Origin of the sequence: Pseudomonas sp. NFACC05-1 (assembly GCF_900100135.1) — a bacterium.
In the GTDB taxonomy this organism is placed as follows: domain Bacteria; phylum Pseudomonadota; class Gammaproteobacteria; order Pseudomonadales; family Pseudomonadaceae; genus Aquipseudomonas; species Aquipseudomonas fluorescens_Q.
This window is the reverse complement of record NZ_FMTR01000019.1, coordinates 1-115343: the sequence shown is the minus strand read 5'-3', so window position 1 is coordinate 115343 and position 115343 is coordinate 1. Positions and strand designations below refer to the sequence as shown.

101 protein-coding genes, 1 pseudogene and 1 riboswitch (1 of these 103 running past the window's edge) are annotated in these 115343 nt (G+C 61.4%); of the genes and pseudogenes, 43 read left to right on the top strand and 59 right to left on the bottom strand.

Annotated features, from left to right (window positions below; translation table 11 throughout):
* Positions 1–3345, bottom strand: part of the annotated coding region (locus tag BLO97_RS23215) for a two-partner secretion domain-containing protein (RefSeq protein WP_092348374.1) (this coding region is incomplete at its 3' end). Its footprint begins 1237 nt before the window's first position; 3345 of its 4582 annotated nt are in view.
* Between the two features lie 495 nt (positions 3346–3840).
* On the opposite strand from BLO97_RS23215, the gene BLO97_RS23210 reads away from it, so the two are divergent.
* Positions 3841–5349: a hypothetical protein gene (locus tag BLO97_RS23210; protein WP_092348367.1), complete on the top strand. Its 1509-nt coding sequence runs from the start codon at positions 3841–3843 to the stop codon at positions 5347–5349.
* Positions 5350–5573: 224 nt separating this feature from the next.
* On the opposite strand, the gene BLO97_RS23205 is transcribed toward BLO97_RS23210, so the two are convergent.
* The 3 genes from BLO97_RS23205 to BLO97_RS23195 form a co-directional block, all read right to left on the bottom strand.
* Positions 5574–6119 (bottom strand): DUF4256 domain-containing protein, encoded by a 546-nt coding sequence (locus tag BLO97_RS23205; RefSeq protein ID WP_092348366.1) that lies wholly within the window; start codon positions 6117–6119, stop codon positions 5574–5576.
* Between the two features lie 108 nt (positions 6120–6227).
* Positions 6228–6977, bottom strand: a complete 750-nt coding sequence (locus BLO97_RS23200; protein ID WP_092348364.1) for a hydroxypyruvate isomerase family protein — start codon at positions 6975–6977, stop codon at positions 6228–6230.
* A gap of 41 nt (positions 6978–7018) precedes the next feature.
* Positions 7019–7672 carry an arylsulfatase gene (locus BLO97_RS23195; RefSeq protein WP_092148979.1) on the bottom strand — a complete coding sequence of 218 codons (654 nt, stop codon included), beginning with the start codon at positions 7670–7672 and terminating at the stop codon, positions 7019–7021.
* A gap of 108 nt (positions 7673–7780) precedes the next feature.
* On the opposite strand from BLO97_RS23195, the gene BLO97_RS23190 reads away from it, so the two are divergent.
* On the top strand, positions 7781–8197 hold the full coding sequence (locus tag BLO97_RS23190) for a VOC family protein (RefSeq protein ID WP_072410941.1): 417 nt from the start codon (positions 7781–7783) through the stop codon (positions 8195–8197).
* 181 nt (positions 8198–8378) lie between these two features.
* The gene (locus BLO97_RS23185; RefSeq protein WP_092348361.1) at positions 8379–9428 is read left to right on the top strand and encodes a hypothetical protein; all 1050 of its coding nucleotides are present in this window, start codon (positions 8379–8381) and stop codon (positions 9426–9428) included.
* A gap of 193 nt (positions 9429–9621) precedes the next feature.
* Here the strand turns inward: BLO97_RS23185 and BLO97_RS23180 are convergent, their stop codons facing one another.
* On the bottom strand, positions 9622–10074 hold the full coding sequence (locus BLO97_RS23180) for a MarR family winged helix-turn-helix transcriptional regulator (RefSeq protein ID WP_072346932.1): 453 nt from the start codon (positions 10072–10074) through the stop codon (positions 9622–9624).
* Positions 10075–10247: 173 nt separating this feature from the next.
* Between BLO97_RS23180 and aceE the strand changes: the two genes are divergently transcribed.
* Positions 10248–12917: a pyruvate dehydrogenase (acetyl-transferring), homodimeric type gene (gene aceE / locus BLO97_RS23175; RefSeq protein WP_072346934.1), complete on the top strand. Its 2670-nt coding sequence runs from the start codon at positions 10248–10250 to the stop codon at positions 12915–12917.
* 57 nt (positions 12918–12974) lie between these two features.
* On the opposite strand, the gene BLO97_RS23170 is transcribed toward aceE, so the two are convergent.
* On the bottom strand, positions 12975–13685 hold the full coding sequence (locus BLO97_RS23170) for a FadR/GntR family transcriptional regulator (protein ID WP_092348358.1): 711 nt from the start codon (positions 13683–13685) through the stop codon (positions 12975–12977).
* A gap of 96 nt (positions 13686–13781) precedes the next feature.
* On the opposite strand from BLO97_RS23170, the gene BLO97_RS23165 reads away from it, so the two are divergent.
* The gene (locus BLO97_RS23165) at positions 13782–14525 is read left to right on the top strand and encodes a FadR/GntR family transcriptional regulator (protein WP_092148988.1); all 744 of its coding nucleotides are present in this window, start codon (positions 13782–13784) and stop codon (positions 14523–14525) included.
* Positions 14526–14708: 183 nt separating this feature from the next.
* Here BLO97_RS23165 and BLO97_RS23160 read toward each other — a convergent pair whose 3' ends face one another.
* The 9 genes from BLO97_RS23160 to BLO97_RS32050 form a co-directional block, all read right to left on the bottom strand.
* Positions 14709–15431, bottom strand: coding sequence for an oligogalacturonate-specific porin KdgM family protein (locus tag BLO97_RS23160; RefSeq protein ID WP_072346940.1), 723 nt, complete (start codon positions 15429–15431; stop codon positions 14709–14711).
* 132 nt (positions 15432–15563) lie between these two features.
* Complete coding sequence (locus BLO97_RS23155) at positions 15564–16331, bottom strand: ABC transporter ATP-binding protein (protein ID WP_092148992.1); 768 nt, start codon at positions 16329–16331, stop codon at positions 15564–15566.
* A gap of 10 nt (positions 16332–16341) precedes the next feature.
* Positions 16342–17181 carry an ABC transporter ATP-binding protein gene (locus BLO97_RS23150; RefSeq protein WP_092148994.1) on the bottom strand — a complete coding sequence of 280 codons (840 nt, stop codon included), beginning with the start codon at positions 17179–17181 and terminating at the stop codon, positions 16342–16344.
* A 10-nt stretch (positions 17182–17191) separates the two neighbouring features.
* A complete protein-coding gene (locus tag BLO97_RS23145) occupies positions 17192–18094 on the bottom strand; it encodes an ABC transporter permease (RefSeq protein ID WP_063322887.1) in 903 nt (300 codons plus the stop codon).
* A complete protein-coding gene (locus BLO97_RS23140) occupies positions 18094–19131 on the bottom strand; it encodes an ABC transporter permease (RefSeq protein WP_025211956.1) in 1038 nt (345 codons plus the stop codon). Before BLO97_RS23140 ends, BLO97_RS23145 begins: the two co-directional genes overlap by 1 nt.
* Before the next feature lie 34 nt (positions 19132–19165).
* Positions 19166–20788 carry an ABC transporter substrate-binding protein gene (locus tag BLO97_RS23135; protein ID WP_092348353.1) on the bottom strand — a complete coding sequence of 541 codons (1623 nt, stop codon included), beginning with the start codon at positions 20786–20788 and terminating at the stop codon, positions 19166–19168.
* Positions 20789–20859: 71 nt separating this feature from the next.
* Positions 20860–22014, bottom strand: coding sequence for a mandelate racemase family protein (locus BLO97_RS23130; RefSeq protein ID WP_170862118.1), 1155 nt, complete (start codon positions 22012–22014; stop codon positions 20860–20862).
* A 725-nt stretch (positions 22015–22739) separates the two neighbouring features.
* On the bottom strand, positions 22740–22967 hold the full coding sequence (locus tag BLO97_RS23125; RefSeq protein WP_092148998.1) for a hypothetical protein: 228 nt from the start codon (positions 22965–22967) through the stop codon (positions 22740–22742).
* Entirely contained in the window at positions 22964–23089 is a 126-nt protein-coding gene (locus BLO97_RS32050; RefSeq protein WP_256572246.1) for a hypothetical protein, read from the bottom strand. Before BLO97_RS32050 ends, BLO97_RS23125 begins: the two co-directional genes overlap by 4 nt.
* A 329-nt stretch (positions 23090–23418) precedes the next feature.
* Between BLO97_RS32050 and dctP the strand changes: the two genes are divergently transcribed.
* The 5 genes from dctP to BLO97_RS23100 all read left to right on the top strand — a co-directional run bounded on the left by dctP (position 23419) and on the right by BLO97_RS23100 (position 29661).
* Positions 23419–24414, top strand: coding sequence for a C4-dicarboxylate TRAP substrate-binding protein DctP (dctP, locus tag BLO97_RS23120; RefSeq protein WP_014336661.1), 996 nt, complete (start codon positions 23419–23421; stop codon positions 24412–24414).
* Between the two features lie 66 nt (positions 24415–24480).
* Complete coding sequence (locus BLO97_RS23115; RefSeq protein WP_092149000.1) at positions 24481–25113, top strand: TRAP transporter small permease; 633 nt, start codon at positions 24481–24483, stop codon at positions 25111–25113.
* Positions 25110–26393 (top strand): C4-dicarboxylate TRAP transporter large permease protein DctM, encoded by a 1284-nt coding sequence (gene dctM / locus BLO97_RS23110; protein ID WP_092348352.1) that lies wholly within the window; start codon positions 25110–25112, stop codon positions 26391–26393. The genes BLO97_RS23115 and dctM overlap by 4 nt, the downstream gene beginning before the upstream one ends.
* Before the next feature lie 108 nt (positions 26394–26501).
* On the top strand, positions 26502–27497 hold the full coding sequence (locus tag BLO97_RS23105; RefSeq protein WP_092149004.1) for a TRAP transporter substrate-binding protein: 996 nt from the start codon (positions 26502–26504) through the stop codon (positions 27495–27497).
* A gap of 259 nt (positions 27498–27756) precedes the next feature.
* Complete coding sequence (locus BLO97_RS23100; RefSeq protein ID WP_092348351.1) at positions 27757–29661, top strand: alkaline phosphatase D family protein; 1905 nt, start codon at positions 27757–27759, stop codon at positions 29659–29661.
* A gap of 79 nt (positions 29662–29740) precedes the next feature.
* On the opposite strand, the gene BLO97_RS23095 is transcribed toward BLO97_RS23100, so the two are convergent.
* The 6 genes from BLO97_RS23095 to BLO97_RS23070 all read right to left on the bottom strand — a co-directional run bounded on the left by BLO97_RS23095 (position 29741) and on the right by BLO97_RS23070 (position 39735).
* Positions 29741–30241, bottom strand: coding sequence for a methylated-DNA--[protein]-cysteine S-methyltransferase (locus BLO97_RS23095; RefSeq protein WP_063322893.1), 501 nt, complete (start codon positions 30239–30241; stop codon positions 29741–29743).
* A gap of 171 nt (positions 30242–30412) precedes the next feature.
* Positions 30413–33148, bottom strand: coding sequence for a winged helix-turn-helix domain-containing protein (locus tag BLO97_RS23090; protein WP_092149008.1), 2736 nt, complete (start codon positions 33146–33148; stop codon positions 30413–30415).
* Between the two features lie 366 nt (positions 33149–33514).
* Positions 33515–34879: a DUF1329 domain-containing protein gene (locus tag BLO97_RS23085; protein WP_063322895.1), complete on the bottom strand. Its 1365-nt coding sequence runs from the start codon at positions 34877–34879 to the stop codon at positions 33515–33517.
* 25 nt (positions 34880–34904) lie between these two features.
* Entirely contained in the window at positions 34905–36767 is a 1863-nt protein-coding gene (locus tag BLO97_RS23080; RefSeq protein ID WP_072346956.1) for a DUF1302 domain-containing protein, read from the bottom strand.
* Between the two features lie 331 nt (positions 36768–37098).
* Positions 37099–38781: a fatty acid--CoA ligase gene (locus BLO97_RS23075; protein WP_063322897.1), complete on the bottom strand. Its 1683-nt coding sequence runs from the start codon at positions 38779–38781 to the stop codon at positions 37099–37101.
* 324 nt (positions 38782–39105) lie between these two features.
* Positions 39106–39735: a LysE family translocator gene (locus BLO97_RS23070; RefSeq protein WP_072346960.1), complete on the bottom strand. Its 630-nt coding sequence runs from the start codon at positions 39733–39735 to the stop codon at positions 39106–39108.
* 220 nt (positions 39736–39955) lie between these two features.
* Between BLO97_RS23070 and BLO97_RS23065 the strand changes: the two genes are divergently transcribed.
* The 3 genes from BLO97_RS23065 to BLO97_RS23055 all read left to right on the top strand — a co-directional run bounded on the left by BLO97_RS23065 (position 39956) and on the right by BLO97_RS23055 (position 42812).
* Positions 39956–40921 (top strand): 2-hydroxyacid dehydrogenase, encoded by a 966-nt coding sequence (locus BLO97_RS23065; RefSeq protein ID WP_092149014.1) that lies wholly within the window; start codon positions 39956–39958, stop codon positions 40919–40921.
* 45 nt (positions 40922–40966) lie between these two features.
* On the top strand, positions 40967–41965 hold the full coding sequence (locus tag BLO97_RS23060; RefSeq protein WP_092149016.1) for a class I SAM-dependent methyltransferase: 999 nt from the start codon (positions 40967–40969) through the stop codon (positions 41963–41965).
* 52 nt (positions 41966–42017) lie between these two features.
* A riboswitch (yybP-ykoY riboswitch) is annotated at positions 42018–42138 on the top strand.
* A gap of 89 nt (positions 42139–42227) precedes the next feature.
* Positions 42228–42812: a TMEM165/GDT1 family protein gene (locus BLO97_RS23055; RefSeq protein WP_092348350.1), complete on the top strand. Its 585-nt coding sequence runs from the start codon at positions 42228–42230 to the stop codon at positions 42810–42812.
* A gap of 140 nt (positions 42813–42952) precedes the next feature.
* Here BLO97_RS23055 and BLO97_RS23050 read toward each other — a convergent pair whose 3' ends face one another.
* Positions 42953–43768 (bottom strand): M48 family metallopeptidase, encoded by an 816-nt coding sequence (locus BLO97_RS23050; RefSeq protein WP_092149017.1) that lies wholly within the window; start codon positions 43766–43768, stop codon positions 42953–42955.
* A 217-nt stretch (positions 43769–43985) separates the two neighbouring features.
* Here BLO97_RS23050 and BLO97_RS32405 point away from each other — a divergent pair.
* Both BLO97_RS32405 and BLO97_RS32400 read left to right on the top strand, forming a co-directional pair.
* A pseudogene (locus tag BLO97_RS32405) lies at positions 43986–45266 on the top strand (HAMP domain-containing protein); the annotation flags it as partial.
* Between the two features lie 15 nt (positions 45267–45281).
* Positions 45282–46124, top strand: a complete 843-nt coding sequence (locus tag BLO97_RS32400) for a methyl-accepting chemotaxis protein (protein WP_371914905.1) — start codon at positions 45282–45284, stop codon at positions 46122–46124.
* 188 nt (positions 46125–46312) lie between these two features.
* Here the strand turns inward: BLO97_RS32400 and hisC are convergent, their stop codons facing one another.
* From hisC to BLO97_RS22995, 10 genes are all read right to left on the bottom strand, one after another.
* On the bottom strand, positions 46313–47365 hold the full coding sequence (gene hisC / locus BLO97_RS23040; protein WP_063322904.1) for a histidinol-phosphate transaminase: 1053 nt from the start codon (positions 47363–47365) through the stop codon (positions 46313–46315).
* 1 nt (position 47366) lies between these two features.
* On the bottom strand, positions 47367–48704 hold the full coding sequence (hisD, locus tag BLO97_RS23035; protein WP_063322905.1) for a histidinol dehydrogenase: 1338 nt from the start codon (positions 48702–48704) through the stop codon (positions 47367–47369).
* Between the two features lie 123 nt (positions 48705–48827).
* Positions 48828–49463 carry an ATP phosphoribosyltransferase gene (hisG, locus tag BLO97_RS23030; protein ID WP_003197870.1) on the bottom strand — a complete coding sequence of 212 codons (636 nt, stop codon included), beginning with the start codon at positions 49461–49463 and terminating at the stop codon, positions 48828–48830.
* A gap of 127 nt (positions 49464–49590) precedes the next feature.
* Positions 49591–50856: a UDP-N-acetylglucosamine 1-carboxyvinyltransferase gene (gene murA / locus BLO97_RS23025; RefSeq protein WP_003197868.1), complete on the bottom strand. Its 1266-nt coding sequence runs from the start codon at positions 50854–50856 to the stop codon at positions 49591–49593.
* 22 nt (positions 50857–50878) lie between these two features.
* Positions 50879–51118 carry a BolA family protein gene (locus BLO97_RS23020; RefSeq protein ID WP_007953556.1) on the bottom strand — a complete coding sequence of 80 codons (240 nt, stop codon included), beginning with the start codon at positions 51116–51118 and terminating at the stop codon, positions 50879–50881.
* Between the two features lie 223 nt (positions 51119–51341).
* Positions 51342–51647 carry an STAS domain-containing protein gene (locus BLO97_RS23015; protein ID WP_063325164.1) on the bottom strand — a complete coding sequence of 102 codons (306 nt, stop codon included), beginning with the start codon at positions 51645–51647 and terminating at the stop codon, positions 51342–51344.
* A gap of 8 nt (positions 51648–51655) precedes the next feature.
* Entirely contained in the window at positions 51656–52309 is a 654-nt protein-coding gene (locus tag BLO97_RS23010; RefSeq protein ID WP_063322906.1) for an MlaC/ttg2D family ABC transporter substrate-binding protein, read from the bottom strand.
* Positions 52310–52320: 11 nt separating this feature from the next.
* Positions 52321–52788 carry an outer membrane lipid asymmetry maintenance protein MlaD gene (mlaD, locus tag BLO97_RS23005; RefSeq protein WP_003178020.1) on the bottom strand — a complete coding sequence of 156 codons (468 nt, stop codon included), beginning with the start codon at positions 52786–52788 and terminating at the stop codon, positions 52321–52323.
* Positions 52788–53585: a lipid asymmetry maintenance ABC transporter permease subunit MlaE gene (gene mlaE / locus BLO97_RS23000; RefSeq protein ID WP_046063856.1), complete on the bottom strand. Its 798-nt coding sequence runs from the start codon at positions 53583–53585 to the stop codon at positions 52788–52790. Before mlaE ends, mlaD begins: the two co-directional genes overlap by 1 nt.
* Positions 53585–54394 carry an ATP-binding cassette domain-containing protein gene (locus tag BLO97_RS22995; protein ID WP_072346979.1) on the bottom strand — a complete coding sequence of 270 codons (810 nt, stop codon included), beginning with the start codon at positions 54392–54394 and terminating at the stop codon, positions 53585–53587. Before BLO97_RS22995 ends, mlaE begins: the two co-directional genes overlap by 1 nt.
* 274 nt (positions 54395–54668) lie before the next feature.
* On the opposite strand from BLO97_RS22995, the gene BLO97_RS22990 reads away from it, so the two are divergent.
* From BLO97_RS22990 to BLO97_RS22945, 10 genes are all read left to right on the top strand, one after another.
* Positions 54669–55643 carry a KpsF/GutQ family sugar-phosphate isomerase gene (locus BLO97_RS22990; protein ID WP_063322909.1) on the top strand — a complete coding sequence of 325 codons (975 nt, stop codon included), beginning with the start codon at positions 54669–54671 and terminating at the stop codon, positions 55641–55643.
* A complete protein-coding gene (locus BLO97_RS22985; RefSeq protein ID WP_063322910.1) occupies positions 55644–56168 on the top strand; it encodes a KdsC family phosphatase in 525 nt (174 codons plus the stop codon). It begins immediately after the preceding gene.
* 7 nt (positions 56169–56175) lie between these two features.
* On the top strand, positions 56176–56745 hold the full coding sequence (lptC, locus tag BLO97_RS22980; protein ID WP_063322911.1) for an LPS export ABC transporter periplasmic protein LptC: 570 nt from the start codon (positions 56176–56178) through the stop codon (positions 56743–56745).
* Positions 56732–57283, top strand: a complete 552-nt coding sequence (gene lptA / locus BLO97_RS22975; RefSeq protein ID WP_063322912.1) for a lipopolysaccharide transport periplasmic protein LptA — start codon at positions 56732–56734, stop codon at positions 57281–57283. Before lptC ends, lptA begins: the two co-directional genes overlap by 14 nt.
* The gene (gene lptB / locus BLO97_RS22970; RefSeq protein WP_063322913.1) at positions 57283–58008 is read left to right on the top strand and encodes an LPS export ABC transporter ATP-binding protein; all 726 of its coding nucleotides are present in this window, start codon (positions 57283–57285) and stop codon (positions 58006–58008) included. Before lptA ends, lptB begins: the two co-directional genes overlap by 1 nt.
* 164 nt (positions 58009–58172) lie before the next feature.
* The gene (locus tag BLO97_RS22965; RefSeq protein WP_063322914.1) at positions 58173–59666 is read left to right on the top strand and encodes an RNA polymerase factor sigma-54; all 1494 of its coding nucleotides are present in this window, start codon (positions 58173–58175) and stop codon (positions 59664–59666) included.
* Between the two features lie 76 nt (positions 59667–59742).
* Positions 59743–60051 (top strand): ribosome hibernation-promoting factor, HPF/YfiA family, encoded by a 309-nt coding sequence (gene hpf, locus BLO97_RS22960; protein ID WP_003178005.1) that lies wholly within the window; start codon positions 59743–59745, stop codon positions 60049–60051.
* A 12-nt stretch (positions 60052–60063) separates the two neighbouring features.
* Entirely contained in the window at positions 60064–60528 is a 465-nt protein-coding gene (gene ptsN, locus BLO97_RS22955) for a PTS IIA-like nitrogen regulatory protein PtsN (protein WP_092348347.1), read from the top strand.
* 2 nt (positions 60529–60530) lie between these two features.
* Positions 60531–61388, top strand: coding sequence for an RNase adapter RapZ (gene rapZ / locus BLO97_RS22950; RefSeq protein ID WP_003197845.1), 858 nt, complete (start codon positions 60531–60533; stop codon positions 61386–61388).
* 15 nt (positions 61389–61403) lie between these two features.
* A complete protein-coding gene (locus BLO97_RS22945) occupies positions 61404–61679 on the top strand; it encodes an HPr family phosphocarrier protein (protein WP_063322915.1) in 276 nt (91 codons plus the stop codon).
* Between the two features lie 251 nt (positions 61680–61930).
* Here BLO97_RS22945 and BLO97_RS22940 read toward each other — a convergent pair whose 3' ends face one another.
* The 6 genes from BLO97_RS22940 to pmbA form a co-directional block, all read right to left on the bottom strand.
* On the bottom strand, positions 61931–62821 hold the full coding sequence (locus BLO97_RS22940) for a ZIP family metal transporter (protein ID WP_092225350.1): 891 nt from the start codon (positions 62819–62821) through the stop codon (positions 61931–61933).
* A gap of 28 nt (positions 62822–62849) precedes the next feature.
* Entirely contained in the window at positions 62850–63461 is a 612-nt protein-coding gene (locus tag BLO97_RS22935; RefSeq protein WP_092225348.1) for a superoxide dismutase, read from the bottom strand.
* A 2-nt stretch (positions 63462–63463) separates the two neighbouring features.
* The gene (locus BLO97_RS22930; RefSeq protein ID WP_063322917.1) at positions 63464–63904 is read right to left on the bottom strand and encodes a hypothetical protein; all 441 of its coding nucleotides are present in this window, start codon (positions 63902–63904) and stop codon (positions 63464–63466) included.
* Positions 63905–63932: 28 nt separating this feature from the next.
* Positions 63933–65309 (bottom strand): class II fumarate hydratase, encoded by a 1377-nt coding sequence (locus BLO97_RS22925; RefSeq protein WP_092149025.1) that lies wholly within the window; start codon positions 65307–65309, stop codon positions 63933–63935.
* Positions 65302–65697 (bottom strand): hypothetical protein, encoded by a 396-nt coding sequence (locus BLO97_RS22920; RefSeq protein WP_063322919.1) that lies wholly within the window; start codon positions 65695–65697, stop codon positions 65302–65304. Before BLO97_RS22920 ends, BLO97_RS22925 begins: the two co-directional genes overlap by 8 nt.
* 284 nt (positions 65698–65981) lie before the next feature.
* Entirely contained in the window at positions 65982–67328 is a 1347-nt protein-coding gene (gene pmbA / locus BLO97_RS22915) for a metalloprotease PmbA (protein WP_092225346.1), read from the bottom strand.
* A gap of 108 nt (positions 67329–67436) precedes the next feature.
* Between pmbA and yjgA the strand changes: the two genes are divergently transcribed.
* Positions 67437–67961 carry a ribosome biogenesis factor YjgA gene (gene yjgA / locus BLO97_RS22910; RefSeq protein WP_014336624.1) on the top strand — a complete coding sequence of 175 codons (525 nt, stop codon included), beginning with the start codon at positions 67437–67439 and terminating at the stop codon, positions 67959–67961.
* Positions 67962–68107: 146 nt separating this feature from the next.
* Here yjgA and tldD read toward each other — a convergent pair whose 3' ends face one another.
* The 8 genes from tldD to mreB form a co-directional block, all read right to left on the bottom strand.
* Positions 68108–69550, bottom strand: a complete 1443-nt coding sequence (tldD, locus tag BLO97_RS22905) for a metalloprotease TldD (protein ID WP_072341241.1) — start codon at positions 69548–69550, stop codon at positions 68108–68110.
* Between the two features lie 5 nt (positions 69551–69555).
* Positions 69556–70419 (bottom strand): carbon-nitrogen hydrolase family protein, encoded by an 864-nt coding sequence (locus BLO97_RS22900; protein WP_092348345.1) that lies wholly within the window; start codon positions 70417–70419, stop codon positions 69556–69558.
* Positions 70420–70549: 130 nt separating this feature from the next.
* The gene (locus BLO97_RS22895; protein ID WP_092348342.1) at positions 70550–74353 is read right to left on the bottom strand and encodes a YhdP family protein; all 3804 of its coding nucleotides are present in this window, start codon (positions 74351–74353) and stop codon (positions 70550–70552) included.
* A 60-nt stretch (positions 74354–74413) separates the two neighbouring features.
* Complete coding sequence (gene rng, locus BLO97_RS22890; RefSeq protein WP_018613976.1) at positions 74414–75871, bottom strand: ribonuclease G; 1458 nt, start codon at positions 75869–75871, stop codon at positions 74414–74416.
* Positions 75872–75927: 56 nt separating this feature from the next.
* Positions 75928–76524, bottom strand: a complete 597-nt coding sequence (locus tag BLO97_RS22885; RefSeq protein ID WP_092225339.1) for a Maf family protein — start codon at positions 76522–76524, stop codon at positions 75928–75930.
* 183 nt (positions 76525–76707) lie between these two features.
* Positions 76708–77196 carry a rod shape-determining protein MreD gene (gene mreD, locus BLO97_RS22880; protein WP_003197820.1) on the bottom strand — a complete coding sequence of 163 codons (489 nt, stop codon included), beginning with the start codon at positions 77194–77196 and terminating at the stop codon, positions 76708–76710.
* Positions 77193–78344, bottom strand: a complete 1152-nt coding sequence (mreC, locus tag BLO97_RS22875) for a rod shape-determining protein MreC (protein ID WP_092149031.1) — start codon at positions 78342–78344, stop codon at positions 77193–77195. Before mreC ends, mreD begins: the two co-directional genes overlap by 4 nt.
* A gap of 142 nt (positions 78345–78486) precedes the next feature.
* Complete coding sequence (gene mreB, locus BLO97_RS22870; protein ID WP_002555108.1) at positions 78487–79524, bottom strand: rod shape-determining protein MreB; 1038 nt, start codon at positions 79522–79524, stop codon at positions 78487–78489.
* Between the two features lie 374 nt (positions 79525–79898).
* Between mreB and gatC the strand changes: the two genes are divergently transcribed.
* The 6 genes from gatC to BLO97_RS22840 all read left to right on the top strand — a co-directional run bounded on the left by gatC (position 79899) and on the right by BLO97_RS22840 (position 85164).
* Positions 79899–80186 (top strand): Asp-tRNA(Asn)/Glu-tRNA(Gln) amidotransferase subunit GatC, encoded by a 288-nt coding sequence (gene gatC / locus BLO97_RS22865; protein ID WP_003197816.1) that lies wholly within the window; start codon positions 79899–79901, stop codon positions 80184–80186.
* Between the two features lie 16 nt (positions 80187–80202).
* Entirely contained in the window at positions 80203–81654 is a 1452-nt protein-coding gene (gene gatA / locus BLO97_RS22860; RefSeq protein WP_063322926.1) for an Asp-tRNA(Asn)/Glu-tRNA(Gln) amidotransferase subunit GatA, read from the top strand.
* Between the two features lie 10 nt (positions 81655–81664).
* Complete coding sequence (gene gatB, locus BLO97_RS22855) at positions 81665–83110, top strand: Asp-tRNA(Asn)/Glu-tRNA(Gln) amidotransferase subunit GatB (RefSeq protein ID WP_092348338.1); 1446 nt, start codon at positions 81665–81667, stop codon at positions 83108–83110.
* A gap of 188 nt (positions 83111–83298) precedes the next feature.
* On the top strand, positions 83299–83676 hold the full coding sequence (locus BLO97_RS22850) for a septal ring lytic transglycosylase RlpA family protein (RefSeq protein ID WP_063322928.1): 378 nt from the start codon (positions 83299–83301) through the stop codon (positions 83674–83676).
* Between the two features lie 49 nt (positions 83677–83725).
* The gene (locus tag BLO97_RS22845; protein WP_092348336.1) at positions 83726–84787 is read left to right on the top strand and encodes a calcium/sodium antiporter; all 1062 of its coding nucleotides are present in this window, start codon (positions 83726–83728) and stop codon (positions 84785–84787) included.
* Complete coding sequence (locus tag BLO97_RS22840) at positions 84784–85164, top strand: carboxymuconolactone decarboxylase family protein (RefSeq protein WP_092348332.1); 381 nt, start codon at positions 84784–84786, stop codon at positions 85162–85164. The genes BLO97_RS22845 and BLO97_RS22840 overlap by 4 nt, the downstream gene beginning before the upstream one ends.
* A gap of 188 nt (positions 85165–85352) precedes the next feature.
* Here BLO97_RS22840 and BLO97_RS22835 read toward each other — a convergent pair whose 3' ends face one another.
* The 6 genes from BLO97_RS22835 to kdgD all read right to left on the bottom strand — a co-directional run bounded on the left by BLO97_RS22835 (position 85353) and on the right by kdgD (position 93105).
* Positions 85353–86315, bottom strand: coding sequence for a DUF4917 family protein (locus BLO97_RS22835; RefSeq protein WP_063322931.1), 963 nt, complete (start codon positions 86313–86315; stop codon positions 85353–85355).
* Between the two features lie 85 nt (positions 86316–86400).
* Complete coding sequence (locus BLO97_RS22830) at positions 86401–87342, bottom strand: AEC family transporter (protein ID WP_092149038.1); 942 nt, start codon at positions 87340–87342, stop codon at positions 86401–86403.
* Between the two features lie 195 nt (positions 87343–87537).
* Positions 87538–89091 carry a galactarate dehydratase gene (gene garD / locus BLO97_RS22825; protein ID WP_092149040.1) on the bottom strand — a complete coding sequence of 518 codons (1554 nt, stop codon included), beginning with the start codon at positions 89089–89091 and terminating at the stop codon, positions 87538–87540.
* 13 nt (positions 89092–89104) lie between these two features.
* Positions 89105–90469 (bottom strand): MFS transporter, encoded by a 1365-nt coding sequence (locus BLO97_RS22820; RefSeq protein WP_072341209.1) that lies wholly within the window; start codon positions 90467–90469, stop codon positions 89105–89107.
* 85 nt (positions 90470–90554) lie between these two features.
* A complete protein-coding gene (locus BLO97_RS22815) occupies positions 90555–92000 on the bottom strand; it encodes an aldehyde dehydrogenase family protein (protein ID WP_092149042.1) in 1446 nt (481 codons plus the stop codon).
* Positions 92001–92193: 193 nt separating this feature from the next.
* Positions 92194–93105 (bottom strand): 5-dehydro-4-deoxyglucarate dehydratase, encoded by a 912-nt coding sequence (gene kdgD / locus BLO97_RS22810; protein ID WP_025211830.1) that lies wholly within the window; start codon positions 93103–93105, stop codon positions 92194–92196.
* 369 nt (positions 93106–93474) lie between these two features.
* Here kdgD and BLO97_RS22805 point away from each other — a divergent pair, with 369 nt between their 5' ends.
* Positions 93475–93831, top strand: a complete 357-nt coding sequence (locus BLO97_RS22805; protein WP_092348327.1) for a hypothetical protein — start codon at positions 93475–93477, stop codon at positions 93829–93831.
* Positions 93832–94348: 517 nt separating this feature from the next.
* Here the strand turns inward: BLO97_RS22805 and BLO97_RS22800 are convergent.
* The 4 genes from BLO97_RS22800 to BLO97_RS22785 form a co-directional block, all read right to left on the bottom strand.
* The gene (locus BLO97_RS22800; RefSeq protein ID WP_003197797.1) at positions 94349–95095 is read right to left on the bottom strand and encodes a FadR/GntR family transcriptional regulator; all 747 of its coding nucleotides are present in this window, start codon (positions 95093–95095) and stop codon (positions 94349–94351) included.
* A 235-nt stretch (positions 95096–95330) separates the two neighbouring features.
* Positions 95331–97058 carry an ABC transporter ATP-binding protein/permease gene (locus tag BLO97_RS22795; protein ID WP_063322938.1) on the bottom strand — a complete coding sequence of 576 codons (1728 nt, stop codon included), beginning with the start codon at positions 97056–97058 and terminating at the stop codon, positions 95331–95333.
* A 251-nt stretch (positions 97059–97309) separates the two neighbouring features.
* Positions 97310–97870: a response regulator transcription factor gene (locus tag BLO97_RS22790; protein ID WP_003177957.1), complete on the bottom strand. Its 561-nt coding sequence runs from the start codon at positions 97868–97870 to the stop codon at positions 97310–97312.
* Positions 97863–99125, bottom strand: coding sequence for an ATP-binding protein (locus tag BLO97_RS22785; protein WP_092149047.1), 1263 nt, complete (start codon positions 99123–99125; stop codon positions 97863–97865). The genes BLO97_RS22790 and BLO97_RS22785 overlap by 8 nt, the downstream gene beginning before the upstream one ends.
* Positions 99126–99495: 370 nt before the next feature.
* Here BLO97_RS22785 and BLO97_RS22780 point away from each other — a divergent pair, with 370 nt between their 5' ends.
* Positions 99496–100212, top strand: coding sequence for an SIMPL domain-containing protein (locus BLO97_RS22780; protein ID WP_092224258.1), 717 nt, complete (start codon positions 99496–99498; stop codon positions 100210–100212).
* 212 nt (positions 100213–100424) lie between these two features.
* Here BLO97_RS22780 and BLO97_RS22775 read toward each other — a convergent pair whose 3' ends face one another.
* A complete protein-coding gene (locus BLO97_RS22775; protein WP_092348325.1) occupies positions 100425–100817 on the bottom strand; it encodes a DUF6124 family protein in 393 nt (130 codons plus the stop codon).
* A gap of 775 nt (positions 100818–101592) precedes the next feature.
* On the opposite strand from BLO97_RS22775, the gene BLO97_RS22770 reads away from it, so the two are divergent.
* The 9 genes from BLO97_RS22770 to BLO97_RS22730 all read left to right on the top strand — a co-directional run bounded on the left by BLO97_RS22770 (position 101593) and on the right by BLO97_RS22730 (position 114235).
* Positions 101593–103194 (top strand): ABC transporter substrate-binding protein, encoded by a 1602-nt coding sequence (locus tag BLO97_RS22770; protein ID WP_092348323.1) that lies wholly within the window; start codon positions 101593–101595, stop codon positions 103192–103194.
* Between the two features lie 255 nt (positions 103195–103449).
* The gene (locus tag BLO97_RS22765) at positions 103450–105075 is read left to right on the top strand and encodes an ABC transporter substrate-binding protein (protein ID WP_092348321.1); all 1626 of its coding nucleotides are present in this window, start codon (positions 103450–103452) and stop codon (positions 105073–105075) included.
* A gap of 379 nt (positions 105076–105454) precedes the next feature.
* Complete coding sequence (locus tag BLO97_RS22760; RefSeq protein WP_092348319.1) at positions 105455–107056, top strand: ABC transporter substrate-binding protein; 1602 nt, start codon at positions 105455–105457, stop codon at positions 107054–107056.
* Between the two features lie 169 nt (positions 107057–107225).
* Positions 107226–108599, top strand: coding sequence for an OprD family porin (locus tag BLO97_RS22755; RefSeq protein ID WP_092146072.1), 1374 nt, complete (start codon positions 107226–107228; stop codon positions 108597–108599).
* A 75-nt stretch (positions 108600–108674) separates the two neighbouring features.
* The gene (locus BLO97_RS22750; protein ID WP_092146074.1) at positions 108675–110270 is read left to right on the top strand and encodes an ABC transporter substrate-binding protein; all 1596 of its coding nucleotides are present in this window, start codon (positions 108675–108677) and stop codon (positions 110268–110270) included.
* Positions 110271–110343: 73 nt separating this feature from the next.
* Entirely contained in the window at positions 110344–111354 is a 1011-nt protein-coding gene (locus BLO97_RS22745; protein ID WP_063322947.1) for an ABC transporter permease subunit, read from the top strand.
* 10 nt (positions 111355–111364) lie between these two features.
* Positions 111365–112276 (top strand): ABC transporter permease subunit, encoded by a 912-nt coding sequence (locus BLO97_RS22740; RefSeq protein WP_063322948.1) that lies wholly within the window; start codon positions 111365–111367, stop codon positions 112274–112276.
* A gap of 10 nt (positions 112277–112286) precedes the next feature.
* On the top strand, positions 112287–113255 hold the full coding sequence (locus BLO97_RS22735; protein ID WP_092146076.1) for an ABC transporter ATP-binding protein: 969 nt from the start codon (positions 112287–112289) through the stop codon (positions 113253–113255).
* Entirely contained in the window at positions 113255–114235 is a 981-nt protein-coding gene (locus BLO97_RS22730) for a peptide ABC transporter ATP-binding protein (RefSeq protein WP_092224268.1), read from the top strand. Before BLO97_RS22735 ends, BLO97_RS22730 begins: the two co-directional genes overlap by 1 nt.
* Before the next feature lie 218 nt (positions 114236–114453).
* Here BLO97_RS22730 and BLO97_RS22725 read toward each other — a convergent pair whose 3' ends face one another.
* Both BLO97_RS22725 and BLO97_RS22720 read right to left on the bottom strand, forming a co-directional pair.
* Positions 114454–114714, bottom strand: coding sequence for a hypothetical protein (locus BLO97_RS22725; RefSeq protein ID WP_063322960.1), 261 nt, complete (start codon positions 114712–114714; stop codon positions 114454–114456).
* 370 nt (positions 114715–115084) lie between these two features.
* On the bottom strand, positions 115085–115343 hold a 259-nt coding region (locus BLO97_RS22720), incomplete at its 5' end, for a group II intron maturase-specific domain-containing protein (RefSeq protein ID WP_305882564.1).

Below are 115343 nucleotides of genomic sequence, written 5' to 3'. Positions count from 1 at the left end.
GCCACTACCGGAAACGCTCGCGGCGAGATCGATTTCGTCGGCGGTCAGGCTCGTATCGCCCTGGGTGAGCAGGGCCTGGCCGACCGTGAGCTTGTCCGCGACAAGGTTCAGGTCACCGGTCTGGGTCATGCCGGCGACCGGCACGCCTTGCGGGTTTGTCGGGGTCTGGCTATCGGGAATGGTTACAACGCCGACGGTCAGGTCATCGACATCGGCAAAGCTGACCGTGCCGGTGTCGCTGGAGATGGTGTTGACGTCGTTGGCCGCGTTGTCGAGATCATGGGTAGCGCCGTCACCCAGCAACACCAGGCCATCGGCGACAAGGGCACCACCGGCGGTCTGGTCGACCTTGCCACCGTTGCTCTGCAACACCAGGACGGGGGCCGGCTTGGTGTCATCGTTACCAGTGCCCGGGGCGTCGGCCACGGTCAATTGGTCATTGATATGGATATTGCCGGTGCCGGCATTGAGGACGAGGTTGTCGTTGATGCGGGTCGCTTCGATGATGTTGATGTCACCGGTCATGTCTGCGCCGCCGATGTTGACGGAGGTGAACCCGTCGCCCAGTGCGCCTATGTCGGTGCCGGTCAGTTCCAACGAACCGGGGGCATCGCCCGTGCTGCCGCCCACTGCGATGTCTTTGCTCGGCGTGTTGGTCTCAAGGGTGATGTTCCCATTGCCGGTGACACTGCCGACGCCGCCGTTGAAGTTGATGTCGTCCGCCTTGATGGCCAGGTTGTTGTCGGTGCTGTTGAGGCTGCCATTGAACGTAATGGAACTGCCTTGCAGGCCCTTGCTGCCCGAGGTGTCAGTCTTGATGTTGTCAACGTACAGCGAGCCACCGACCTGCTTGCCGGCGGTCTGGTCGAAACTGCCCGAGACGAAGACGAATTTGTACGTGCCGGCCTTGTCCGCCGTAGCCGTGTGGCTTTGCCAGTTCACCGCCCCCGTGCCGTTACCCGTTTCATTCAGGATGATCTGGTATTCGCCGGTATTGACGTTCAACAGGTAGCCGAAGACATCGTAGGTATCGCCGCCCGCGACCGGTTTGTAATCGAAGCTGACCTTTTCCCCGGCGGCCAGGGAGACCGTGCCCTCGCTCACGACCGAAGGGCCACGCATGATGCAGCCGGCGGGGGCGTTGAGGCAGTTGGAGGTATTCTCGGTCCCCAGCAGCAGCGCGGCGCCGCCATCCTCGCCTTGGCCAACGGCAGCGACCGGAGTGAGGGGTTTGTAATTCATGTCGCCCTGGTCGCCAGGGGAAACGCTCGGCGCATTGCCGTTCGTTGGCGAGGTCGTCGGCAACGTCGGATCATTCGGCGAGACCACGCCATCCACCACGGTGACGCCCGTGAAGAACTGGTCGATGGACGTCTTCCAACCGACCAGGCCATTTTCGAAGTCGGCGTTCAGGAATTGTGAAGTGCCCAGCTCAACCGCACCGGTGTAGACCTGCTCGCCGCGGGTGAAGACTTTTGCGCCGTTGATAAACGTCTTGCCGGCGCCACTGGTGGTCGCATACAGGGCGCCCAGGGCGCTGTTACCGCCGACCATGTCGCTGAAGATGATCGAGCCCGAACCGGCATCGACGCGCAGTTGGCGGTTGTTGGCAACCGCATCGGAGTCCACCACGCCGGCAAAGACGATATTGCCGCCGTTGCTCTTCAAACTGACGTCGGTGTTGAGCGCGATCTTGCCGTTGAGAATCAACGCCAGGCTGTTGCCATTGCCTGCGCCGCTGGCGTCGATGTCACCGTTGAGGAAGATATTGCCGAAGACATAACGGCCTGTTGCGCCGTCGTCGTGTCCCGACTGCAACGTCAGCGTCCGGTCACCGCTGACGCTCTGCGGTGTGTAGTCGCCGTTCCAGTGAATGGTATTGTCGGCCTTGATTGCCACATCGGTGCCGCCGGCCAGGGCGGTGTCGATCGCGTCGAAACCGACCGTGGCGGCTTGGCCGTTGGCGCCGCCCGTCAGCCCTCCATTACCCGGCCCCACGGTGACACTGTCCGGGTCGAGCAACCACAAGCCACCCTTGCCGTTCTTGGCCGAAGCATCGGCGGCTTTGCTCACCGCCAACTTGGCACCGCTGGTCTCGATCTTGCCGCCGTCGCCGCCCTTGGCACCGCCGGTGGCTTTCAGCGTGCCATCCACCCGCGTCACGCTGCCCGGCTTCTTGGTATCCGACCAGGCCACCACGGTACCGCCCTTGCCGTTGTCGGTCGCCGATGCATCGAGCACGGCACCGGCGGCGATGGTGGTCTGACTGGCCTGTTTGATCGCCGGGTCCTTGCCTTGCCAGCTACCGCCCACATAAATGTCGCCGCCGCCCTTGGCGCCGGTGGCGTCGAGCTCAGCGCCGCCGTTGATCGCGACACGCTCACCGGTCACGACAATCTTGCCGCCCTTGCCGGTATCGGAGGACACATCGATTCGCCCGGCGACTTGCACACCGCCCTGATCCCCCATCAGCGTCACCACGCCGTTTTCACCGATATCCAGGGAACGGGCTTCGATCAAACCGGTGTTGTTGATCACCGTGCTCGCCAGGGTTTCCGCCGCACGGGCGGTCAGCAGGATCCGGCCGGCATCGGCACGAATGGCGCCGCCGTTTTCGATCAGCGCTTGAAGCGCACCTTCTTTCACTTCCAACTGCACCGGCCCGCCCAGATCGAGCGTCACGACACTGCCGGCGCCCAGCAGCACATTACCCTTGTTCGCGGTGATGCTGCCTTCGTTGACGATTTTTGCGGCGATCAGGGCAATGGTGCCGCCTTGCGCGGCATTGATGTTGCCCTGGTTGACCACCGAGGCGGCGCTGGTGCCACTGAAACGGTAGTTGCCCGCGAGGAAGTCTTCCGTGGTCATGTTGAGCGTGGACGCGACCAGGCCGCCTACATCAACCTGAGCACTGGGTGTGAACAGGACGCCGTTGGGGTTGACCAGGAACACCTGGCCGTTGGCTTTCAGCGCGCCCTGAATCACCGATACATCCGAGCCCAACACGCGGTTCAATGCGACAGACGCCGCGCCCGGCTGGACGAACTGGACGGTGTTGCCTTTGCCGATGGAGAAGCTTTGCCAGTCAATCGCGAGCTTATCGCTGCCCTGATGAATAGCCATGTTGTTGCCGTTCTGATGAATGCTGCCGTTACCCGCCACGATGTTGCCGCCGGAAGGCAACGCCCCCGCCGCGGCGACCGAGGCGAAGACACTGCCGCCTACGCCGATGACGAGACTGAGCGATGTACGGCTTTTGTCTTTGCCGTGACTCTTGACCAACTCGGATGCCACCTGCCACGCGCCCATCACGGCATTCCAGACGACTCGGTAAACTCTATTCATTTTTGTTCACTCATCCTTAATACGACGGGTCGTGCCATGACGACCAGGCGGTTCGCGTCGACAAATCAATGGAAAACCGCATCCGGACGGATGACGGCTTGAAAATCCCACAATGCTCCGTGCCATCATCTCTGCGGCTTGCCGATCGCGCTTTTGCTTGAGCGCCCGCGGCTTTTGATTGAAGGGATCGAATGAACTTTTTTCACGATGGGTGGGTAACGTGCATCGGGTGGAGGCTGGTCGCCTTCGTGGGCGAGCTATGCTGGAACGCTCCCATTTCGACCGGAAGTTCGGCAGCGTTCGATTGTTCCTCACACTCGGCGTGGGAATGCCGCCAGGGACGCTCCGCGTTCCGCTTCCGGTGGCGACGCAGAGCGTCACGGGATGCATTCCCAGCAGAGCGTGGGAACGATCGGATGGTGGGGGGTGATTGTCCATTTCGGTAGGGGTGCGGCTAAGATGACGCGCAGGGAAATCACAAGGAAGACAGGCGTGATGCAAGCGCAATTCGATCCGTTGGTTCATATCGATTGGAAAACACCGGGCGGCGACCTGCTCGGGCTGTTGCAGCATTACTATCCCGATATCGGTGTGTTTGCCGGTCCGGGGTTCGAGGCGTTGTTGGATGAGCTGTCCAACGAGATGCCCGAGGTCTGTTTCGAGGCACTGGCGCCGGTGTTGGCGGGCCAGGGTTATGACTTGTGGAACCTGGACGCCGGTGGCGATGATTATCGGCCGGTGATTGTCCCGGTCGCTCAACGCGAGGCGTTTGCCCAGCATTGGCAGGGCCAGCGCGGCGAGCCGAGGTTCACCGCGAGTTTGATCGAGCCGCCCAAGCCTGCCGCCGTCGAACGCAAACCGGCCAAAGCCAAGCGCGGCAAGGTGAAGTGGCTGCAGGAAGTCCATGACTATCCCGGCGCCACCTATGTGCATGAATACAACTACCGCAACGGTTGGGCCGCCATTACCGAGCAGGACGAAGACCAGTGGCTGTGCTTTCTGATCGATTACAACCAGTGGCCGCCCATCGAGCAGGACATGCTCGAACAGCGGACCGATGGCGTGGACGGCGCGGACTTGCAGCTCATCGATGCCGACGCCCGGCGCAGCCTGTGGAAACGTCAGGTCATACGCGGCGATTACAGTGCGGACGACCGCTACCAATACGAAATTCGTCACGACGATGAGATCGCGGCGTTCGGGCCTGCCGGGGTGCAGTGGCCGGAATTTGAACAGCCCTGCGTGGTGGTGGGCTCGGAGATATTCGAACGTCAGCGCATCTACGAACCCGAGCATTTGACGCGGATCTGGCGGATCACGGTGGACAGCAGCGAGGTGATTTTCGAGCACGCGGATGAACTGACGATCCTGCCCGTCGGCCCGCGCCGCTTGCTGTTCATGCAGCACAACGGGCCGTTGTGCTGGATCTGGAATCAGGACGCTCCCCAGCAAACCATCGCCGCCAAACCAATGCCCGTCGAGGCTTATAAACTCAGGGCGGCAAGCGCGTATCTGGGGGGCGATGAAATTTTGCTGTTCAGCGAAGGCGCGCGGCAGAACGTCGAGCATTCGGGGTATCAGGAGACGGTGCTGTTGGCGTGGCGCTTCAACTTCGTGACCGGCGCTTCGACGAAGGCGCTGTTGGACGGCTTCGGCAGTGAGCTGCGCCAGGACACGCGCCTGCTTGTCACGCAGCCCAAGCAGGTCATTACGTTGCGCACGTTTCATGGGCAGCTTCATGTTGCCCGGGGGCATGGGGATTGGTGGGTGTGGAACTACAGCGCCAATACGTTTGGTACACACACCCTGGCCTGGTTTTGGAATCAGGACAGCCATGAGGTGGTGAAGCTGTCTTCCAAGGACATCCCGCGTATCAAACCGGATGTTCGTTATGTGCCGGCGCAGGATCGGTACCTGGCGTTCGAGACGGCGTTCGTGGCGAGGTTGCCGGTGTTCAGTGAGATGGTTGAGGCCAAGGGGGGCGAGGTTTTGGTTTTTGAGTGAGGGACCTTTCCGCGCTCAGAAACACCGCAGCAGGTTGCCCCGCGCGGTGTTCGAAAGTATGAGTCACTGTGGCGAGGGAGCTTGCTCCCGCTCGGCTGCGCAGCAGTCGTAAAACCTGCCGGCGCCGTTTTTCCTGATGCACCGTGGTGGATGGCCTTGGGGCTGCTGCGCAGCCCAGCGGGAGCAAGCTCCCTCGCCACGGGGTTCGCGGTGATTTCGAAGAGTCAGACCCGCAGCAACCCACGAAAGCCCCGCGCCGCGTAGTACGACTGCACGCCATTGTGGTAGATGAACACCCGGCCATAACGGTAGTCGCCAAAAATCGCCCCATCGAGCGAGCGAAGCTCTGGAGGGGTTGCCAGCCAACTGGATGTCTTGGCATCAAACTCGCCAAGCGTTTGCAGGGCTCGGTACTGCTCTTCCGTCAGCAGGGCGATGCCCATTTCTTCGGCCATATCGACGGCACTGCCTTTGGGCTTGTTCTCCTTGCGTGCGTCCAGGGCGGCGCGGTCGTAGCAGAGGCTTCGGCGACCGGTCGGGCTTTCTTTGGCGCAATCGCAGAAGGTGACAACACCGGTTTTCGGATCGAGGCCGATCACGTCTGGCTCGCCGCCGGTGGCGTCCATGGCTTGGAGGGACGCCAGGGCATTGGGGTTGTTTTCGAGCCGGTTCTGGACGTCGGCCCAAGGGATGTCTGGGTGACGACTCAGGTTTTGTTCGAAGCGGGTTTTCAGGGTTTGGATGAGGTTGTCTAGTTCTTGTTTTTTCATGGTATGGAAGTCCGTGGGTGATCGGTTGCCGATTCCGCGCCTGGTTCAAGAATACCTAGGATAGACATACGGCAGATTTCCCACAGACATGGTCGCTCCCACAGGGGGTCAGGCGCTGAACTGCTTGATCCAATCAAGGCCTGCCACGGTAGAACCGGTGGGACGGTATTCACAGCCGATCCAGCCTTGGTAGCCGCGCCGCTCCAGGTCTGCGAACAAGGCCGCAAAATCCATATTCCCCGTCCCCGGTTCATGACGCCCCGGGCAGTCGGCAATTTGCACATGGACGGTTCGGTCATAGAAGCGAGCCAGGACATCCGCCGCGTCCCCGGTCAGCCGTTGGGCGTGGTAAAGATCGAGGATCAGCCCGACACTCGGGAACGTCTCCAACACCTGTTGTGCCTTGCTGAAGTCGGACATGTAGTAGTCCGGCATTTCCTGCACGCAGATGACTTCGATCAGCGGCCGCAAACCCTGGTCCTCAAGGTATTTGACGGCGTACTCCAGGTTGCGCTCATAAATACGCGCGGCGTCTTCCTGGACCGTAACGCCCGACATGATGTGGACATCCGAACACGCCAGCGCCTTCGCATAGCGAGCCGCCTGGAGCAAGCCGCTGCGAAACGCCTCTTCCTGGCCGTGCAAGGCTGCGATGCCTTTGGTCACGCCAGCCGGTGCGGCGAACTGGATCAACGGCAGGTTATGTTGAGTCAGATGATCGGCTAGAAGACTGGCGTCGAACTCATAGGGTGACGGGAATTCCACCGCGCGAAAGCCCGCAGCGGCGGCAGCTTCGATGCGTTGTAGAAAAGGCACTTCATTGAATTGAAAACCGAGGTGAGCGTTGAACTTGGGCATTGGGTAAATCATCCATCCTGGGAAGAAACGAAATCATCCGTTTAGAACAACTTGCGCAGCGCCAGCACGGCACTGTCGGGCGTGGTCAATACTGGCAGGCCGGAGCGAGCCCCGGCCTGTTCGGCAGCACTGGTCATCGAAAACTGGGCGAAACAGATCAGGTCGCAGCCCTCGACCCGGGTGGCCATTTCCACAATGGCAGCATCGTGAGCTTGTGAGTTGCCGTCTTTCAACGCCTGCAATGCCCCCGGAACGAAATAAGGCACCACTTCCACCGCGCGACCACTGCGCTCTGCCGCTTGCTTGAACTCGGGCATCATCGAAGTAATGGTGGGTTCGAACGTTGCCAGCACAGCAATGCGCGATGCCTGGCTCAGCGCCTGGTCGATCATGGCTTCGTTCGGCTTGAGCACGGGAATGGCCACCTCGGGTTTAACCAGGTCGATGGCATCGCCAAACGCCGAGCAAGTAAACAGAATGGCATCCGCCGCGCTTTGTACGGCGTAGTGGGACAGCGCCAGGAAGCGCGCTTTCATGCTCGTGGTCAATTCGCCCTCTTCCACCCGGTCCTGGGGTAGCGAGTCCTCGAGCAGATTGATGATCCGTGCCTGCGGCCAATGCCGGGCAAAAGCCGCCGTGATGGGCTCGATCGCCAATGGGGTCGCGTGGATCATAAAAATGCGTGGAGCCTTCATGCTTATGCCATTCTCCAGATCATGTTTTTTGCACGGTATCAGAAGGCCCGATAGCGTGTGGAATTCCTGTGGCAATAAACAATGCGGCACTGAGCACATGAGGCCCGTATGAAGAACTTCACGATTCAACGTATCGACCACATCGTCCTGCGCGTAAAAGACCTCGAGCGCAGCCTCGCTTTCTATACGTCGGTGCTTGGTTGCGAGCTCAAGAAGCGCCGGGACGATCTTGGCATGCTTCATCTGGGCACCGGTGTTTCGATGATTGACCTGGTTGCCGTCGACGGGCCTCTCGGTCGCCAGGGTGGGCCGGCAGCGGGAAAGCAGGGGCACAATGTCGATCACCTCTGCCTGCGGATCGAGCCGTTTGATGAACCAGCCCTCCTCGCGCATTTGGCGTCAGCTGGCCTGACCGTTGAGAAAGCGCAGATGCGCTATGGCGCGGAGGGCAAGGGCTGGTCGATCTACTGCTTCGATCCGGATGGCAACCAGATCGAGTTGAAGGGCCCGGCGCTGGAGCCCTGAGCTTCAACTGGCAGGCAATCCCCTGTGCGGGCTTGCTCGCGAAGCGGTCTATCTGGATCGGTGATGTTGACTGTGCCGGCGTCATCGCGAGCAAGCTCGCTCCCACAGGAGGTCGGTGGTGGACGCAGTAGTGGCACTTCAGTAGCATTCACCCACTTTATCGATCCTTCAAGGATGCCTCATGCTCGCCCTGCCTCGCCGTCTTGTCCCGTCGCCAGCATTGTTCGCGTTATTCGTATTGCTCGGCGGTTGCAGCGTCAATGGCAGTTACCCCGATGCCATCGAACCGGACGCCGCCAAGTTGCGGTTCGTCGCCAATACCAGCAACGCCACGCTGGACTATTTCGACGCGGCCCATTGCGACGGGCAAACCACTGGCATCCTCAATAATATGCTGCTGAGCGATACCGCGCGGCGGGTGGGGATGAGCGTTCCGGCGCCCAAGGATGCCAGGGGTTATTTGGAGGTCAAGCTCAAGCCGGGTGAGCAGATTCACCTGCGCACCAACATGAACAGCGGTTATGCCGTGTGTGGCAAGGGCTTCAACTTTACGCCCGACGCCAATGCCGAATACGAGGTAACGTTCAAGTCCGAGAAGAACTTCTGCCTGACTCAGTTGCAACGCTTGCAACGGGTCGACGGCAAGGACGTGCGCACACCGATCCCGATCCTGAAAAAAGATTTTCCCGCCTGCGCCGGACGCAATGCGCTGTTTCCCAAAACCTACCCGGACACGCCCCATCGCCTGGAGCTGATGAACCGCGTCATCGAGAAAAGCCTGGTCGTCACTGTGAAGAGCGATCCGACCAAGGAAAAAGTCGAGAGTTATTCGCCAGAGAAACTGGACACCCTGATCAGCGAACGCAAGGCCAAGCTCGGCTTCGAGCTGCCGGCTGACTACTGGACGCTGTACCGGGAAAACCTGAAGACGTTTGGCGATGACATGGCGCAGAACAAGGCGCGCTCGATGGAACGCTTCAAGGACGAATACCAGGTGCGCCTGCGGCAGTTGAAGGACGAGCAGTTGGAACAGTGGGCGTTGCCCAAAACCGCCAATGCCAAGCCGGAAAAAGCCGAGATCGATCTGGACGTCGCGATGATGGTTGAGTATTTCCGCATCGGCAATGGCGTGACCGTCGAAGCCGTGGATCATCATTTGGAAAGAATGGCGCAGATGGATGAGCGTTATGGGGTATGTGCACGGTTTGCGGAGTGCTGGAAGCGCAACTAGCAGGAACACTTTACCCGGGATATTTCCAAGCGAAGAGGGTCATGAGGCACTCCGCTTGGCGCTTCACGATGAGCCCAACGATTTCCTCGGCCCCGTCGGCAACATCCGTGCGAGCCAGGCGCTCAAGGGGATGTACAAGCCCACCGAGATCGAGATCTGATGTCGGAGCGCCCCAGGTTCGCTTGCTGGGGGCTCATTTCACTCGACCGCGGCTGCGCGCAGCATTGGCCGCGCGTTCCAACGCTTGGCTGAAGACCCGCTGCTGGTCGTCGTCGAATTGGGACAAGAACAATTCGTCCACCGCTCCTTCGTAGATTTCCCACATCTTCTTGCGCAGCGCTTTTCCGCTCTCGGTAATGGCGGCATACGCGCCTCGACCGTCATCGCTGGCGCGGCTACGGGTGACCAACCCTTCCGCCTCCAGGCGGTCCACCAGGCGGGTGAGGTTGTAGCGTTCGATGGCCATGACATCGGCCAGCTCGCTCATGCGGCGTGCGCCGTCCGGGCCGCTTTCCAGGCCCCATAACGCGTCGTACCAGGCGTAGGCAGGCAGCCCGGCGGCCGCCAGTCGGCGCTCGATTTCGCGGATCAGGCACCGGTGGGCCCTGACGAATCTGAACCAGGTATCCGGCTCGCTGGAAGACATGCAGCACCTTTTTTAGAAATCGATTTAGTTGCAATTGTAGCGCGCGGCAGGCTAAGTTCTCGCACGTAGTTGCATTTGCAACTACAAAACTCTCGAAGGTTGGCGTCGACCCACGCCCCTTAGTCAAGCACCAAACGACTCGGTGCTGCAGCACTGTCCAGGAGACGACAACGATGGCACAACAATCCATGTTTCTCGACGAGGATCCACAAGAGACTCGCGAATGGCTCGAATCCATTGAATCGGTGGCGAGTGTCGAAGGGCGCCCTCGCGCCCACTTCCTGATCGATCAGATGCTTGATTTCGACGCCAACCGCCACGGTGATTTCTACGGTCGCGTAACGACGCCCTACGTCAACACGATCCCGGTAGACCGCCAGCAGCCTTACCCCGGCGACCTGGCCGTGGAGCGCCGGATCAACGCCTACATTCGCTGGAACGCGCTGGCCATGGTGCTGCGCGCCGGCAAACATTCGAACGTGGGCGGGCACATCGCGTCTTACGCGTCGGCGGCGGTTTTGTATGACGTTGGCTTCGAGCATTTTTTCCGTGGCCGCACCGAGCAGTTCGCCGGTGACATGGTGTACATCCAGGGCCACTCCTCTCCTGGCATCTACGCACGCGCCTATCTGGAAGGCCGCCTGAGCGAGGATCAGCTGGATAACTTTCGTCGCGAGACCGACCGCGATGGCGTGTCGTCCTATCCGCATCCACGGCTGATGCCGGACTTCTGGCAGTTCCCGACGGTGTCCATGGGGCTCGGGCCCATCACGGCCGCGTACCAGGCGCGATTCATGCGCTACCTGGAGGATCGCGGCCTGAAGGAACACCAGGGCCGCAAAGTCTGGGCGTTCCTCGGAGACGGTGAAATGGACCAGCCGGAATCGCTGGCGGCGATTTCCCTGGCGGGTCGGGAGAAACTCGACAACATCATCTTTGTCGTCAACTGCAACCTACAACGCCTGGACGGCCCGGTGCGTGGCAACAGCAAGGTAATCCAGGAATTCGAAAGCCTGTACCGGGCGGCCGGTTGGAATGTGATCAAGGTGATCTGGGGCAGCGGCTGGGATGTCCTGCTGGAAAAAGACAAGAGCGGCCTGCTGCGCCAGCGGATGATGGAGTGCGTGGACGGCGACTACCAGAACTACAAATCCCAGAACGGCGCCTATGTGCGCGAGCACTTCTTTGGAAAGTACCCCGAGCTGTTGGAGCTGGTCAGCGACCTGAGCGATGACGATATCTGGAAGCTGTCTCGCGGCGGCCACGACCCGGAGAAGGTCCACAACGCCTATGCCGCCGCCATGCGCCATACCGGCGGGCCGACCGTCATCCTGGCCAAGACCGTGAAGGGTTTTGGCATGGGCGAAGCTGGTGAAGGCCAGAATATCAATCACCAACTCAAAAAAATGGGCGACGACGCGGTCAAGGCGTTCCGTGATCGGTTCGGACTGGAACTCAGCGATGACCAGTTGGGCGACATGCCTTACCTCAAGCCGGCTGCGGACAGCGTCGAGGCCCTTTACCTGCAAGCCAGGCGCAACCAATTGGGCGGCTACATCCCGGCCCGCTTCAATGCCGTGGCCCCCTTGCAGGTTCCACCCTTGTCGGCCTTGGACACACAGCTCAAAGGCACCGGCGAACGGGCCATCTCCACCACCATGGCGTTCGTGCGCATTCTCGGCACGCTGCTCAAGGACCCTAACATCGGCAAGCTGATCGTGCCCATCGTCCCGGACGAATCACGTACCTTCGGCATGGAAAGCCTGTTCCGCCAGATCGGTATTCATTCCCACGTCGGCCAGCTGTATACGCCTCAAGACGCCGGCCAGTTGAGCTATTACAAAGAAGCCCGGGACGGCCAGATCATGCAGGAGGGACTGAACGAATCCGGCGGGATTTCTTCGTGGATCGCCGCCAGTACGTCCTACAGCACCCACGGTGTGATGACGGTGCCCTTCTACATCTTTTATTCGATGTTCGGCTTCCAGCGCGTCGGCGACCTCGCCTGGGCGGCAGGTGACGCACGCGCCCGCGGCTTCCTGCTCGGCGCCACCTCCGGCAGGACCACGCTGATGGGCGAAGGCCTGCAACATGACGACGGTCACAGCCATGTGCTGTCGTCGACCATCCCATGCTGCGTGTCCTATGACCCGACCTATGCGTATGAACTGGCCGTGATCATCCAGGACGGCATGCGGCGGATGTATGCCGAAAACGAAGACATCTTTTATTACATCACCGTGCTGAACGAAAACTACGCCCATCCCGCGATGCCCGAAGGCGTAGAGCACGGCATCCTCAAGGGCATGTACCGGCTCTCGGCGCCTGAAAAAACTGTCGAAGGCAAGCACGTCCAGCTGATGGGCTGTGGTTCGATTCTTCAGGAAGTGGTCGCGGCAGCTCAGTTGCTGGAACAGGACTTCGGCGTCGGCAGCGAAGTCTGGAGCGTGACCAGCCTGACCGAACTGCGCCGCGACGGTCAGGAAGCCGAACGCTGGAACCTGCTGCACCCAGAGCATGCGCCGCGTATCGGTTATGTGGAAAGTTGCCTGCAGGACAAACAGGGGCCGGTGGTGGTCGCGACTGACTACATGAAGATATTCGCCGACCAGATTCGCCCGTTCGTACCCAATCGCCGCTTCGTGGCCCTCGGCACCGACGGTTTCGGCCAGTCGGATACCCGCGAGTCGCTGCGCAGATTTTTCGAAGTGGATCGGCACTTCATCGCCCTCGCGGCGTTGAAGGCCCTGGCCGACGACGGAAAAATACCTCGGGAAAAAGTAGCCGAGGCGATCAGGCTTTACGGCATTGATCCGCAAAAGCAGAACCCTGCAAAGGTGTGAACCTGAGCCTAGCAGCGGCGCCCCCTCAGGGCGCCGCTGCAACTGGTGGACGTGTTATTACGCCGCTGACTCAACCACACCTCGAACCCGCTGCAGCATATTGATCAAGTGCAAGCGCATCGACGCCCGCGCCGCTTCGGCATCACGCCGCGCCAACGCCGCATAGATCTGCTCGCGCTCTCGAACCAGCAACGCTCGGTTCTCGTCCGTCACCACAGGCCCGGCCTGTTGCACCACCGCGATCAAGGTGTTGCCCACATGCGCCATGGCATCGATAAAGAAGCTGTTGTCGGTGCACTGGACGATCTGCAAATGGAATTCGAAATCGACCCGGGCGCTTTCGTCATCGGCCGCCTCAAGGGCATTCGCCGCGTCGAGTACTTCGCGCATGGCCTGCAACTGTTCCGGCGTGGCCCGTTGTGCGGCGATGCCGGCGGCTTCCACTTCCAGGCTCAGGCGCAGTTCGATCACGGCGAGCGCGTCGTAGGCGCCACCCTTGACGTGTTTGCTGCCTTGGAAATCACCGGGGCGGGCGGTGTCGACCACGAAGGTGCCGATGCCGTGGCGGGTCTCCACCAAACCTTCGGCCTGAAGCCGCGACATGGCTTCGCGGACCACGGTCCGACTGACGCCGCGTTCCTTGATGATGACCTGTTCGGTGGGTAACTTACTGCCCGCAGGCAGTTCGCCGGCCAGTATCTGCTGCGTCAGGTCGACCACCAGTTGCTGGGTCATGCTCAGGCGTCGATCGGGTGTGACACGGTCCATTGCACCTATCCATTAAAGCCAGACGATCGCGCATTATAGCCGCGACCTCGCGGCAAAACGCACTATAATGCCCGCTGATCACCCAAGAGCAAGCCGATGACGGATCAAGCGTTATCTCCACTGAACAAGCCGCGCCGCCTCGCCGAAACCCTGGTCGACCGCTTTGCCCAGCGCATGCGTGAAGGTGTTCTCAAGCGCGGCGAAAAGCTCCCCACCGAAGTGCACATCATGGAGGCAGAAGGTGTCAGTCGTTCGGTGGTGCGTGAGGCGCTGTCGCGCTTGCAGGCGGCAGGGCTGGTGGAGACGCGCCATGGCGTCGGCACCTTTGTTTTGGACATGCCGGCACCCGAGGGCTTTACCCTCGGGCCGGCGACGATTGCCACGTTGTCGGATGTGCTCAGCCTGCTGGAGTTTCGCCTGAGCCTGGAAGTCCAGGCCGCCGGCATGGCCGCCGAACGCGCAACGCCCGAAGCCCTGGCCGAACTGGCCCAGGCGCTGGAGGCGTTGCTGCAAGGGCCGGAAAAATCCGGCACCACCATCAATGCCGATTTTCAGTTCCATCTGAAAATCGCCAAGGCAGCCGGCAATTACTACCTGATCGACATCATGAAGCACCTGGGCACGAAGCTGATCCCGCGTACCCGCATGAACTCCGCCTACTCCGGGCAAAGCGATCGCAGTGCTTACCTGCAAGGGATCAACGCCGAACATCAGCAGATCTTCGACGCCATCGCCAGCGGCAATGTCGATGCGGCGCGGGCGGCCATGTACCTGCATTTGAGCAATAGCCGCATGCGCCTGTGTGAAACGCAACAGCGCCAGGCGTTCTACAACGAGTAAGCCCAATGCTGTTCACTTAAGGTTTGCATGACTCACTGTGGCGAGGGAGCTTGCTCCCGCTGGACTGCGCAGCAGGCCCATTTTTGTGAGCGCTTCGCACTCAAGCGGGAGCAAGCTCCCTCGCCACGGATTCATCGCCCCCTTGAACGAGCAGTGCTGTCTGGGGGCGCTTGCTCTCACAATTTAGAAGAAGCTGTATTTAACACCGACCCGCAGTCGCAACTGGCGATCACTGTCGACCGAGTTGACTTTGATATCGCCCACTTCAAAGAACGGCGCCCAGCGTTTGTCCCACTGGTATTTAACCACGGCATTCTGTTCATAGTCGTCGGTACCGCCGTTATAGCGAATGTAGTCGGCATCGAAATAAGTCAATTGATATTCATAGGCCCACGGTCCTTGAGGGCCATAGTTGATATAAACATCGTAACGGTTGACCTTCTGATCGTCCTGGCCATTATGCGGCACGTCACGGTCGATCTGGTCGCGGTCAAGCTTGGCTGAATCAAAACGGTAGCGCCCGGCGATGCTCAGCTCTTTGGTCACGCGGTAACCCAGGCGCAGGCCCAATTTGTAGGTGGTGGACTCCTCGTCGCTATCCAGGGCCAGCGAAGGCGTCAGCGTCCAGCGGTCATCGATCTTGTGCTGGTAGTTGACGGTGAATTCATGACCACTGCCAACGGTATTGTCGAAGGCGACGTCTTGCCGGTCACCGGCGGTCTTGTATTTGAGTTCACCTTCCAGGCCCACGCCGTTGTCCAGTCGTATACCGAACTTGGCGCGGTCGGCGTGCATGCGAGTTTTCTCCGCATATTGGTGACGCACATTGATGTAGCCGGTATCGGCCACTGCAACAACCGAAGTGAACAATGCAGCGAGGGAAACTAATACAAGTGTCTTTTTCATGTTTTTTATTCTTGTTGGTTGAAAGGTTAGTTAGGGCAGACGCTAAATCACAGGCGAGCGCGTGCGCGGCATTGATACCTGGGCTCCAACGTTTTTTACGGGTTAAAACAAGTACAACTAATTAATGGAACCTCAAACAGCGATGGGCACGCGTTGTATGTCCCGACTGGCTTGCACCAACAAACGGGTGTACGCGTGCGTGGCGCCATCGCTCGCCAGCAGATGGCTGTCGAGGGTCTCCACCACCCGGCCCTGCTGCATCACCGCCAGCCGATCACACAAATGCGCCACCACCGCCAGATCATGGGTGACCATCAGGTAGGTCAGCCCTTCCTGGTGACGCAAGTCGGCCAGCAGGTTGAGGATTTCCGCCTGCACCGAGACGTCCAGCGCCGAGGTCGGCTCGTCCAGCAACAACACCCGGGGACGCAGGATCAGCGCCCGGGCGATCGCCACGCGTTGGCGCTGGCCACCGGACAACTGGTGCGGATAACGGAAGCGAAAGCTGTCGTTCAAGCCGACCTTGCGCAGGATCTCGCTGACCTTCTGCGCACGCCCGTCGATGCCGTGGATGCGCAGCGGCTCTTGCAGCGCGGCATCGATGGTGTAGCGCGGATGCAACGAGGCGTACGGGTCCTGGAACACCATCTGCACCGTGCGATAGTGATTCAGCGGCAGGTTGCGCGTCACGGCTTGGCCGGCGACCCGCAGTTGTCCGCTCCAATGCTGGTACTGCCCGGCCAGGCAGCGCAGCACGGTGGTCTTGCCCGAACCGGACTCCCCCACCAAGCCGAATGCCTCACCTTCGGCGACACTCAAGTCGACGTCGTGCAGTACTGCGTTCAGTGCCGAACCGGTACCAAAACTGAGGTTCAGGCCGGCGATTTCAATCATGCTCATGACAGGCTCCTCAAGCATTCAACCAGTGTGGGTCGCGCTGCAGCACCGGCAACGTGGCGCGCGGATGGTCCAGGCTCGGCAATGCGGCCAACAGGCCTTGGGTGTAGGGATGGGTGGCGTTATCCAGGTCGGCGGCGGCAATCGACTCGACCACGCGACCGGCGTACATCACCAGCACGCGATCACAGAAATGCCGTACCAGATTCAAATCGTGACTGATGAAAATCAGCCCCAGGTCACGTTCGCTGACCAACTCCTCCAGCACATTGAGCACCTGTCGGCGCACCGATACGTCCAGCGCCGAGGTGGGCTCGTCGGCGATGATCACCTGGGGATCGGTGATCACCATCATGGCGATCATGATCCGCTGGCCCATGCCGCCCGAGACCTCGTGCGGGTACAGGTCATAGACCCGCCGTGGGTCGCGGATATGCACCTTGGCGAGCATGTCCAAGGCGCGTTCGCGGGCTTCGCGATGGGGCACCTTGTGATGGGCCAGGTAGGCCTCGGCGATTTGTTCGCCGACGCGCACCACCGGGTTCAACGAGTACTTGGGGTCTTGCATGATCATCGACATGCGCGCGCCGCGAATCGCCTGGATCTGCTTTTCGCTGGCGGCCAACAGGTCAATATCGGCGAAGCGCAAGGTCTTGGCGGTGACCCGCGCGGTCGGCGGATGCAGACGCAAAAGACTGCGGCCAACGGTGGATTTTCCTGAGCCGGATTCACCAACGATGGCGAGTTTTTCCCGGCCCAGGGTGAACGACACGTTACGCACCGCCAGGGAAGTTTTGCCGGCGTTGCGAAATTCCACGCACAAGTCCTGTACCGCAAGTTTTATCTCAGTCATGGCCTGTTCCTCAGGATTGGCTGCGTGGGTCGAGGACGTCGCGCAAGCCGTCGCCCAACAGGTTGAAGGCCAGGCTGACCAGCATGATCGCCGCACCGGGTGCCGCCACCAGCCACCAGCTTTCGAGCATGTAGCGCCGCCCGGTGGAGATCATCGCGCCCCACTCCGGCAACGGTGCCTGGGCGCCGAGGCCGAGAAAACCCAGGGCGGCGGCGGTGAGGATGATGCTCGCCATGTTCATGGTCAGGCGGATGATCACCGACGACAGGCACATCGGGATGATGTGGCGCAGGATGATGCGGGTGCTCGACGCGCCTTGGAGCTGCACCGCAACAACGAAGTCAGCGTTGCGCAGTGGCAGTGTTTCGGCGCGGGCAAGCCGGGCAATCGGCGGCCAAGCCGTCAGCGCGATGGCGATCACCGCATGCTCCAGGCCCGGGCCAAGGGCGGCGATGAAGGCCAGCGCCAGGACCAGGCTGGGGAACGAGATGAAGATGTCGGTGATGCGCATGAACAGGCTGTCGACCCAACCGCCGAAGTAGCCGGAAACCGTGCCGACCAGCAGGCCGATGGGGCCGACGATCACCGTCACCAGCAAGACGATGTACAGGGTGATGCGCGAGCCATACACCAGCCGGGCGAAGACATCGCGACCGTATTCGTCAGTGCCGAACCAGTGCACGCCGCTGGGTGCCTGCAAGGCCCCGGCGAGGTTCTGCAACAGCGGATCGTGGCCGGCGATCCAGGGCGCGAAGACCGCGACCAGCATCAGGGTCGCGACGACGATCAGGCCGGCGAAGGTCATCGGGTTGCGCAGCAGGAAACGCAGCAGGCGCAAGGTACTGGCGGCCATCGCTGCGGTACTGGAGGCGGGCAGCGCGGCGGGTGCGCTGGAAGCCAGGGGCAGGTTCATTAGCGAGTCCTCGGGTCGAAGATCTTGTACAACGCGTCGCTGATTAGGTTCAGCGTCACGAAGATGAGGCCGATCAGCAGCACGCAAGCCATCACCGCGTTCATGTCACCGAGCAGCAAGCTGCTGGTCAGGTACTGGCCGAACCCCGGCCAGGCGAACACGGTTTCGATCAGCACCGCGCCTTCCAGCAGGCCGCCATAGGCCAACGCGACGATGGTCAACAACTGCACGCGAATGTTGCCGAAGGCATGCCCCCAAACGATCCGCCGCTGGGACAAACCCTTGACCCGGGCGGTGATGATGTACTCCTGGGACAGTTGCTCAAGCATGAAGCTGCGGGTCATGCGGCTGATGTAGGCCACCGAGTTGAAGCTGAGGATCACCGCCGGCAACAGGATGTGCCGCAGGGCGCTGCGAAAGGCCTCCCAGTCGCCGGACCAGGCGGTGTCGATCAACAACAGCCCGGTGTGTTTCGGGATCAGCCCGTCATAAGCCAGGCCAATGCGCCCGACGCCACCGGCCCAACCCAGCCAGGCGTAGAACACCAGGAAGGCCATCATGCCGATCCAGAAAATCGGCGTGGAGTAACCGAACAACGTGATCAGCCGTGCGACATGGTCACCGGCACGGCCCTGATGCGTCGCGGCGTAGACACCCAGCGGCAAGCCCGCCAACACGCCGAACAGAATAGCCAGGGTCGCCAGTTCCAAGGTGGCCGGGAAGACCCGGGCGATGTCGGTGATGACCGGGTTGCCGGTCAACAAGGCCATGCCGAAGTCACCGTGCAGCAGGTCGCCGAGGTAGATCGCGAACTGGGTCCACAACGGTTTGTCCAGGCCCAGCTCTTTGTACACCTGGGCGTAGGCCGAGGCGTCGGCGTCCGGGCCGACGATGGCCAGCACCGGGTCCAGGGGCATCACTCGCCCGATGAAAAAGGTCAGTAGCAGCAACCCCAGCAGCGTCACCGCCACCGAGCCGCCGCGCCGGGTCGCCGAAGCGGCCCGGGTGGTCCAGATTGAAAAGGATGCAGTCGACATGTTCATTCCTGCCTTGGCCCTGTGGCCGTCGATTTCAGCGCTGCTTGTAGACGTCCCGAAGACGCGTGGTGGCGGCGGTGTGGCCGATGTAGTTGCGCACGTCGGCGTGGATCACCACTTCGTCCACCATCTGTGAGACCGGCATGATCGCCCCGGCCTGTTGGTCGTAGAGGGTCTGGATCCGTGCGTAGATTTGGCGCTGGCGCTCGGGATCACGCTCGCGCTCGGCCTGCTCGATCAACTGATTGAGCTGCGGGTCGAAGAACGAGGTGCGCCAGCCCTGGAAGTTGCTCAGCTTGGCTTCGGTGCGGTTGTCCGGGTTGTACACCAGGGCCCGCAGGCTCGAATGGGGATGACGCTCCGCCCCGCCACCGCCGCGCCCGACGAGGATGTCGAACTGACGGTCGCGCATCGCCCCGTAGATCTGGTTGCCGGTGCCGGTGATGATCGTCGCCTGGATACCGGCCTGGGCCAGTGTCGCTTGCAGGCTGGTGGCGATGTTGATGAACGGCGGATCGGTGAGCGATCGAATGGTCACTTTAAAGCCGTCGGCGTGCCCGGCCGCCGCCAACAGGCGCTTGGCCTCGGCCACGTCCAGGCGATAGCCCGGGTCTTCCAGGCGTGCCGGCAGTCCCAACTGCAAGGGCCGCTGATTGATCACACCGTAGTGCGGCATCACCACATCGTTGATGCCCTGGTAGTCGATCAACAGGCGAATGGCCTGGCGCACGCGGATGTCCTGGAACAACGGCTGTTGCATGCTCATCGCCACGTAGTACAGCGTGCCCCGGGCGATGCTCTGGATGCGCACCTCATCGACCTTGCCCAGGGCCTTGATGTCGGTGGCCGCCATGCCCCGGGCGACGTCCAGGTCACCGCGCTCGACCATCAGCCGCAGGGCCTGGGACTCGGTCATGTTGCGCATGATCACCCGGCGCAACTTCGCCGCGCCGCGCCAATAGTCGTCATTGCGACTCATCAGGATCACGTCGTTGGCGCGCCAGATATCGAGCTTGAACGCGCCGGAGCCGGCTGTGTGAGTCGCCAACCAGGCCGCGCCCTGATCGTCACCGACCTGATGCTGCAAGGCGACGCTGCGATCGATGATGAAGGCGCTGGGAGAAGTCGCCAGGGTGTTGAGCACCAGCATCGGGTCCGTGACGCGTGGCAGCTCCATGACAAAGGTGTGCGGCCCTTCGGCACGCATCAACTTGACGACGTTGTCGGCGGTGAAACCGTAGGCTTTCCAGGTCGAAGCCAGGGCGCGGTTGAGGGTGACCACACGCTGCAATGACCAGGCGACGTCTTGGGCAGTGAGCGGTGCGCCGGAGTGAAAACGCACGTCATCGCGCAATTGGAAGGTCAGGCGCATGCGGTCGGGGCTGACGTCCCAGGTTTTCGCCAGGGCCGGAATCAGCGTGTCCGGCTGCGCCGCATCCTGCTCCAGAAGCATATCGTAGACGTTGGCGTTGACCTCGGCGACCTCCAGACCCGTCGCCGCGGCAGGGTCCAGGGACAACAGGTTGATCATGCTCATGCCCACCACCAATTGGTCGGGGGGCGTTTCGCCTTGGGCCAGGCTGACGGGCACCTGCACTGCGTACAGGGCCACGGCGACACACAGCAGCCTGGTCAGGCGCTTGGGCCAGAGATTCATGGTTCAGTCCTTTCTTATATTTATAAAGACTTGTCGCCCGGGCAGCCATCGACCTCAGGCGTGGAACAGGATCAATGTCGAGACAGGGTGTTGGCTTCGATATACGCGAAGTTGATGTCCTCGCCCAACCCCGGTCGGTCGGACAGGTGTACAAAACCATCGGCGTCCATCGGATCGACAATGCTGTTGAGGTGCGCCGGGACTTCTTCATAGTCGAGGAATGGGTGCAGCAGGCCGCGCTCGTACCAGCGGCAATTGCTGATCGCCCCGACCACCGCCAGGTTCGCCGCGCCGTTGCCGTGCACTTCGCAGTCCATGCCGAACGACTCGGCCAGGTGCGCCACCTTCAGGCACGGCCCGATGCCCCCGACCCCGGCCACGCCGGCGCGCAGGATGTCACAGGATTTCTGGGTCACCCAACTGGCGCGGCTGTGGAACTTGCCGGCGATGCTTTCCGGGCCCAACACCGGGATGTCCAGGTTGGCGGCCAGCCAGGCATAGGACTCCGCCGAGTCTTCCATCATCGGCTCTTCGAACCAGGCGAAATTCAGCTTTTGCAGGGCCTTGCCGATGGTCAGCGCATCCATGCGGCTGTACCAGTGATAACCGTCGAGCATCAGCGCGATGTCCGGCCCCACCGCCTCACGCACGGCAGCGCAGGCCTGGATGTCCATTTGCGGGTTCGGCGCGAAGGAAATCGGCGGCATCCAGGTGTGCAGCTTGATGGCCTTGTAGCCGCGCTGGACCAGCTTTTCGGCGAACTGGCCGTACTCGTCCGGCGTGGACAACCCGCCCGGCAGATCGTCGCCACACATCGTCGAGCCGTAGGCCGGAACCTTATCGCGATAGCCACCAATCAACTTGTGCACCGGCAGCTTGAGTTTGCGCCCGGCCAAGTCCCACAGCGCTTGCTCCACCAGGGCCAACGCCCGATCAGTGAACTGCCCGGCACTGCCGCGCTGCCAGTGTGCAAGGTCTTGCCAGATGCTTTCACGGTCCATCGGATCACGACCGATCAGCACCTTGCGCACGAAGGATTCGATGATGTGCGGACGAATCAACTCAGGCGGGCCGAAGGCATAGCCCTCGGAGCCATCGTCGCAACCGATTCGCAGCAAAGCCATTTTGATCATGACCTCATCGCCTGGATGGGCATGGCCGGCACTGTCCTGAGCGCGGCGCGAAGGGGTGGAAAAGACTTCGACGTGAACGCCTGTGATTCTCATGGGGAGGAACACCAAATGTTGTTATTGTTTATTTGTATGTCGTCATACAACGTGTCGGATTATTCTGACGTTCCTGGTGAGCTGTCAACCCCTTAAACGCAATAAAACTTACACGCTAACGAGGCTTTTCGCGAAGAAGAGGTCATTTCCATGAGCAAAATTTTAAAATGTCGTCATACCACACGGCGTAAAGTGAGACGACTTGCCGTAGACGACGTAGCGCCTTGAAGGCTGAAGACGTGGGCAGGAGATGGGCGACTGGGGGAACGGGCTTGCTCGCGATAGCGGTGGCTCAGGCGACGGTGAACTGTCAGGTCCGCGCACCAAACCGATCACGGCTATTGGTCAGGTGCAGCCACATCCCGTGGCGAGGGAGCTTGCTCCCGCTGGGGCGCGAAGCGGCCCTGAAGCCTGACGACTCGGTGTCTCAGGCAAAGGCTTGGGTCTGCTGCGCAGCCCAGCGGGAGCAAGCTCCCTCGCCACACGGGATCGGTGTCGATTGGCAGATTCGTGCAGGCCACCATTCCACGGTGGGAGCTTGCTCGCGAATGCAGTCTGAGAGGGTGATGTTGGCTGGGCCGGCGTCTTCGCGAGCAGGCTCGCTCCCCACAGGGGGACTGTGGCGGACGCAGAATTCGTGAACACAGGAGATCAAAATTGTGGGAGGCGATGGCTGCGGAAGGTGACGCCCTGTCACAGGTTTTGTGCAGACTTTGGCTGCCTGGCTAGATTCGAGGTTTGCGCCGTCGTCTCCAGGCAATGCCCAGCGCCGCAGCCATGACCACCACCCCGACATTGCCAAACAACCAGATCGCAAAGTTGCGGCTCTGGTCTGCTTCGCTCTCGTAGAACGGTCCGAAATAACTACCAACGGCCATGAACGCCAAGTTAAATGTGCCGACCGCCAGCACGATGATCAGGAGCACGAAGAAAATTTCCTTGATGACGTTCATATGACTTTCCAGAACCAGATGTCCTTGGAATCGTGAAAGTCCGAGAACGTGCCTTCGATCGAAAAACCCATTTGTCCAAATATCTGCGGATGGCTTTTCCACAACGTGTCGAATGTAAACATCTGTCCTCTCCATGAGGTTTTTCATCCTGGACGCATAGCCTAGCAGCCCCCCTCGCCCCATGAATTCGATAAGCGCTGGCGTGAGATTGAGAGCCAGTCATTACCACTCCTTCACGGTTTCCGGCCCAGTATTCGACCCGTTTGTGATGTTTCAGCCCGACACAAGGAAGACTCTAACGCAACCTGTCGAGACGTATGGCCAAAGGACGGTTTTTCCCGTCAACCGTCCCCGCAAGTTGTTTTTCTGCCTAGACTCATCATTGTTCCGCTTTACGCTGCGTTTTGAATGAGCTCGCACGAAAATACTAAAAACAAGAGGAAAGCCCCTAATGTTCAAACCTATCTGGAAAGCGCTCGCTTGCACATTGGCCCTGAGCGCGATGAGCACGGCCATGGCGGCAGATCCGGTGGTGATCAAGTTCTCCCATGTGGTCGCCGAGCAAACACCAAAAGGCCAAGGCGCACTGTTGTTCAAGAAACTGGTGGAAGAACGGTTGCCAGGCAAAGTGAAGGTCGAGGTCTACCCCAATTCTTCGTTGTTCGGCGATGGTAAGGAGATGGAAGCCTTGCTGCTGGGCGACGTGCAGATGATTGCGCCATCGCTGGCCAAGTTCGAGCAATACACCAAGACCGTACAGCTGTTTGACTTGCCGTTCCTGTTCGATGACATCTCCGCCGTGGACCGTTTCCAGTTGAGCCCTGAAGGCCAGAAACTGCTCAAATCCATGGAAAGCAAGAACATCACCGGCCTGGCTTATTGGCACAACGGCATGAAGCAGCTGTCGGCGAACAAACCCCTGCGTGAACCCAAGGATGCTCGCGGCCTGAAGTTCCGGGTACAGGCGTCAGCGGTGCTGGAAGAACAATTCAAGGCGGTGAACGCCAACCCGCGCAAGATGAGTTTCGCCGAGGTGTACCAAGGCTTGCAGACCGGTGTGGTCAACGGTGCGGAAAATCCGTACTCCAACATCTACAGCCAGAAAATGCATGAAGTGCAGAAGTACATCACCGAGTCCAACCACGGTTTGCTCGACTACATGCTGATCACTAACACCAAGTTCTGGAACGGCCTGCCACCGGACATTCGCACGGAACTGGACAAGATCCTGGTAGAAGTCACCGCCCATGTGAACAAAGAGGCGGCACAGCTCAACGAGCACGACAAACAACGCATCCTCGACGCCAAGACCACCGAGATCATCACCCTGACGCCAGAAGAACGTGGCGAATGGCGCGACAAGATGAAACCGGTGTGGAAGAAGTTCGAAGGCGATATCGGCGCTGACCTGATCAAAGCAGCCGAAGCGTCCAATAAAGCCCAGTGATTGGTTGGCCGGTGTCGCCACCCTGGCGGCACCGGCCTGTCGTCCCTCCAACAGGAGATGTCGTCCATGAACGCCCTTCGGCGCATCTGGGAACACTTCGAGGAAGGTTTCATCGCCTTTCTCCTGGCCGCCATGACGCTCGTAACGTTCGTCTACGTGGTACTCAACAACCTCTATGCGGTTTTCTACAGCCTCGGCGATCATTGGCCAGCCGCCAGCGAACCGATGTTCGCCATCGGCGACAACATCATGGGTATGGCCCAGGCCATGACCTGGAGCACATCACTGACCAAGGCGCTGTTTGGCTGGCTGATTTTCTTTGGCCTGTCGTACGGCGTGCGCACGGCCGGGCACATCGGCGTCGATGCGCTGGTGAAACTGGCGAGCAAACCGGTGCAGCGTTTCATCGGCGTCATCGCTTGCCTGTGCTGCCTTGGCTATGCCGGGTTGCTGGCGGTGGCGAGTTTCGAATGGATCAACACGTTGATGATTGCCCAGATCGGCGCCGAGGATCTCGGCCATTTCGGCATCATGCAGTGGCATATCGGGTTGATCGTACCGGTCGGTTTTGCCCTGGTGTTTATCCGTTTCGCGGAAATTCTCGTGCGAATCCTGCGCAATCGCCAGACCGGCCTGGGGCTGGCCGATGAAGCGGCCGAAGCCATCAAATTGACCGAACATGAGGAAGACAAGCCATGACCATTGCCTTCCTGTTCATAGCACTGTTCGTGCTGATGTTCATCGGCGTGCCCATCGCCATATCGCTGGGTTTGGCCGGTTCGTTGACCATCATTTTCTTCAGTCCCGACTCGGTGCGTTCCCTGGCGATCAAGCTGTTCGAAACCTCCGAGCACTACACGCTGCTGGCGATTCCGTTCTTCCTGCTGGCCGGGGCGTTCATGACCACTGGCGGTGTGGCGCGGCGGCTGATCGACTTTGCCAACGCCTGCGTCGGGCATATCCGTGGCGGCCTGGCGATTGCGGCGGTGCTGGCTTGCATGCTGTTTGCGGCGTTGTCGGGCTCAAGTCCCGCGACAGTGGCGGCGGTCGGCTCCATTGCCATTGCCGGGATGGTGCGCTCGGGTTATCCACAGGCGTTTGGCGCAGGCATCGTCTGCAACGCCGGGACCCTGGGCATCCTGATTCCGCCCTCGATCGTGATGGTGGTGTATGCCGCGGCGACCGAAACCTCGGTGGGCAAGCTGTTCATGGCCGGTGTGATTCCCGGCTTGCTGTTGGGTTTTTTCCTGATGGTGGCGATCTACATCGTCGCGGTGAAGAAAAACCTCCCAGCCCTGCCCCGGGCGACGTTCCGTGAGTGGTTGACCACCGCGCGCAAGGCCATCTGGGGCCTGCTGCTGATGTTCATCATCCTCGGCGGGATTTACTCCGGGATGTTCACCCCCACCGAAGCAGCGGCAGTGGCGGCGGTGTATTCGGCGTTTATCGCGTTGTTCGTCTACAAGGACCTCACGTTCCGTGAGACGCCGAAAGTGCTGCTGGAGTCGGCCAAGCTGAGCATCATGCTGATGTTCATCATCGCCAACGCCATGCTCTTCGCCCATGTGCTGACCACCGAGCAACTGCCGCAGCAAATCACGGCATGGGTGATCGATGCCGGGTTGACGCCGGTGACCTTCCTGCTGGTGGTGAACATCGTGCTGCTGATTGCCGGCGCGTTCATGGAGCCCTCGGCGATCATCCTGATCCTGGCGCCGATCCTGTTCCCCATCGCCATGAAACTGGGCATCGACCCGATCCACCTGGGCATCATCATGGTGGTGAACCTGGAGATCGGCCTGATCACACCACCGGTGGGGTTGAACCTGTTCGTCACCTCGGCGGTGACCGGCATGTCCCTGCCCGCCACCATCCGCGCGGCCATGCCGTGGTTGATGATTCTGCTGGCGTTCCTGGTGCTGATTACCTATGTGCCGTGGATCTCGCTGGTGCTACCGAACTGGTTGGGAATGAGTTAAACCCGATAAACACACTCCGTGACGGGCACGGGACAACTTGTTCGTCACAGAGGGATAGGGCCGACCTGTCGGCCCTGTGCCTTCGGACACTGAAAGGGACGCCTCGCAATGCTAAAACCTATGTGGAAAGCGCTCGCCTGCACCCTGGCTTTCGGGGCGTGGGGCATGGTCATGGCGACTGAGCCGATCGTCATCAAATTCTCCCACGTCGTCGGCGAACAAACGCCCAAGGGCCAGGGCGCGTTGATGTTCAAGAAGCTCGTGGATGAACGGCTGGCGGGCAAGGTGAAGGTGGAGGTGTACCCCAACTCCACGCTGTATGGCGATGACAAGGAGTTGGAAGCCTTGCTCCTCGGGGAAGTGCAGATCATTGCGCGGTCGTTGGCCAAATTCGATCAGTACACCAAGTCGGTACAGTTGTTCGACTTGCCCTTCCTGTTCAACGACATCGCCGCCGTGGACCGTTTTCAGCGCAGCCCCGAGGGCCAGAAGCTGCTCAAGTCCATGGAAAGCAAGAACATCACCGGCCTGGCCTATTGGCATAACGGCATGAAGCAGCTATCGGCCAACAAGCCGTTGCGCACACCCGAGGACGCCCGCGACCTGACGTTCCGGATCCAGACCTCCGCAGTGCTGGAGGAACAGTTCAAGGCGGTGGATGCCAAGGCTAAACCGATGATTTTCTCAGTGGTGTACCAGGGTTTGCGCACCGGTTTGGTCAACGGCACGGAAAACACCTATTCGAACTTCTACAACCAGAAACTCAATGAAGTGCAGAAATATGTCACCGAGTCCAACCACGGCATACTCGACTACATGTTGATCACCACCTCGGACTTCTGGAAAGGCCTGCCACCGGATATCCGCAGCGAACTGGACAAGATCGTGGTTGAGTCCACCGCCTATGCCAACCAAGAAGCGGAGCGGTTCAACCAACAGGACAAGCAGCATGTGCTGGACGCCAAGACCACCGAGGTCATTACCCTCACACCAGAGCAGCGCAATGCCTGGCGCGAAAAAATGAAGCCGGTATGGGCCAAGTTCGAACAGGAGATCGGGCCCGATCTGATCAAGGCGGCGCAGGCGTCCAACAAGGCCCAGTGATGTAACAAGGCGGGGGATAACTTGAAGCCCCTGGCTGAACACTTCTGTTGTGGCGAGGGAGCTTGCTCCCGCTGGGGCGCGAAGCACCCCCAAAACCTGATACCGCGGTGTGTCAGGCAAACATTTGGGGGCTGCTGCGCAGCCCAGCGGGAGCAAGCTCCCTCGCCACAGGGTTACCACAACGCCTCCCTGTCCCCAGCAACCCGGCACATTGCGTTATGATCCCCCGCCTCTCCCTGAACAGAGCTTTTACCCGCGAATGCTGCCATCCACTTCTGATATCACCACCCTGCCCGCCGTCCTGGTCGGCCCACTGTTGCGACGGCTGGAGCCCACGCGGCTGGTGATGTGGCTGGTGGGCACGCGAGCATTGGCGATGACGTTGCGCGTGGCCGGCGTGGGTGATCTTGCACTGGATGCGACACGCTGCACCGTGGTGCCGGTGGGACAGCGGGCGTTTGTGCACTTGATCGATGTACGGCTCGCCAGCCCCCTGCCCCGGGACGTGACGATTGACTACGACTTGCTGGTGGACGGCGCGCCCATCGCCGAATGGGCGCCGCACCTGCTGTATGACGGCGCACAGTGCCCGAATTTCATACTGCATTCGCGCATCGAGCAACTGGTCCACGGCTCTTGCCGCAAACCCCATTACCCAGCCAACGACGGCCTGCTCTGCGTCGACCGGCTGTTGGCGCAAGCCCCTGACCAACGCCCGGCATTGCTGATGATGAGCGGCGACCAGGTCTATGCCGACGACGTCGCCGGGCCCATGTTGCGGGCGATTCATGCGCTGATCGAATGCCTGGGGTTGTTCGAGGAATGCCTGGAAGGTGCCGTGGTGGAGGACAGCGCCAAGCTCTATCGGCACCCGGCCAGTTATTACCATCGTGCCGATTTGTTGCCGGCACTGGAGAGTAACGAAACCCTGCGCGAGCGATTTTTCGGCGGGGCCCGCAAGCCGATTTTCACCAGCAGCAGTGCCGACAATCACCTGGTGACCTTCGCCGAGGTCATGGCGATGTACCTGCTAGTGTGGTCGCCCGTGCCTTGGACGCTGATCACCGTGCAGCCGCCCGAACTGACCGTCGAACGGCGCCAGCGCTACGACCTGGAACAGCAGCGCATCGATGCGTTCAAGACCGGGCTGGGCGGCGTGGCGCGAGTGTTTGCGCACCTGTCGTGCCTGATGATTTTCGACGACCACGACATTACCGATGACTGGAACCTGTCTGCGCAGTGGGAGGAAACGGCCTACGGCCATCCGTTCTCCAAACGCATCATCGGCAATGCGTTGATCGCCTACATGCTCTGCCAGGGCTGGGGTAACAACCCCGATGCCTTCGCTGACGTGCTCCCGCAAACCCTGGCCCTGAGCGACACCGCCCGAGACCGTTACCTCGACAGCGAACCCCAGGACCAACTGATCGACACTCTGCTGGGTTTCCAGCAATGGCATTACGTGCTGCCGAGTACCCCGGCCCTGGTGGTGCTTGACACCCGCACCCGCCGCTGGCGCAGCGAGAACAACCTCAAGCAACCTTCCGGCCTGCTGGATTGGGAAGCCCTGAGCGAGTTGCAGCAGGAGTTGTTGGATCACCCGTCGGCGATTATCGTCTCACCGGCGCCGATCTTCGGTGTGAAGCTGATCGAGACCGTGCAGCGGGTGTTCAGTTGGTGCGGTTATCCACTGCTGGTGGATGCGGAAAACTGGATGGCCCATCGCGGCGCTGCCCAGGTGATCCTGAACATTTTCCGCCACTCACGTACGCCCGGTAATTACGTGGTGCTGTCCGGGGACGTGCACTATTGCTTCGTATACGAAGTGTTGATCCCGCACCGCAAGGGCGGCCCGCGCATCTGGCAGATCACCAGCAGCGGCATCAAGAATGAATTTCCCCCTGCGCTGCTGGAATGGTTCGATCGCCTGAACCGCTGGCTCTACTCGCCACGCTCGCCCCTGAACTGGTTCACCAAGCGCCGCAGCATGCGCATCGTCCCCCACACCCCGGAACACGCCGAAGCGGGCGAACGGTTGTGGAACAGCGCCGGCATTGGCCAGGTGTTCTTCAATGAACAGGGCCAGCCCGCGCAGATCTACCAGCACAATGCCAACGGCCAACCGCCGACGCGGATGCTGCCCCCAAAATCACCACCGACCTGAAAGCGCTGGCACCGCCAGCACCTACGCAAGCTGACAATTCGCTATCGCGAGCAAGCTCGCTCCCACAGGGAAGTGGCAGTCAGAACACCAATTGCAGCGACTGCTGACCTTCAAGGCTCAGCAGGAACTGTTTGGCCGCCAGGCCACCAGCGAAGCCGGTAAGGCTGCCGGAGCTGCCGATGACCCGGTGGCACGGGGCGATGATCGAGATGGGGTTGCGGCCATTGGCGGCGCCGACCGCCCGGACCGCCGTGGGTTGCCCCACCTGGATGGCGATGTCGCGGTAGCTGCGGGTTTCGCCAAAGGGGATGGTCAACAGGGCTTGCCAGACCCGGATCTGGAAATCAGTGCCCGCGAAGTCCAGCTCCAGCTCGAAACGACGGCGCTGGCCAGCGAAGTATTCCAGCAACTGACGCTCGGTTTCCTTGAGGACCGGATGCTGGGTGTCCTCCTCCAAAGGCCCCAGGCGCACCCGATTGAGCCGCTCGTTTTCCCAGAGGATGGCCGCCAGCCGTGTCTGCCGGGCGACGAGGATCAGTTGGCCGACAGGGGATTGGATGGTTTTGTACAGAGGCAACATCGAGGGATTCCTTGTCAAAGCCTTTGTGGCGAGGGAGCTTGCTCCCGCTGGGTTGCGAAGCGACCCTACACGTGGCACCGCGGTGTGTCAGATTATCAGTTGGGGCTGCTTCGCAGCCCAGCGGGAGCAAGCTCCCTCGCCACGGGGATCTCACCGACCGCAATATCTTACTCAGCCCAACAACCCCAACGCCTTCGCCCGCGCCACTGCTTGGGTGCGACGCTCCACACCGAGCTTGCTGTTGATATGGCTGGCGTGGGTCTTGACCGTGTGCAGCGAGATGAACAATTGCTCGCTGATCTCTTGGTTCGAACAGCCTTGGGCAATCAGTTGCAACACCGCCCGCTCGCGACTGCTGAGGGTTTCGACCGGCGCCGCCGGGTCGGCAGGCTGGGCCACCGTCGAGGGCAGGCGTTCGAGCAGATGCTCACGCAAGGTACTGGGCGGTGCCTGCAGCAGTTGTTCGCGCAACCATTCACGGTGCTCACCGAACAACCACTCGAAGGGCTGCAACACCCCGCCGCTGGCAGCTTCGAAAGCCTGGGCCAGGGTGCGACGGGCTTCGGCTTCACGCCCGATGCTCAGCAGCAAGGCGACTTTCTGGTTGAGCGCCATCACGCTGAGCATCTGCCGGCCACTTTGCTGACCGTGTTCAAGCAAGGCATCGAGTCGTCCTTGCGCGAGTATCGGTTGGCCCCGGATGGACTCCAGCACCGCCTGTTGCAACTCGACATGCAGCGGCAGTTGCGGGTGGAATTCCGGTGGCGCGGCGGCCCGTTCGCCCGTGTAGGTCTGGCCCAGCCGGGCCAGCCAGGCTTCGGCCAGGTCGGTACGACCCTGGGCCAACCAGAGTTCGCACTTGACCAGGGTGATCATCGCCAGATAGTAGATCGGCGGAACGTCCCAGATGTGCATCAGGCGCTCGGCTTCCGCCAGTTCGGCGAAGGCCCGGGCGAACTCGCCGCTGTAGCCTTCGATACGCGCGATCACGCAATGGCCGATCAGCACGCTGATGTCGCGGCAGGCGCGGGCTTCGGTGAGGCCCGCCTGCAGGCGCGCAAGGCCGGCCTGAGGCTGCATGCGCAAGGTCAGCAAAAAACCTTCGTACATGATCAAGCGCGCCCGCACCGCATAAAGCCGCTGGGGCGACAGCTTGTGCAAACGTTGCAGGCCCTGGTGCACTTCATCCAGCGCCCGCAGGATCTCTCCCCGCGCCTGCAGGACCCGGGCACGATCATAATGGGCCAGGGCCTCGAACAGTGGATTTCCGACCCGTTGCGCCAGCTCCAGGGAGTCGCGGTTCAGGTTCCGGGCGCGCCACAGGTCGCCGTCGGCAATCGCCAGGTTCGACAGTGTGGACAGGCACATCAGGCGCTGGCCGTAGCGTTTTTGCGGCAGGCTCTCCAAAGCTTCGCTGCAATACCGCACGGTGGTCTCGCGATCCCCCCGGCCACGGGCGATGATCCCGCTCAGGGCCAGCCATTGGGCGAGCATGGATTTTTGCGCAGTGGCCGAGGGGGCCGGCAGGAAACGACTCAAGTGCGCCGCCAGCTCTTCGGCAGCGTCCAACTGGCAGGCCAGCCCCAACGCCCAGCTGTAGAGCACGATCAGCCGCGGGGTGCTGATGAGCAGGCTGTCGGGCAAGTCCATTTTCCAGCGCAGCAACATGCCGACGTTCTGCTCGGCCAGCAGTTGCTCCTCCGAGAGGTTCTGCACCAGGTTCGCCGCCACGTCCAGGTGCCCGGCCCGCAGCGCCTGCTCCACGGCTTCGTCGATCAGGCCCTGGGCGTTGAACCAACGGCAGGCCCGCAGGTGCAGGGTCGCGGCCGGGACCATGGCCGGTGCGCTGGGGCGACTGCGCAGCAGGTCGGAAAACAGGTGGTGATATCGATACCAATGGCCGTGCTCGTCCAGCGGTACCAGGAACACCTGGTGGGCCGCCAGGTAACGCAGGATTTCGGCGCTGTCATGGGCCTCGCGCACGGCGTCGCACAGTTCGCTGCAAAAGCGTTCCTGAGGGGCCGTGTCGTAGAGAAATGCCTGCACCTCGGCGGGCAGGCAGTCGATGACCTCTTCAAGCAGATAATCGCGAATCAGCCCTTCGCCGCCGTGCAAGGCCTGGGGCAGCAGGCCTTCGGTACCGGCTTCGGAGGCGGCCAGCAACCAGAAACGCAGCCCGGCCACCCAACCTTCACTGCGCTGGATAAGATTTTCCAGCGCCTCACCGCGCAACGAACTGCTGTGATGCTGGAGCAGGGTCAAGGCTTCTTCATGGGTCAGGCGCAGGTCCTGCTCATTGAGTTCGAGCAGTTGCCGCGACAGGCGCAGGCGCGCCAAATGCCAGTCTGGGCGCTGGCGGCTGGTGACGAGGACCAACAATCCGTCGGGCAGGTGATTGAGGAAAAACTGCAGGCAGCGATCCAGCACCGGGCTTTGGGCCAGGTGGTAATCGTCGAGCACCAGCAGCAAGGGCTCGTGGGGCGATAAGTGCGTGGACAGTTCGTCCAGCAAGCCGTCGAGCCATTCTTCGAAGGCAAAGGGTTGATGACGTTGGCGCATTTTCAGCAACCCCAGCGCCCGACCGCCCAGTTGCGGGAAAAAGGCCTGGAGCCCTTCGAGCAACCGTTCAAGGAAGCGGCCTGGATCGTTGTCCCGGGCACTGAGCCCCAGCCAGAGGCTTTGCCAATGGGCCGGCAGGCTCTGGCAGAACTCCACCGCCAGGGAGCTTTTACCGAACCCCGCCGGGGCACTGACCAACAGCAACCTGCCTCCGAGCCCTGCGCTCAAACGCTCGCACAACCGCGGCCGCATAACATGGCCGTCGGGCAAGGGCGGGCGGTAGAAACGCCCGTCCTGTACCGCGATGGCTGCGCGGGCAGAATCCGGAAGTGAAGACAAATCAGTCATGGCCGGCTCTTGTAGGAATGCGGGTGGCGGCGTTGCAGATGTCCGCAGACTAGCGGTAAACGAGGAGGTATTGAAGGGAGTGCTACAAATGGCTACAAAAAGACTACAAGCCGACCGACTTGAAAAAATTCAGGCAGCCACCGCTCTTGTGGCGAGGGAGCTTGCTCCCGCTGGGTTGCGAAGCAACCCGCAAGGCAGCGACTGCGTTGTACCTGACAGAATGAGAAGGCTGGTTTGGGGCTGCTGCGCAGCCCAGCGGGAGCAAGCTCCCTCGCCACAGGGTTTTGTGTTGACTGATCGAACAAAAAACAACGCCCCGAACCAGTCGGGGCGTTGTTTCGAGGATGCGGCCTCGGATGCAGCGGTTTAGCGGATGCCGTCCTGACGCAGGGCGTTCGGGGTGAAATCGGCGGTGGTGGCGGTGAAGCCGAAGTCGTAGGCCGATTTCTCTTCGTTCTTCATGCCCAGTGCCAGGTAGCGGCCGGACTGCAGGTCGTAGAGGGTTTCCAAGGCGTACCACGGCACTTGCTTGTCGTAGTAGTTCTCGGCATGGGCCTCGGCCACGCGCCACAGTTGGCCACGGCCGTCGTAATGGTCGATTACCGCCGCTTGCCAGGTGTCTTCATCGATGAAGAAGTCACGCTTGGCATAGATGTGGCGCTGGCCTTCCTTCAGCGTCGCGGTCACGTGCCAGACACGACGCAGCTCGTAGCGGGCCAGGTCCTGATTGATGTGGCCGGCCTTGAGGATGTCGGCGTACTTGAGTTGCGGCGAATCGATCTTGTAGCTGTTGGAGGCGATGTACAGCTCTTTCTTGCCTTCCAGCTTCCAGTCGTAGCGATCCGGCGCGCCGTTGTACATGTCCAGGTTGTCGGAGGTACGCAGGCCGTCGGCGGCGGTACCCGGGCCGTCGTAGGACACTTGCGGGGCACGGCGCACACGGCGCTGACCAGCGTTGTAGACCCATGCCGAACGCGGTTCCTTAACCTGGTCGAGGGTTTCGTGCACCAACAGCACACCACCGGCCAGGCGCGCCGGCGCGGTCACTTGCTGCTTGAAGTAGAACAGGATGTTGCCAGGGTTGGCCGGATCGAAATCCTTCATCTTGTCGCGGAACACGAACTGGTCGCGGAAGTACACCAGGCTGTACGAACCGTTGGGCTGCGGGGTGGCCTGGGTGACCAGGCGCGTTACGCTGCCACCACGATAGCGGGTGATGTGGTTCCAGATGACTTCCACGCCGCTCTGGGGAATCGGGAACGGCACAGCCGTCTCGAAGTTTTCCAGGCCGTTACCGCCGGAAACCAGCTTGGTGTTGACCGCGTTTTTCTTGATGGAGGCGAACACCGCGTCCGGCACGGTGGCACCGCGATGGGTCGGGTAGACCGGCATCTTGAAGGTTTCCGGGTAACGCTTGAACATCGCGTACTGACCCGGCGCGAGCTTGTCCTTGTACTGGTCGACGTTCTGCGCGGTGATGGTGAACAGCGGTTTTTCACTGGCGTATGGGTCGGCGAGGAAGCCCTTGCTGTCCACGGAACCGGCATTCTTGGCCATGGGTTTCCAGGCCGAGATCGAGCCGTCGGCATTGCCGGCCATCTCGGCACCCATCGGCGTCAGGCTCTTGCCCAGTTTATCGGCCTCGGCCGCGGGCACTGCCGCCATGACGCTGGCGGCCAGCAGGGAGAGCCCCAGAACACCGGCCTGCAACAGATTCTTTGTTATTTTCATAGTGTGTCGTCCTGAAATACGGTGCTTAGAAGGTCACGCCGACGCTGAGCGCCAGGAAGTCGCGATCGTCTACGGTGCTGAAGTCGCCACCAAAGAAGTTGGTGTAGGCCAGGCTGGCGTTGTAGGTGTTCTGGTACTCGGCATCGAGCCCGAGGCTGACGGCTTTGCGGCCTTCCTCGAAGTTGCCGCCAGGGCCTGGCGAGTAGCCTTTGACGTCATGGGACCAGGCCACGTTGGGCTTGAGGTTCACGCCAGCGAACACGTCCGGGTATTCCCAGATGGCGCGAGCGCGGTAGCCCCAGGAGGTGGAGGTGGTGAAGCCGTCGTTGTTGCAGTTGCTGTTCACGTCGTTGATGGTCTGGCCGCCGCCTGTGGCGGTAGAGCTGTTGAGCGCGTTACAGGCTCCGCTGGGCAGTTGACCCGGACCAAAGACAGGGTCACGACCGTAGCGAACATCCGACTTGCTTTCCAAGCCTCCAACATGAGTCACGCCGACTTCACCTACCAATGTGAGGCGACTGGCGCCCATGACCTGATCCAAGAAGTGAGTGAAGGTGGTCTGGAACTGAGTGACTTCCTTGCGGCGATAACCATGCAGATCCTGGCCTGGCACTCCCTGGAGCAGCGACGCATTGCCCAACACAGGACCACCGATCGGGCGAACGCCGGCGAACAAGATATCGGTGGTGCTCAACTGCACCGGCGCGTTCGGCCGATAGCTGATCTCACCGCTCCACGCCGTACCGGTTGGCAGGGTGGTGGAGAAACTCAAGCCGTAGAGACGGATATCTTCCGGATATTCGACGAAATATTGGGAATTACCCGCGACGATCAGTGGCGCCAGCGGCGAGCCAGTGACCGCGTCGTAGACTGACTGAGGCGCGCCGGTGGCACTGAAGATCGGCGCACGGCTGTGGTAGTTCATGAAGTACGCACCGAACTCGGTGTCCAGCGGCTCGAACATGTACTTCAACGACGCGCCCCACTGGCCGCTGTCGCGAGCATCACGGTCCGGGCCACGCCGTACCAGCACGCCTTCTTCGTTGATATCGACACCCTGGCCTTCCAATATCGGAAGAAGGACCCCCGGGAACGGAATGCTTGAACGCTTGTTCAACACCCGCAGGTTATCGGTACACCCATCGGCAATCACATCCGGCTGGGAGAAGAACGTACCGCAGTTATCCACCACGGTCTGGTCCCATTCAATCTGGTAGAACGCCTCGGCCGACAGGTTGTCGGTCAGGCTCTGGGACACGTAGAACATGTTGACCGGGATCAGGCCTTCCTTGATCTCGGCGCCAGGACGACGGAACGCGGACACGTCGACCGGGTTGATGGAGTTGATGCCGCCCTGGATGAACGTGCTTTCACCCCAACTGACCACCTGCTTGCCCAGGCGCACGGAGCCTGGCTGATCGGCAATGGCATAGTTGTGGTAGACGAACGCATCGAGGATCTGCCCGCCGGAGGACTTGGCGCCTTCCTTGCGGTTGCTGTCGCTGATGTCCTTGTACAGGCGGTGTTCGTCCTTGAGTTCGAAGTCGTACCAGTACTTGCCGCGCACGAACACACCGGTATCGCCGTACTTCAGTTCCAGGTCATGGATACCCTTGAAGATCTTCGAGAAGGTTTCCCCTCGCTTGAAATTCAAGTGGCCGTCATCGGAGGTCTGCGACAAACCCTTGCCGCCATTGTTGACACCGATCAGGTCCTTGTTGGCGTTGGCCGTGGACCAGCTCGCGCCGACCGACAGGGACGAGTCGAACTGGCCTTCGATTTCACCGATGTTGAAACTGACGCCGAATGCTGGCCCGGCGAGCGAAGAGGCGAGACTGACCGCCAGAGGCAGTTTTGCCCGGCGCCAGAACGTGGTTGCTGAGGTCATCGACGCTACTCCATGTGCATTATTGTTATGGCAGTGGACATTTCAAGAACACCTCGATGGCTGGGAGCGGCAGCGTCCCGACATCCGTCGAAGTCGCATCGCCCTTTCGTGCGTGCGCCCCGTTCCTGAGAATCCGTGAGCGGACTATAGCCAGCAGGTAGTACGGCTTGATCCCTCTAAAGTGTGATTTGCAGCCCTCAACCACTCTGGGACAGTCCTTTCGCCAGGCCGACAGGTGTCGGCACGGCAAGGATGGCTGAAATTTACGGTTTGACAAGTCAAGCGCTTGCTTGGTGGGGCTGCCGTGCCCTTTCGGGCACGGCAAAAAGGCCTAAAGCGTGGACAGGAAGGTGCTGTTGTTGCTCTGCCATTCGGTGATATCGACGCGGATGCGCTTTTTGTCGAGCTTGCCGACGCTGGTCTTGGGAATTTCCGTAACAAGGGCGATCTGGCTCGGGATCGCCCACTTGCTCAAGTGCCCCAGCTCGACGAACGGCTTGAGGTGCTCCTTGAGTTCGCGAGCCCCGATCTCATGCCCTTCTCGAACCACCAGCAAGGCAAACGGCCGCTCACCCCACTGCGGATCGGGGATGCCGACCACTGCTACTTCGCGTACCGCCACGTGACGGCTGATGAGGTCTTCCAGGTCCAGGGAGGAGATCCATTCGCCACCAGTCTTGATCACGTCCTTGATGCGATCACGGATGTCGATGAAGCCCATGTTGTCCAGCGTGGCGACGTCGCCGGTGTGCAGCCAGCCGCCGGCCCAGAGCTCGGCGCCCTTCTGCGGCTCGTTGAAATAGCCCTCGGTGAGCCACGGCGCGCGCAGCACCAGTTCGCCCTGGGTCTCGCCGTCGGCCGGCAGGAAGCGCCCCTCGGTGTCGACGATCGCCGCTTCCACCAGCGGGCCTGGCACGCCGGCCTTGATCCGGTAGGTGGTGCGCTCGTCTTCGCTGCCGGCCATCAGTTCCTCATTGAGGTGGGCGCAAGACACCAGCGGGCCGGTTTCCGACATGCCATAGGCGGCAGTGAGCTGGATGCCCCGCGCCTTGGCCGCTTCGTACAGGCTGCGATTCAGGGCGCTGCCGCCGATGACGATCTTCCAGCCGCCGAAATCGGTGTCCTGGGCGCCCTTGGCGTTGAGGACCATTTGCAGGATGGTTGGCACGCAATGGGAAAAGGTGACCTTTTCCTTGCGCCACAGCTGGACCAGGAATTCGGGATCGTAGCGCCCCGGGTAGACCTGCTTGAGCCCGAGCATGGTCGCGACATAGGGCAGGCCCCAGGCATGGACGTGGAACATCGGCGTGATCGGCATGTACACGTCGTTGGTGCCCAGCAGCCGCACGCTGTCGATGGCCCCCATGATGGTCGCCACGCCCATGGTGTGCAGCACCAGTTGCCGATGGGTGAAGTAAACGCCCTTGGGGTTGCCCGTGGTGCCGGTGGTGTAGAACGTGGTGGCGACGGAGTTTTCGTCGAAATCCTGGAAGTCGTAGGTGGGCGCCGCGGCGGCCAGCAATTGCTCGTATTCACCCACCAGGTTCGGCAGCTCGGCAGTTTTTTCCGGCAGGTCGGTCAGCAGCAGGGTCTTGTCCACCGTGGTCAGGTGCCCGGCTATCGCCTGGTACAAGCCGACGAACTCGCTGTTGACCAGCACGAAGCGGTCCTCGGCGTGGTTCATGGTGTAGACGATCTGCTCCGGTGACAGGCGCACGTTGATGGTGTGGATCACCGCGCCGATCATCGGGATCGCGAACATGCATTCCAGGTAGCGATGGCTGTCCCAGTCCATCACCGCCACGGTATCGCCAGCCTTGACCCCCGCCTCGGTCAATACGTTGGCCAGGCGCGCGACCCGTTCGATCAGCGTCGGATAGCTGTAGCGCAACTGGTCGCGGTAGATGATCTCGCGGGTTTTCTCGTAACGCGTACCGGACATCAGCAGCCGCTTGATCAGCAGCGGGTATTGATAGGCGCCTTCGGCTGGGGGAATAACGCGAGTCTGCAACATAAGAGTCCCTTTTCTGACTGCACGGTCTTGGCTGGAAGCAAGCACTCTAGAGCGCTTGTACACAGATCAAATCAGCCAAAGGAATGATTTGATCCGCGCGCAAATACTAGCCTTGAGCCATCTCGCCCCCAGGTTTTCGCAAGCATGGCGCAACCAAACCTTGTCTCATCGGGATCCAACAGCGAGCACAGGTATCCGCTTGTTACAAAAACCTGCGGGGAAATGCCCTGGCAGGTCTCCAGCATGCCACCACTTTTTGACAGAAAATGTCGATCGTGGCCCCTTCCATCCGCGTGGAAGCGATCAAAGGACAGCGCGCAACGGTCAATGCGCTTCGGTAAACGCCAGCTTCACCCCAATGGCGACGAGCACCGCGCCCATGGTCCGGTCGAACCAGTGGCCCATGCGCGCAAAACCGGCGCGCACCCGTTGCTGGCTGAACAGCAGCGCCACCAGGCAGAACCAGGCGGCCGTCGCCACCGCCAGGTACACACCGTAACCGGCCTGGACGGCCAACGGCGTGTGTGGGTTGATCACCACGGTGAACAGCGACAGGAAAAACAGCGTCGCCTTGGGGTTCAGGCCATTGGTGACGAAGCCCGAGGTGAACGCGCCGCGAGGAGTACGTTCACCGGCCTCCTTGTGCAGGTTGTCCTCGGTGGGCTTGGCCGGTTGCGCCCGCAGTGCCTTGAAGCCGATGTACAGCAGGTACGCAGCGGCGGCCCATTTCAGCGCGTTGAACAGCACGATCGATTGCGACACGATCAGGCCGATACCCAACAGCGAATACCCGACATGCAGGAAAATCGCCGTGCCGACGCCCAGCGCCGTCCAGGTCCCGGCACGCCGGCCATGGGTCACGCTTTCGCGCACCACCACGGCAAAATCCGGCCCGGGGCTGGCAACGGCCAGCAGGTGGATCAGGGCGACGGTGAGGAATTCGGTGAGGTACATGGTGGAGCTCCTTGCGACAATCTTTTGTTGGATGAAATCCCGTGGCGAGGGAGCTTGCTCCCGCTCGACTGCATAGCAGTCGCATGCCGTGTACTGGGGCCTGCTTCGCAGGCCAGCGGGAGCAAGCTCCCTCGCCACGGATACACACCGCCACAGCCGCATTTCATCTGATAGGCTCGCCACATTACGCCTTCGATTCTTGAGATAAAAGGTACAGCTGATGACGAACACCGCCCGCGCAGTCTTCCTCGACCACCCTTCCCTGGACCTCGGCGACCTGGACCTGGCCCCGCTGCGCAACTGCTTCAGCGACCTGCAACTGTTCGCCCGGACCACGCCGGAGCAGGTCATCGAGCGACTCAAGGGCGCCACCGTGGCGATCACCAACAAAATCGTGATCGATGCACAGGCCATGGCGGCCAGCCCCGAACTGAAGCTGATCCTGATCAGCGCCACCGGCACCAACAATGTCGACCTGGCCGCCGCCCGCAGCCATGGCATCACGGTGTGCAATTGCCAGGGTTACGGCACACCGTCGGTGGCCCAGCACACCATCATGCTGTTGCTGAACCTGGCGACGCGCCTGGCCGATTATCAAAAAGCGGTGGGTGAAGGTCGCTGGCAACAGGCTTCGCAGTTCTGCCTGCTGGACTATCCGATTGTCGAGCTGGCAGGCAAGACCCTGGGTTTGCTGGGCCATGGTGAATTGGGCAGCGCCGTCGGGCGGCTGGCCGAAGCCTTTGGCATGCGTGTGCTGCTGGGGCAGATCCCCGGGCGCCCGGCCCGCCCCGACCGCTTGCCGCTGGAGCAGTTGTTGCCGCAAGTCGATGCCTTGACCCTGCACTGCCCGCTCAACGAGCACACGCGGAACTTCATCGGCGCTCGCGAACTGGCGCAGCTCAAGCCCGGCGCATTCGTGGTCAACACCGCCCGTGGCGGCCTGATCGACGAACAGGCCCTGGCCGAAGCCCTGCGCAACGGTCACTTGGGGGGCGCCGCCACCGACGTGCTCAGCGTGGAGCCGCCGGCCCAAGGCAACCCGCTGCTGGCCGGCGATATTCCACGCTTGATTGTCACACCGCACAACGCCTGGGGCAGCCGCGAGGCGCGGCAACGGATCGTCGGGCAAATGAGTGAAAACGCCCAGGGCTTTTTCAGCGGTACAGCGCGGCGTGTCGTCAGTTGATAAACTGCCGCACTTTTTTTTACCCGCTTTATCAAGGAGCAGACCATGGATCCGCGCAGTGAAGTACTGCTTCGTCAGGCCGAGTTATTCCGGGGTTCGGTGTTGTTGGCCGGCCTGCCCGCCGACGATCTGCTCGGCCGTTTGCCAGAGGCCCATGGCTGGTGCTGGCATGCCGGCGATCAGGCGGCGCTGGACGCTCGCTTTCCCGAGCGCAGCCACTTTGGCGTGACCGTGCCCGAGCGTGGGTTCGACACCGCCGTGGTGTTCCTGCCCAAGGCCAAGGACCTGACCGACTACCTCCTCAATGCCGTGGCCGCGCGCCTGGCCGGTCGCGAGGTGTACCTGGTGGGGGAAAAACGCAGCGGCATCGAAGGCGCGTCCAAGCAGCTCAACCCGTTCGGCAAGCCACGCAAGCTCGACAGTGCGCGGCATTGCCAACTGTGGCAAGTCACCGTCGCCAACGCGCCCGAGGCCAAGCCCCTGGAAAGCCTGGCCCAGACCTACGAATTGCCCCTGGCCGAAGGCCCGCTGAAAGTCATCAGCTTGCCGGGGGTGTTCAGCCACGGTCGCCTGGATCGCGGCAGTGCGCTGCTGTTGGAACACCTGGATAAACTGCCCAGCGGGCACTTGCTCGACTTCGGCTGCGGTGCCGGGGTGCTGGGGGCGGCGGTCAAGCGGCGCTACCCGCACAACACCGTCACCCTGTTGGACGTGGACGCATTCGCCGCCGCCAGCAGTCGCCTGACCCTGGCTGCCAACGGTCTGGAAGCCGAGGTGCTGACTGGTGATGGGATCGACGCCGCGCCGATGGGTTTGAGCGCGATTTTGAGCAACCCGCCATTCCATGTCGGCGTGCATACCGACTACCACGCAACGGAAAACCTGCTGCGAAAAGCGGCCAAACATCTGAAAAATGGTGGCGAACTGCGTTTGGTGGCGAACAGTTTCCTCAAGTACCAACCGCTGATCGAAGAGCATCTGGGCGTGTGTGCGATCAAGGCCGAGGGCCAGGGTTTTCGCATCTACCGGGCCAAGCGCGGCTGAAACCTTTTTTAAAAAACAGCACTTGCCCAATCGGATTTGCCTAGGCAGAATCCGCTCCGTCCTAGGGGAGTAGTCTCCCGCGAGCCCCATGCTCGCCCGGCATACGTCAACATACTTGGTCAGCAGACCATGGCGTATGCGGCCCAAGCGTCCACGCAGATGGTCGCTGGGTTTGACAAGACCTATGACACGCACACCTTACCCGGGGCGGGAAGGCTGTACGTGTCATAGCCGTGTCGACCCGCCCCTTTAGGAATTCCTGATGCTGGACTCACTCCTCGTACCTACCGCTATCGTTGCGCTGGCCGAAATTGGCGACAAGACGCAATTGCTCGCACTTATCCTGGCCGCTCGCTTTCGCAAACCCTGGCCGATCATCGCCGGCATCATTGCCGCAACACTCGCCAACCATGCAGCCGCCGGGGCAGTAGGGGCCTGGGTCAGTGGATTTTTCTCCGATGCGGTGCTGCACTGGATACTGGCGGCAAGCTTCACCGCCACGGCGCTGTGGACCCTGGTCCCGGACAAACTGGACGATGAGGAAGCGAACACGGCCCGCAAGTTCGGGCCATTCCTGACCACGCTCATTGCGTTCTTCCTCGCGGAAATCGGCGACAAGACGCAGATCGCCACGGTGATGCTCGCCGCGCAATACCCGGAGTTGTGGTTGGTCATCATCGGCACCACCGTGGGCATGTTGATTACCAACGTGCCGGTGGTCCTGGCGGGCAATTTCGCCGCCGAGAAACTGCCCCTGGCCCTGATCCGCCGCCTAGCCGCCTCGGCATTCTTCGTCCTGGCGATCGTGGCGGTGTACAAGGCGATGCAGAGCAGCGGGTGGGTTTGATCAGGTTGATGCAGGTTCTGTGGCGAGGGAGCTTGCTCCCGCTGGGTTGCGAAGCAGCCCTAAGCTTTTGCGGCCGCTACGCGACCGAGCGGGAGCAAGCTCCCTCACCACAAAAAACAGCTTTTACCGCATGACGATGCTTACTTCTTGGCCTGCTGATAAAGCGGCATCACCTTCGGAATCGCCGCCTGCAATGAAGCGATACGGCTGCTCGACGACGGGTGGGTGCTCATGAACTCCGGTGGCGCGCCTTCCGAGGCCTTGGCCATCTTGTTCCACAAGGTGATCGCCGCGTTCGGGTCGTAGCCGGCGCGGGCGGCCAGTTCGAGGCCGATCAGGTCGGCTTCGTTCTCGTTACCACGGCTGTTGGGCAAGGTCATGCCATAGTTGGCGACGGTGTCGGCCAACGCCAGGCTGTCCTGGCCCAGGCCGAACAAGGCACCAGCGCCCTGCTTGGCCATCTCGATACCATAGGCCTTGGACATCGCTTCGCGCCCGTGCTCGCGCAGGGCGTGGGCGATTTCGTGGCCCATGATCGCGGCGATTTCAGCGTCGGTCAGCTTCAACTGGTCGATCAGGCCGGTGTAGAACATGATCTTGCCGCCAGGGCCGCAATTGGCGTTGAGCTCGTCGCTCTTGATCAGGTTCACTTCCCAGTTCCACTGGGCCGAATCCGGGCGGAACATCGGCGCCTGGGCAATCAAGCGATCGGCAATGACCTGGATGCGCTTGGCATCGTTGCTGGTCTTGTCCAGCGCACCCTGGGCCTTGGCCTCGCCCATCGTCTTTTGATAGGACTGGGCGTACATCTGGTTGACCTGATCGGTCGACAGCATGCTGAACATGTACTGCTTGCGTTCCACGCCCACGGCTCCGCCGCTGGTGGTATTGACCGACTGGCAACCGGTGAGCAGCAGCGCCGCGCTCAGAGCACTCACCATCAATGTCTTGTTCATGTAAAAAAGCTCCCTGGAAACGTGGGCGTATCCTAGGCCTTGATCTGTATCAGCGCCAGATACATAACGAAGGATTACAGGTTTTTCGGACAGACCCCACCCAGTCCATTTGCGACACCTACGCAGCTAAAACAGTCACCCGACGAACAGCGCCTCATGCCGCGCCACAGAAACGCCGATAACGGCTCCAGACGTCATTTCCGCGTCCGGAGCCTTTATGAAATTCAGATCGATCCAGTTTTCCGTGGCCGCCCTGGCCGGTGCCATCGTGCTCAGCGTGGTGGGCGCCCTCGTGCTGTACGCGTTGTTTGTCGGCGCGCGCACCCAGGACATGGTGCAACAGCGGACCAAGGCCCAGTTCGAACAACTCATCGAACAACGTCTCACTGCCCTGGCCCGCACCCAGGCGAGCCTGATCCAGCGGGAGCTGGAAGCCCCGCTACTGCTCGCCCGCGGCCTGGCCACCAGCAACGCCTTGATGGGCATGAACGGCACGGACGGCAACCCGCAATTGAAGGTGCCCCGCGAGCAAATGATCAGCCTGTTGCGCGAAACCGTGGTGCGCAACCCGAAGATCCTCGGTGCCTACATCGCCTGGGAACCGAACGCCATCGACCACGACGACGCCAACTATGTGAACAGCCAGGTGGTGGGCATGGAAACCAACGGGCGTTTCCTGCCGTGGTGGTTCCGTAACCAGGACGGCTCCCTGGGCCTGGAAAAACTCGCCGACGTGACCGACCAGAAACTACTGTCCACCGGCATCCGCGCCAGTGAGTACTACCTGTGCTCCCAGGACAGCAAGAAAGCCTGCGTGATCGACCCGGCGCCCTATCGCGTTGGCAGCACGATGACCATGCTCGCCTCGTTCATCGAACCGATCATGATCGATGGCCAGTTCCAGGGCATCGTCGGCGCCGACCTGTCGGTGAACTTCATCCAGGACATGCTCGTGGCCGCCGATGGCAAGTTGTACGACGGCGCCGGGGAAATGGCCTTGCTCTCCAGCAACAATCGACTGGTGGCCTTCACCAAGGACCCGAGCAAACTCGGAGAAAAGGCCAGCGACCTGCTGGACGCCAGTGCACTGGATAACCTCGCCAAGCTGGGCGTCGGCGAAGTGCGCTATGACATCGACGAAGCACACGGGCATATCGAGGTGTACATGCCGTTCGGCATCGGCGAGACCAACGCCCGCTGGACGCTGATGTTGCAGCTGCCACTGAACGCGGTCATGGCCGACCTGCAAGCGCTGCAGAAAGACCTCGACCACCAGCGCCAGGCCGATATCTTCGGCATGGCGATAGTGGGCCTGGTGATTGCCGGCATCGGTCTGCTGGTGATCTGGCTGGTGGGCCACGGCATTGCCCGACCACTCAAGCAAATGGTGGCGATGCTCGATGACATCGCCCAGGGCGAAGGCGACCTGACCCGCCGCCTGGTGAGCGACCGCGCCGATGAGCTGGGGGCGATCGCCAGGGGTTTCAATACCTTCCTGAGCAAGTTGCAGGGCATGATCACCCAGGTGGTGACCTCGGTGCAGAGCGTCAGCGATTCGTCGGAGCATACCGCCGATATCGCGATCCGCACCAACCAGGGCGTGCACAAGCAGATGTCAGAGATCGATCAAGTCGCCACTGCCGTGCACGAAATGACCGCCACCGCCCAGGACGTGGCCCGCAACGCGACCCAAGCCGCCCAGGCCGCCAGCCATGCAGACCAGGCTGCCAGCCAGGGCATGCAGATCGTGCGGGACACTTCCACCTCCATCGGTGCCCTGGCCGTGGAAATCGGCAAGGCGGTGGGCGTGGTACAGACGCTGGCCAAGGACAGCGAGAACATCAACGCGATCCTCACCGCCATTCGCGGAATCGCCGAGCAGACCAACCTGCTCGCCCTCAACGCCGCCATCGAAGCCGCCCGTGCCGGTGAACAGGGCCGTGGTTTCGCGGTAGTCGCCGATGAAGTGCGCAACCTGGCGCAGAAGACGCAACAGGCGACCGAAGAAATCCAGACGATGATCCAACAGTTGCAACAAGGCACCCGGGATGTGGTGCGGGTGATGGAAGACAGCCAGACCCGCACCGACGAAAGCGTGCAGCATGCGGCGAAAGCGGCCCAGGCCCTGGAAACGATCACCCAGGCCGTGTCGGTGATCAACGACATGAACACCCAGATCGCCAGCGCCGCCGAGGAACAAAGCGCCGTAGCCGACGACATCAACCGTAACGTGATCAACATCGGGCAAGTGGCGAACGAAGTCGCCAGCGGCGCCGACGAATCCAGCGCGGCCAGCGCCGGGTTGACCAAACTGGCGGAGCAGCAGCGGCGGCTGATCAATCAGTTCAGGGTCTGATCCGAAGGCCCCATCGCGAGCACGCTCGCTCCCACAGAGGGATTGGCGGTGGAACGCCGACAGTGCGAACACCCCAAAACAACTGTGGGAGCGAGCTTGCTCGCGATGGCGTCGGTTCAGCCAACATCGAAGCGACTGACACTACGCCTTCGCGGGCAAGCCTGCTCCCACAGGGGATTTGCAGGGTTTCAGAGTTCGCCGAGGGCTTCGATCAGGGCCTGGTTCTGCTCCGGTGTACCGATGCTGATCCGCAGAAATTGGGCAATCCGCTCCTGCTTGAAGTGCCGCACGATCACCCCCTGTTCCCGCAGTTTCGCCGCCAAGCCCGCCGCATCGTGCCGAGGGTGGCGGGCGAAGATGAAGTTGGCCGCCGAGGGCAGCACTTCAAAGCCCTTGGCTTGCAGTTGGGCCACGACCCATTCACGGTGCTCGATGACTAACCGGCAAGTCCGATCGAAATACTCGCGATCATCGAACGCCGCCGCGCCGCCGACATTCGCCAGGCGATCCAGCGGGTAGGAGTTGAAGCTGTTCTTGATCCGCTCCAGCGCTTCGATCAGCTCCGGATGACCCACCGCCAGGCCCACGCGCAGCCCCGCCAGGGAGCGGGACTTGGACAAGGTCTGGGTCACCAGCAGGTTCGGATAGCGATCCACCAGGCTGATGGCCGTCTCGCCGCCGAAGTCGATATAGGCCTCGTCGACCACCACCACCGAATCCGGGTTGGCCTTGAGGATCTGCTCGACCGCTTCCAGCGCCAGCAGGCAGCCGGTCGGCGCGTTCGGGTTGGGGAAAATGATCCCGCCATTGGGTTTGGCGTAGTCTGCCGGGTCGATCTGGAATTGCGCATCCAGCGGCACCGCATCGAACTGAATGCCGTACAGCCCGCAATACACTGGATAGAAGCTGTAGCTGATGTCGGGGAACAACAGCGGCTGGTCATGTTGCAACAGGCCGTGAAAAATGTGCGCCAACACTTCATCCGAGCCATTACCCAGGAACACCTGGTTGCTCTGCACGCCGTAATAGCGGGCCACGGCGCCTTTGAGCAGGTCACTGTTGGGATCCGGATACAGGCGCAGGTTGTCGTTCAGCTCGGTCTGCATCGCCGCCAGGGCCTTGGGCGATGGGCCGTAGGGATTCTCGTTGGTGTTGAGCTTGACCAACCGGGTCAGCTTCGGCTGTTCACCCGGCACGTAGGGCACCAGGTTCTTGACGAACGGGCTCCAGAATTTACTCATTTCAGTTCCCCTGCCCTTCAATGGATGGCTCGTCAAGAATGCGGTACTCGGCACTGCGCGCGTGGGCGCTCAGCGATTCGCCACGGGCCAGCACCGAAGCGGTCTTGCCCAGTTCGGAGGCACCCTGCTCGGAGCAGAAGATGATCGACGAACGTTTCTGGAAGTCATACACCCCCAGCGGCGACGAGAAGCGCGCGGTACCGGAGGTCGGCAACACGTGGTTGGGGCCCGCGCAGTAATCGCCCAGGGCCTCGCTGGTGTGGCGCCCCATGAAGATCGCACCCGCGTGACGAATCTGCGGCAACCAGGCCTGCGGGTCGGCGACCGACAACTCCAGGTGTTCCGGCGCGATACGGTTGGCGACTTCGATGGCCTGCTCCATGTCGCGGACATGGATCAGCGCCCCACGGCCGTTGATCGAGGTGTTGATGATTTCGGCGCGGTCCATGGTCGGCAGCAGCTTGTCGATGCTGGCGGCGACCTTGTCGAGGAACTCGGCGTCCGGGCTGACCAGGATCGCCTGGGCGTCTTCGTCGTGCTCGGCCTGGGAAAACAGGTCCATGGCGATCCAGTCCGGATCGGTCTGGCCATCGCACACCACGAGGATTTCCGAAGGGCCGGCGATCATGTCGATGCCGACCTGGCCAAACACGTGGCGCTTGGCGGTGGCGACATAGATGTTGCCCGGCCCGACCACCTTGTCGACCCGCGGCACGCTTTCGGTGCCATAGGCCAGCGCAGCCACGGCCTGGGCACCGCCAATGGTGAACACCCGGTCCACGCCGGCAATGCAAGCGGCGGCCAGCACCAGCTCGTTGATTTCACCCCGCGGGGTCGGGACGACCATGACCACTTCGGTCACGCCGGCGACCTTGGCCGGGATCGCGTTCATCAGCACCGAGGACGGATAGGACGCCTTGCCACCCGGCACGTACAGGCCGGCGCGGTCCAGCGGCGTGACCTTCTGGCCCAGCACCGTGCCGTCGGCTTCGGTGTAGCTCCAGGAGTCCTGTTTCTGCCTTTCGTGATAGTCGCGCACCCGCGACGCGGCTTTTTCCAGGGCTTCGCGCTGGGGCACGGTGATCCGGGTCAGGGCCAGTTCCAGGCGCTCGCGCGGCAGGATCAGGTCGGCCATGGACGCCACTTGCAGGCCGTCGAACTTCTGGGTGAATTCCACCAGGGCGGCATCGCCACGCTCGCGCACAGCCTTGATGATGTCCAGCACCCGCTGATTGACCGAGTCGTCAGACACGCTTTCCCAGCTCAGCAGATGATCCAGATGATGTGCGAAATCCGGGTCGACAGCGTTGAGACGGCGAATCGAAGTGGGAGCGGTCATAGCGAAGGCCTCATTAATGGCAAATGCTCAGGCGCCCTAAGCTACCAGTCCATTCGCGTGGGCACCTGAGAAAATTGGCTATGACACGGATAGACGGGCGCGACTCAAGGTCGCGCAGGTGAATCAGCCGCGGTGTCGCGATTCCACTGCCTTGCGCAGGGTATCGATCAGAGCCTGGATACGGGCGTGCTGCATTTTCATCGAAGCCTTGTTGACGATCAGCCGGGAGGTGATGTCGGCGATGAAATCCTGGGGTTCCAGGCCATTGGCCCGCAGGGTGTTGCCCGTGTCGACCACGTCGATGATCTTGTCCGCCAGGCCGATCAGTGGCGCCAGTTCCATCGAACCGTACAACTTGATGATATCGACCTGACGGCCCTGCTCGGCGTAATAACGCTTGGCAATGTTGACGAACTTGGTCGCCACGCGCAAACGCCCCTTGGGCTCCGGCGCGCCGACTTTACCGGCGGTCATCAGCTTGCAGCGGGCGATCTGCAGGTCCAGGGGCTCGTACAGGCCCTGGCCGCCGTATTCCATCAGCACGTCCTTGCCGGCAACGCCCAGGTCGGCGGCGCCATGTTCCACGTAGGTCGGCACATCGGTGGCACGCACGATCAGCAAGCGCACGTCGGCCTGGGTCGTGGGGATGATCAGCTTGCGGCTCTTGTCCGGATTCTCGGTCGGCACGATGCCCGCTTCAGCCAGAAGCGGCAGGGTGTCGTCAAGGATGCGGCCCTTGGACAGTGCGATGGTCAACATGGGAAACGTCAGTCCTTATCAAGGTACTCATGCCCGGTCGCAAGCGGCGCCAGACACACATCGAGGGTGCAACCACCCTCGATAAAACGAAATCAACGGACGCGTCCCTGCGCCCATGCAGCCGGAACTAGCCCGGCACGCGGCGGATCTTGGCGCCGAGCATCTGCAGTTTCTCTTCGATGCACTCATAACCACGGTCGATGTGGTAGATGCGATCGATCAGGGTATCGCCTTCGGCAACCAGGGCCGAGATGACCAGGCTGGCCGAGGCCCGCAGGTCGGTGGCCATCACTGGCGCGCCCTTGAGCTTCTCGGTGCCGGTCACGATGGCCGTGTTGCCTTCCACCTGGATCTTGGCGCCCATGCGGTGCAGTTCGTAGACGTGCATGAAACGGTTTTCGAAGATCGTCTCGATCACCGCACCCGTGCCTTCGGCAATGGCGTTGAGGGAGATGAACTGCGCCTGCATGTCGGTCGGGAACGCCGGGTACGGAGCGGTCCGCACGTTGACGGCTTTTGGCCGCTTGCCGTGCATGTTCACTTCGATCCAGTCTTCGCCGCAGGTGACTTCGGCACCGGCTTCCTTGAGTTTCTCCAGGACGGCTTCAAGGATGGTCGGATCGGTGTCCTTGACCTTGACGCGGCCACCGGTGACCGCAGCGGCCACCAGGTAGGTGCCGGTTTCGATCCGGTCCGGCATCACTTTGTAGGTGGCCGAATGCAGGCGCTCGACGCCATCGATGGTGATGGTATCGGTGCCAGCGCCGCTGATCTTGGCGCCCATGGCGATCAGGAAGTTCGCCAGGTCGACCACTTCAGGCTCGCGTGCGGCGTTTTGCAGCACGCTACGGCCCTTGGCCAGTGCGGCGGCCATCATGATGTTCTCGGTCCCGGTCACACTGACGGTATCGAAGAAGAAGTGCGCGCCGCGCAAGCCGCCTTCCGGCGCCTTGGCCTTGATGTAGCCGCCTTCGACGTCGATTACCGCGCCCATGGCTTCCAGGCCGCGAATGTGCAGGTCCACCGGGCGCGAGCCAATGGCGCAACCGCCAGGCAAGGCGACTTCGGCTTCACCGAAACGGGCGACCATCGGGCCCAGTACCAGGATCGACGCACGCATGGTCTTCACCAGCTCGTACGGGGCGACCAGGGTCTTGATGGTGCGCGGGTCGATCTCGACGCTGAGCTTCTCGTCGATCACCGGCTCGATGCCCATGCGGCCGAACAGCTCGATCATCGTGGTGATGTCGTGCAGGTGCGGCAGGTTGGCCACGGTCACCGGGCCATCGCACAGCAGGGTCGCGGCCAGGATCGGCAGGGCGGAGTTCTTTGCCCCGGAAATACGGATTTCGCCATCAAGACGAACGCCGCCGGTAATAATCAGTTTATCCATAAGAATCTCGAGGCCCTTGGGCTCAGGTGCGCTCGGCCCAGGCCGCGCTGCTGAAAAATTTCATCGTGACCGCGTGGATGCTGCCATCGGCGATCCATGGGTTCAAATGGGCATAGATGCTCTGCTGACGCTTCACTGGGCTCAACGCCGCCAGTTCATCGCTGATCACGTTCAGTTGGAAGTTGCAGCCTTCGCCTTCGACTTCCACCTGCGTACCAGGCAGCTTTCCTTCTAGGAAGCTCTTTACTTCTACAGCCTGCATGCTCAACCTCAATCGGCGCCCTGTGCGCGCGGGTCGCACATCATACAAAAAAGCCCCGCGCCTGCGAACCCCGCGAAGCAGGACTCTGACGAGTAACGCTGGCCACTTGCTTGCGTGAATCATCATGGCGAGGGCGCTTGCTCCCGCCTGGCTGCAAAGCTGTCCCAATAAAAGCAGGGGCCGCTGCGCGGCCAGCGGGAGCAAGCTCCCTCGCCACAATGGGTCAGGGGTGCGCCAACAACTCGGTCAGTTCGCTGACCTGGGCTATTTCGCGCATGTCTTCGGGCATCCCACGGATGCTCCACGTTTTGCCGGCAGCCTTGGCGTCCCGCATGAAGCACAGCAGCAGCGACAGGCCGACGCTGCTGGACTTCTGCACCGCCGAGCAGTCAATGACCACCTCGGCGGCACTGATGGACTTGATCAGCGCCTGGCCCTCCTTGCGCAGGGCCGGGCCCGTGCGGTAATCCAGCACGCCACTGAGCATCAGCACGCCAGCCTCACCCAGACGAACGGCCGATTCACTCACCGACTCGATCATTGCGCCTGCTTCTCTTCGGCTTCTTCGGCCACTTCCTTGGCCTTGGCGACCTCACCGGCCCAACCGTTGATGGTCTTGTCCAGATCGTTGCCATTGCGCTGCATCGCGTCGGCGAACTGATCGCGGAACAGCTTGCCGATGTTGATGCCATTGATGATCACGTTGCGCACCTTCCACTCGTCGTTGATTTTCTCGAGAGTGTAGGAGACAGGGTAGATCGCGCCGTTGTTACCCTTGACCTGCATGTCGACGCTGGTGCGGGTGCCACTTTCGTCCTTGGCCGGCGAAACGGTGATGCCCTGGTTGTTGTACTCAAGCAAGGCGTTGCCATAGAACTGCATCAGGCTGCGCTTGAAGTTCTCCTGGAAACGAGTCATCTGTGCCGGACTCGCCTTGCGCGAGTACTTGACGGTCATGATGCTCCTGGAGATGCCGTCGGCGTCCACAACGGGGCCGACGATGCCGTTCAGCGCGTCATAGAACGCACTCGGGTCCTGCTTGTACTTCTCTTTGTTGGCGGAAAGGTCCGCCAACAGCCGGGTCGTCGTGTCCTGGATGATGTCATGGGCCGAAGGCGCAGCCACGGCGTTAGCCATCAACGGCAGCGCGGCAAGCAGCACCAACAGGCCACGTCGCAAGATAGAGATCATTCAAAAGCTCCTCATTTGGCGTCTTTGCTAACGGTATTGAGCAGGAATTTACCGATCAGGTCCTCGAGCACCAGGGACGACTGCGTGTCGTGGATGACACCACCGTCCTTGAGCACGGTGTCTTCCCCACCCACGCTGATGCCAATGTACTTCTCACCCAGCAGCCCAGCCGTGAGGATAGATGCAGTGGAATCAGTCGGCAGGTTATCCACGCGCTTTTCCAACTGCAGCGTCACCCGACCGGTGAAATCCTCGCGATTCAGATCGATTGCCGTGACCTTGCCGATAGTGACACCGGCCATGGTCACCTTTGCTCTGACCGTCAAACCGGCGATATTGTCAAAGTTGGCATAAAGTTTATAAGTATCGGTGCTTGCCGTCGGCGCCAGTCCACTGACCCGCAGGGCCAGCAACAGCAAAGCCAGGATGCCAGCCAGCAAGAAAAGGCCGACACCGATTTCCAGGGTGCGGTTTTGCATCAGAAATCTCCAAACATCAAGGCGGTCAGAATAAAGTCGAGGCCCAGGACCGCCAACGAGGCGTACACCACGGTCTTGGTTGTGGCACGGCTGATCCCCTCTGACGTGGGCTCACAGTCATAGCCTTGAAACACGGCGATCCAGGTCACGACGAAAGCGAATACGGCACTTTTGATCACGCCATTGAGGACATCGTCGAGGAAGTCGACGCTGTTTTGCATGTTCGACCAGTAGGAACCCTCATAGACCCCAAGCCAGTCGACAGCCACCCACGAGCCGCCCCAGATCCCCACGACGCTGAAAATCATCGCCAGCACCGGCAGGGAAATGAAACCGGCCCACAGGCGCGGGGCAATGATGTACTTGAGCGGGTCGACACCAATCATTTCCAGGCTGGACAACTGCTCGGTGGACTTCATGTTACCGATTTCGGCCGTCAGCGCCGAACCGGCACGCCCGGCGAACAGTAGCGCCGTTACCACGGGGCCGAGCTCACGCAGCAGCGTCAACGCAACCATCTGCCCGACCGCCTGCTCCGAACCGTAGCTGGACAAAATGCTGAAGCCTTGCAGCGCCAGCACCATGCCGATGAAGATCCCGGAGACCACGATGATCACCAGGGACATCACGCCCACCGAGTGCAACTGCTTGACCAGCAGGCCAAAACCGCCGCCCGTCGAGTTGCGACCGAGCAAGGCGTGCATCAGGAACAGCGAGGAGCGGCCCAGTACCGCCACCACGTCGATACCCGAGCGACCAAACAGGCGAATTCTTTCCAACAGTGATTTCTTGCGCATCAGCGCTTCCCCAGCAGATCGGTACGGTAATCCGTGGCCGGAAAATGGAACGCCACCGGCCCGTCCGGATCACCCTTCATGAATTGGCGAATGCGCGGATTGTCAGAATCCGCCAGTTCCTGAGGCGTGCCCTGCCCCAGCACCTGGCTATCGCCAACCACATAGATATAGTCGGCAATGCTCGCGGTTTCGGCCAGGTCGTGGGAGACCACGATGCTGGTGATGCCCAGCGCATCGTTGAGCAGGCGGATCAGGCGCACGAGCACACCCATGGCGATCGGGTCCTGCCCGACGAAGGGTTCGTCGTACATGAGGATCTTCGGATCGAGGGCAATCGCCCGCGCCAGCGCGACCCGCCGCTTCATGCCGCCGGACAGCTCGTCGGGCATCAGGTCGAGGGCGCCCCGCAGCCCGACGGCCTGCAACTTGAGCAGGACGATGTCGCGGATCATCTCTTCCGGCAGCTCGGTATGGACCCGCAACGGGAACGCCACGTTCTCGAACACATCGAGATCGGTAAACAGCGCGCCACTCTGGAACAGCACGCCCATGTGCTTGCGCGCATCGAACAGGTCGCTGCGAGACAACTGGGGAAGATTCTGACCATTGACCCAGACTTCGCCGGCGCTGGGGCGCAGTTGTGCCCCGATCAGCCGCAACAGCGTGGTCTTGCCACACCCGGAAGGCCCCATGATGCCGGTGACCTTGCCGCGCGGAATGCGAATATCGATGTCATTGAAAATGCTGCGCGTCCCTCGCTTGAAGGACAGTCCCTTCAGCTCGACCGCGTAGGCGTTGTCGGCACTCATCTAAACTCCTTGCGATGCAGCCTCACATTCGAATGCCCTGGGCAGCCGACAAGCGCCGGTACCGCCGGGCATGCGAACCGGCGGCGAACTATATCACTGCAACGGCCAAGCGCCCAAGGCCAACGCCCCGCCTGTTAAGCCTGGCTTAAGGTTAAAAGCCACATTTTATGTCGAACCTTGCGGCCTCCCGAACAAAGCATGACGAACTTACGTGAGGGAATTGTTCATTGCCGCTATAATCGCCGCCTTTTCATCGGGCTATACGATTTCTGACATGAGCCAATCCAGCGACCTGATTCAATCGGCACAACGTACCATCCGCCTCGAGCTCGAAGCCGTGCAAGGCTTGCTGCCCCATATCGACGCTAATTTCGTACGCGCCTGCGAGATGATTCTGGCCAGCAAAGGCCGGGTGGTCGTGGTCGGCATGGGCAAGTCCGGGCACATCGGCAACAAGATCGCCGCCACCCTCGCCAGCACCGGCACCACGGCCTTTTTTGTCCATCCGGCCGAAGCCAGCCACGGAGACATGGGCATGATCACCCGGGACGACGTCATCCTGGCCCTGTCCAACTCCGGCTCCACCAATGAGATCATAACGCTGCTGCCGCTGATCAAGCGCCTGGGCATCCAGTTGATCAGCATGACCGGCAACCCGGGCTCGCCGCTGGCCAAGGCCGCCGAAGTCAACCTCAATGTTCATGTCGAACACGAAGCCTGCCCGCTGAACCTGGCACCGACCTCCTCCACCACCGCGGCCCTGGTCATGGGCGACGCCCTGGCCGTGGCGCTGCTGGAAGCCCGGGGCTTCACCGCGGAAGATTTCGCCTTTTCCCATCCCGGTGGCGCCCTCGGCCGTCGCCTGCTGCTGAAAGTCGAAAACGTGATGCACGCTGGCCAGGATTTGCCACAAGTGCTGCGCGGCACGCTGCTCAAGGACGCCCTCATGGAAATGACCCGCAAAGGGCTGGGCATGACGGTGGTCCTGGAGACCGACGGCAAGCTCGCCGGGATCTTCACCGACGGCGACCTGCGCCGCACCCTGGACCGCACCATCGACATCCACAGTGCGACCATCGAGCAAGTCATGACGCCCCACGGCAAGACCGCCCGCGCCGAGATGCTCGCCGCCGAGGCCCTGAAGATCATGGAAGACCACAAGATCAGCGCCCTGGTGGTCGTCGACGACGAAGACCGTCCGGTGGGCGCCCTGAACATGCACGATTTGCTGCGTGCGGGAGTCATGTAAATGAACACAGACCTGTTGCAACGCGGCCAAGCCATCAAGCTGGCGGTTTTCGATGTGGACGGCGTGCTGACCGACGGTCGCCTGTACTTCCTTGAAGACGGCAGCGAGTTCAAGACGTTCAACACCCTCGACGGCCAAGGCATCAAGATGTTGATGGCCGCCGGCGTGCAGACCGCTATCATCAGCGGCCGCAAGACCCCAGTGGTCGAGCGGCGCGCGAAGAACCTCGGCATCCCGCACCTTTACCAGGGGCGCGAAGACAAACTGGTGGTGCTGGACGAGCTTCTGGGTCAACTCAACCTAAGCTATGAACAGGTGGCCTACCTCGGTGACGACCTGCCAGACCTGCCGGTGATTCGCCGGGTCGGCCTGGGCATGGCGGTCGCCAATGCGGCCAGCTTCGTCCGCGAGCACGCCCACGGCGTCACCACGGCGCGAGGCGGCGAAGGTGCGGCCCGCGAATTCTGTGAACTGATCCTGCGCGCCCAGGGCCACCTCGAAGCGGCCAACGCCGCGTACCTGTGAGCCATTTATGCTGAGCAAGAAGATTCGCACCATCGTGGTGTTCGGCTGTATCGCGGCGATTTTTGCTGCGGTGGGCTACTGGAACATCAGCCCCGAACGGTTTCTCGACCGGCCTGCGGCCCAGATCGAGGAAAAGATCGACTGGTACGCGACCAACACGCATACCCTGCAGTACCTGCCCGACGGCAAAGTGCAGTACGAGATGACGTCCGACAAGGTCGACCACGTAAAGGCCACTGACATTACGCTGGTCACCAAGCCCGACCTGAACATGTTCCGCGGCACCGAGTTTCCGTGGCATGTGCAGAGCGAGCATGCCGAAGTCAATTCCGGCGGCACCGAAGTGGAACTGATCGACTCGGTGCGCATCGCCCGAACCGACGAGAAAAACCGTACGACTATCATCACCAGCACGCGCATGACCGTGTTCCCACAGCAAGAATATGCGCAGACCGAGCAACCCGTTAGAATCGACGGCGCCGGGGGTGTATCGACCGGCACGGGAATGAAAGCGTATTTGAAGGAAAGCAGGATACACCTGCTATCGAACGTAAGAGGACAGTATGAAGCTCGCTAAAACCCTCCCTATTTTGCTCAGTCTGGGCGCAGCAGCACTGGGAAGCGCGAGCGCCTGGGCTCTTCCCGACGACCGCAACCAGCCTATCCGCATCCAGGCCGACGACGCCCAGCTCGACGACAAGAATGGCGTGGCCACCTATAAAGGCGACGTGATCATCACCCAGGGCTCGATGAAGGTCACCGGCAATACCGTGACCATCACCCGCACCCAGTCCGGCGACATCGACGTGGTGACCTCGGTGGGCAACCTGGCCTATTTCGAGCAGTTGCAAACCGCAGGCGATACCAAGCCTGTGCAGGGCTACGGGGTAACCATCCAGTACCACGCCTCCCAGGATCGCGTCGTCCTGATCGACCGCGCCAAGGTCGTTGACAAGGACAACAACGTGACCCAAGGCGAGAAAATCGTCTACGACACCAACAAGAAACTCGCCAGCGCCGGTCGCGCCACCGGCAGCAAGGTGACCGAGTCGCGTCCGCGGATCGACATGGTGATCCAACCGAAAAAGAAAACCGACGAGCAGAAGGCCCAGTAATGGCAACTCTGAAAGCTCAGCACCTGGCCAAGAGCTACAAGAGCCGTCAAGTCGTGCGTGATGTCAGCCTGTCCATCGACAGCGGCCAGATCGTCGGCCTGCTCGGCCCCAACGGCGCGGGCAAGACCACCTGCTTCTACATGATCGTCGGCCTGGTCCAGGCCGATCAGGGTCGCGTACTGATCGACGACGTGGATGTCAGCCACCAGCCGATGCACGGCCGGGCGAAGGCAGGTATCGGCTATTTGCCGCAAGAAGCATCGATCTTCCGCAAACTGTCGGTTGCCGACAACATCATGGCGATCCTCGAGACCCGCAAGGAACTCGACAAGGCCGGCCGTCGCCAGGAGCTGGAAAGCCTGCTGCAGGAATTCCACATCAGCCATATTCGCGACAACCTGGGCATGAGCCTGTCCGGCGGTGAGCGGCGTCGCGCGGAAATTGCCCGCGCCCTGGCCACCGCACCGAAGTTCATCCTGCTCGACGAACCGTTCGCTGGCGTGGACCCGATCTCGGTAGGTGATATCAAGCAGATCATCCATCACCTCAAGGCCAAGGGGATCGGCGTGCTGATCACTGACCACAACGTGCGCGAGACGCTGGATATCTGTGAAACCGCCTACATTGTCAACGATGGCCAACTGATCGCCGAAGGCGACTCCGCAGCCATCCTGGCCAATGAGCTGGTCAAGGAAGTGTATCTGGGCCATGAGTTCCGCCTGTAATCACAAGTGTCTGGCGAATTGTCCGAGCGTCGTTTAATTTTATTGTGGCGACGCTCTAGGCAAACACTTCAGTTTCAGGCATATAATTTGCTTAAGTTTGGCGCTTCGGCGCCCTGTAGTGGATGGCGCATGTGCGCCGGCTAATAAGGTGTTAAGCCCCTGCCATGAAACCATCGCTAGTCTTGAGAATGGGCCAGCAGCTGACGATGACACCGCAGCTGCAACAGGCCATCCGCCTGCTCCAATTGTCGACCCTGGACCTGCAGCAGGAAATCCAGGAGGCCCTGGAGTCCAATCCGATGCTCGAACGCCAGGAAGAAGGCGACGACTTCGACAACACCGATCCGCTGGCCGACAACGTCGAGCAGAAGACCAACACCGAAATCCCGGAACCGACCTACCAGGAAACCGCCCCGACGGTGGACAACCTCGAGGACGGCGAATGGAACGAACGCATCCCCAACGAACTGCCCGTGGACACGGCCTGGGAAGACGTCTACCAGACCAGCGCCAGCAGCCTGCCAAGCAGCGATGACGACGAGTGGGACTTCACCACCCGCACCTCTGCGGGCGAAAGCCTGCAAAGCCACCTGCTGTGGCAGTTGAACCTGGCGCCGATGTCCGACACCGATCGCCTGATCGCCGTGACCCTGATCGACTGCATCAACAACCAAGGCTACCTGGACGAGACCCTCGAAGAAATCCTGGAAGCCTTCGACCCCGAGCTCGACATCGAGCTGGACGAGATCGAAGCCGTCCTTCATCGCATCCAGCAGTTCGAACCGGCCGGCATCGGCGCCCGCAACCTGGGCGAGTGCCTGTTGCTGCAACTGCGCCAGTTGTCCGCCAAGACGCCGTGGCTGGCCGAAGCCAAGCGGCTGGTCACCGATTACATCGACCTGTTGGGCGGCCGCGACTACAGCCAACTGATGCGTCGCATGAAGCTCAAGGAAGATGAGCTGCGCCAGGTCATCGAACTGGTGCAGAGCCTCAACCCGCGCCCCGGCTCGCAGATCGAATCCACCGAACCCGAATATGTAGTCCCCGACGTGATCGTGCGCAAGCACAATGATCGCTGGCTGGTGGAGCTCAACCAGGAGTCGGTGCCCAAGCTGCGGGTCAACGCCCAGTACGCCGGCTTTGTGAAGCGTGCCGACACCAGTGCCGACAACACCTTCATGCGCAACCAGTTGCAGGAAGCGCGCTGGTTCATCAAGAGCCTGCAAAGCCGCAACGAAACCCTGATGAAAGTTGCCACCCAGATCGTCGAGCATCAGCGCGGCTTCCTGGAGTACGGCGATGAAGCGATGAAACCGTTGGTCCTGCATGACATTGCCGAGGCAGTGGGCATGCACGAGTCGACGATTTCCCGGGTAACCACCCAGAAATTCATGCATACCCCTCGGGGTATCTATGAATTGAAATACTTTTTCTCCAGCCACGTCAGCACCTCCGAAGGCGGCGAATGCTCATCCACGGCCATCCGCGCGATCATCAAAAAACTGGTGGCCGCGGAAAATCAGAAAAAGCCGTTGAGTGACAGCAAGATCGCTGGTTTACTGGAGGCACAAGGCATTCAGGTGGCCCGCCGCACCGTCGCCAAATACCGCGAATCCCTCGGGATCGCGCCTTCGAGCGAACGCAAGCGGTTGATGTAACAGGCCACGCCACAGCGTTCCAGTGGCAGGCATTTCTGCCTGCCGCTTTATGCACTGGCAACGAAGGAGAAGCTGTATGCAAGTCAACATCAGTGGACACCAACTGGAAGTGACCGAACCCCTGCGCACCTACATCGGCGAAAAACTCGACCGATTGGAGAGGCATTTCGACAAGATCACCAACGTGCAAGTCACGATGAACGTCGAGAAGCTGCTGCAGAAAATCGAAGCCACGCTGCATATCCCCGGCGGAGAAGTGGTTGCCAACGCAGAGCACACAGACATGTATGCCGCGATTGACCTGCTGACCGACAAGCTGGATCGCCAACTCAAAAAGCATAAGGAAAAGACCCAGAGCCTCCTCCAGGGCGCAACCGGTCGTTAACCCCCCCAATCCATGATCCGACTAGAAACCATCCTGACCCCCGGCCGTTCCCAGGTGAACGCGCCGGGCGGCAGTAAAAAGAAAGCCCTCGAACACATTGCCAACCTGATCCACCGCGAGGTTCCGGATCTGGAAATGCAGGACGTCTTCGAGGCCCTCGTTGCCCGTGAAAAACTCGGTTCCACCGGTTTTGGCAACGGCATCGCCATTCCCCATTGCCGCCTCAAGGGTTGTAGCGCGCCGATCAGCGCGCTGTTGCACCTTGAAACTGCTATAGATTTCGACGCCATCGACGGCGCCCCGGTCGACCTGCTGTTTGTATTGCTGGTACCGGAAGCGGCGACCGATGCGCACCTCGAGCTGCTGCGCCAGATTGCCAGCATGCTGGACCGCAAGGAAGTGCGCGAAAAACTGCGCAGCGCACCGAGCAACGAAGCCTTGTATCAGGTTGTCGTGGACGAACAGAACGGTCATTAAACATGCGCATGATCATTGTCAGTGGCCGCTCCGGCTCCGGTAAAAGCACGGCCCTCAACGTGCTTGAGGACAGCGGCTACTATTGCATCGACAACCTGCCCGCCGGCCTGCTGCCGGAACTGGCCGAGCGCGCCCTGATCCACACCGAGTTGGCACAGCCGCTGGTGGCGGTGTCGATCGATGCACGTAACCTGCCAAGCCACCTGTCGCGCTTTCCTGAACTGCTCGAGGAAGTGCGCAGCCGGCATATCCAATGCGACGTGCTGTACCTGGATGCCGATGAAGAGACACTGCTCAAGCGTTTTTCCGAAACCCGCCGACGCCACCCACTGAGCAATGCCAACCGTTCGCTGGCCGAAGCCATCGAGGATGAAAGCCAGCTACTGGGGCCGATCGCCGACCTGGCAGACCTGAAGGTCAACACCACGCACCTGAACCTGTATCAGTTGCGCGACACCATCAAGCTGCGCCTGCTCAACCAACCCGAGCCGGGCACGGCGTTCCTGGTGGAGTCGTTTGGTTTCAAGCGTGGCATGCCCGTAGACGCCGACCTGGTGTTCGATGTGCGCTGCCTGCCCAATCCTTATTGGAAACCGGAATTGCGCGCTCAGTCCGGGCTCGACCAACCGGTGATCGACTACCTGGCCGCCCAGCCGGATGTCGAAGAAATGTACCAGGACATCTCCAGCTACCTGCTCAAATGGCTGCCCCGCTTTGCCGCGAGCAATCGCGCCTATGTCACGATCGCCATCGGTTGTACTGGCGGTCATCACCGCTCCGTCTACCTGACCGAACGCCTGGGTCAACTCCTGCAACAATCCCTGAAGAACGTCCAGGTTCGCCACCGCGACCTCAGCTAAAGGATTCACATCGCGATGCCTGCTCAGGAAATTGAAATCATCAACAAGCTGGGTTTGCATGCCCGAGCGTCGGCCAAGTTCGTCGGAGTCGCGGGCCAGTTCAAGGACACCACCATCAGGGTGGGTCGCACACCCGAGACCGCGGTCGACGGTAAAAGCATCATGGCGATGATGATGCTCGCCGCCGGCAAGGGCACCAAGATCCACCTGCACACTGAAGGCGATCGAGCGCAGGAAGCGATGGATGCCCTGGTGGACCTGATCAACAGGTACTTCGACGAAGGCGAATAACCCCCCTGTGGTGAGGGGATTTATCCCCGCTGGGGTGCGAAGCGCCCCCCCCAAAAAAAGCTCTATGCAATCAACCAGGGCCACCGCGAGAGTAGGTTTTGGGGCTGCTTCGCAGCCCAGCGGGGATAAATCCCCTCGCCACAGATTGATCCTGCCCCACAGATTGTCCCCCCTGCCACACAGATTGATCCCTGCCCCACAGATTGTCCCCCTGCCACACAGATTGATCTCTGTCCCACAGACTTTCCCTGTCACGCCAACGCCGTATCCATCACCATCATCAGGCAAAACCCCACCAGCAACCCGAGGCTCGCCAGCTTGTCATGGCCATTGCGGCGCGATTCGGGAATGACCTCGTGAGTCACCACCAGCAGCATCGCCCCGGCCGCCAGCGCCAGCCCCAGGGGCAGCAGCATCTCGGCCAGGCTCACCAACCAGGCGCACAACAGCGCAAACACTGGCTCGACCAGCCCTGACGCAGCGCCAATCACGAACGCCTTGAGCCGCGACATCCCGGCCGCAGCCAGCACCAGCGCGATCACCAGCCCTTCAGGGACATCCTGCAAGGCGATCCCCATCGCCAGGCTGTCGGCATCGGGCATGCCGCCACCCGCCGATACGCCAACGGCCATCCCCTCAGGAATGTTGTGGGCCACGATGGCAAACACGAACAGCCAGATCCGCGGGGCAATGATCGGACGTCCGGGCGCCTCTACCAGCCTTGCAGGGCTGGCTGACACTTTACGGTCGACCAGGTACAGCCCGAATGCCCCCAGCAGGATACCGAAGCTGATCAGGCCACTGGCCGCCCAAGGCGTGAGCCCCAGCTGTTCGGCTGCGGCAATGCCCGGCACGATCAGCGAAAACGCCGTCGCGGCCAGCATCACGCCAGCCCCGAAACCGAGTAACGAATCACTCACGGCCTGGGGCATGCGGCGGATCACCAGCACCGGCACAGCGCCCAACGCCGTGCCCAAGGCGCAAAGCCCACCGCCCTGCAGGGCACGCAACAGTTTCGGCTCCAGGTCCAGCCACGCCAGGCCCTGGGCTACCAGCAATGTCATCCCGGCCAACAATAACAGCGATCCCAAGGCGTAGCGGAACATCCGTCCGCTCCCTATCGCCAGCGTTTCAGTATCCATAGTCAGCCTTGGATTGTTTATGAGGCACTCAGGCCAGCGCAGCCTGGTAACGGCGTGCGACTTCCGGCCAGTTGATCACGTTGTAGAACGCGTTGATGTATTCCGGCCGACGGTTCTGGTACAGCAGGTAATACGCGTGCTCCCAGACGTCCAGGCCCAGGATCGGCGTATGGCCGTTCATCAACGGGCTGTCCTGGTTGCCGCTGCTTTCCACCACCAATGTCTTTTGCGGGGTCACGCTCAACCAGGCCCAACCGCTGCCGAAACGGGTCAGCGCCGCCTTGGTGAATGCTTCCTTGAACCGTTCGAGCCCACCCAGTTGCGCTTCGATCGCGGCGGCCAGGGCCCCCTCTGGGTGTCCACCGCCCTGGGGCGCCATGACCTCCCAGAACAACGAATGGTTGGCATGGCCGCCGCCCTGGTTGATCACCGCGGCCCTGAGGCTTTGCGGCAATTGCTCGATGCTGGACAGCAGTTTTTCGACCGGCCATTGGGCGTATTCGGTACCGTCCACCGCCGCGTTGAGGTTGTTGATGTAGGTCTGGTGATGCTTGGTGTAGTGGATTTCCATGGTTTGCGCATCGATGTGCGGTTCCAGGGCATCGTAGGCGTAGGGCAATGCAGGCAAGGTAAAAGCCATTTTCAATGAACTCCGTAATGAACAGGGGCATCGCGCTGCTGGGGCGAAGCGGCATTGCAACCCAGCAGGCGCTGGGTACGAGGGTATTCACCGTGTTCGCTGATGAACGTCAGCAGTTCGACATAGGTCTTGTGGCTCTGACGCAACGCAGCAGCACGCAGGGCCGGCGCCATGCGCTCGTCCTGCAGGGTCTGCAACAACCGCTGGTGGATGGCGCAGAGGTACTCGGCGCTCTCCTCTGGCTGGTTCAGGCGCAAGTGCAGGTCCGCCAGGTTGTGATGGGAGACGACGCACGCGGCCACCGCTTCGTCGGCATCCGACCAACGCTCGAACAGCACCTGGGCCAGCGCCAGGGCTTGCAGGTAGGCTTCGCGGGCATCTACCAGCTCGCCCAGCATGAAACAGCGGTTGGCCCGTTCAATCGTACGTTTCCAGTGTTCCATGATGAGTCCTCCACACAGGTGTCGGGGGTTACACGCCGCCGGCGGTGAGCTTCTCCGGGTCCAGCAGGACTTCGAGTTCGCTGCGTGTCAGGTCGGTGTGCTCCAGGGCGACATCAATGACCGGCCGACCTTGCTGGTAAGCCTTCTTGGCTATTTCAGCGGCCTTCTGGTAACCAATGATCGGATTCAGCGCGGTCACCAGGATCGGATTGCGCGACAACGCTTCCTTGAGCCGGGCCTCGTTGACCTTGAAGGTGGCGATGGCCTTGTCCGCCAGCAAGCGGCTGGCAGTGGACATCAGCGCGATGCTGCTCAGCAGGTTCTGGGCGATGATCGGCAGCATCACGTTCAATTCGAAGTTGCCCGATTGACCGGCGATAGTGATCACCGTGTCGTTGCCGATCACTTGGGCCGCCACCATCGCGGTGGCTTCAGGAATGACCGGGTTGACCTTGCCGGGCATGATCGAGGAGCCCGGCTGCAAGCCTTCGAGTTCGATCTCGCCCAGGCCCGCCAGTGGCCCGGAGTTCATCCAGCGCAGGTCGTTGGCGATTTTCATCAGCGACACCGCCGTGGTCTTGAGCTGTCCGGACACCGCCACGGCGGTGTCCTGGGAGCCGATCAGCGCGAACAGATTCTGGCCTGGGGTGAACTGCACCTGGGTCAGTTGCGTCAGTTGTTGACTGAACAGCTCGGCGAAGCGTGGATGGGCGTTGACCCCGGTGCCGACCGCCGTACCGCCCTGGGCGAGGGACTGCAGGCTCGGCAGCAGGTCCTGCAAGTGGCCGATATTGGCCTTGAGTTGCTGCGCCCAGCCGTCGAGCACCTGGCTCAGGCGCACCGGCATGGCATCCATCAGGTGGGTGCGACCGGTCTTGATGAACGGGTGCACCTCCTCGGCCTTGCGCTCGATCACCTGCACCAGATGCAGCAATGCCGGCAGCAGTTGCTCATGCAAAGCCAGCGCCGCGCTGACATGGATGCTGGTGGGAATGATGTCGTTGCTGCTCTGGCCGCAATTGACGTGGTCGTTCGGGTTGACCGTTTCCCCGAGCAGACGACTGGCAAGGGTGGCGATCACTTCGTTGGCGTTCATGTTGGAGCTGGTGCCGGAGCCGGTCTGGAAGATATCCACCGGGAAGTGGTCCATGAATTGGCCTTCGAGTAGCCCTTGGGCGGCGTCGACAATGGCCTTGCCCTGGGCCGCGCTGATTTGTTCCAGCTCTACGTTGGCCCGAGCGGCAGCCGCCTTGGCCAGGATCAGGGCGCGGATGAACTGCGCCGGCATACGTTGGCCGCTGACCGGAAAGTTATCCACTGCGCGCTGGGTCTGGGCGCCATAGAGGGCATCCACCGGGACTTGCAGCTCGCCCATGCTGTCGCGTTCGATACGGGTATTACTCATCGGGAGATCCTTGCACCAGTTCAATAAGAGGAATCGACGGCTCCAGGGCGCAGGTCGCCAGCGCCCAGGCATGACTCTGCCAACGCTTGAGGCGGCAGCGGCACAGTGATTGTTGTTCGAGCTCACGCAGAGGACGCCAGGCCTGGTCGAGGCAGAGATTGCGCCAATGCCACGGCAGCGCGACGTCGGCGGCGGTGTCGAGCAGCAAGCGAAACGCGGTTTCGGAAATCATCCACGGCGAAGTGGCTGTGCAGCAGGCCAGATAACGGCCTTCGGCCAGGTAATGCTCGATCAGCCGCGGCTCGTCCGGACTCATCGCACAACGGATCTGGCGACTCATCCAGCGCCAGCTTTCAAGGTAGGGTTGCTCGTGCAGGGCAGAACTCATGACCGGGGCTCACTCGGCGAATGAGATTCATTATTAGATGATAATAAGAAGCAACACAACCGTAAGCCCGTACAAAATTCACCGTGGCGAGGGAACTTGCTCCCGCTGGACTGCGAAGCAGGCCCTGTTTATCAGGGTTGTCATGTCTTTGCGGTGCTGCTGAGATTTTTGCGGCTGCTGCGCAGCCGAGCGGGAGCAAGCTCCCTCGCCACAGGGGTTTCTGCGAACATGAAAAAGGCGCGTCACCCGCTAGGATGACGCGCCTTTTTTACTGCGATTGAAGGTCAGCTACCCGCTACTGTCATCCGCTCGATCAGTACCGAGCCGGTACGGATGTTGCTGCGCATTTCCAGATCGTTGCCCACCGCTACGATCTGCTTGAACATGTCGCGCATGTTCCCGGCGATGGTCACTTCCTGGACCGGGAACTGGATCTCGCCGTTCTCGACCCAAAAACCCGCCGCGCCACGGGAATAGTCGCCGGTGACCATGTTCAGGCCATGGCCCATCAGTTCAGTCACCAGCAGGCCACGCCCCATGCGCCGCAGCAAGGCGGCCTGGTCTTCTTCGCCATGGGTCACGAACAGGTTATGCACGCCACCGGCATTGGCGGTGCTCGGCATGCCGAGTTTGCGGCCCGAATAGGTGCCGAGGATGTAGGACACCAACTCGCCCTTTTCCACGAACGGCTTGGCGTAGGTGGCCAGGCCGTCGCCGTCGAACGCGGAGCTGCCCATGGCCTGCATCAGGTGCGGACGCTCGTCGATGGTCATCCATTCCGGGAACAGTTTCTGCCCCAGCGCGCCCTCGAGGAACGACGATTTGCGGTACAGGTTGCCGCCAGACACCGCCGACAGGAAGCTGCCGAACAAGCCGCCGGCCAGCTCGGCCGAAAACAACACCGGCACTTCACAGGTCGGCACCGGCCGCGCGCCCAGGCGGCTGGCCGCCCGTTGTGCGGCTTTCCGGCCAATGCTCACCGGGTCCGCCAGCAAGGTGCCCTGGCGGTTCACGTCGTACCAGTAATCGCGCTGCATCTGGCCATCGGCTTCGGCGATCATCACGCAACTGAGACTGTGGCGGGTCGATGCATAACCGCCGATGAAGCCGTGGCTGTTGCCATAGACCCGGCAGCCCTGGTGGGTATTGAGCGTCGTGCCGTCGGCATTCTTGATACGGCTGTCGGCCTCGAATGCCGCCGCTTCGCAACGCAGTGCCTGTTCGATGGCCTGCTCGGGGGTGATGTCCCAGGCGTGAAACAGGTCGAAGTCGCGCAGCTCCTTGCACATCAGCGCAGCATCGGCCAGGCCCGAGGCTTCGTCTTCGGAGGTGTGCTTGGCAATAGCCAGTGCCGCGGCGACGGTTTCGCGAATGGCCTCCGGACCACTCGCCGACGTGCTGGCCGAGCCCTTGCGCTGGCCCACGTACAAGGTGATGCCAAAGCCCTGGTCGCGATTGAATTCGACGGTTTCCACCTCGCGCTGGCGCACCGACGTCGACAGGCCCTGCTCCAGCGATACAGCCACTTCACAGGCACTGGCGCCCTGGCGCTTGGCCTCGGCAAGGATCTGCTCGACTTGCTCCTGCAGTGCCGGCAATGCTTGCGGGCCGACGCTTTGAACTGCACTCATGGTGTTCTCCACTCAAATTCTTCTTTCGGTGATGGCCTTCGAGCGACCGGGCCGGACAAGCGGCCCCCGACTGGTTATCATGGCGGCGTTTCTTTGCGGACTGCCACCATGGTTGATTCTTACGACGACTCCCTCTACGAGGGTGAAAAAAGCAAATCCCAGGTCAAACGCGAGCTGCATGCTCTGGTTGACCTCGGCGAGCGACTGACAACACTCAAGCCTGACTTGCTGGCCAAACTGCCTTTGACCGACGCCTTGCGCCGGGCCCTGGCCGATGCGCCCAAGCACACCGCGAATATCGCGCGTAAACGGCACCTGCAATTCATCGGCAAGCTGATGCGCGATCAGGACACTGACGCCATTTTGGTCCTGCTCGATCAACTCGATGCCTCCACCCGGCAATACAACGAACGTTTCCACAACCTGGAGCGCTGGCGCGATCGCTTGATCGCAGGCGACGACGGCACCCTGGAAAAATTCGTCATCGACTACCCGGAGGCTGATCGTCAGCAATTACGCTCCCTGATCCGTCAGGCCCAGCACGAGCTGGCGCAGAACAAGCCACCGGCCTCGAGCCGTAAAATCTTCAAGTACATCCGTGAGCTGGACGAAACCCAACGCGGCTTGCGCTGATCGTTCACTGGCTCACCAATCCCTTGCCAGGGTAGCCATTACCGTGGCGAGGGAGCTTGCTCCCGCTCGGTTGCGCAGCGACCGCATGGGGCTACTGCGTAGCCCAGCGGGAGCAAGCTCCCTCGCCACGGGGCCGCTGAATATTTTCATGCGCCCGTGCCACCCACGGTAATCGCGTCGATCTTCAAGGTCGGCTGGCCGACGCCCACCGGCACCGATTGCCCATCCTTGCCACACGTCCCCACACCGCTGTCCAGCGCCAGGTCGTTACCGACCATCGACACCTTGCTCATCGCCTCCGGCCCGTTGCCGATCAGGGTCGCGCCTTTGACCGGCGCGGTGATCTTGCCGTCTTCGATCAGGTAGGCCTCGCTGGTGGAGAACACGAACTTGCCACTGGTGATGTCGACCTGGCCGCCGCCGAGGTTGGCGCAATAGATACCTTTTTTCACCGAGGCGATAATTTCCGCCGGATCGCTTTGACCACCGAGCATGTAGGTGTTGGTCATGCGCGGCATGGGCAGGTGCGCGTAGGATTCACGGCGACCGTTGCCCGTGCGGGCCACGCCCATCAGCCGGGCATTGAGCTTGTCTTGCATGTAGCCCTTGAGCACACCGTTCTCGATCAGCGTGGTGCATTCAGTCGGCGTGCCTTCGTCGTCGACGCTCAGGGAGCCACGACGCCCGGCCAGGGTGCCGTCATCGACGATGGTGCAGAGTTTCGAGGCAACCATTTCCCCCATGCGCCCGCTGTAGGCTGAGCTGCCCTTGCGGTTGAAATCGCCTTCCAGGCCGTGACCCACCGCTTCGTGCAGCAGCACGCCGGACCAACCGGACCCCAGCACCACCGGCAACGTACCGGCCGGGGCCGGAATGGCCTCGAGGTTGACCAGCGCCTGGCGCAGCGCTTCGCGGGCGTAGCCCATGGCGCGGTCTTCGCTGAGGAAATAACGGTAATCGGTGCGTCCGCCGCCACCATGGCCGCCGCGCTCACGGCGACCGTTCTGCTCGACGATCACGCTGACGTTGAACCGCACCAGCGGCCGCACGTCCGCCGCCAGACCGCCGTCGGTGGAAGCCACCAGGATCCGCTCCCAGACCCCGGCCATGCTCACCGTCACTTGTTGGATACGCGGATCGAGGGCACGGGTGGCGACGTCGATGCGCTTGAGCAGCTCGACTTTTTCGGCGCGGCTCATGACTTCCAGCGGGTTATCCGGCGCATACAACTGCGCCACGTCCTGGCTGCTGAACGCCTGGACCGTGCCATTCTGCCCGGCGCGGGAGATCGAACGGGCCGCACGGGCCGCGGCACCGAGGGCCTCCAGGGTGATGGCGTTGCTGTAGGCAAAACCGGTTTTTTCCCCGGACTGGGCGCGCACACCCACGCCCTGGTCAAGGTTGAAACTGCCTTCCTTGACGATGCCGTCTTCCAGCGACCAGGATTCGGAGATCTGCCCTTGGAAATACAGGTCGGCCGCATCGATGCCCGGGCCGGCCAGGTCGCCCAGCACGCCTTGCAGGCTCTCCAGGGTTACGCCGCCAGGGGCTAAGAGGTGTTCACTGACTGAGGACAACAACCCGCTCATATGTTTTACGCCTTGAATTCGTCGTCTTGGACAGGTCGCTGTCGAGCGCCCTGCGAGAAAAAGCGCCGATGGCTGGCCACCGGCATGCGCGCCCGGATGGACGCCTGTTCGCTGCTGTCGCGTGCGGCCAGCAGCACGGCCTCACCTTGATCCTGTTGTGCCAGCACGCGGCCCCACGGGTCGACAATCGCGGCATGGCCAAAGGTTTCCCGCGGCCCCGGATGCACGCCGCCCTGGGCGGCCGCCAGCATGTAGCACTGGGTCTCGATGGCCCGGGCGCGAATCAATACCTCCCAATGGGCCGCGCCGGTCACCGCGGTAAACGCCGACGGCGCCGTGATCAGTTCGGCCCCGGCAGCCCGCAACTCGCTGTAGAGCTCCGGAAACCGCAAGTCGTAACAGACCGTCAGGCCGACCCGGCCCACGGGGGTATCGGCAACCACCACGTTAGCGCCATAAGCATAGTCATCCGACTCGCGATAGCGCCCGCGATTGTCCGCCACATCCACATCGAACAAGTGCAGCTTGTCGTAGCGCGCCACGATCTGGCCCTGATCGTCGACCAGCAACGAACAGGCGTGGGACCTGGCCTCGGGCTGGTCCACCGGTGGCAACGGCAACGTGCCGGCCACAATCCATAACTTGAGGTCTCGGGCGACCTGTTTCAACCAGGGCAGGATCGGTCCCTGACCAAAGGCTTCGGCACGACCGATATCGGCAATGTCCCGCCGTCCCATCGCCGCGAAATTCTCCGGCAGCACGGCCAGCCTGGCGCCGCCTGCGGCAGCCTGCTCCAGCAGCGCACGAGCACGGGCCAGGTTGGCGAGCACATCGCTTTGACTGACCATTTGAATCACGGCGAATGGCATGGTGCCTCCTCCCTGTCTCATCTCGTTCCCACGCTCTGCGTGGGAATGCATCAAGTGATGCTCCACGTCACAGGGACGCAGAGCGTCCCGGGCGGCGTTCCCACGCAGAGCGTGGGAACGATCAAAGCTGTCAAAACGGCTTGTCGAAGCTGATCTTCGGCTCTTTCCACGGCCCCTTGACGTCGTATCTTACGCTGGCAAAGCGCGCCACGCGGTCGCCGATCAGTTTGTCGATCAAAAACAGCGCGCCACCCACCGCCGGGGCACCGACGATCAGCGCGGCGATTGGCAGGTTGTTGGTCACCGGCAGCGTCACCAGCAACTTGGCGTCGACCCGGTCGGCCACCATGTCCAGCGTGCCGTTGAGTTCCAGGTTGCTCGACGGCCCGGTCAGGGTAATGGGTTCGCGGGTCACGTACACACCATCGCTTGCCACCAGCAGTCCCTTGACCCGGTCGTAGCTCAGCCCCTTGCCGAACAGGTCGGAGAAGTCCAGGCGCAAGCGTCGGCCGATGGAGTTGAAGTTCAGCAGGCCAAATACCCGCAACGCCTGGGCGCTGCCTTCCACTTCGACAAACTGGCCCTTGCTCAGCGACGCGTCGAGGCTGCCGGAAAAACGCTTGGTGGCGACCCACGCTGGCGAGCCGGGCCAGCGGCCATCGACATCCAGGCGGAACGTCTGGCTGGTCACGCTTGGGGCATAACCCCAGCCCTTGAGCACGTCGCCCAGGTTCTTGCCGCCGATACGGCCCTTGTACCAACTGCTGGTGGAACCGGGCGCGCCTTCCCAACCACCGCTGCCGTTCAACACCATGCCCTTGAGGCCCATGTCCAGCTCGTTCAGCGCGATGCCCTTGGCGGTCGGTCGTACTTTCAACGACCACGCACCGATGAGATCAGGGCCCTGGAACAATTGGTCGATGGCAATATCCATGGCCGGGATTTTGCCGGGATCGACCGACGCCAACGGGTCCGGTGAGTTTTCATCCGCCTGGACCGTCGGGTCTGTGGCCGGCAGGCGCACATAATCAAGCTTGATACCAATCGGGGCGGCCTTTGCGTCCGGCAGGCTGACATTGCCCTTGGCCTGCTGGCTGTCGAGCCGCAAGGCCCAGGCGTCCGACCTGCGGTCCAATTGCACCGATGCCTGGTCCAGGGTCGTACCCATGGCCGTGAGCTTGCCGACAGTCAGATCGACGCTGCTGAGCAGTTGCTTGGCACTGCCGCCCGGATCCTGGCCGGCGTACTTGTTGACCAGGTCCTGCCAGGGACTCACGTCCAGTGCAGGCAGTGTGCCGCGCAGTCGCAGTCCCTTGGCCCCGGGTAGAACGGCATCGCCGGCCCCCAGCAACAATTCGCCACGACCATCGGCGACTTTCCCGCTCGGCGCGGCGTAAGTGAAATTGGCCAGGTCGCCATAATCGAGCCAATAACGCCGCTCCGGCCCTTGCAGGGTCATGCGAAACACCGTGTCGCGCCCGACATCGGCGGCCATGCCGAAGGGTGCCGGCAGGTCCACCGCCACGCCCTTGAGGTTGGAACTGACCGACAATTGGCTGTCGGCGCCGTCGAGGATCACTTGCAACTGGTACGGCACGACACCGGATACCGGCAACGGCTGGGTGACATTCAGCCAACTGGTGAGTTTCTTGATCTCCACCTGCCCGGACGCCGTGACTCGTGTGTTGAGCGCTCCGGCGTGGCCTTCGGCGAAAATCTGTGCGGTCACGGGCCGGTCGAATGCCCGGGCACTGATGCCCTTGCCGCTCAAGCCCTTGTTGCTGTCGAAGCGGAAATCGCCCTTGAGTTGGGTCAGTTCCAGTACCGGCTCGCTGAGCTTGAGACGGGCCTTGTCGGTGGCGAAATCCACCAGGATCTTCGGTTGCTCGCCTTTGACCAGGGGGATGTCGAGCTTCACGCTGCCTTGCAGGTCGCCCTCGCCTTCCCAGCCGGCAAATGTCTCGGCGGTCCCGATCGGCGCGGTCTGGAGGATTTTCAGACCGTCCCCCAGTCCTCCAGCGAACCCGCCGTCCAGAAACAGATGAACGCTTTGCCCGCTGGGTACATGGGGAATGTTCACCGAAACATCCTTGACCTGGGTATCGAGCAATTGTCCTTGGCTGGCGAAGATGCGCACGCCGCTGTCTTCGACGAAGACATCACCGCTGACCTTGCTGACCGAAGGCCAGCCCGGCTGGAACGCCAGTTCGGCGTCATGCACCTTGAAAAACAGGCTGATACTGCGTGCCGCGTCTTCGGCACCGTGATTGAGCGAGCCTTGATACTGGAAGAAGCCCTCGTCCACCGCGCCCTTGACGATGGCCGTGCGCAGCCACTCATCCAGCGCCGGGCTGAGGACCGCCGGCAGGTACTTGGCGGTGTAGCGTCCATCACCGTCCACCAGGCCAACCCGCAGGTCCATGTAGTCTTCCTGGCTGTGGTCGAAATGCAGGCGGATCAGGAAATCGCCAGCAATCCGACCCTCCTCGCCCAGCACCTTCAAATACGGCGCGATCAGGGTGAAGCCTTGCTTGTCGAGCTTCCAGGTCAACCGGGCGTTGGCCTGCAGATACTGCCAGGGCTTGGCGAAAATCGGGTCCAGGTGCAGGGAAAAGTCCTTGCTGTCCATGCGCAGCTCGCCGCCACCGAGGTCGCCGCTCAGACTCCCCGATACATTGCGCGCAGCCGGGGCGCCGCGATAGGCGTCAAAGCCCACGGTGTCCAGGTTGGTGGCGAAGCTGATTTTCTGGTCACCGGTGTTCTGCGGCCGGTAGTCCAGCAGCACGTTGCGCAGGCCACCGGTCACCTTGAGACGGTCGATGGTCGTCGCCAGGCCTTCAGGCAACGGTGCCAGGGCGTTGAGCAAAGGCGTAAGCGGGGTCAGGTCGAGGCGATCGGCCTGCAGGTGCCAGCGCTCCTCGGCCTTTTCGGTGGCAGCACTCTGTTGCAGTTGCAGGCGCGATTCCCAGCGGGTTTCGCCCAGGTTCATCGCCAGGGAATCGAAGGTCGCGGTAAATCCCTGGTCACCACGCTGGAAATATCCATTGAGCGCCAGGTTATGGATCTGCACCGGCTTGCGCTCGGCGTAGGCACCCAGGATGTCAGGAGCGTTCAAGCGCATGGCCGCGCTTTGCACCGTACCGCCGCCCCAACTCAGCCAGAACTCGCCACCGGCCTTGATCCGGGAAAAATTCCATTGCTGGGTCAGGCGTTTGGGCAGCCATTTGGCCCAGTCGCTTTGCGGCAGGCTCAGGTACGCATCGGCCTGGCCGTTCTTCCAGTCACTGGCGCGGATACGGGTGCGCAGGTTGATCGCCACCGGCTGACCGTCAGGCAGGGTCAAGCGCACGTCCAGCCGTTGACGGATGGCGCCGGTGCGCAAGCTCAAACCGACGTAGGTGAGGGTCAGCGGTGGTTGCTCGACAGGTTGCAACGTCACCTGGCTATCGAGCAGCGAGAACCTGGAGACCACCTGCATGCGTTCGAGCAATTGCTGCGGATCGAGGGGCTGGTCGTCCTTCACCGGCAGGCCTTCCAGGGCCCACTTGCCGTCGGTGCCCTCCTTGAGGCTGATCTTCAGGCCGCTGACTTCCAGGTGGGCAATACGCACCTGACGTGCCAGCAAGCTGTCCCACAGGTCGGGCACGGCTCGCACCTGATCCAGGTGCAAGGCGTTGGGGCCTTCGCCGACCACCACGTCGCGCGCAGCCAGGATTGGCGCCAGGGCGCTCCAGCTACCGTCGAGGCGTCCGATGTGCACAGGCATGCCCAAGGCAGCGCCGGCCCGGGTCTCGACCTCGGCGCGATATTCGGCCACCAGCGGGACCAGCTCGCGACCGAGGCTGACGTACAACGCCAGCAACACCAGCAGCAGGGCGCACAGCCCCAGCCCCCAGCGAGTCAGCGCCGCCAAAATGCGTGTCAGACGCTCCATGTCAGTGGGCTCCCCTGGCAAAGACGATCAAATCCGCGGGCCCGCCGCTTCCCAAGCTCTTCAGAGCAACACCACGTCGTATTGTTCCTGGGAATACATGGTTTCCACCTGGAAGCGAATCGTGCGTCCAATAAACGCTTCCAGCTCTGCGACATTGCCTGACTCCTCGTCGAGCAGGCGGTCCACGACTTTCTGGTTCGCCAACACTCTATAGCCGGTCGCCTGGTAGGCGCGCGCCTCCCGGAGAATTTCCCGGAAGATTTCGTAACACACGGTTTCCGGGGTCTTGAGCTTGCCGCGGCCCTGGCAACTGCTGCACGGCTCGCACAGCACCTGTTCGAGGCTTTCGCGGGTGCGCTTGCGGGTCATCTGCACCAGGCCCAGCTCGGTGATACCGATGATGTTGGTCTTGGCGTGGTCGCGTTCGAGTTGTTTTTCCAGGGTCCGCAGCACCTGGCGCTGGTGCTCTTCATCTTCCATGTCGATGAAGTCGATGATGATGATCCCACCCAGGTTGCGCAGGCGCAGTTGCCGGGCAATGGCGGTGGCGGCTTCCAGGTTGGTCTTGAAGATGGTTTCTTCCAGGTTGCGATGGCCGACGAACGCCCCGGTGTTGACGTCGATGGTGCTCATGGCCTCGGCCGGATCCACCACCAGGTAGCCGCCGGACTTGAGCGGGACCTTGCGTTCAAGGGCTTTCTGGATTTCGTCTTCGACGCCGTACAGGTCGAAAATCGGCCGTTCGCCAGGGTAATGCTCGAGGCGGTCGGCGATTTCCGGCATCAGTTCGGCGACGAACTGCGTGGTTTTCTGAAAGGTCTCCCGGGAGTCGATGCGGATTTTCTCGATCTTGGGGCTGACCAGATCGCGCAAGGTCCGCAGCGCCAGGCCCAGGTCTTCGTAGATCACGCTGGGGGTGGCGATGGTCTTGATCTGCGCGGCGATCTGGTCCCAAAGCCTGCGCAGGTAGCGGATGTCCATGAGGATCTCATCGGCCCCGGCCCCTTCGGCGGCGGTGCGCAGGATGAACCCACCGGCTTCCTTGATGCCTTCTTTTTCCACGCAGTCGCTGACCACCTGCTTGAGACGCTCGCGCTCGGCCTCGTCTTCGATCTTCAGGGAAATGCCGACATGGGCGGTGCGCGGCATGTACACCAGGTAGCGCGACGGAATCGACAGTTGCGTGGTCAGGCGCGCGCCCTTGGAGCCGATGGGGTCCTTGGTGACCTGCACCACCAGGCTCTGGCCTTCATGCACCAGCGCGCTGATGCTCTCCACGGCCGGCCCTTCGCGCATGGAAATTTCCGACGCATGGATGAATGCCGCGCGGTCCAGGCCGATGTCGACGAAGGCCGCCTGCATGCCCGGCAGCACCCGCACCACCTTGCCTTTATAGATATTGCCGACGATGCCACGCTTTTGCGTGCGCTCGACGTGGACCTCTTGCAGAACACCGTTTTCAACCACCGCCACGCGCGATTCCATCGGCGTGATGTTGATCAGGATCTCTTCACTCATGGCAGGGTCTCGTTCAGGCATGTTCACGATTATGGCCGCATCAAGTCAGACGGCGCTCAGCGCGCGCTCAAGGTTTGCCAACAGGGTATGCCGAAATGGCCCAGTAGTTCTGCGGTTTCGCACAGCGGCAGGCCGACCACGGCTGAATAACTGCCTTCAAGCCCGGCGACGAATACCGCACCCAGCCCTTGAATGCCATAGCCGCCGGCCTTGTCCCGGGGTTCACCGCTGGCCCAGTAGGCCGCCGCTTCCTGTTCCGTGATCGACCGAAAGCGCACCAGGCTGCGCACAACGCGGGATTCACAACGCTGCCCTCCCAGTATGGCAATGGCGGTCAATACTTCATGTTCGCGACCGGACAGGCTCAAGAGCATCGCCATGGAATCGGCCTGGTCCACGGGTTTGCCGAGAATTCGCCCGTCCAGTACCACAGCCGTATCGGCGCCCAACACGCAGCCATCCATGCCGGCGTCCAGGGCTCGCCGACCCGCCTCGGCCTTGCAGCGCGCCAGGCGCTCGACATAGGCCGAAGGGGTTTCGTGGTCCAGGGGAGTTTCGTCGATGTCCGCGCCGACGGCGGTAAAGGGTACACCGATCTGCGTGAGCAGTTCACGCCGACGCGGCGAACCTGAGGCGAGGTAAAGCGGTTTCATCAAGACATCTCCCTCTCAAAGCACAGCCATCCAGACAAAAACAGCTTTTGTGGCGAGGGAGCTTGCTCCCGCTGGGCTGCGCAGCGGCCCCAACCTTTACGGTCGCTACGCAACCGAGCGGGAGCAAGCTCCCTCGCCACAGGGATGTAAGTCATCAGAAAAAGTGTAGGTATCCTGACCGAATCAGTTGATTTTGAAACGCAGGCGCAGGCCACGCAAACCGAAGCTGACCCAGGGCCAGAGCAAGGCGCTGACCAGGGCTGGCAAGACCAGCGCCAGGGTCGGCTGGCGGTTGCCAGTCAGCGCGCTGAGCCACAACTGCACCAGTTGCGCCAGGCCGAAGATCACCAGGATCACCAGGCACTGCTGCCACATAGGGAACATCCGCAGGCGTTGTTGCAGCGACAGCACCAAGAAGGTGATCAACGTCAGGATCAGCGCGTTCTGCCCCAGCAACGTGCCATAAAGCACGTCCTCGGCCAGGCCCAGGCACCAGGCGGTGACCATGCCGACCTTGTGCGGCAAGGCCAGAGCCCAGAAGGCCAGCAACAGGGCCAGCCACAGTGGGCGCAGGATTTCCATGAACTGCGGCAGCGGCGAAACGCTGAGCAACAGGCCGATGGCGAAGGTCAGCCAGACCATCCAGCCGTTACCGGATTGGGTACTGCTCATTCTTCTCGTGCTCCCCTGGGGGCTGGCGCGGTGGCCGGCGTGGAGGCTGGCGGTTTGGCGGCGGGCCGGGCTGGTTGAGCAGGCTGCGCGGCGGGCGCGTGGGTGGCCGAGCGGGTCGGTTTCACAGCAGGCGCGGCGGGCGCGGTGACCGGGGTTGCCGCCGGCGCGGTGGCCGGAGCCGCCGTCGCGGGTGCTGGCACTGGTGGTTTTGGCACCGCGGCCGGGACAGGCGCCGGCGCTGCGGTCACTGGGGCGGCCGACTCGCCGCCCTGGCGGTCCTGGGCTTCCTGGGCCACGGCGGCATCGTTGGCACGTTCTTCGGGCGTGCGGTTGTCGCTGAATACCAGCAGCAGGTAGCGGCTGCGATTCAATGCCGCCGTCGGCACCGCGCGAACGATGGCAAACGGCTGGCCGGAGTCATGGATGACTTCCTTGACCGTCGCCACCGGATACCCGGCCGGGAAGCGCTGGCCGAGGCCGGAACTGACCAGCAGGTCGCCTTCCTTGATATCGGCGGTATCGGCCACATGCCGCAGCTCCAGGCGTTCCGGGTTACCGGTGCCGCTGGCGATCGCCCGCAGGCCGTTGCGGTTGACCTGCACCGGAATGCTGTGGGTGGTATCGGTCAGCAACAACACGCGGGACGTGTAGGGCATCAACTCCACCACCTGGCCCATCAGGCCACGGGCGTCGAGCACCGGCTGGCCGAGGACCACGCCGTCGCGCTCGCCCTTGTTGATGATGATACGGTGGGTGAAGGGGTTGGGGTCCATGCCGATCAACTCGGCCACTTCGACCTTCTCGTTGACCAGCGCCGAAGAATTGAGCAACTCGCGCAGCCGAACGTTCTGCTCGGTGAGGGCCGCCAGCTTCTGCATGCGCCCCTGCAACAGCAGGTTTTCGGTCTTGAGTTTTTCGTTTTCGGCGACCAGTTCGGTCCGGCTGCCAAACTGGCTGGCGACACCTTGCCACAGGCGCTGCGGCAGGTCGGTGATCCAGTAGGATTCCATCAACACCAGCGACATCTGGCTGCGTACAGGCTTGAGCAGCGTGAAGCGGGCATCGACCACCATCAGCGCGACCGATAGCACGGTCAGCACCAGCAGGCGCACACCCAATGAGGGGCCTTTGGCGAAAAGCGGTTTAATAGGCCGCTCCTCCCAGGCAAATGTTTTCTTTATTCATACGGCATCAAACCGGCCTGGATACGAATGACAGAAGATAAACGCCAACGGGCAGCACTGCAAAGTGCTGCCCGGGAGCGAACAACATAGACCACTTCAGCAAAACTTATTCGCTGGAGAGCAGGTCCATGGTGTGCTTGTCCATCATTTCCAATGCTCGGCCACCGCCGCGGGCAACGCAGGTCAACGGGTCTTCGGCAACGATCACCGGCAGGCCGGTTTCCTGGGCCAACAACTTGTCAAGGTCACGCAACAGTGCGCCACCACCGGTCAGCACCAGGCCGCGCTCGGCGATGTCCGACGCCAGCTCCGGCGGCGACTGCTCCAGGGCGCTCTTGACCGCCTGGACGATGGTCGCCAGCGACTCTTGCAGCGCTTCGAGCACTTCGTTGGAGTTGAGGGTGAAGGCCCGTGGAACGCCTTCAGCCAGGTTGCGACCACGTACGTCGACTTCACGCACTTCACCGCCCGGGTAGGCCGTGCCGATTTCCTGCTTGATGCGCTCGGCGGTGGATTCGCCGATCAGGCTGCCGTAGTTGCGACGCACATAAGTGATGATCGCTTCGTCGAAACGGTCGCCGCCCACACGTACGGATTCGGCGTAGACCACACCATTGAGGGAGATCAGCGCGATTTCAGTGGTACCCCCACCGATGTCGACGACCATCGAGCCGCGGGCTTCTTCCACCGGCAGGCCGGCACCGATGGCAGCGGCCATTGGCTCTTCGATCAGGAACACTTCACGGGCACCGGCGCCGAGGGCCGATTCACGGATAGCGCGTCGCTCTACCTGGGTGGACTTGCATGGAACGCAGATCAGCACACGAGGGCTGGGCTGCAGGAAGCTGTTTTCGTGAACCTTGTTGATGAAGTACTGCAGCATCTTTTCGCAGACGCTGAAGTCGGCGATCACGCCATCCTTCATTGGGCGAATGGCCGCGATGTTGCCCGGTGTACGGCCCAGCATGCGCTTGGCTTCCGTACCGACAGCCACGACACTTTTCTGGTTACCGTGGGTGCGGATGGCCACGACCGAGGGTTCATTCAGGACGATACCGCGCTCGCGCACGTAAATAAGGGTGTTGGCAGTGCCCAGGTCAATGGAAAGATCGCTGGAAAACATGCCACGCAGTTTCTTGAACATGGGAAAGGGACCCTAGGCAACGCGTGGGTAAAAAAGTGCGGCAAACTCTAACAACGACAGGGATTTTGGGCAAGGCGCCAATATGTTAAATTGGCCGCTTTTCTGTGCACCAAACCCCACAATCGCGGCCAGTGCCCTGTGTCATAAGTGCGCTCCTTCTTTGACGAGTGGCTATTGTCGTCAGGCAAGGCGCCGCGACGAGTCATAGCCTGTGCTATGGCGAGAAGCGGCAACGCAGCATGACGGCAATAGACGCCGTCAAAAAGGAACAGCACTTGTGATACAGGGCACTAGGGCCGTAGAAATGCGGTAGTGTTCCGACAATCTAACACACGGACAGACTGCGTCCGTTTTGTTTTCCACTGGAGAATCCCATGGCGCTTGAACGCTCCGACGTGGAAAAAATCGCTCATCTGGCCTGTCTGGGCCTCAATGAAGCCGATCTTCCACACATCACTTCTGCCCTGAACAGCATTCTGGGGCTGGTCGACGAGATGCAGGCGGTCAATACCGACGGCATCGAACCACTGGCACACCCACTGGAAGCCAGCCAGCGCCTGCGCGCCGACGTCGTGACCGAGTCCAATCACCGCGAGGCCTACCAGTCCATCGCACCAGCGGTCGAAAACGGCCTGTACCTGGTTCCGAAAGTCATCGACTAAAGGGAAAGAGCCTCTCATGCATCACATGACCCTGGCCGAGATCGCCCGCGGACTCGCCGATAAAAAGTTTTCTTCCGAAGAGCTGACCCAGGTCCTGCTGGCGCGCATCGCCCAGCTTGACCCGCAGCTCAACAGCTTCATCAGCCTCACCCAGGAGCTGGCCCTGAGCCAGGCCAGGGCCGCCGATGCCCGGCGCGCCAATGGTGAAACCGGTGCCCTGCTCGGTGCGCCGATTGCCCACAAGGACTTGTTCTGCACCCAGGGCATCCGCACCAGCTGCGGTTCGAAGATGCTCGACAACTTCAAAGCCCCGTACGATGCCACCGTGGTCGCCAAGCTGGCCGCCGCCGGCACCGTGACCCTGGGCAAGACCAACATGGACGAATTCGCCATGGGCTCGGCCAACGAGTCGAGCTACTACGGCGCCGTGAAGAACCCGTGGAACCTGGAACACGTACCGGGCGGTTCGTCCGGTGGTTCCGCCGCCGCCGTGGCCGCACGCCTGTTGCCGGCCGCCACCGCCACCGACACCGGCGGTTCGATTCGCCAACCAGCGGCGTTTACCAACCTCACCGGCCTGAAGCCGACCTACGGTCGCGTCTCGCGCTGGGGCATGATCGCCTACGCCTCCAGCCTCGACCAGGGCGGCCCGCTGGCCCGCACCGCCGAAGACTGCGCGATCCTGCTGCAAGGCATGGCCGGCTTCGACCCGAACGACTCCACCAGCATCGATGAGCCCGTGCCGGACTACAGCGCCAGCCTCAACGGTTCGCTGCAGGGCCTGCGCATCGGCGTGCCGAAGGAGTACTTCAGCGCCGGCCTCGACCCGCGCATCGCCGAGCTGGTCCACAACAGCGTCAAGGAGCTGGAGAAGCTCGGCGCGGTCATCAAGGAAATCAGCCTGCCGAACATGCAGCACGCGATTCCCGCGTACTACGTGATCGCCCCGGCGGAAGCGTCCTCGAACCTGTCACGCTTCGACGGCGTGCGCTTCGGCTATCGCTGCGAGAACCCGGAAAACCTGATCGACCTGTACAAGCGCTCCCGTGGCGAAGGCTTCGGTGCCGAAGTGCAGCGCCGGATCATGGTCGGCGCCTATGCGCTGTCCGCCGGCTACTACGACGCCTACTACCTCAAGGCGCAGAAAATCCGCCGCCTGGTGAAAAACGACTTCATGGCGGCCTTCAACGAGGTCGACATCATCCTCGGCCCGACCACGCCAAACCCGGCCTGGAAGCTCGGCGCCAAGAACAGCGACCCGGTCGCCGAGTACCTGGAAGACGTCTACACCATCACCGCCAACCTCGCCGGCTTGCCGGGCCTGTCCATGCCGGCCGGTTTCGTCGATGGCCTGCCGGTGGGCGTGCAGTTGCTCGCGCCGTATTTCCAGGAAGGCCGCCTGTTGAACGTTGCCCACCAGTATCAGTTGAACACTGACTGGCACACCCGCACCCCAACCGGCTTCTGAGGAGAAACACATGCAATGGGAAGTCGTGATCGGGCTGGAGATTCATACCCAGCTCACCACCCGGTCGAAAATCTTTTCCGGTAGCTCCACCACGTTCGGCTCCGAGCCCAACACCCAGGCCAGCCTGGTCGACCTGGGCATGCCCGGCGTGCTGCCGGTGCTCAACGCCGAAGCGGTGCGCATGGCGGTGATGTTCGGCCTGGCGATTGACGCCGAGATCGGCCAGCACAACGTGTTCGCCCGCAAGAACTACTTCTACCCGGACCTGCCCAAGGGCTACCAGATCAGCCAGATGGAACTGCCGATCGTTGGCAAGGGCCACCTGGACATCGCCCTGGAAGACGGCACGGTCAAGCGCGTCGGCATCACCCGGGCGCACCTGGAAGAAGACGCCGGCAAGAGCCTGCACGAAGAATTCAACGGTGCCACCGGCATCGACCTGAACCGCGCCGGCACGCCGCTGCTGGAAATCGTTTCCGAGCCGGACATGCGCAGCGCCAAGGAAGCCGTGGCCTACGTCAAGGCGATCCATGCGCTGGTGCGCTACCTGGGCATCTGCGATGGCAACATGGCCGAAGGCTCGCTGCGCTGCGACTGCAACGTGTCGATCCGGCCTAAAGGCCAGGTTGAGTTCGGCACGCGCTGCGAGATCAAGAACGTCAACTCGTTCCGCTTCATCGAGAAGGCGATCAACAGCGAGATCCAGCGCCAGATCGAACTGATCGAGGACGGTGGCAAGGTCATCCAGCAGACCCGCCTGTACGACCCGAACAAGGACGAGACCCGTCCGATGCGCAGTAAGGAAGAAGCCAACGACTACCGTTACTTCCCCGACCCGGACCTGCTGCCGGTGGTCATCGAGAACGCGTTCCTCGACGAGGTGCGCGCCACCCTGCCGGAACTGCCGCCGCAAAAGCGCGAGCGCTTCCAGGCCCAGTTCGGGCTGTCGAGCTATGACTCCAACGTCCTGGCCACCAGCCGCGAGCAAGCCGATTACTTCGAGAAAGTCGTGAGCATCGGCGGCGACGCCAAGCTGGCGGCCAACTGGGTGATGGTGGAACTGGGCAGCCTGTTGAACAAGCAGGGCCTGGAGATCGACCAGTCGCCGGTCTCGGCCGAGCAACTGGGCGGCATGCTGCTGCGGATCAAGGACAACACCATTTCCGGCAAGATCGCCAAGATGGTGTTCGAAGCCATGGCCAATGGCGAGGGCAGCGCCGACGAGATCATCGAGAAGCGCGGCCTGAAGCAGGTCACCGATACCGGCGCCATTTCCGCCGTGCTCGATGAAATGCTCGCGGCCAACGCCGAGCAGGTCGAACAGTACCGCGCGGCAGACGAAGCCAAGCGCGGCAAGATGTTCGGCTTCTTCGTCGGCCAGGCCATGAAAGCCTCCAAGGGCAAGGCCAACCCGCAACAGGTCAACGAACTGCTCAAAAGCAAGCTTGAGGGCTGATGGACATGGAGCCAGTACCTGTATCTGGCTCATTCCCCTGTGGCGAGGGAGCTTGCTCCCGCTGGGCTGCGCAGCAGCCCCCCCCCGTATCCGGCAGTAGATTGTTGGGGGCCGCTTCGCGGCCCAGCGGGAGCAAGCTCCCTCGCCACAATGATCCTCACAACCACACTGATGTGGGAAACCCTTTGATGAAGCGTCTCCTCGGCGCCTGCGCCCTGCTGTCCCTGCTGGCCGGTTGCGCCAGCCAGAGCGGGACGGTCGATCCTCACGGCTACGACCAGACCGGCGTCGCCTCCTATTACGGTGCAAAACACCACGGCAAACGTACCGCCAGCGGCGAGCGTTTCAACCAGAACGGCCTGACCGCCGCCCATCGCCAGTTGCCGTTCGGCACCCGGGTGAAAGTCACCAATCTGAAAAATAACGACAGCGTCGTGGTCCGTATCAACGACCGCGGTCCGTATACTCGAGGCCGTCTGATCGACGTATCCCGCGCAGCAGCCGAGCAACTGGGCATGCTACGCAGCGGCACCGCACGGGTACGCGTGCAAGCCCTCGACGATTGATAGACGGAGCCCGGCCATTTCCCTGATTACCGCCCTACCGCTGCTCAGCCTGATCGAATTGCTCGGTGGCCTGTTGTTGCTGATCAGCGGCGCCGAGCTGCTGGTGCGGGCTTCAATAGGCTTGGCGGTTCGCTTGCAAGTGCGGCCGCTGATCATCGGCCTGACCGTCGTCGCCTTCGGCAGCAGCGCGCCGCAAATGGCCGTCAGCCTGCAGGCGACTATGGCGCAGAACGCCGACATCGCTGTGGGCAGCGTGATCGGCAGCAGCATCTTCAACATCCTCGTCACCCTCGGGTTGTCGGCGCTGATCATTCCGTTGCGCGTCTCGCGCCAATTGGTGCGCCTGGACATCCCATTGATGATCGGTGCCAGCCTGCTGGTGTTCGTGTTGGCCTGGAATGAGGAACTGACACAACTGGACGGTGTGCTGCTGCTGATGGCCCTGGCGGTGTACCTGGGCCTGTTGCTGCGCCAATCGCGACACTCAGGACGACCGCACCCCGTGGGTGTCGATGTGGCGCAAGGGGCGTGGCCCAAGAGCCTGGCGATGATCGTGCTGGGCCTGGCAATGCTGATTTTCGCCGGCCACCTGCTGCTGGGCGCAGCGGTGGAAGTGGCGATGGATCTGGGGCTTTCGGAGCGCATCATCGGCCTGACCATCGTCGCCGTCAGCACCTCGCTGCCGGAACTCGCCACCTCGTTGATCGCCGCCCTGCGCGGCCAACGGGACATTGCGGTGGGTAACGTCATCGGCAGCAACCTGTTCAACCTGCTCGGGGTATTGGGGATAACCGCCCTCGCCGCTCCCACGCCACTGTCGGTCTCACCGAACGCCCTGGATTTCGACCTGCCGGTGATGCTCGGCGTAGCGGTGCTGTGCCTGCCGGTGTTCTATTCCGGCTACCGCGTCACTCGCGCCGAAGGCCTGCTGTTTTTGGGCTTGTACCTGGCCTATGGGCTGCACGTGGTGTCGTTCACCACCGGCATGCCCCTGGCCGGCCAACTGGAACGGCTGATGCTGTTCTATGTGCTGCCGGCCCTGCTCGCATTTTTGCTGTTCACCTCCCTGCGCGCCTGGCGCCGCCAACACCACAAGAGGGATTTGCCATGACCGACACTCCAAAGACCGGCCTGGACATGCGTCGCCAGGTCATGGGCGACGCATTCGTCGACCGCGCCCTGGGCAACGCCACCGAGTTCACGCAGCCATTGCAGGACTTCGTCAACGAACATGCCTGGGGCAGCGTCTGGCGCCGCGAAGGCCTGCCGCTGAAGACCCGCAGCCTGATCACCCTGGCCGCCCTCACCGTCCTCAAGTGCCCTCAGGAACTCAAAGGCCATGTGCGTGGCGCGCTGAACAACGGTTGTACGGTGGAAGAGATTCGCGAGGCGTTGCTGCATTGTGCGGTGTATGCGGGCGTGCCGGCGGCGATCGATGCGTTTCGGGCGGCGCAGGAAGTGATCGATACTTATCAGAAGCCCGAGTAAAGGCCTGAGCCTTGCGGTAGCAGGTCAGGCGTCTTCGCGAGCAAGCCCGCTCCCACAGCCGGGTGCACATGAGTTCTGTGTCTGCTGAAAATCCAATGAGGGAGCGGGCTTGCTCCCTCATTAAACACGCACGGCCAATGATAATGTGGAGGCGGACCTGTTCGCGAATGGGTCCTGAGGCCCGGCCGTTAGCCCCAGATCCGAGCGCTCTCAGCCTGGAAGAATTCCACCCGGTGCGCTCCCAGGTAAGCTTGAGCGCGCCCCTTCAGCAAGACATTGTCTTCACTGTCCTTATCGCCGTAGACACTCACAAAAACCTTGCTTACCGAGCTCTGTTTTATCTGATCGAAGATGTGTCGGTCATTGTCATCGAACGAATGCCCATAGATAAACAACACCCCTTGCAACCGGCCCAATCGTTCAAAACAATAACTGAGATAGGGGTTGTGCTGAATTCTGACCTTCTTTCGCTCATGTGTAGGTTCTGAGACAAAGGTGGGGAACTTCCTGTTTTCCATGTTCCATTTCACTTGCTCAATGATCGACTCGCCCTGATCCGAACACGCGTGCTTTCTGATACCGCCCTGGGTGTCGTAGATGTGCAGCCCGCCATGGAGGAAATGAACATTCTGGGTTTCAGGGCCCTCCCACGGCCCGCCTCGAAACCCATCGTCCGTGTAATATTCCGGCTCGAGACCAAACTGGTTTCTCGCCCAATAAAACAACAAGTCATAATTGAGCGTGAACACATTGCTGAAGGGCTTGAGAAATTTCCTCACCGAAACATATTGCTCATCCGTCACTTCACGAGGCAATTCCGGGTGGGTGGCCGATATCACCTCAATCAGAGCGTTTTTGACGGCTTCCTGATCGGCCTTGATCTCTTCAATCAGATCCGGGTCGGCATTGTAGATCCTGAGGATATCTTCCGCGGCAATCAGCCGTTTCATGACTTTCTCAAAATCATATGTTTTGAACGTATCGAAGATACGTCGGATCACCCGATGCCTTTCGCCGAAGTGCGCGCTGGAAAACAGACTCTTGTAACTGAAAACATCTTTGTTCCAGGCTTGAGAAAACCCATTTGCCAACAAAATGGAACGCTTGCCGCTGTAATCGACGAAGGAAAAAGCCTCTTCGAAAGTGATCATATAGTCTTCCTTGTGTCGGTCTGATTAACTCCCAACACAATGATACCAATGAGCCACCACTCTTAACCATCCAGAAGATCGTGGGCTAGATCCACCCACCCCACTGCAACACAAAAATCCCCACGTTGGTGGTAATCGCCGCCATCAGCGTGGTGATGACGATGATCGCCGCCGCCAGTTCATGATTGCCATCGGCCGCCCGGGCCATGACGTAACTGGCGGCGGCGGTGGGGCTGCCGAAGTACAGGAACAGGATGCCCAATTCCGCCCCGCGAAAACCCCAGAGCCAGGCCCCGAGGGTGGTCAGCAGCGGCAGGCCGACCATTTTCACCAGGCTCGAACTCAGGGCCATCTTGCCGCTCTTGCGCAACGCCGCCAGCGACAGCGTGCCGCCGATGCAGATCAGCGCCAGGGGCAAGGTCATTTGCGACAGGTATTTGGCCGAGGTCTCGAACCAGTTCGGCAGGCCGATGTGCCAATAAGCGAACGGTGCAGCGACGATCACGCTGATGATCAGCGGGTTGCTGATCACGCTTTTGCAGATGCTCCACGGATCGGACTTGATCACCGGGCTATAGACCGCCAGCACGATGGTCGACAAGGTGTTGTAGAACAGGATCACCAACGCCGCGAGGATCGCCCCCAGGGAAATCCCGTAGTCGCCGTACATGCTCGCCGCCAACGCCAAGCCAATCACGCCGTTGTTGCCGCGAAACGCACCCTGGGTATAGATGCCGCGATCCTCCCGCGGGCAACGCCAGATCGCCCAGCCCCAGGCCATGGCGAAACTTGCCAGGGTAGCGACGGAGAAATAGATCAGCAGGTCGGGCTGCAACGCCGCATGCAGGTCGGCATGGAGGATGCCGAGGAACAACAGCGCCGGCATGGTGACGTTGAACACCAGGGACGAGGCGATGTGGATGAAGTTATCGTTGATCCAGTTGATGCGCTTGAGCAACACCCCCAAAAACAGCATGGCAAACACCGGCGCGGTGATGTTCAGGGTTTCGAGGAAAATTGCCAGCATGCCGGGACCTTGAGAGGGGTGTCGTTAGGTGGCTAATGATAAGCCACTCACGGCACTGGCGTCTGGTGAACTGATCGTTCCCACGCTCTGCGTGGGAATGCAGCCAAGGACGCTCCGCGTCCCAAGATCCGAACGCGGAGCGTCCGCAGAGGCATTCCCCCGCGGAGCGTGGGAACGATCAACGACAACACTAGGTCAGGTAATCGGCGCCGGGTTGAACAACGTGATGTCGTTGTGCAACTTGTGCCGCTCGGCCCAGGTTTGCTTCTTGCCGCTGGCCACGTCCAGGTAGTAGTGGAACAGCTCCCAACCCAGTTCCTCGATGGTCGCGCGTCCAGTGGCGATGCGACCGGCATCGATGTCGATCAGGTCCGGCCAGCGCTGGGCCAGTTCGGTGCGGGTCGAGACTTTCACTACCGGGGCCATCGCCAAGCCGTACGGCGTGCCTCGGCCGGTGGTGAACACGTGCAGGTTCATCCCCGCCGCCAGTTGCAACGTGCCGCAGACAAAATCGCTGGCCGGTGTGGCGCAGAAGATCAGGCCCTTTTGCTTGAAGCGTTCGCCCGGGCCGAGCACGCCGTTGATCGCGCTGCTGCCAGACTTGACGATCGAGCCCAGGGATTTTTCGACGATGTTCGACAGCCCGCCCTTCTTGTTGCCTGGCGTGGTGTTGGCACTGCGATCGGCTTCGCCCTTGGCCAGGTAACGGTCGTACCAGTCCATTTCCCGCACCAGCTCCTGGGCGACTTCCTGGGTTTGCGCCCGGGAGGTCAGCAGGTAGATCGCATCGCGCACTTCGGTGACTTCGGAAAACATCACCGTCGCCCCCGCCCGCAGCAGCAGGTCCGAGGCGTAGCCGAGCGCCGGGTTGGCGGTGATGCCGGAAAACGCATCGCTGCCACCGCACTGCATGCCCAGGATCAGCTCCGACGCCGGCACGGTTTCGCGGCGGCGCTGGTCGAGTTTCTTCAGGCGGGTTTCGGCCAGCTCCATGATCTGCTCGATCATTTCGGTGAAACCGTGACTGGAATCTTGCAAGCGATACAACCACGGCTCGCTGAGGTCCACTGAACTGTCGTTTTCGTGCATCACCTGCCCGGCCTGCAATTTCTCGCAGCCCAGGCTGATCACCAGCGCTTCGCCACCCAGGTTCGGGTTGCGCGCCAGGTTGCGCACGGTGCGGATCGGGATGTACGCATCGGTGGCGGTGATCGCCACGCCACAGCCGTAACTGTGGGTCAGCGCCACCACGTCGTCGACGTTCGGGTACTTGGGCAGCAATTCGTCCTTGATGCGCTTGACCGCGTGGTCCAGCACCCCGGTCACGCACTGCACCGTGGTGGTGATGCCCAGGATATTGCGCGTACCGACAGTGCCGTCGGCGTTGCGGTAGCCCTCGAAGGTGTAGCCCTCCAACGGCGCATCGGCCACCGGCACATCGGTGGACAGCGGCAAGCTGTCCAGCGGCGGCGCGGTGGGCATGCGCAACTGGTCTTCCTTGACCCAACTGCCACAGGGAATCGGTTGCAGCGCGTAGCCAATGACCTGGCCGTAGCGAATCACCTCGCCCCCCTGGGGAATATCTTCCAGGGTGACCTTGTGGCTCTGGGGGACAAAGTCCACGGTAACCAGGCCGTCCGGGAACTCGGTCCCGGCCGGTACGCCTTGGTCATTGACGACGATCACCACGTTGTCCCGCTCGTGCAGGCGGATGTAACGCGGCGAGTCGGCATGTTCAATCAGTTGCATTGACGCCGCTCCTTCAGGATTTCGCTTCAGACAGGCTGGAGATGCCGGCATCCTTGGCCGTTGGTTCCTTGAGCACCACACGCTTGATCGGCCCAACGATGACCAGGTAGCTGAACACCGCCACCAGCGCGTTGCAACCGACGAACACCAGTGCCCACTTGAACGAACCGGTGGCGCTGATGATGTAGCCGATGACGATCGGGGTGGTGATCGACGCCAGGTTACCAAAGGTGTTGAACAGGCCACCGCTCAGGCCGGCGATCTGTTTTGGCGAGGTATCAGACACCACGGCCCAGCCCAGTGCGCCCACGCCTTTACCGAAGAAAGCCAGGGCCATGAAGCCCACCACCATCCATTCGATATCAACGTAGTTGCAGGCCACGATGCTGCTGGACACCAGCAGGCCCGCGATGATCGGCGCCTTGCGGGCGAAGGTCAGCGAATGGCCCTTGCGCAGCAGGTAATCGGAAATCACCCCGCCGAGCACACCGCCGATGAAACCGCAGATCGCCGGCAAGGACGCGATGAAACCGGCCTTGAGGATGGTCATGCCGCGTTCCTGCACCAGATACACCGGGAACCAGGTCAGGAAGAAGTAAGTGATGCCGTTGATGCAGTATTGGCCCAAGTACACGCCGAGCATCATGCGGTTGGTCAGCAGTTGACGGATGTAATCCCACTTCGGACCGTCGGCTTTCTTTTCCTTGCCCTTGTCCTGGTCCATGTCGACCATCGCGCCGTTGGCGGCGATGTGATTGAACTCGGCTTCGTTGATCATCGGGTGCTGGCGCGGGCTGTAGATCACTTTCAGCCAGATCAGCGAGAACACGATACCGATCACGCCCATCACGATGAACACGTGCTGCCAGCCGAAACGGTAGACGATCCAGCCCATCAGCGGTGCGAACAACACGGTGGCGAAATACTGCGCCGAGTTGAAAATCGCCGAGGCGGTGCCGCGTTCTGCGGTGGGGAACCAGGCGGCGACGATCCGTGCATTGCCCGGGAAGGACGGTGCTTCGGCCAACCCCACCAGGAAGCGCAACATGAACAGCGCAACCACGGCCGTGGACATGCCGAATTCACCGACATAGCCTTGCAGCACGGTGAACAGCGACCAGGTGAAAATGCTCAAGGCATAGATTTTTTTCGAGCCGAAACGGTCGAGCAGCCAGCCGCCAGGAATCTGCCCGGCCACGTAGGCCCAGCCGAAAGCGGAGAAGATATAACCGAGGGTAACGGCATCGATGCCGAGGTCTTTTTGCAGGCTGGAGCCTGCGATGGCGATGGTGGCACGGTCGGCATAGTTGATCGTCGTCACCAAAAACAGCATGAGCAGGATCAAATAGCGGACGTGTGTCGGCTTGGTCGCTTGCATGTAATCTTCTTCCACTATTTATTTTTATGCGGGAAATCAAATTGTGCGGTCGGCACCTGTGCCCGGCGCCGACCGGTGTTGCGTATTACGATCCGATGTAGGAGGTCTTCACCACGGTGTAGAACTCTTGCGCGTAGCGACCTTGCTCACGCGAACCATAGGACGAACCTTTGCGCCCGCCGAACGGCACGTGGTAATCCACGCCGGCAGTCGGCAGGTTGACCATCACCATGCCCGCCTGGGAATGGCGCTTGAAGTGGTTGGCATACTTCAGCGAGGTGGTGGCGATACCGGCCGACAAGCCGAACTCGGTGTCGTTGGCCATCGCCAGCGCCGCCTCGTAGTCGGCCACGCGCACGACGTTGGCCACCGGGCCGAAGATCTCTTCGCGGCTGATGCGCATCGAGGCTTCGCTGTCGGCGAACAGGGTCGGCGCGAGGAAGTAACCTTCGGTGTCGCACGTCACCAGGCCACCACCGCTGACCAGCCGCGCACCTTCGCTCTGGCCGATGTCGATGTACTTCAAGTCCTGGTTGAGCTGGGCTTCGGAAACCACCGGGCCGATATCCGTGCCGGACTTCAAGGCATGACCGACCTTGATCGACTGCATGCGCTCGGCCATGGCCTCGACGAACTTGTCGTGAATGCCAGCGGTGACGATTAGGCGGCTCGAGGCCGTGCAACGCTGGCCGGTGGAGTAGAACGCGCTCTGCACCGCCAGTTCGACGGCCTGCTTGAGGTCGGCGTCGTCGAGGATGATCTGCGGGTTCTTGCCGCCCATTTCCAACTGGACCTTGGCCTGGCGCGACACGCAGTTGACCGCGATCTGCCGGCCTACACCGACGGAGCCGGTGAAGCTGATGCCGTCGACTTTCGGGCTGTTGACCAGAATGTCGCCGACCACACGGCCGCTGCCCATCACCAGGTTGAACGCACCGGCCGGGAAACCGGCGCGGGAAATGATCTCGGCCAAGGCCCAGGCACAGCCCGGCACCAATTCGGCGGGTTTGATCACCACGCAGTTGCCGTAGGCCAGGGCCGGGGCGATTTTCCACGCGGGAATGGCGATCGGGAAGTTCCAGGGGGTGATCAGGCCGACCACACCGAGGGCTTCGCGGGTGACTTCGACGTTGACGCCCGGACGCACCGACGGCACGTAATCGCCGGACAGGCGCAGGCATTCACCGGCGAAGAATTTGAAAATGTTACCGGCGCGGGTCACTTCGCCGATGGCTTCGGGCAGGGTCTTGCCCTCTTCCCGGGCCAGCAATTGGCCGAGTTCTTCACGGCGGGCGAGGATCTCGCTGCCGACTTTGTCCAGCGCATCGTGACGGGCCTGGATGCCTGAGGTCGACCAGGCCGGAAACGCGGCGCGGGCGGCTTCGATGGCGGCATTGACTTGCGCTGCGTCAGCCTTGGCGTATTCACCGATGACATCGGACAGGTCAGACGGGTTGATGTTGGTGCAATAGTCAGCACCGGCCACCCACTGACCGTTGATGTAGTTATCGAAACGCTTTGAATCTGCCACGGATGCTCCTCCTAACAAAAAGCCTGTCTAGTCCCAAGATCATTCCCACGCGTTGCGCGGGAACGCCTCAACGGACACTCCGCGTTCGGCTTAAGGGACGCAGAGCGTCCCTGGCTGCGTTCCCACGCAGAGCGTGGGAACGATCAAGCCTTACGCAAAAGCCGCTGATTGCTCAGCGGCCTTGTCGGGTCTGTTATTGCTTGCCTTGCTTGTCGATCAGCGCGGCCAGGGCTTCGTATTCTTCTGGCAGCAGATCGGTCAGCGGCGTGCGCACAGGACCTGCGTCGTAGCCGACGATTTTCGCGCCGGCCTTGACGATGCTCACCGCGTAACCGGCCTTGCGGTTGCGGATGTCCAGGTAAGGCAGGAAGAAGTCGTCGATGATTTTGCCGACGGTCTCGTGATCGTCGCGGGCAATGGCGTGGTAGAAGTCCATCGCGGTTTTCGGAATGAAGTTGAATACCGCCGAGGAGTAGACCGGCACGCCCAGGGCCTTGTAGGCCGCGGCGTAGACTTCAGCGGTCGGCAGGCCGCCCAGGTAGCTGAAACGATCGCCGAGGCGACGACGGATCGACACCATCAGCTCGATATCACCCAGGCCATCCTTGTAACCGATCAGGTTCGGGCAGCGCTCGGCCAGTTGCTCCAGCTGGGTGGCGTTCAGGCGGCAGACGTTGCGGTTGTACACCACCACGCCGATTTTCACCGATTTGCACACGGCTTCAACGTGGGCGGCGACGCCGTCCTGGCTGGCTTCGGTCAGGTAGTGCGGCAGCAGCAACAGGCCCTTGGCACCCAGGCGCTCGGCTTCTTGAGCGTATTCGATGGCCTGGCGAGTGGCACCGCCAACACCGGCAAGAATTGGCACGCTGGTGGCGCAGGTATCGACGGCGGTCTTGATGACTTGCGAATACTCGCTGGCGGCCAGGGAGAAGAATTCACCGGTGCCGCCTGCTGCGAACAGCGCAGAAGCGCCGTACGGGGCCAGCCACTCGAGACGCTTGATGTAGCTGGCGCGATTGAAATCGCCTTGGGCAGTGAAATCGGTGACCGGGAACGACAGCAGGCCAGACGAGAGGATGGACTTCAGTTCTTGTGGATTCATTATTCGAACACCCTGGGACGCAAAATGTGTATGAAATGGTTAAGCTTCGGCCAGAAGTTGTAGGTCATCGTACAACTTAAAATACACACGTCAACTGCATTTCGTCTTTTGTCAGGTGTGAGGGCACGGGGAGCGCTCGCAAAGCCTTGTAAATCAGGCCATCTGGCGGAATTGGAAAGCCAATGAAACTTGCGGGCGAGTGCCCAGGACCACTCATCGCGACTGTCAACTCTGTCAGTAGGCGACGTTACGGGACGGAGGCATAACGGCAGTGGGGCCGTGCGACGCCCGGCCGTGGTCCTTTTCCGAAACCTTTAAAGTGAGTCGCCCGTACGCGACGATCAGGGCCGTCTCACAAGGAGTGACATCATGGCGAAGACGTATGCGAAACCAACGCTCAAGGATTTTCCAGCCACAGGGGAAGTCACGGTCAGCCTGTCAAAGACAAAGACGTTAACCGTGAAAATTCCGGATGCAGATTTCGACCGCTACTCGAACGCCCAACTGACTCTGGGCGTCGGCTCGACACATCCAACTTCGGTAGGCGCGTTTACATCTCTGACCGCCGGCGAGGAAGGTACGCCACGCAAGGGGGTGACAGTGACGCTAACCCATGCCGACTTGACAGCTTACGTCGGCCAATTGGTTGAGCTTCGTTACGTGGTGACTTACGAGAGCTGGGATCCCGATACATCCGAGCCGCAAATGTTGCGGATCAGTGCGTAGGATTGGCGCCTACGATTTGTCAGACAGGCAAACAGATCGAAAACCGGACACCGCTCTCTTTGCCGAGGGGGATGCTTCATGTGGCGAGGGAGCTTGCTCCCGCTGGGGCGCGCAGCGGCCCTGGAACCCGGCGACGCGGTGGATCAGGTTGATTGAGTGAGCTTGAGAGGGGCTGCTGCGCAGCCCAGCGGGAGCAAGCTCCCTCGCCACAAAAGCTCAAAAGCTCAAAAGCTCAAAAGCTCAAAAGCTCAAAAGCTCAAAAGCTCAAAAGCTCAAAAGCATCCCGCTCGACCAACCGATTTGCTCTTGAATCTGACACTGATTCGAGGCATTCCCTTAACCCACGCCGTACCCAATTCCCCGTGGCGAGGGAGCTTGCTCCCGCTGGGCCGCGAAGCGGCCCTGGAACCCGGCGACGCGGTGGATCAGGTTGATTGAGTGAGCTTGAGAGGGGGCTGCTGCGCAGCCCAGCGGGAGCAAGCTCCCTCGCCACAAAAGCATCCTGTCACCAGCGTCTTCAGCCCTGCGCCTGCGCCTCTTCATGGGCCTGGCGCAGCCTTTCACGGCTGTTGGTCAGGTGCAAACGCATGGCCGCACGCGCCGCCTCGGAGTCCTGGCGGGCGATGGCGTCGTAGATCTCCTCGTGCTCACGGCTCAGGCGGTTCATGTAGCGCTGCTGGTCATCGTGGGCCAGGCGCGCCGAGTTCACCCGGGTACGCGGAATGATGCTGGTGCCCAGGTGGGTCATGATGTCGGTGAAGTAGCGGTTGCCGGTGGACAGGGCGATTTCCAGGTGGAAGGCGAAGTCCGAGGCCACCGCATCGCTGGCGTGGGCGGCGCTTTCGTTCAAGGCGTCGAGGGCGGCGCGCATGGCGGCCAGTTGCTCGTCGCTGCGCCGCTGCGCCGCCAACCCGGCGGATTCCACTTCCAGGCTGATGCGCAACTCCAGGATCGCCAGCACGTCACGCAAGGTGACCACGGTGGCCGGGTCGATGCGAAAACCGCTCGGGCTCGGCGTGTCCAGCACGAAAGTGCCGATGCCATGGCGGGTTTCCACCTGGCCGGCCGCCTGCAAGCGGGAAATCGCCTCGCGCACCACGGTTCGGCTGACGCCATGGGCTTCCATGATCGCCGACTCGGTGGGCAATTTATCGCCGCGCTTGAGCAGGCCGTCGCGAATCTGCTCGGTCAACACCGTCACCAGCTCCTGCGCCAGGCTGCGGCGCTTGCGGGGAAAGCGTGGTACTTCGATCGGGTTTTCCATGGGGCTGTGTCTCGGTAAACGGCTGAATGGCAACATCATAGCGCAACGTGGTTGTACGATCACCGTCCCACCGGACAGCCCTCGTTGAGGATGACCGTTGTGGCGAGGGGATTTATCCCCGTTGGGCGCAAAGCGCCCCATCAAATCACAGGCCCCAATCCAGACCAATCAAGGGGCTGCTACGCAGCCCAGCGGGGATAAATCCCCTCGCCACAACAATATTCGGCGATGGTCATCAAGCGGTCACAGTGCGCTCCACCAGTTGGCCATTTTCGATACGCACATGTCGCGGATGGAAACGTTTCAAACTGCTTCGGTGGCCAACGCTGACGATGCTCAAACCCGGCAACTGGTCGATCAGCGCCTGGTACAGCGTGGCTTCGTCTTCTTCATCCATCGCCGACGTGGCTTCGTCCATGTACAACCATTGCGGTGCATAAAGCAATGCACGGGCAAAGGCCAGGCGTTGTTGCTCGCCGGGCGAGAGCATGCGCTGCCAGTGGTTGCTTTCATCCAGCCGCGCAATCAGGTGCGGCAGGCGGCAGGTTTCCAGCACCTGGACATAACGTTCGTTGGGGTAGATATCGCCGGCCTGTGGATAACTCAATACCTCACGCAGGCTGCCAATCGGTAGATAAGGCTTCTGCGGCAGGAACAGGTAACGCGCGGCCGGAAGCCGGATCGTCCCGTGCCCCGCCGGCCACAGATGCCCCATCGCCCGCAGCAGGGTCGATTTACCACTGCCCGAACGGCCACTGAGCATCACCCGCTCGCCCGGTTCCACGGTCATGTCGGCGTTATCGAGCAGATGGCGACCATCGGCCAAGTCCAACCCCAAGTGCTGAACCTTCAACCCATCGCCCTGGTTTTGTACGTCAATGGCCGGCACGCGGTCTTCGTTGTCGCTCATGGCCTGGCGGAAACTCAGCAGACGATCGCAGGTGGCGCGCCACGCGGCGAGGTCGGCGTAGGCGCTGATGAACCAGCTGAAGTTCTCCTGCACATTGCCGAACGCCGAGTTGATCTGCATGAGCTCGCCCAATTGGATCTTGCCGGCGAAATAACGCGGCGCGGCGACGATGAACGGGAAGATGATCGCGATCTGGCCGTAGCCGGAGGTGAAGAACGTCAAGCGCTTGGACACCCGCATGATGTCCCAGAAGTTGTGCCAGACCAGGCCGAAACGCCCGCTCAGGCGACGGTTCTCGTTCGGCTCGCCGTTGTACAGCGCAATGCTCTCGGCGTTTTCACGCACCCGTACCATGGAAAAACGCAGGTCGGCTTCGAAGCGTTGCTGGTTGTTGTTCAGACCGATCAGGCGTCGGCCGATCAGGTGCGTCAGCCAGCTGCCCACCGCCGCATACACCAGCGCGCACCAGAACATGTAGCCCGGGATGGTGTAGCCGAGCACCTCGATGCTGCCCGACACGCCCCACAAAATGATCGAGAACGACACCAGGCTGACCACGGTGCGCAGCAATCCCAAGCCCAGGCTCAGGGTGTTGGTGGTGAAACTGTTGAGGTCTTCGGAAATCCGCTGGTCCGGGTTATCGGTGTAGCCGCCCTGCTCCAGCCGGTAATAGTTCTTGTCACTGAGCCAACGGGCGAAATGCTGCTCGGTGAGCCAGGCCCGCCAGCGGATGGTGAGCATCTGCGTGAGGTACAAGCGATAAACGGCGCCCAGGATCGCCACCGCCGCGATACCACAGAAGTACAGGATCAACTGCCAGAACGCCGCGCTGTTCTTCTCCTGCAGGGCGTTGTAGAAATCCTTGTACCAACTGTTGACCCACACCGAGATCGCCACGCTGAACAGCGAGAGTGCGATGACGGCGATCAACAGCGTCCAGGCCTTGCCCTTCTCCTCACTGCGCCAGTACGGCGTGGTCATTTGCCAGACACGGCGGAAAAACTGGCCGCGCACCGCGTCATTGACCGCGGAATATTCAGCGTTCTGATTCATGGTTAAGGCTCAATAGGGAAAAGAACTAGTGTCATGTTTCGCAAATACGTTTCTTTTTGACGAGTGGCTGTTGTCGTCAGGCAAGGCGCCGCGACGAGTCATAGCCCGCTATGGCGAGGAGCGGCGACGCAGCATGACGGCAACAGACGCCGTCAAAAAGGAACAGTATTTGTGATACATGACGCTGGGGCCGATCATAAAGCAACGGCCCGATGTGTCGCGAGGGTGGACAACACCTGTTCAGCGCAGGTTCAGCGACGCACGGGACGCTTTTGCAATTTGCGCTGCAACGTCCGCCGGTGCATGCCCAGGGCGCGGGCCGTCGCGGAGATATTGCCTTCGTGCTCGGTCAGCACCCGCTGGATGTGCTCCCACTGCAGGCGATCCACCGACATGGGGTTTTCCGGCACCAGGGTGTCGAGGTCGGCGTGCTCGGACAACAGCGCCGCCAGTACATCATCGGCGTCCGCCGGTTTGCACAGGTAATTGCAGGCACCGCGCTTGATGGCCTCGACCGCGGTGGCGATGCTCGAATAACCGGTGAGGATCACCACACGCATCTCCGGGTCCAGCTCCAGCAGCTTGGGCAGCAGCACCAATCCCGAATCGCCGTCCATTTTCAAGTCCAGGGCGGCGTAGTCCGGTAGGTCGGCCTGGGCGATGGTCAGGCCTTCTTCGGCAGAACCTGCGGTGCTGACGCGAAAACCGCGACGGGACATGGCCCGGGCCATCACGCGGGTGAACGTGGCGTCGTCATCCACCAGCAACAGGTGCGGCAGTTCTTCGCCGTCGACTTGGATCTCGTCACTCATATTCGTCTCCTCGGTCGGCATGGGGCAGGCGCAGCTCGGTGAGCGTGCCGCCTTCCTCATGGGGGTAGAGTTTCACCGAGCCGCCGGCGCGTGTCACGCTGGCTTTGCTCAAAAACAGGCCCAGGCCGAAACCTTTGCCCTTGGTGGTATAGAACGGCTTGCCGATCTGCTCGGCAATCGCCAGCGGCACACCGGCGCCGTGGTCGCGAATACTGATGGTCAGCTCATAGGCATTCCAATCCAACGCCACTTCCAGCCCTTCGGGGCAAGCGTCGGCGGCGTTGTTCAGCAGGTTCAGCAGCGCCTGGGTCAGGTCCGGCGGCGGCGCCATGCGCGGTACCACGCCCTTGCCCAGGCATTGGAAGCGATAACTGGCTTCCGGGCGCATCAGGTGCCAGCGGTTCAGGGCATCGTCGAGCCAGAAGGTGACTGCTTGCATGTCGATGTCCAGCCGGCGGTTGGCCTCGGCCGCGCGTACCAAGTATTGCAGCGTTTCCTTGCAGAGCTTGACCTGATCCTGCAACACGCTGAGATCTTCCTGCAATGCTGGATCATGATGATCCTGGCGCATCTCCTTGAGCAGCACGCTCATGGTCGCCAGCGGCGTGCCCAATTCATGGGCGGCACCGGCGGCCTGGGTCGCCACGGCCAGCAATTGCTCGTCCCGCAGGCCCTCTTCACGGCGAATGGCCCGCAGTTCTTCCTGGCGGCGCAGCTCCTCGGCCATGCGCGCCGCAAAAAACGTAATGACTGCCGCGGCCAGGGCGAAACTCAGCCACATGCCGTAGATCTGCAGGTTTTCCCGAGCGATGGGAAAGGTTTCCAGCGGGTAGAACCGCGCCAGCAACAAGGTATACAGCGCCAGGGCGATACCGGAAAGAATCAGCGAATAGCGCCACGGCAACGTCACCGCGGCGATGGTCAGCGGCACCAGGTAATAAGAGACGAAGGGGTTGGTGGAGCCGCCGGAGAAATACAGCAGCGCGCTGTGGATAAACAGGTCACAGGCCAGTTGCACGGCGTATTCAAGCTCGGTCACCGGCCACGAGGTGCGCAGGCGGACGGCCGTCAGCGCGCAGAGCACACTGGAACAGACCAGGGTGATCGCCAGTTGCAGCCAGGGCAGCGGCAGCAGGTCGAACCAATAGGCGAGCCCCACCGAGCCGGCCTGGGCCGCCAGGACCAGAATGCGGATGAATGTCAGGCGCCAGAGGTTCTGGCGAGAGGCGGATGTCATTTGCAAAGGGGCGAGCATGAGCTCTCCTGATGAGCGCTCCAGGCGAATCGCACGGAGTATAACCAAGGCGCGGGTTGCAGCGGCAGCTATGCGGCAAAGCGCCACAGTTCCAAATGTCACCTTTCCCCCTGTGGCGAGGGAGCTTGCTCCCGCTGGGCCGCGAAGCGGCCCCAACAGCAGCGACTCAATCTGTCTGACACACCGAGGTGTCAGGTTTGGGTCTGCTGCGCAGCCCAGCGGGAGCAAGCTCCCTCGCCACAGGGGATCTTCATTGGCTTCAGGTATCTGTATAGAAGTTGTAACTGTGCGAACCCACCCATAAAAGCTAGAGTCTTATCCTTCACGCAGGCCCGGACATCACCCCTGCGCCTCATCCCAAGGAGCTTTCATGCACACGTTCAGTCGCCCCGCTGCCCTGCTTGCCCTCAGCCTCGGCACCCTCGCCAGCCTGCCGGCCCTGGCCGCCGATGAGCTGCACTACAACCAGATTTCCCTGCGCGCCGAAGTCAGCCAGGAAGTGGCCCGCGACCTGATGATCGTGACCCTCTACACCGAAGAACAGAACACCGACCCGGCCAAACTCGCCGCTGCTGTCAGCACCACGGTGAACAAAGCCATCGGCCAGGCCAAAGAGGTCAAGGGCATTACCCTGCGCCAGGGCAGCCGTAACAGCTACCCGATATACGACAACAAGGGCCAGAAAATCACCGGCTGGCGTGAACGCGCCGAACTGCGTCTGGAAAGCGCAGACTTCGCCGCCCTGTCCAAACTCACCGGCGAGCTGCTGGGCGACATGAAAATGGGCGGCATGGACTTCGCCATCGCCACCGCCACCCGCCAGGGCAGCGAAGACGCCCTGCTCAAAGACGCCGTCAACGCCTTCAAGGCCCGCGCCCAGTTGGCCACCGAGGCCCTGGGCGGCAAGGGTTACAAGATCGTCAACCTGAACTTCAATACCAACGGTTATCCACAACCGTTCATGCGCCCGCAAATGATGATGAAAGGCGCGTCCATGGATGCGGAGTCCGTGACGCCTGACGTGGAAGCGGGCACCAGCAAGGTGACCATGACGGCGGATGGGGTGGTTGAGGTGTCGATGCAGTAATGATGGGCAGCGGCTCAGCCAGTTCTCTGCTGGCTGAACGCTAACCTCCAGCATCGGCGCTCCCCGTGGCGAGGGAGCTTGCTCCCGCTGGGCTGCGCAGCAGACCCAACCCCTGGCACCGCGGGGTGTCAGATAAATGCAGTCGCTGCTTTTGGGGCCGCTTCGCAGCCCAGCGGGAGCAAGCTCCCTCGCCACGGGGACGGTGCCCGACCTTAGGTGGGCGGGCAGGCCGAACTGGCCGGTGCCTCGACCTGATCCAACGCCTTGTCCACCAGCAACTGGCACAACTCCACCAACTGATGAATCCCCAACGCCACACTCCGGCGCGTGCCCTCCACTTCGAATGCCAGATCCTCGGCCATGGCTTTTATCGAGGCCAGGGTTTCGGAAGTGCTGGTGAGCAGCGTATCGGTGTCGGCCTTGGCGGTGACTGAGAACAGGCTGTCGATGCGTGGATCGGTGCTTGGCTCCGGTTTTTTTGGATTCAGGTAATGATCGAGGGCGCGCTCGGCGGCGGCGCGGTCTTTGAGTAGGTCTTCGATAGCCTCGAAGCCGGAAAGGGGATTGGTTATGTTGAACGGTGGGTCGGGGACTGACTTATCCATTGATTTGTACCTATTTAGTGATGAGGACCATCACTTGCCGTTTCTCACTCGGCAAAGTGGTGGCAGCTATGTGCAGGGGTGAGAAATCCGAGAATAGGTACTCGGCCAGACCGAGGCCTGCCCGCACACAGCCGCCATAATGCATCTATTACAGGCAGCGGATAAGCTGGCGGCAATTATGCAGGTACAGAGGCTGGATGCCTATTATTCGGGTTTCTCACGCCCGGTCGCTGAATGGCAGCGACAGGAAAAAGATTAGAGAGCCCACTTCCGAGGGACAACCTTAAAAGCTTGTCGGATGTTTCGTTCTGAGAAGCAGATCCGTCCGACACCCCTGAATGATTTATACAGCCTTCCGACCCATCGCAAACCCCGTGGCGAGGAAGCTTGCTCCCGCTGGGCTGCGCAGCAGACCCAACCCAGACACTGCGGTGTGTCAGATGTATGGAGCCGCTGCTTTTAGGGCCGCTTCGCGCCCCAGCGGGAGCAAGCTCCCTCGCCACAGGATGGGGCCAGACGAGGCGGAGGCGTATTGCTTCAAACGGTGAATCGGGTACATCCAAAAGAACCAGGCCGGCTATCAGGCCGCCTTCGCGAGCAGGCTCGCTCCCACAATTGGATCGGAGTACGACCGTGAGAGCCAGGTCGGCTATAAGGCCGCCTCGTCGAAAAGCGCTATACCCAAACCCAACAGCCCCCCTCACTTTTCGATATTTCCAACACCCCCACCCGCAACGCTACTCTCCTGAAAACCTCACCACCCCCAGGGGATTTCATGGACAGAACCACCTTCAAGCCCCTCCTGCTCACCCTAGCCCTGATCAGCAGCCCCTCAATCGCCCAAGCAGCCACCACCCTGGTCTACTGCTCCGAAGCCAGCCCCGCCGGGTTCGACCCCAGCCAATACACCAGCGGCACCGACTTCGACGCCTCGGCCGAAACCGTCTTCAACCGTCTCACCCAATTCAAGCGCGGCGGCACCGAAGTCGAACCCGGGTTGGCCACCAGTTGGGACGTGTCGCCCGACGGCCTGGCCTACACCTTCCACCTGCGCAATGGCGTGAAATTCCACACCACCGACTACTTCACCCCCAGCCGCGACTTCGACGCCGACGACGTGCTGTTCACCTTCCAGCGCCTGCTCGACCCACAGCACCCGTTCCGCCAGGCCTACCCCACCGAGTCGCCGTACTTCACCGACATGGGCCTGAACACCACGATCAAAAGCGTCGAGAAAATCGACGAGCACACCGTGCGCTTCAACCTGAACAACGTCGACGCCACCTTCGTGCAGAACCTGGCGATGAGTTTTGCCTCCGTGCAGTCCGCCGAATACGCGGCGCAGTTGTTGAAGGAAGGCAAGGCCGGCGACCTCAACCAGAAACCCATCGGCACCGGGCCGTTCGTGTTCAAGCGCTACCAGAAGGACTCGCAGATCCGCTACGCCGGCAACACGACGTACTGGAAACCCGAGGACGTGAAACTCGACAACCTGATTTTTTCCATCACCCCGGACGCCGCCGTGCGCCTGCAAAAGCTCAAGCGCGGCGAATGCCAGGTCAGTGGTTACCCGCGCCCGGCCGACATCGAAGTGATGGAGCAAGACCCAAACCTGCAAGTGCTCAAGCAACCGGGGTTCAACCTGGGTTTCCTGGCCTACAACGTCACGCACCCGCCCCTGGATCAGCTCAAGGTCCGCCAGGCGCTGGACATGGCCATCGACAAGCCGGCGATCATCAAGGCCGTTTACCAAAGTGCCGGACAACTGGCGCAAAACGCCTTGCCACCGGCCCAATGGTCGTTCGATCCCAATATCAAGGACGCGCCCCATGACGTGACCAAGGCCAAGGCGCTACTCAAGGAGTCCGGAGTTGCGCCCGGTACAACCATCGATTTATGGGCGATGACGGTGCAGCGCGCCTCCAACCCCAATGCGCGAATGTCTGCGCAGATGATCCAGCAGGACTGGGCCAAGATTGGCATCAAAGCCAACATCGTCAGCTATGAATGGGGCGAATACATCAAGCGCGCAAAAAATGGCGAACATGACGCAATGATTTACGGCTGGACCGGCGACAACGGCGACCCGGACAACTGGCTGGGTGTGCTGTACAGCTGCGCGGCGGTCAAGGGCAGTAACTACGCCAAGTGGTGCGACCCGGCGTATGACCAACTGATCCAGCAGGCCAAAGTCTCGACCGACCGCCAGCAACGGATCGATTTATACCGGCAAGCGCAGAAAATCCTCAAGCAACAGGTGCCGATCACGCCCATCGCTAACTCCACGGTCTTCCAGCCAGTAAACAGGAAAGTGGTGGATTTCAAACTCAGCCCATTCGGCCTGACACCCTTCTACGGCGTGGGTTTGACGAAGTAACACCCGAGCCAAACCGGTGCGCCGCGGCTGCGCGACGCACCGACAAAGGGCGATTTTGGCGCCAAAAAAACACCCGCAAACGGTCAACTGCGTCAGAAGTTACACGAATGCGACATTAAGGTACGTTCGTGCCACTGTTTCAGACTTGCAACCGCTCTGGATCTTGCATTGGGTATGGGGCCTGCATAAGTATCCGCAGGACGACTCACGAGGTCGCCCTCAAATCCAAAAATGACAACAAATCATGAGGCCAACATGCTTAAACAAGCGGTCATTCCGTTTTTAGTCGGCGCGAGCTTATTAGCCAGCGCACCTTTCGCCCAAGCCGCGACTAACCTGGTGTTCTGCTCCGAAGGGAGCCCGGCCGGTTTTGACCCGGGTCAGTACACCACCGGAACCGACTTCGACGCCTCCGCAGAGACCATGTTCAACCGCCTGACCCAGTTCGAACGCGGCGGCACCGCTGTGATTCCTGGCCTGGCGACCAAGTGGGATATTTCCGACGACGGCCTGACCTACACCTTCCACCTGCGTGAAGGCGTCAAGTTCCACACCACCCCGTACTTCAAGCCGACCCGCGAATTCAACGCCGACGACGTGCTGTTCACCTTCAATCGCATGATCAACAAGGACGACCCGTTCCGTAAGGCGTACCCGACCGAATTCCCGTACTTCACCGACATGGGGATGGACACCAACATCACCCAGATCGATAAAGTCGACGACCACACCGTCAAGTTCACCCTCAAGGATGTCGACGCCGCGTTCATCCAGAACATGGCCATGAGCTTCGCCTCGATCCAGTCCGCCGAATACGCCGCCCAGTTGCTCAAGGAAGGCAAGGCCCCCGACATCAACCAGAAGCCGGTCGGCACTGGCCCGTTCGTGTTCAAGAGCTACCAGAAAGACTCCAACATCCGCTACACCGGGAACAAGGACTACTGGAAGCCTGACGACGTGAAGATCGACAACCTGATCTTCGCCATCACCACCGACCCGTCGGTGCGCATGCAGAAGCTGAAGAAGAACGAGTGTCAGATCACCCTCTTCCCACGTCCGGCCGACCTCAAGGCGCTGAAGGAAGACAAGGCACTGAAGATGCCTGACCAGGCTGGCTTCAACCTGGGCTACATCGCCTATAACGTGATGGACAAGATCAAGGGCAGCAACGAGCCGAACGTGCTGGCCAACCTGAAAGTCCGCCAGGCGCTGGACATGGCGGTCAACAAGCCACAGATCATCGACTCCGTCTACCAGGGCGCCGGCCAGCTGGCGGTCAACGCCATGCCGCCGACCCAATGGTCCTACGACACCACCATCAAGGACGCCAAGTACGACCCTGAGAAAGCCAAGGAGCTGCTCAAGGAGGCCGGCGTCAAGGAAGGCACCAACATCACCCTGTGGGCGATGCCGGTCCAGCGTCCGTACAACCCGAACGCCAAGCTGATGGCCGAGATGCTGCAGTCCGACTGGAAGAAAATCGGCCTGAACGTCAACATCGTCAGCTACGAATGGGGCGAGTACATCAAGCGCTCCAAGGGCGGCGAGAACCAGGCGATGATCATCGGCTGGAGCGGTGACAACGGTGACCCGGACAACTGGCTCAACGTGCTGTTCGGCTGCGACTCGCTGGCCGGCAACAACTTCTCCAAATGGTGCGACAAGAAATTCGACGGTCTGGTCAAGGAAGCCAAGCGCACCACCGACCAGGCCAAGCGCACCGAACTGTACAAACAGGCACAACACGTCCTCAAGGATGCCGTGCCCATGACACCTATCGCTCACTCGACGGTGTATCAACCCATGCGCGCCAACGTGCAGGACTTCAAGATCAGCCCATTTGGCTTGAACTCCTTCTACGGCGTCAGCGTCAGCAAATAAGGTGACCCGTGGCGAGGGAGCTTGCTCCCGCTGGGCTGCGTAGCAGCCCCTTTTGCAAGCGCGATGGCAATGTACCCACAACGCCATCGCGAGCAGGACTCGCTCCCACGGCATGCCGTTGCTTTAAGCCAAGACTCAGGAAATCGCCTACATCCAAAAGCACTGCATACCACAGCAGTTGGTTTAGGACGTATCGCCTTTTCCCACAAGTCTTTCAGGCATTACGCATTTACCGCCTGGCCCACGACTCCTACCGTCGGGGCCTGGACGGCTTGCTGATCCTGCGGCATCGCGACGCAATGGAATGAGCTCAGTGTTCCGGGTCCCCGGAAGGACAGCGGTTCACTGTTAAAACACCCCGAACGAGAGAGGGAGCGTCATGCGCCATACCTTGGTTTTATCCGCATTGCTGGGCACCGGCCTGTTGGCCGCCACATCCGCTGCCCAGGCCGCTGGCGGCAGCCTGGTATTCTGTTCCGAAGGCAGCCCTGCCGGTTTCGACACCGCGCAATACACCACGGCCACCGACAACGATGCCGCCGAACCGCTGTACAACCGCCTGGCCGAGTTTGAAAAAGGCGCGACCAATGTCGTCCCCGGCCTGGCAACCAGCTGGGACATTTCCGAAGACGGCTTGAAGTACACCTTCCACCTGCGCGAAGGGGTGAAATTTCACACCACCGACTACTTCACGCCGACCCGGGAGTTCAACGCCGACGACGTCCTGTTCACCTTCAACCGCATGCTCGATCCGCAGCATCCGTTCCGCAAGGCCTACCCCACCGAGTTCCCGTACTTCAACGGCATGAGCCTGAACAAGAACATCGCCAAGGTGGAAGCGACCGGGCCGTTGACCGTGGTCATGACCCTCAACAGCGTGGACGCCGCGTTCATCCAGAACATCGCCATGAGTTTTGCCGCGATCCTCTCGGCCGAATACGCCGACCAACTGCTCAAGAACGGCAAGCCGAGCGACATCAACCAGAAGCCGATCGGCACCGGGCCGTTCGAGTTCAAGAGCTACCAGAAAGACTCCAACATCCGCTACGTCGCCAACCAGCAGTACTGGGCGCCGGAGCGGGTCAAGCTGAACAACCTGATCTTCTCCATCAACACCGACGCCTCGGTGCGGGTGCAGAAGCTCAAGGCCAACGAATGCCAGGTCACCCTGCATCCGCGTCCGGCCGACGTACCAGCCTTGAAGAACGACCCCAAGTTGCAACTGATCGAGAAGCCCGGTTTCAACCTCGGCTACATCGCCTATAACACCCGCCACAAGCCGTTCGACCAGGTCGAAGTGCGCCAGGCACTGGACATGGCGGTAAACAAGCAAGGCATTCTCAACGCCGTGTACCAGGGCGCGGGGCAACTGGCGCAGAACGCTATGCCGCCGACCCAATGGTCCTACGATGACACCATCAAGGACGCTCCCTACAACCCGGAAAAAGCCAAGGAATTGCTCAAGGCCGCCGGGGTCAAGGAAGGCACCGAAATCACCCTCTGGGCCATGCCCGTGCAGCGCCCGTACAACCCCAACGCCAAGTTGATGGCCGAGATGCTCCAGGCCGACTGGGCCAAGATCGGCCTGAAGGTGAAGATCGTCAGCTACGAATGGGGCGAGTACATCAAGCGCACCAAGAACGGCGAGCATGACGTCAGCCTGATCGGTTGGACCGGCGACAACGGTGATCCGGACAACTGGCTGGGCACGCTGTACAGCTGCGATGCCATTGGCGGCAACAACTACTCCATGTGGTGCGACCAGGATTACGACAAGCTGATCAAGCAGGCCAAGGTCGTCACCGACCGCGACCAGCGCACCGTGCTCTACAAACAGGCCCAGCAGTTGCTCAAGCAGCAAGTGCCGATCACCCCTGTTGCCCATTCGACGGTCAACCAGCCGCTGAGTGCCAAAGTCGAAGGGTTCAAAGTCAGCCCCTTCGGTCGCAATGTCTTTTCGGGCGTCAGCCTGAACCCATAACCGTTAGCCACACAGCGCGGGCTTCCTTTGGAAGCCCCGTGCCGACGTCTTGCCGCAATTTGCCGATCAGGCGCCAAGCAAACGTTTGCAAGCTGTGAATGAGTTGTAAACCGATAGCCGGATCACCCAAAAAGACCGGCATAAAAAAGCAAGAAAAGGAGCGTTACGGATGAAATTGAGCAGCACCGCGATACTGGCCTTGGCCATCAGCAGCGTTACCGCGACGGCGTATGCAGAGCAACAAAGCCAGGCTTTCGTACCGACCGAACTGGCAAGCACCAGCGCCCAATCCGAAGCCAAGGGTTTTCTCGATGGCCAAAGCCTGGGGGGCACCACGCGCAACTGGTACGCCAATGAACTCCTCAAGCGAGGTAACTTCAGCTATCAGAAGCACGGTGAGACACGCCCCACCGATCGCCGCATCAACTGGGTGCAAGGCACTATTGTCAACTACACCTCGGGGTTCACTCAGGGCACCGTAGGTTTCAGCACCGAAGTCGCGGCTTACAACGCGGTGGTACTGGACCGTAGCCGCAAAGACATTGCCAACGGCGGCAACCGTACGCTGGCGGAGAACAACGGTGATGCCGTGGATCAGTGGAGCAAACTGGGCCTGGCCAACATCAAGGCTCGTGTATCCAACACCACCCTGACCGCCGGACGCCAAAACTTCAGCACGCCAATTGTCGATGTCATCGGCAACCGCGCACTGCCCTCAAGCTTCGAAGGTGTGAGCCTGCATAGCGAAGAGTTCAGCAATCTGTCGTTCGATGCCGGCGTGTTTGATCGCGTATCGCCGCGTACCGAACAGAGCCTGTCGAAATTCCGCTCCGAGTACACCGACAACAAGGCCGAAACCGACAAGGTCAGCGTCGTCGGCCTGAACTATCAGCCGCTCGAGAGCCTGAAGACCAGCCTGTACGCCTCTAAGGTCGAAGACTTCTGGAACCAGTACTATTTCGGCGCCACCCACGAACTGGGAGACGCTTCAGTGTTAGCGTTGACCACCGGCTTGAACTATTACAAGACCGTGGACGAAGGCAAAAAAGAGATGGGTGAGATCGACAACGACACCTTCTCCCTGTCGCTGGGCCTGACCCATCAGGCCCATAGCCTGACCTTCTCCTACCAGGCCGTGAACGGTAACGAATACTTCGACTACCTGCACGAGACCAACGGCATCTACCTGGCCAACTCCCTGCTGTCTGACTTCAACGGCCCGAACGAAAAATCCTTCCAGATCGCCTACGGCATCAACATGGCGGAATACGGCGTACCGGGGCTGAAGTTCAACATTTACCGTGCTCGCGGTTGGGGCATCGACGGCACCCATTACACGGGTACCGCCTATGACGTTCGCGGCCTGGACGATGAGAATCACTACGAAACCGGCGTGGGCGCTTCCTACGCGGTACAGAGCGGTCCTTTGAAGGCCACGGCGATTCGTGCGACCTACACTGAGCACCGCTCCAGCCGCAACCAGCTCGACGGCAGCATCAACGAGTTCCGTCTGGTCACCACCATCCCGTTCAACATTCTCTAAACTGCCACCGGGCGGTCGACTCACAAGGTTGACCGCCCGGTCTTTTGCCATTGACCCGATTGCAGAGGATTGACGATGAACATGAACCCCCTACGCGCCGCCATCGCCGCCGCATTGCTGAGCGTCGCCGTTGGCGCCACGGCCAAACCCCTGGTGGTTTGCACAGAAGCCAGCCCGGAAGGCTTCGACATGGTCCAATACACGACTGCAGTCACCGCCGACGCCGTGGCGGAAACCATTTTCAATCGCCTGGCCGATTTCAAGCCCGGCACCACCGAAGTGATTCCGGCCCTGGCCGAATCCTGGGACATCAGTGACGATGGCCTGACGTACACCTTCCACCTGCGCAAGGGCGTCAAGTTCCACACCACCGAATACTTCAAGCCGACCCGCGACATGAACGCCGACGATGTGGTCTGGAGCTTCCAGCGCCAGCTGGACCCGAATCACCCGTGGCACAAACTGTCGAGCGTGGGCTTCCCTTACTTTGAGAGCATGGGCTTCAAGGAACTGCTCAAAAGCGTGGAGAAAGTCGACGAACACACGGTCAAGTTCAGCCTGACCCGCCGCGAAGCGCCGTTCCTGGCCGACATCGCCATGGCCTTCTCCTCGATCTACCCGGCCGAATACGCCGACCAGTTGCTCAAGGCCGGCAAGGCCGGCGATCTCAACAGCAAGCCAGTCGGCACCGGCCCGTTCGTCTTCCAGCGCTACAACAAGGACGCCCAGGTTCGCTTCAAGGCCAACCCGGACTACTTCCGTGGCAAGCCGCCAGCCGATGCGCTGGTATTGGCCATCGCCACCGACAACAACGTGCGCATGCAGAAACTCAAGACCAACGAGTGCCAGATCGCGCTGTACCCCAAGCCCGACGACATCCCCAGCATCAAGAAAGACCCGAACCTGAAGGTCACCGAGCTGGACGCGATGACCGTTTCCTACACGGCCCTGAACACCAGCCACAAATACATGAGCGACGTGCGGGTGCGCAAAGCCATCGACCTGGCCTTCGACAAGGAAGCCTACGTCAACGCGCTGTTCGGCAAGGGCAACGCCACCGTGGCGGTCAACCCGTACCCACCGACACTGCTGGGCTTCAACCATGATCTGAAGAATCCGACCCGCGATCTGGACAAAGCCCGCCAGTTGCTCAAGGAAGCCGGCGTGCCGGAAGGCACCGTGTTCACCCTGTTCACCCGCAACGGCGGCGGCCCGACCAACCCCAACCCGATGCTCGGCGCGCAGATGATGCAGGCGGACCTGGCCAAGGTCGGGATCAAGGTCGACATCCGCGTGATGGAATGGGGCGAAATGCTCAAGCGCGCGAAAAACGGCGAGCACGACATGGTGTCCGCCGGATGGGCGGGCGACAACGGCGACCCGGATAACTTCCTGACGCCTATGCTCAGTTGCGAGGCCGCCAAGAACGGCGAAAACTACGCGCGCTGGTGCAACGAGAAATTCCAGGCGCTGATCGACCAGGCCCGCGCCACCGTGAACCCCGAGGAGCGCGCGAAGCTCTATGAACAGGCCCAGGTGATTTTCAACCAGGACCAACCGTGGATCAGCATGGCCCACACCCGCATGTTCACGGCAATGCGCAACAACGTAGAGGGTTATGTGATTAGCCCGCTCACCACCAACAACTTCGCCACCACCCAGGTGAAGTAGATAAGAAAACGCCCGGCATCCTTTATCGAGGGCTGCCGGGCACGCCTAACCGGCTGATGAGGTACACCTGAAGATGTTTAGTTTTATTGCCCGCCGACTGGGATTGTTGATCCCCACGTTCTTCGGCATCACCTTGCTGACCTTCGCGTTGATTCGCATGATCCCCGGCGACCCCGTGGAAGTGATGATGGGCGAACGTCGGGTCGATCCCGAAATGCATGCTCAGGCAATGGAACGCCTTGGCCTCAATAAACCGCTGTATGCCCAGTACCTGGACTACATCGGCAAACTGGCCCAGGGCGATCTCGGCGAATCGCTGCGTACCCGTGAAAGCGTATGGACCGAGTTCAGCTCCCTGTTTCCCGCGACCCTGGAACTGTCCATGGCCGCCCTGTTGTTCGCCGGTATCCTGGGCCTGCTGGCCGGGGTGATCGCGGCACTCAAGCGAGGATCCCTGTTCGACCATGGGGTAATGGGCGTCTCCCTGGCGGGTTACTCGATGCCAATCTTCTGGTGGGGCCTGATCCTGATCATGTTCTTCTCGGTGTCCCTGGGCTGGACCCCGGTGTCCGGGCGGATCGACCTGCTCTACGACATCGAGCCGAAAACCGGCTTCATGCTGATCGACACGCTGTTGGCCGACGAGCCAGGCGCGTTCCTCGATGCCCTGCACCACCTGATCCTGCCGGCCATCGTGCTGGGCACCATTCCGCTGGCGGTGATCGCCCGCATGACCCGCTCCTCGATGCTCGAAGTGCTGCGCGAAGACTACATCCGCACCGCCAAGGCCAAAGGCCTGTCGCCGTCGCGCGTGGTGTTCGTGCATGGCCTGCGCAATGCGCTGATCCCGGTGCTGACCGTGGTCGGCCTGCAGGTCGGCACGCTGCTGGCCGGTGCGGTCCTGACCGAAACGATCTTCTCCTGGCCGGGCATCGGCAAGTGGCTGATCGAAGCCATCGGCGCCCGGGACTATCCCGTGGTGCAGAACGGCATCCTGTTAATCGCCTGCCTGGTGATTCTGGTCAACTTCGTCGTGGACATCCTCTACGGCTTTGCCAACCCACGCATCCGTCACCAGCGCTGAGATCAAAACCATGAGTACTCCAACTACCGCGGTAGCAGTCGATCAAAGCCTGCTGTACCCATCCCCGTACAAAGAATTCTGGCACGCGTTTTCCCGCAACAAGGGCGCCGTGGCCGGGTTGCTGTTCATGATCCTGATCGTGTTCTGCGCGCTCTTCGCGCCGTGGGTCGCGCCTCACGACCCGAGCGAGCAGTACCGCGACTTTCTGCTGACGCCGCCGGCCTGGCTTGAAGGCGGGCAGATCCAGTTCCTGCTGGGCACCGACGAACTGGGCCGCGATTTGCTGTCACGGCTGATCCAGGGTTCGCGCCTGTCGCTGCTGATCGGCTTGTCGTCGGTGGTGATGTCGCTGATCCCGGGCATCCTGCTGGGGCTGTTCGCCGGGTTCTTCCCGCGCATCCTCGGCCCGACCATCATGCGCCTGATGGACATCATGCTGGCCCTGCCTTCGCTGCTGCTGGCCGTGGCGATTGTCGCCATCCTCGGCCCTGGCCTGATCAACACCGTGATCGCCATCGCCATCGTCTCGCTGCCGTCCTACGTGCGCCTGACCCGCGCCGCGGTGATGGGTGAGCTGAACCGTGACTACGTGACCGCCGCCCGCCTGGCCGGTGCCGGCCTGCCGCGCCTGATGTTCATCACCGTGCTGCCCAACTGCATGGCACCGCTGATCGTCCAGGCGACGCTGAGCTTTTCCTCGGCGATCCTCGACGCCGCCGCCCTGGGCTTCCTCGGCCTGGGCGTCCAGCCGCCGACCCCTGAGTGGGGCACCATGCTGGCCTCGGCCCGCGACTACATCGAACGCGCCTGGTGGGTGGTGAGCCTGCCTGGCTTGACCATTTTGCTCAGCGTGCTGGCAATCAACCTGATGGGCGACGGTTTGCGCGATGCGCTGGACCCGAAACTCAAGAATGCCGCCTGAGGAGATTCCCATGTCACTGCTAGAAATCAAGAATCTCAACGTTCGCTTCGGCGACGCCACCGCCGTCCCGGTGGTCGACGGCCTCGACCTGACCGTGGAAAAAGGCGAAGTGCTGGCCATCGTCGGCGAATCGGGCTCGGGTAAATCCGTGACCATGATGGCGCTGATGGGCCTGATCGAGCACCCCGGCATCGTCACCGCCGACGCGCTGAACTTCGACGGCAAGAACATGCTCAAGCTGAGCAACCGCCAGCGTCGGCAGATCGTCGGCAAGGACTTGGCGATGGTCTTCCAGGACCCGATGACCGCGCTCAACCCCAGCTACACCGTGGGCTTCCAGATCGAAGAAGTGCTGCGCCTGCACCTGAAGATGTCCGGCAAGGCCGCCCGCAAGCGCGCCATCGAACTGCTGGAAAAAGTCGAGATCCCCGGCGCTGCCAGCCGCATGGACGCCTACCCGCACCAACTGTCCGGCGGCATGAGCCAGCGCGTGGCGATTGCCATGGCGATTGCCGGCGAGCCGAAACTGTTGATCGCCGACGAACCGACCACTGCCCTGGACGTGACCATCCAGGCGCAGATCATGGACCTGCTGCTGGCCCTGCAAAAAGAACAGGACATGGGCCTGGTGCTGATCACCCATGACCTGGCCGTGGTCGCCGAAACCGCCCAGCGCGTGTGCGTGATGTACGCCGGCCAGGCCGTGGAAGTGGGCAAGGTGCCCGAGCTGTTCGACATTCCGGCCCACCCGTACAGCGAAGCACTGCTGGCGGCGATTCCGGAGCACAGCATGGGCGCCGAGCGCCTGGCGACGCTGCCGGGCATCGTGCCCGGTCGCTACGACCGTCCGCAGGGTTGTCTGCTGTCGCCGCGCTGCCCGTACGTGCAGGATAACTGCCGCGTACAACGCCCCGCCCTTGATCCGAAAACCGCCAGCCTCGCCCGCTGCTTCTACCCGTTGAACCAGGAGGTGGCGTGATGGCCGTCGTACTTACCGCCCGTGACCTGACCCGTCATTACGAAGTGTCCCGCGGCATGTTCAAGGGCCATGCGACCGTTCGCGCCCTCAATGGCGTGTCGTTCGAATTGGAGGCCGGCAAGACCCTGGCCGTGGTGGGTGAATCCGGTTGCGGCAAATCCACCCTGGCCCGGGCCCTGACGCTGATCGAGGAACCGTCCGCCGGCTCCCTGAAAATCGCCGGCCAGGAAGTCGCCGGCGCCAACAAGGCCGAACGCAAGCAACTGCGCAAAGATGTACAGATGGTATTCCAGAGCCCTTACGCCTCGCTCAACCCACGGCAGAAGATCGGTGATCAACTGGCCGAGCCGTTGTTGATCAATACCAAGCTGTCAGCGACTGAGCGGCGCGAAAAAGTCCAGGCGATGATGAAGCAGGTGGGCTTGCGTCCTGAGCATTACCAGCGCTACCCGCACATGTTCTCCGGCGGCCAGCGCCAGCGTATCGCCCTGGCCCGCGCCATGATGCTGCAACCCAAGGTGCTGGTGGCGGACGAACCGACGTCGGCGTTGGACGTGTCGATCCAGGCCCAGGTGCTCAACCTGTTCATGGATTTGCAGCAGGAGTTCAACACCGCCTACGTGTTCATTTCCCACAACCTGGCGGTGGTACAGCACGTGGCCGACGACGTGATGGTGATGTACCTCGGTCGTCCGGTGGAAATGGGCCCCAACGAGTCCATCTACAGCCGCCCGCTGCACCCATACACCCAGGCGCTGCTGTCGGCCACCCCGACCATCCACCCGGACCCGAACAAGCCGAAGATCAAGATCGTCGGCGAACTGCCCAACCCGCTCAACCCACCGTCCGGCTGCGCCTTCCACAAGCGCTGCCCGTACGCCACCGAGCGCTGCAAGACCGAAGAACCGGCGTTGCGGCCACTCGATAACCGCCTGGTGGCGTGTCACTACGCCGAGCGGTTCCTCGACGGCGCGGCGTAAGGCAAAAGGCAAATAGAGCACTTGTGGCGAGGGAGCTTGCTCCCGCTGGGCCGCGAAGCGGACCCTCTTTTTTGGGCCTGCTGCGCAGTCCAGCGGGAGCAAGCTCCCTCGCCACAGGGGTAAGTCTTCGCTTTGGATTATGCGCCCTGCATGAAAAACCCCTCCAGCCCAGACTGAGTCTCAGTTGGGGCTGGAGGGGTTTTCTTCAGGTCAGAGATCTACGTCTGGCTATCGCTCTCTTCACCCTCTTCATCCTCATCACCGTCCGGCGGATCGACGGGCGAACCATCATCATCCTCACCATCGTCCGGATCACCGGCGTCCGCATCGGTCGCGGCAAGCATCAACTCACCCTGAACTACCGAGCCACTCGACGCGTGCTGCTCATGCTCATCACATTCAGCCCATGCCGCGGTAGACCCCAGGGACAGCATCACCAAAACCTTCAGCAAAAACATCATGCGTAGAAACATGTTCATAGCCAATTCCTTCTTTTCCGGATGAAGCCGGGGCCTGACGGCGCTTAAGAAAATCTAGTTCTGAACAGGCCGGTTCACCAGATAGGACGCTCGATAACCGTTAGAAATGCCACCACGCGACAGATTGGTTTCGAATAAGTGTTATCTCCAAACCAACTAACACCCAACATTCCATGCGGGAGCGGGCTTGCTCGCGAAGAGGCCGGCACATTTAACATCCTGGCATGATGACCCACCGCTATCGCGAGCAAGCTCGTTCCCACAAGTGAGTGGCTTATGGACGAGACCCGGAGGATCGAGTAGGAGGCGGATTTGCATCCGCCGTCCTCTCACACCACCGTACGTACGGTTCCGTATACGGCGGTTCAGGTTATGCAGATAAGCCGTTGATCGTGTCCAGTATCGAGACCAGTCCGAGTTGGTTCCACAGTTTCTTCGGCAGCGCCTGATTCATATGCGACGCCCCCGAGTTCCACCATGGGCCGCGGCCATTCGACGTTGACTTGCAGGCACGAGCTTCGCCAAGCCCCAAGCGCATTAAGTTGCGCGCCCTCGTCGAGGGCTGCTTCCATTGGCGCCAGATGGCACACCGAAGCTTACGTCGTACCCATCCGTCCAACTCCTCAAGT

Coding starts and splice junctions, on each gene's coding strand:
- BLO97_RS23210 (WP_092348367.1), top strand. CDS start 3,841: ATGCAAGCGCAATTCGATCCGTTGGTTCATATCGATTGGAAAACACCG.
- BLO97_RS23205 (WP_092348366.1), bottom strand. CDS start 6,119: ATGAAAAAACAAGAACTAGACAACCTCATCCAAACCCTGAAAACCCGC.
- BLO97_RS23200 (WP_092348364.1), bottom strand. CDS start 6,977: ATGCCCAAGTTCAACGCTCACCTCGGTTTTCAATTCAATGAAGTGCCT.
- BLO97_RS23195 (WP_092148979.1), bottom strand. CDS start 7,672: ATGAAGGCTCCACGCATTTTTATGATCCACGCGACCCCATTGGCGATC.
- BLO97_RS23190 (WP_072410941.1), top strand. CDS start 7,781: ATGAAGAACTTCACGATTCAACGTATCGACCACATCGTCCTGCGCGTA.
- BLO97_RS23185 (WP_092348361.1), top strand. CDS start 8,379: ATGCTCGCCCTGCCTCGCCGTCTTGTCCCGTCGCCAGCATTGTTCGCG.
- BLO97_RS23180 (WP_072346932.1), bottom strand. CDS start 10,074: ATGTCTTCCAGCGAGCCGGATACCTGGTTCAGATTCGTCAGGGCCCAC.
- aceE (WP_072346934.1), top strand. CDS start 10,248: ATGGCACAACAATCCATGTTTCTCGACGAGGATCCACAAGAGACTCGC.
- BLO97_RS23170 (WP_092348358.1), bottom strand. CDS start 13,685: ATGGACCGTGTCACACCCGATCGACGCCTGAGCATGACCCAGCAACTG.
- BLO97_RS23165 (WP_092148988.1), top strand. CDS start 13,782: ATGACGGATCAAGCGTTATCTCCACTGAACAAGCCGCGCCGCCTCGCC.
- BLO97_RS23160 (WP_072346940.1), bottom strand. CDS start 15,431: ATGAAAAAGACACTTGTATTAGTTTCCCTCGCTGCATTGTTCACTTCG.
- BLO97_RS23155 (WP_092148992.1), bottom strand. CDS start 16,331: ATGAGCATGATTGAAATCGCCGGCCTGAACCTCAGTTTTGGTACCGGT.
- BLO97_RS23150 (WP_092148994.1), bottom strand. CDS start 17,181: ATGACTGAGATAAAACTTGCGGTACAGGACTTGTGCGTGGAATTTCGC.
- BLO97_RS23145 (WP_063322887.1), bottom strand. CDS start 18,094: ATGAACCTGCCCCTGGCTTCCAGCGCACCCGCCGCGCTGCCCGCCTCC.
- BLO97_RS23140 (WP_025211956.1), bottom strand. CDS start 19,131: ATGTCGACTGCATCCTTTTCAATCTGGACCACCCGGGCCGCTTCGGCG.
- BLO97_RS23135 (WP_092348353.1), bottom strand. CDS start 20,788: ATGAATCTCTGGCCCAAGCGCCTGACCAGGCTGCTGTGTGTCGCCGTG.
- BLO97_RS23130 (WP_170862118.1), bottom strand. CDS start 22,014: ATGAGAATCACAGGCGTTCACGTCGAAGTCTTTTCCACCCCTTCGCGC.
- BLO97_RS23125 (WP_092148998.1), bottom strand. CDS start 22,967: ATGAACGTCATCAAGGAAATTTTCTTCGTGCTCCTGATCATCGTGCTG.
- BLO97_RS32050 (WP_256572246.1), bottom strand. CDS start 23,089: ATGTTTACATTCGACACGTTGTGGAAAAGCCATCCGCAGATATTTGGA.
- dctP (WP_014336661.1), top strand. CDS start 23,419: ATGTTCAAACCTATCTGGAAAGCGCTCGCTTGCACATTGGCCCTGAGC.
- BLO97_RS23115 (WP_092149000.1), top strand. CDS start 24,481: ATGAACGCCCTTCGGCGCATCTGGGAACACTTCGAGGAAGGTTTCATC.
- dctM (WP_092348352.1), top strand. CDS start 25,110: ATGACCATTGCCTTCCTGTTCATAGCACTGTTCGTGCTGATGTTCATC.
- BLO97_RS23105 (WP_092149004.1), top strand. CDS start 26,502: ATGCTAAAACCTATGTGGAAAGCGCTCGCCTGCACCCTGGCTTTCGGG.
- BLO97_RS23100 (WP_092348351.1), top strand. CDS start 27,757: ATGCTGCCATCCACTTCTGATATCACCACCCTGCCCGCCGTCCTGGTC.
- BLO97_RS23095 (WP_063322893.1), bottom strand. CDS start 30,241: ATGTTGCCTCTGTACAAAACCATCCAATCCCCTGTCGGCCAACTGATC.
- BLO97_RS23090 (WP_092149008.1), bottom strand. CDS start 33,148: ATGACTGATTTGTCTTCACTTCCGGATTCTGCCCGCGCAGCCATCGCG.
- BLO97_RS23085 (WP_063322895.1), bottom strand. CDS start 34,879: ATGAAAATAACAAAGAATCTGTTGCAGGCCGGTGTTCTGGGGCTCTCC.
- BLO97_RS23080 (WP_072346956.1), bottom strand. CDS start 36,767: ATGACCTCAGCAACCACGTTCTGGCGCCGGGCAAAACTGCCTCTGGCG.
- BLO97_RS23075 (WP_063322897.1), bottom strand. CDS start 38,781: ATGTTGCAGACTCGCGTTATTCCCCCAGCCGAAGGCGCCTATCAATAC.
- BLO97_RS23070 (WP_072346960.1), bottom strand. CDS start 39,735: ATGTACCTCACCGAATTCCTCACCGTCGCCCTGATCCACCTGCTGGCC.
- BLO97_RS23065 (WP_092149014.1), top strand. CDS start 39,956: ATGACGAACACCGCCCGCGCAGTCTTCCTCGACCACCCTTCCCTGGAC.
- BLO97_RS23060 (WP_092149016.1), top strand. CDS start 40,967: ATGGATCCGCGCAGTGAAGTACTGCTTCGTCAGGCCGAGTTATTCCGG.
- BLO97_RS23055 (WP_092348350.1), top strand. CDS start 42,228: ATGCTGGACTCACTCCTCGTACCTACCGCTATCGTTGCGCTGGCCGAA.
- BLO97_RS23050 (WP_092149017.1), bottom strand. CDS start 43,768: ATGAACAAGACATTGATGGTGAGTGCTCTGAGCGCGGCGCTGCTGCTC.
- BLO97_RS32400 (WP_371914905.1), top strand. CDS start 45,282: ATGATCACCCAGGTGGTGACCTCGGTGCAGAGCGTCAGCGATTCGTCG.
- hisC (WP_063322904.1), bottom strand. CDS start 47,365: ATGAGTAAATTCTGGAGCCCGTTCGTCAAGAACCTGGTGCCCTACGTG.
- hisD (WP_063322905.1), bottom strand. CDS start 48,704: ATGACCGCTCCCACTTCGATTCGCCGTCTCAACGCTGTCGACCCGGAT.
- hisG (WP_003197870.1), bottom strand. CDS start 49,463: ATGTTGACCATCGCACTGTCCAAGGGCCGCATCCTTGACGACACCCTG.
- murA (WP_003197868.1), bottom strand. CDS start 50,856: ATGGATAAACTGATTATTACCGGCGGCGTTCGTCTTGATGGCGAAATC.
- BLO97_RS23020 (WP_007953556.1), bottom strand. CDS start 51,118: ATGCAGGCTGTAGAAGTAAAGAGCTTCCTAGAAGGAAAGCTGCCTGGT.
- BLO97_RS23010 (WP_063322906.1), bottom strand. CDS start 52,309: ATGATCTCTATCTTGCGACGTGGCCTGTTGGTGCTGCTTGCCGCGCTG.
- mlaD (WP_003178020.1), bottom strand. CDS start 52,788: ATGCAAAACCGCACCCTGGAAATCGGTGTCGGCCTTTTCTTGCTGGCT.
- mlaE (WP_046063856.1), bottom strand. CDS start 53,585: ATGCGCAAGAAATCACTGTTGGAAAGAATTCGCCTGTTTGGTCGCTCG.
- BLO97_RS22995 (WP_072346979.1), bottom strand. CDS start 54,394: ATGAGTGCCGACAACGCCTACGCGGTCGAGCTGAAGGGACTGTCCTTC.
- BLO97_RS22990 (WP_063322909.1), top strand. CDS start 54,669: ATGAGCCAATCCAGCGACCTGATTCAATCGGCACAACGTACCATCCGC.
- BLO97_RS22985 (WP_063322910.1), top strand. CDS start 55,644: ATGAACACAGACCTGTTGCAACGCGGCCAAGCCATCAAGCTGGCGGTT.
- lptC (WP_063322911.1), top strand. CDS start 56,176: ATGCTGAGCAAGAAGATTCGCACCATCGTGGTGTTCGGCTGTATCGCG.
- lptA (WP_063322912.1), top strand. CDS start 56,732: ATGAAGCTCGCTAAAACCCTCCCTATTTTGCTCAGTCTGGGCGCAGCA.
- lptB (WP_063322913.1), top strand. CDS start 57,283: ATGGCAACTCTGAAAGCTCAGCACCTGGCCAAGAGCTACAAGAGCCGT.
- BLO97_RS22965 (WP_063322914.1), top strand. CDS start 58,173: ATGAAACCATCGCTAGTCTTGAGAATGGGCCAGCAGCTGACGATGACA.
- hpf (WP_003178005.1), top strand. CDS start 59,743: ATGCAAGTCAACATCAGTGGACACCAACTGGAAGTGACCGAACCCCTG.
- ptsN (WP_092348347.1), top strand. CDS start 60,064: ATGATCCGACTAGAAACCATCCTGACCCCCGGCCGTTCCCAGGTGAAC.
- rapZ (WP_003197845.1), top strand. CDS start 60,531: ATGCGCATGATCATTGTCAGTGGCCGCTCCGGCTCCGGTAAAAGCACG.
- BLO97_RS22945 (WP_063322915.1), top strand. CDS start 61,404: ATGCCTGCTCAGGAAATTGAAATCATCAACAAGCTGGGTTTGCATGCC.
- BLO97_RS22940 (WP_092225350.1), bottom strand. CDS start 62,821: ATGGATACTGAAACGCTGGCGATAGGGAGCGGACGGATGTTCCGCTAC.
- BLO97_RS22935 (WP_092225348.1), bottom strand. CDS start 63,461: ATGGCTTTTACCTTGCCTGCATTGCCCTACGCCTACGATGCCCTGGAA.
- BLO97_RS22930 (WP_063322917.1), bottom strand. CDS start 63,904: ATGGAACACTGGAAACGTACGATTGAACGGGCCAACCGCTGTTTCATG.
- BLO97_RS22925 (WP_092149025.1), bottom strand. CDS start 65,309: ATGAGTAATACCCGTATCGAACGCGACAGCATGGGCGAGCTGCAAGTC.
- BLO97_RS22920 (WP_063322919.1), bottom strand. CDS start 65,697: ATGAGTTCTGCCCTGCACGAGCAACCCTACCTTGAAAGCTGGCGCTGG.
- pmbA (WP_092225346.1), bottom strand. CDS start 67,328: ATGAGTGCAGTTCAAAGCGTCGGCCCGCAAGCATTGCCGGCACTGCAG.
- yjgA (WP_014336624.1), top strand. CDS start 67,437: ATGGTTGATTCTTACGACGACTCCCTCTACGAGGGTGAAAAAAGCAAA.
- tldD (WP_072341241.1), bottom strand. CDS start 69,550: ATGAGCGGGTTGTTGTCCTCAGTCAGTGAACACCTCTTAGCCCCTGGC.
- BLO97_RS22900 (WP_092348345.1), bottom strand. CDS start 70,419: ATGCCATTCGCCGTGATTCAAATGGTCAGTCAAAGCGATGTGCTCGCC.
- BLO97_RS22895 (WP_092348342.1), bottom strand. CDS start 74,353: ATGGAGCGTCTGACACGCATTTTGGCGGCGCTGACTCGCTGGGGGCTG.
- rng (WP_018613976.1), bottom strand. CDS start 75,871: ATGAGTGAAGAGATCCTGATCAACATCACGCCGATGGAATCGCGCGTG.
- BLO97_RS22885 (WP_092225339.1), bottom strand. CDS start 76,524: ATGAAACCGCTTTACCTCGCCTCAGGTTCGCCGCGTCGGCGTGAACTG.
- mreD (WP_003197820.1), bottom strand. CDS start 77,196: ATGAGCAGTACCCAATCCGGTAACGGCTGGATGGTCTGGCTGACCTTC.
- mreB (WP_002555108.1), bottom strand. CDS start 79,524: ATGTTCAAGAAACTGCGTGGCATGTTTTCCAGCGATCTTTCCATTGAC.
- gatC (WP_003197816.1), top strand. CDS start 79,899: ATGGCGCTTGAACGCTCCGACGTGGAAAAAATCGCTCATCTGGCCTGT.
- gatA (WP_063322926.1), top strand. CDS start 80,203: ATGCATCACATGACCCTGGCCGAGATCGCCCGCGGACTCGCCGATAAA.
- gatB (WP_092348338.1), top strand. CDS start 81,665: ATGCAATGGGAAGTCGTGATCGGGCTGGAGATTCATACCCAGCTCACC.
- BLO97_RS22850 (WP_063322928.1), top strand. CDS start 83,299: ATGAAGCGTCTCCTCGGCGCCTGCGCCCTGCTGTCCCTGCTGGCCGGT.
- BLO97_RS22840 (WP_092348332.1), top strand. CDS start 84,784: ATGACCGACACTCCAAAGACCGGCCTGGACATGCGTCGCCAGGTCATG.
- BLO97_RS22835 (WP_063322931.1), bottom strand. CDS start 86,315: ATGATCACTTTCGAAGAGGCTTTTTCCTTCGTCGATTACAGCGGCAAG.
- BLO97_RS22830 (WP_092149038.1), bottom strand. CDS start 87,342: ATGCTGGCAATTTTCCTCGAAACCCTGAACATCACCGCGCCGGTGTTT.
- garD (WP_092149040.1), bottom strand. CDS start 89,091: ATGCAACTGATTGAACATGCCGACTCGCCGCGTTACATCCGCCTGCAC.
- BLO97_RS22820 (WP_072341209.1), bottom strand. CDS start 90,469: ATGCAAGCGACCAAGCCGACACACGTCCGCTATTTGATCCTGCTCATG.
- kdgD (WP_025211830.1), bottom strand. CDS start 93,105: ATGAATCCACAAGAACTGAAGTCCATCCTCTCGTCTGGCCTGCTGTCG.
- BLO97_RS22805 (WP_092348327.1), top strand. CDS start 93,475: ATGGCGAAGACGTATGCGAAACCAACGCTCAAGGATTTTCCAGCCACA.
- BLO97_RS22800 (WP_003197797.1), bottom strand. CDS start 95,095: ATGGAAAACCCGATCGAAGTACCACGCTTTCCCCGCAAGCGCCGCAGC.
- BLO97_RS22795 (WP_063322938.1), bottom strand. CDS start 97,058: ATGAATCAGAACGCTGAATATTCCGCGGTCAATGACGCGGTGCGCGGC.
- BLO97_RS22790 (WP_003177957.1), bottom strand. CDS start 97,870: ATGAGTGACGAGATCCAAGTCGACGGCGAAGAACTGCCGCACCTGTTG.
- BLO97_RS22785 (WP_092149047.1), bottom strand. CDS start 99,125: ATGCTCGCCCCTTTGCAAATGACATCCGCCTCTCGCCAGAACCTCTGG.
- BLO97_RS22780 (WP_092224258.1), top strand. CDS start 99,496: ATGCACACGTTCAGTCGCCCCGCTGCCCTGCTTGCCCTCAGCCTCGGC.
- BLO97_RS22775 (WP_092348325.1), bottom strand. CDS start 100,817: ATGGATAAGTCAGTCCCCGACCCACCGTTCAACATAACCAATCCCCTT.
- BLO97_RS22770 (WP_092348323.1), top strand. CDS start 101,593: ATGGACAGAACCACCTTCAAGCCCCTCCTGCTCACCCTAGCCCTGATC.
- BLO97_RS22765 (WP_092348321.1), top strand. CDS start 103,450: ATGCTTAAACAAGCGGTCATTCCGTTTTTAGTCGGCGCGAGCTTATTA.
- BLO97_RS22760 (WP_092348319.1), top strand. CDS start 105,455: ATGCGCCATACCTTGGTTTTATCCGCATTGCTGGGCACCGGCCTGTTG.
- BLO97_RS22755 (WP_092146072.1), top strand. CDS start 107,226: ATGAAATTGAGCAGCACCGCGATACTGGCCTTGGCCATCAGCAGCGTT.
- BLO97_RS22750 (WP_092146074.1), top strand. CDS start 108,675: ATGAACATGAACCCCCTACGCGCCGCCATCGCCGCCGCATTGCTGAGC.
- BLO97_RS22745 (WP_063322947.1), top strand. CDS start 110,344: ATGTTTAGTTTTATTGCCCGCCGACTGGGATTGTTGATCCCCACGTTC.
- BLO97_RS22740 (WP_063322948.1), top strand. CDS start 111,365: ATGAGTACTCCAACTACCGCGGTAGCAGTCGATCAAAGCCTGCTGTAC.
- BLO97_RS22735 (WP_092146076.1), top strand. CDS start 112,287: ATGTCACTGCTAGAAATCAAGAATCTCAACGTTCGCTTCGGCGACGCC.
- BLO97_RS22730 (WP_092224268.1), top strand. CDS start 113,255: ATGGCCGTCGTACTTACCGCCCGTGACCTGACCCGTCATTACGAAGTG.
- BLO97_RS22725 (WP_063322960.1), bottom strand. CDS start 114,714: ATGAACATGTTTCTACGCATGATGTTTTTGCTGAAGGTTTTGGTGATG.